The organism is Methylobacterium sp. Leaf108 (assembly GCF_001423265.1).
Taxonomy (GTDB): Bacteria; Pseudomonadota; Alphaproteobacteria; order Rhizobiales; family Beijerinckiaceae; genus Methylobacterium.
Genome location: NZ_LMND01000034.1, coordinates 1 through 111,627, shown reverse-complemented (window position 1 = coordinate 111,627; position 111,627 = coordinate 1). Strand labels below are relative to the sequence as shown.

Here is a 111,627-nt window from a genome sequence, read left to right as displayed (position 1 = left end):
CAGCGCCAGTCCCTGGCCGATCCGGAAGGCGGCCAGCAGCAGGATGGCGGTGACCCCGATCTGGTCGTAGCGCGGCAGGAAGCTGATCGCCGCCGTCGATCCGCCCAAAAGGAACAGGGCCGTCGTCAGCTTGACGCCACGACCGTGCCGGCGGCCGATCTCCATGAACAGGAAGGTGCCGAAGGGCCGCGCGACGAAGGCCAGCGCGAAGATCGCGAAGGCGGCCAGCGTGCCCTGCAGCGGCTCCAGGAACGGAAAGAACACCTTGGGGAACACCAGCACCGAGCCGATGCCGTAGACGAAGAAATCGAAGTACTCCGACATGCGCCCGATCACGACGCCGATGGCGATCTCGCCCGGTGCCACCTTGTGATCGTCGTTGGTAGTCTGCCGCACGTCGCGCTCGAGGGGCGTGGAGGTGGGCAGGGCTCGGTCTGCGCTCATGGGACGCCATCGCTCGCGTGACTGATTCGGCGGCCCGCCGTGGCGGCCCCGTTTCGGAACGCTTATGCGGCAGCCTGATCGTGCGTCAAAGCGCAGCAAGATGCGTCGGGGTGAAGCGGTGTCATGTGCTCGGCCCCGGGTGCTCCGCCGCGAGTCACGTCTCCGCCATGCCGGTCATGCGCCGTCGCGCCGCGGGCTCGGGGCTTGCGCACCAGGACTTGCGGAATGACGTGTTGCAGCGCAGGAAACCCCTCGCCCGGTGCCCTCGGCGCCAAGGTTGCCGTTCACGCTCGATGACCAGAGATCGGATGTTCCCCAGATCCAAGCGCGACCTGTCAAGGCGCGGCCCCGTGCGATGCCTCGCGCTCGCGGCCCTCGCCGTCGTGCTGTCGGGCTGCAACGTCGTGCTGATGCAGCCGTCCGGCGACATCGCCATGCGCCAGCGCGACCTGATCCTCGCCTCCACCGGCCTGATGCTCCTGATCATCGTGCCGGTGATCGCGCTGACCGCGCTCGTTGCCTGGCGCTACCGCGCATCGAACACGGAAGCGACCTACGATCCCGATTGGCACCATTCGACCCAGCTCGAAGTGGTGATCTGGGCGGCGCCTTTGGCCATCGTCATCGCCCTCGGCGCGCTGACCTGGATCAGCACCCACACCCTCGATCCCTACCGGCCCCTGGACAGGCTCGACGCCAAGCGCCCGCTGCCGGCCGATGTTAAGCCGATCACGGTGGAGGTCGTCGCCCTCGATTGGAAATGGCTGTTCTTCTATCCCGATCAGGGAATCGCCACTGTCAACGAGCTGGCCGCTCCCGTCGACGTGCCGATCACCTTTAAGATCACCTCGGCCAGCGTGATGAACTCGTTCTTCATTCCCGCGCTCGCGGGCCAGATCTACGCCATGCCCGGCATGGAGACGAAGCTCCACGCCGTGATCAACAAGGCCGGGATCTTCGACGGCTTCTCCGCCAACTACAGCGGCTCCGGCTTCTCGCGGATGAACTTCAAGTTCCACGGCCTCAAGCGCGAGGCGTTCGACGAATGGGTCGCCAAGGTGAAGGGCGAGGGCAAGCCCTTGAGCCGCGACGCCTACATCGCCCTCGAAAAGCCGACGGAGGCCGAGCCGGTCCGCTATTTCGCGTCCGTCGAGGAGGGGCTCTACAAGGCTGCGCTCAACATGTGCGTGCTGCCCGGCAAGATGTGCATGCACGAGATGATGCACATCGACGCCATGGGCGGCGCCGGCAAGGACAGCCAGGCCAACCGCGACCGCCTGCGCTACGACAACCGCCACGCCGAGCAGGGCGACGAGGCCGTGGGCGCCACCTTCCCCGCCTCCGGGCGCGAATCGCGCGACGGTCACAAGCCCCAGGGCGTGACCTCGGGCGGCTCGCGCGACGGCTCAGGCAAGGACGAGCCCGGCCAGGACAAGTTGGAAAAGACCAATCCGCATCAGGGTCACTCACCTGGCATGAACCATGGCGGCCACAACCACGGCGGCTCCGCCCCCGCCCAGTTGAACAACTGACCACACGTCGCGGACACCAGCGAGCGAGACGATCGCATGTTCTCCAATCCGGACCTTCAGACGCTCGTCTTCGGGCGACTGACCTGGGACGCCATTCCGCTCCACGACCCGATCCTGATCGTGACCTTCGCCATGGTCGCGCTCGGCGGCGCGGCGCTTCTGGGCATCATGACCTACTTCCGCTGGTGGGGGCCGCTGTGGCGCGACTGGCTGACATCCGTCGACCACAAGAAGATCGGCATCATGTACATCGTGATGGCGCTCGTGATGTTGCTGCGCGGATTCTCCGACGCGCTCCTGATGCGCAGCCAGCAGGCGCTGGCCTCCGGTGGCGGCGAGGGCTACCTGCCGCCGCACCACTACGACCAGATCTTCACGGCCCATGGCGTGATCATGATCTTCTTCGTGGCGATGCCGCTGGTCACGGGCCTGATGAATTACGTCATCCCGCTTCAGATCGGCGCGCGCGACGTCGCCTTCCCCTTCCTCAACAACCTCAGCTTCTGGATGACGGCGAGCGGGGCGGCCACCGTGATGGCCTCGCTGTTCGTGGGTGAATTCGCCCGCACCGGCTGGCTCGCCATGCCGCCGCTGTCGGGGGCCGATTCCAGTCCCGGCGTCGGGGTCGACTACTACATCTGGGCGCTGCAGATCGCCGGCGTCGGGACGCTCCTGTCGGGCATCAACCTGATCGCCACCATCGTGAAGATGCGCGCGCCCGGCATGACCATGATGAAGCTGCCGATCTTCGTGTGGTCCTCGCTCTGCACCAACGTGCTGATCGTGGCCGCCTTCCCGATCCTCACCGCCGTCCTGGCGCTGCTCTCCCTCGACCGCTACGTCGGCACGCACTTCTTCACGAACGATCTCGGCGGCAACCCGATGATGTACGTGAACCTGATCTGGATCTGGGGTCACCCGGAAGTCTACATCCTGATCCTGCCGGCCTTCGGCGTGTTCTCCGAGATCGTCTCGACCTATTCGTCCAAGCGCCTGTTCGGCTACGCCTCGATGGTCTACGCGCTGGTGGTCATCACCATCCTCGCCTACCTCGTTTGGTTGCACCACTTCTTCACGATGGGCTCGGGCGCCTCGGTGAATTCGTTCTTCGGCATCACGACGATGATCATCTCGATCCCGACGGGGGCCAAGATCTTCAACTGGCTGTTCACGATGTACCGCGGCCGCATCCGGTTCGAGGTGCCGATGCTGTGGACGCTCGGGTTCATGGTGACCTTCGTCATTGGCGGCATGACCGGCGTGCTGCTGGCGGTGCCCCCGGCCGACTTCGTGCTCCACAACAGCCTGTTCCTGGTGGCGCATTTCCACAACGTCATCATCGGCGGCGTCGTGTTCGGCATGTTCGCCGGCATCACCTACTGGTTCCCCAAGGCGTTCGGGTACAAGCTCGATCCGTTCTGGGGGAAGATGTCGTTCTGGTTCTGGCTGACCGGCTTCTACGTCGCCTTCATGCCACTCTACCTGCTGGGCCTGATGGGCGTCACGCGCCGCCTCAACCGGATCGAGGACCCCTCGCTCCAGATCTGGTTCGTGGTCGCGGCGATCGGCTCGGTGCTGATCCTGCTCGGCATCCTCTCGTTCATCGTCCAGCTCGTCGTCAGCTACCGCCGGCGCGACGAACTGCGCGACCTCACCGGCGATCCGTGGGGCGGCCGCACGCTCGAATGGTCGACGGCCTCGCCGCCGCCGGACTACAACTTCGCCTTCACGCCGGTCATCCACGACCACGATGCGTGGTCGGACATGAAGCGGCGCGGCTACAGCCGTCCGCTCACCGGATTCAAGGCGATCCACATGCCGCGCAACACCGCGACCGGCGTGATCCTCGGCGGCCTCAGCACCGTCTTCTCGTTCGCGATGATCTGGTACATGTGGCCGCTGGCGGCGGTCAGCTTCGTCGCGATCCTCGTGGTCTCCATTGCCCACACCTTCAACTATGACCGCGACTTCGACATCCCCGCCGACGCCGTCGTGCGGGCCGAGGGCGAGCGGACGCGGCTGATGGCAAGACAGGCCTGATCGACATGGCGACCCAGGCCGACACCGCGACCTCCGGCGAGGAGGAAGCCCTCCGGTTCTACGAGACCGAGGACCATCCCCATGCGCCCGCGACCCTGATCGGGTTCTGGCTCTACCTGATGAGCGACTGCCTCATCTTCGCGGTCCTGTTCGCGACGCATGCGGTGGTGGGGCGCAACTACGCCGCCGGCCCGTCGCCAGCGGACCTGTTCGACCTCAAGCTCGTGGCGCTCAACACCGCCATGCTGCTGTTCTCCTCCATCACCTACGGCTTTGCGATGCTGGAGATGCAGAAGGACCGGCGGGCCGCGACGCTCCTGTGGCTCGGCCTCACCGGCCTGTTCGGCATCGTCTTCGTCTGTCTCGAGATCTACGAGTTCGCCCACCTGATCCACGAGGGGGCGACGCCTCAGCGCAGCGCCTTCCTGTCCTCCTTCTTCGTGCTGGTCGGGACGCACGGGCTGCATGTCTCCCTCGGCATCGTCTGGCTCGCCGTCCTCATGATCCAGGTCGGGGTGCGCGGGCTCGAGGTCGACAACAAGCGCCGGCTGATGTGCCTGTCGATGTTCTGGCACTTCCTCGACGTGATCTGGATCGGCGTCTTCACCTTCGTCTACCTGATGGGGACCCTGAAATGAGCTCGGCGACGCGCGCGAATTCGGCGGCGGATGCCGCGCAGACCAAGGACGGCCACGGCCACGACAGCGTCGAGGGCGAACCTCACGGCTCGGTCCGGGGCTACGTCACGGGCTTCGTGCTGTCGGCGATCCTGACGGCGATCCCGTTCTGGCTGGTGATGGGCGACGTCATCGGCAACGCGCGCATCACCGGCTTCGTGGTCATGGCCTTCGCCATGGTCCAGGTCGTGGTCCACATGATCTACTTCCTGCACATGGACACCCGCTCGGAGGGTGGCTGGACGGTGCTGGCGTTGATCTTCACCGCGACCCTCGTGGTGATCACCCTGGTCGGGTCGCTGTGGGTGATGCACCACCTCAACGCCAACATGATGCCGATGTCGGCCGAGGACATGAAGCAGCACATGCCCTGACCGGCCGTGGCGGGCATCCCCCACCGTCGCCGCGGTTCGCTGCGAACCCTGGCGACCCTCGGGCTGCTGGCGGCGACGGTGTGCGGGGTCTGCGTCGCGCTGGGAACCTGGCAACTCCAGCGCCGGGTCTGGAAACTGGACCTGATCGCCCGCGTGGAGGCCCGCATCCGGGCCGAGCCGGCGACGGCGCCCGCTCCCGACGACCTGCCCGCGCCGACTCGGGCGAGCGACGAGTACCGCCGCGTTCGCGCCGAGGGTGTGTTCCTCCACGCTCGCGAGACGCTGGTCCAGGCGGTGACGGACCGCGGCCCCGGCTTCTGGGTTGTGACGCCGCTGCGCCGAGCCGACGGGACGACCATCCTGATCAACCGCGGCTTCGTGCCTCCGGACCGGCGCGCGCCGGCGAGCCGGGAGCCGGGACCGGACGAGGCCCAGGTGACCGGTCTCCTGCGCCTGAGCGAACCGGGCGGTGCCTTCCTGCGGTCGAACGATCCGGCGGGCGAGCGCTGGTATTCCCGCGACGTGGCGGCCATCGCCGCCGCCCGCGGGCTCACACGCGTCGCGCCTTATTTCGTCGATGCCGATGCGACGCCCAATCCCGGCGGACTACCGGTGGGGGGGCTGACGGTGGTCGCCTTCCGCAACGACCACCTCGTCTACGCCGTCACCTGGTATGTGCTGGCGCTGATGGCGGCGGGGGGAGGGTGGATCGTCCTGCGCGAAGTGCTGCGCAGGCACGACCGATCGTAGCCGTCGTCCGACTGAAGGACGTCAGTCGTTCTCGCGCATCAGCGTCTCGGACACGACCCGCACGGGCTTGCGCCGGCCGATCAGGACCGCAGCGCGCGAGGTTTCGGGGTCGTTCTCGAAACGGGTGCGGACCCAGGCCACCAGGAACTTCACGTATTCCGAGGCGAGCAGCCGGGTCGAGGCCGGGCTCTGCCACCAATGCGGGCCGACGCCCTCGGCGACGACGGGATGGGGCACCACCCGGTCGCGGCCTGCCAGGGCGTGGTCGAGTTCGATCAGCGTGCGGGGCATGTGATAGTTCGAGGTCACCACCGCCACGGTGTTGAAGCGGTGCAGCCGCATCCAGCGCCGGGTCTCGATGGCGTTCCCGATGGTGTTGCGGGCCCGGTAGTCGAGGTCGACGCAGCACTCGATCCAGTGGCGCTGGCTCGGGTTCAGGCGGGTGATCTCGTCGCGGCTGGTGCGCTCGTTGACCCCGGTGATGAGCAGGCGCCGGCCATAGCCGCTGGCCAGGAGATCGATGGCGTCGCCGATGCGTTGGGCGCCGCCGGTGAGGGCGACGATGGCGTCGGGCCGCTCGGAGAGCGCGCGCTCGTCGCGGTCGATGCAGGCGACGAAGCTCAGAAAACCACCCAGCAGCGCCGCGACGCCGATGCCGCCCACGACCGCCGCCCCCCTCAGGGCGCGCCCCTGGACCGACGGTGGCCGGCTGCGCACGGGCGGCGCTGACAGGGCCGGGCCGCGCGGAGGCGCCTCGTCCCAGGCCCAACCGAAGGCGCCGCGCGGGCTGATGGTGGTGTCGCCAGACATCCGAGTGGTCATTCTCCCGGAGGATAGCCGCGATTGCGGCGTTGCAGAGGCGCCACTCTCTGCCGCAAAAGCTTCACGCCTCGTTAACGCTCACCCGAAGGAAGGGTGTGGGTCAAGGCGTCGGCGCGAGCGGGCGCTCCTGCACCGGATGGGGGATGAGACCCCGCCGCCGGGCCGACGATCGGCGCCTGGCGAGAACTGGGGCTCGCGGACGGGCGCTTCAAGCCAAAACCCGGCTCATGCCAAAACCCGGCTCATGCCAAAACCCGGCTCATGCCAAAACCGGGCTCAGGCCAGGAAGCGACGCACGGTCAGGCGCGAGACCAGCCCGGTGACCACCGAGGCGATGACGCCGATCAGGAGCACGCTGGCATAGCCGCGCCAGCCGACGTGGAACGCACCGAAGAGGGCGTCGAGTTCCTCGCCCGCCGGTCCGGTGCGCCAGGCGCGGGCGACGACGCCGGCGGCCGCGAAAGCCGCGAGGGCGGCGACCGATCCGACGATGCCGCCGCGCAGGCCCAGCCCGAAGAAGCGGCGCTGGAAGGCGCGGGCGATGAAGTCGTCGTCGGCGCCCACGAAGTGCAGCACCTCCACCACCTCGCGGTTGCCCGCCATGGCGCCCCGGGTCGCGAAGGCCACCGCGAGCCCGGTGGCGATGAGCACCAGGGCGACGATGCCGACCCCGACCCCGACGAAGGTGTTGGCCATGGTCGAGAGCCGGCGCAGCCACAGGGCATGGTCGTCGAGGCTGGCGACACCCGGCAGCGCTTCGGCCAGGGAAGCCCGGAGCGGCTTGAGGTCGGGGCTCGGTCCCGGCGCTAGGGTGAGGGTGACGAGGCGGGGCACCGGCAGGTCCGATAGGTCGAGGCCGCTGCCGAGCCAGGGTTCGAGCAGGCGCTCGGCCTCCGCCTTCGAGAAGACGCGGGTGGTGGCGATCCCCGGCGTCGCCTTGGCCAGGGCCTCGGCCCGGGCGACGTCCGCGTCGATGGCGCGGCCAGGGCTCGGCCTCACCTGGATCGTCACCTCCTGCGCCACCGCGCCCTGCCACTGGTCGGCGCTGGAGGCCACCATCTCGGCGGCCCCCGCGCACAGCGCGGCGAGGAAGGTGAGGATGGCGATCACCGCCGCCAGCGAGCGGCTGGCGGCCGAATCGGTCGGGACCAGGGGCGCGTTGCGCCGCAGGGTCGGCGGCAGCGGCGGCTCTGCCGCGGCGGCGTCGCCCGGACCTGGCCGCGCCCCGGACCGGGTCGCGTCCGTCCTGGCCGTCTTGCGGGAGAGGGGAGCGGTGTCGCCCATCACGGCGTCTCCACGCGCAGCCGGCCCTCGCCCAATACGAGCCGGCGGGCGTCGACGAGGTCCATCAACGCGAAATCGTGGGTGGCGATCAGCACCGAGGTGCCGAGCCGGTTGAGTTCGATGAACAGGCGCAGCAGGCGCCGCCCGAGGCCGGGATCGACGTTGCCGGTGGGTTCGTCGGCCAGGAGCAGTTCGGGCCGCGCGATCAGCGCCCGTGCGATGGCCGCGCGCTGCTTCTCGCCGCCCGACAGCAGGGGAGGGAGCACATGCATGCGCTCGCCGAGGCCGACCCAGCGCAGCAGTTCGACCACCTCGGCCCGGTAGCTCGACTCCGCCCGGCCCTGGACGCGCAGGGGCAGGGCGACGTTCTCGTAGGTGGTGAGGTGGTCGAGCAGCCGGAAATCCTGGAACACGACCCCCATGCGCCGGCGCAGGGAGGTGAGGGTGTCGCTGGCGATGCCGCTGACCTCCTCGCCGAACACCGAGACCAGCCCGCGCGTCGGCCGCACCGACAAGAGGATGAGACGCAGGAGGGTGGTCTTCCCCGCCCCCGAGGGGCCGGTGAGGAACTGGAAGGAATGGGGTGCGATCTCGAAGCTCACGTCGCTCAGGACCTCCGGTCCGAGGCCGTAGCGCATCCCGACGTTCTCGAACTGGACCACGGGTCCCTCGGCCCCCGCGAGCAGGCTCTCCCCCCTCACGCGGTCCGCCACGGTTCACCCGTTCCGTCGGCGCCCATGGGCCGGCCTGGTCTGCGATGCCTCAAGGCGTCCGTTCCTCCCGCCCCACCTTCACACGCGGTTAACCGCGTTCCGCGACAACCATGTCTGTCTTTTTGCACGACGCGGCAACCGCCGACCGACCTGGAAGCGCCGATTCGCCATGCAGATCGTCTGCCCCGCCTGCGCCAGCGAATACGAGATTCCCACCGATCGGGTCGGAGCGGAAGGCCGCTCGGTGCGCTGCGCCGCCTGCCGCGAGACCTGGTTCATCGGGCCCGACGACGTCGCCACCGCGCAGATCGCCGAAGCCATCGCGGCGATGGACGACGGCACCCGCAACCGCTCCGAGGACCAGGCCGCCCTCGACGCCTGGGAAGCGGCCCTGGCGGAGGAGGGCATCGCCCCCGACGCCGCAGCCTCGTCCTCCCCTGCAGAGCCCCCGTCCGTCGACCCCCCGCCGAGGAAGGCGGCCAAACGGCCCTTGCGACCGGTAAAGCCCGGCCGGTCGTGGTCCGCCTTCGCCACCGCGGCGGGCCTGTGGCTGGCGATCGTCGCGGTGGGGGGTGGCGCCCTCGTCGCCCGCACCACGGTCGTACGGGCGATGCCCCAGAGTGCCGGGCTCTATGCCGCCATCGGCCTGCCCGTGAACCTGCGCGGCATCGACCTGCGCGACGTCGCCGCCTACCAGGCCGCTGGCGAGGCGGGTCTGACGCAGCTCGTGGTGGAGGGCGACCTCGTCGGCGTCACGCGGGAGGCCGTCGCCGTGCCGGCCATCGAGATCGAGGTGCGCGACGAGCGGGACCAGCCGCTCTACCGCTGGACCGTTCCCTCCCCGCGCCCGTCCCTGGAGGACCGCGAGACCGCCCGCTTCCGGGCCAGCCTGTCGGCGCCGCCGGCCCAGGGGCGGTCGGTGCAGGTGCGCTTCGCGGGCACCGGGCAGATGCGTGCCGATGCCGCCGCGAGCGAGCCCAAGGCCGATGCCAGCCGGCGGAACCCATGATATGGACTGCGTGATGAACACCACGCCTTCCCGACGCGTCCGCGTCCTGTTCGACGAATCCGCCATCGCCCGGCGCAACGAGGAACTGGCCGGCGAGATCGCGGCGGCCAAGCTCGAAGACCTTCTCGTGGTCGCGGTGCTCAAGGGCAGCTTCATGTTCGCCGCCGACCTGTTGCGCGCGCTGCACCGGTCCGGCCTCGCGCCGCAGGTCGAGTTCGTCCACCTGTCGAGCTACCGCACCGGCACCGTCTCCACCGGTCAGGTCGAGATCCTGCGCGACGTCCAGAGCGAGGTGCGGGGCCGCGACGTGCTCCTCGTCGACGACATCCTCGAATCGGGCCGGACCCTGGTCTTCGCCAAGGATCTGCTGATGGCGCGCGGCGCCAAGCGCGTGATGACGGCGGTGCTGCTCGAGAAGCCCGGCAAGCGCGCCGTGACCATCGACGCGGATTTCGTCGGCTTCCCCTGTCCCGATGCCTTCGTGGTCGGTTACGGCATGGATGCCGCCCACGCCTACCGCCAGTTGCCCTTCGTCGGCCTGGTCGACTTCGAGAGCAGCGAGCCCGACCTCTTCGGCGGCACCTGACCGGCTTCATTCGCTTGGCCACCGGTGGCATTTGCGCGCAGAGATGACAAATTCGTCCGGCCGCTCTGCCATTTTCGCTTGACATGCGATCTTGGCGCTTGCGTCTCTGGCACCGGCGGCGACACGCCCGCGATCACATACGAAACGGTGTTTATGGCTCGCATCCTGCTAGTGGATGACGAAGAGACGATCCGCGGCTTCCTGAAGCGCGGCCTCGAGATCGACGGGCATGCCGTGGTCACCGCCAGCGATGGCAGCGACGGGCTGGACCGGCTGATCGAGGCGGCCGGCGATTTCGACCTGCTGCTCACCGACATCCGCATGCCGTTGATGGACGGCATCGCCCTGGCGCTCGCGGCCAAGCGCGACTTCCCCGACCTGACCATCCTGCTGATGACCGGCTTTGCCGATCAGCGCGAGCGCGCCCGCGGCCTCGACGCCATCGTGACCGACGTCCTGACCAAGCCCTTCTCCCTGGCCGACCTGCGCTCCACCGTGAACCGCGCGCTGGCGGCCTGAGCGGACCGACGCTGGCTCCGGTTCCCGGCGTGCCTTCCATCGCACGCGGGTGACACACTATATCATCGGACGAAGACCAGCGTGGGCCCTCCCGCGCCGCGCGCCCCCATGAGACCGTTCCCATGTCCGACACCTCCGGCAATATCTCCGACTCTGGCAAGATTCCCGTCACCGTGCTCACCGGCTATCTCGGTGCGGGCAAGACGACCCTCCTCAACCGCATCCTCACCGAGAACCACGGCAAGCGCTACGCCGTGATCGTCAACGAGTTCGGCGAGATCGGCATCGACAACGACCTCGTGGTCGGCGCCGACGAGGAGGTGTTCGAGATGAACAACGGTTGCGTCTGCTGCACCGTGCGCGGCGACCTCATCCGCATCATGGACGGGCTCGTGAAACGGCGCGGCAAGTTCGACGCGATCATCGTCGAGACCACCGGGCTGGCCGACCCCGCCCCCGTCGCCCAGACCTTCTTCGTCGACCAGGACGTGGGCGATGCCGCCCGCCTCGACGCCGTGGTCACGGTGGCCGACGCCAAGTGGCTGTCCGACCGCCTGAAGGACGCCCCCGAGGCCAAGAACCAGATCGCCTTCGCCGACGTCATCCTCCTCAACAAGGCCGATCTCGTGGAGCCGGGCGACCTCGACCGGGTCGAGGGCCAGATCCGCGCGATCAATCCCTACGCCACCATCCACCGCACCAGCCGCTGCGACGTGCCCCTCGATGCGGTGCTCGACCGCAACGCCTTCGACCTCGGCCGCATCCTCGACATCGAGCCGGCGTTCCTGGAGGAGGGCCACCACCATCACCACGACGACGAGATGCAGTCGGTCTCGGCCAGGATCGACGGCCCGGTGGACCCGGAGAAATTCATGCCGTGGATCTCGAACCTGACCCAGGTGCAGGGGCCGGACATCCTGCGCTGCAAGGGCATCGTCGCCTTCCCGAACGAGCCGCAGCGCTTCGTCTTCCAGGGCGTCCACATGATCCTCGACGGCGACCTCCAGGGCCCGTGGAAGGACGACGAGGCCCGGGTCTCGCGGGTGGTGTTCATCGGGCGCAACCTCGACCCGGAGACGATCCGGGCCGGCTTCTTCGACTGCAAGGCATAGGCGCAGCGTTCCTTCCCCCCCGCGCGGGGGGAAGGGACTTGGCGAGCCATCGTCTCCGGTGGGACGGGACACGGGTGTCCGCAAGGATTGGTTTACCATTCCGTCCCAGGATCGCGCCGCGCCGCCATCCGCCGGCGCGCGAGAGAGCGCCATCCATGATGTCCCGCGCGGAACGCACGCCCCTCACCGATTGGTGGTGGACGGTCGACAAAGGCCTCCTGGCCGGCCTCGCCGCGCTGATGGTGGCGGGCCTCGTCTTCCTCATGGGCGGCGGGCCGCCGGTGGCCGAAAAGATCGGCCTGCCGACCTTCTACTTCCTCAACCGGCAGGCGCTCTATCTGGCGCCGACGCTGCTGATCATCGTGGCGGTCTCGTTCCTGTCCCTGCGCCACATCCGGCGTGTGGCGCTCGCCACGTGGATCGTCGGCGTGGCCCTGTGCATCCTGGCCGGCAAGTTCGGGCCCGAGATCAAGGGCGCCCACCGCTGGATCCAGTTCGGCGCCTTCGGCCTGCAGCCGTCCGAGTTCGTGAAGCCCGCCTTCGTGGTGGTGGCGGCCTGGGCGTTCTCGGAGGGCGCGCAACGGCGCGACATGCCCGGCGGCCTTCTCGCCATCCTGCTCCTGCCGATCACGATCGTGCCGCTGATCCTGCAGCCGGATTTCGGCCAGACCATGCTGATCACCATCGTCTGGTGCTCGCTGTTCTTCGTGGCGGGCCTGCACTGGTTCTGGGTCGCGGGCCTGGGCGTCGGCGGCCTCCTCGGGGTCGCGGTGGCCTATCGTTTCCTGCATCACGTCCGCGAGCGCATCACCCGCTTCATGGACAAGGATTCCGGCGACAGCTTCCAAGAGTTCTGGGCGCGCGAATCGTTCAACTCCGGCGGCTGGCTCGGCACCGGCCCCGGTGAGGGCGTCGCCAAGCGCCACCTGCCCGACGCGCACACCGACTTCATCTTCTCCGTCACCGGGGAGGAGTTCGGTGCGCTCGTCTGCCTCGGCCTCGTCTGCCTGTTCGCCTATATCGTGATGCGCGGCCTCAAGCTGGCGCGCCGCACCGACGACACCTTTTCGCGCCTGGCCATCACGGGATTGACGACGCTGTTCGGATTGCAGGCCTGCATCAACATGGCGGTGAACGTGCGGCTGATGCCGGCCAAGGGCATGACCCTGCCGTTCGTCTCCTACGGCGGTTCGTCCCTGATCTCGCTGGCGCTCGGCATGGGCTTCCTCGTGGCCCTGACCCGCAAGCGGCCGCGCACGGTGATGCTGAGCCAGAAGCCGCCCGGCACCGCGCCGGCGACGGTGGCCGGGGTGATGCGATGACCGTGGCGCAGGCCACCGTCCTCCTCTGTGCCGGCGGCACCGGCGGGCACCTGTTCCCGGCCGAGAGCCTGGCCATCGCGTTGCGCGCCCGCGGCGTGCGGGTGGTGCTCGCCACCGACGCGCGGGTGGATTCCATCGCCACGGGCTTTCCGGCCTCCGAGATCGTCACCATCGCCTCGGCGACACCTTCGGGCCGCTCGCTCGTCCGGCGGGCGAGCGCGCTCCTGACGCTGGGCCGCGGGTTCGGCGCCGCCGCCCGTGAGATCAAGCGGATCGACCCGGCCGCCATCGTCGGGTTCGGCGGCTATCCGACGGTGCCGCCGATGCTCGCGGGACAGATCCTGCGGCGGCCCACCATCCTGCACGAGCAGAACGCGGTGATGGGCCGGGCCAACGCCTTCCTGGCGCGCGGCGCGCGTGCCATCGCCACGGGCTTCGCCGAGGTTCGCGGCATCCCGGAGAAGGCCACCGCACCGCGCACCCACACCGGCAACCCCCTTCGCCCGGCGGTGCTGGCGGCGGCGGCGACGACCTATCCGCCGCTCGGCGACACCGACGGCCTCCACCTCCTCGTCTTCGGCGGCAGCCAGGGCGCGGCCGTGATGGGCCAAATCGTGCCCGCGGCCATCGCGCAGCTCCCCGCCGACCTGCGCGCCCGCCTCCACCTCGTGCAGCAGGTCCGCGCCGAGGACCTGACGCAGGTCCAGAACCTCTACCTCGGCCTCGGTCTCGCCGGGCTCGAGACGGCGCCGTTCTTCAAGGACCTGCCCACGCGCATGGCCCAGAGCCACCTCGTCATCGGTCGCTCGGGCGCCTCCACGGTCTCGGAACTGGCCGCCATCGGCCGGCCCGCGATCCTGGTGCCGCTGCCGGGCGCCCTCGATCAGGACCAGGCCGCCAATGCCGCGACGCTGAGCGCCATCGGCGCGGCGCTGACGATTCCGCAAGGCAGCTTCACCCCCGACCGCCTCACCGCGGAACTGGTCGATCTGTTCGGAACGCCGGCAAAATTGACCGCGGCGGCGGCAGCGGCCAAAAGTGCCGGCATCCACGACGCCGCCGAACGGCTCGCCGATGTCGTGATCGCGACGGCGGCGCTCACCTGATCGCGGGGTCGGCGCCGCGGCGCTCCCGCTCGAACCGACGAGACTGGCTCACACCATGAAGCTGCCCGACAAGCTCGGCCCCATCCATTTCATCGGCATCGGCGGCATCGGCATGTCCGGCATCGCCGAGGTGATGATGAACCTCGGCTACACGGTGCAGGGGTCGGACGCCAACGACAACGCCAACGTCCGCCGGCTCGCCGAAAAGGGCATCAGGACCTTCGTCGGCCATGCGGCCGGCAACGTCGAGGAGGCGGCCCTCGTGGTGGTCTCCACCGCGATCCGGCGCGACAACCCCGAGCTCGTCGCCGCCCGCGAGCGCCGCCTGCCGGTGGTGCGGCGAGCCGAGATGCTGGCCGAGCTGATGCGCTTCAAGTCCTGCGTCGCCATCGCCGGCACCCACGGCAAGACCACCACCACCTCGCTGGTGGCCGCCCTCCTCGATGCGGGCAACCTCGACCCCACCGTCATCAACGGCGGCATCATCAACGCCTACGGCACCAACGCCCGCATGGGCGAGGGCGAGTGGATGGTGGTGGAGGCCGACGAATCCGACGGCACCTTCCTCAAGCTGCCGGCCGATGTCGCCATCGTCACCAACATCGACCCCGAGCACCTCGACCATTTCGGCTCGTTCGAGGCGGTGAAAGACGCCTTCCGGCGCTTCATCGACAACATCCCCTTCTACGGTTTCGCCGTGATGTGCATCGACCATCCGGTGGTGCAGGACCTCGTCGGCCACATCGAGGACCGCCGCATCATCACCTACGGCGAGAACCCGCAGGCCGACGTGCGCCTGATCGACGTGGACCTGCGTGGCGGCCAGAGCCGGTTCCGCGTGATGATCCGCGACCGTCGTCCCGGCTTTCGCCTCGAGATGGAGAACCTCGTCCTGCCGATGCCGGGCAAGCACAACGCCCTCAACGCCACCGCGGCGCTGGCCGTGGCCCACGAACTCGGCGTCGAGCCGCAGGCGATCCGCAAGGCGCTGGCAGGCTTCGGCGGCGTCAAGCGCCGCTTCACCAAGACCGGCGAATGGAACGGCGCCCTGATCTTCGACGACTACGGGCACCACCCGGTGGAGATCAAAGCGGTGCTCAAGGCCGCCCGCGCCTCGACGGAGGCCAACGTCATCGCCATCGTGCAGCCCCACCGCTACACCCGGCTGGCCTCCCTGTTCGACGATTTCTGCACCTGCTTCAACGACGCCGACACGGTCATCGTCGCCTCGGTCTACGCCGCGGGCGAGGCGCCGATCGAGGGCATGGACCGCGACGGCCTCGTCTCGGGCCTCAAGTCCCGCGGCCACCGCGACGCTCTGGCCCTCGACCGCACCGAGGATCTCGCCGGACTGGTGGCGAGCCGCGCCAAGGCGGGCGACTACGTCGTGTGCCTGGGGGCCGGCAACATCACGCAGTGGGCCTATGCGCTTCCGGCGGAACTGGCGTCGTTGCAGGCCTGAGGCGATGCGCTCGGCGGACGAAGAGCGGACCGAATGTCGGCGCCGGCTTCGCCACGATCACACCGACGTCGAGACGAGATCATGGCGGCGTCTGCGCAATCGCCAGTTCGGTGGGTTCAAGTCCGTCCGTCGGGAAGGGATTGGTCCCTCCGGTGCCGACTTTTGTCGTCGTGAGGTCGAGGTGGTCGTCGAGCTCAACGGAAGTCAGCCTGTCGACAGGTCTCGTGATACGAGCAGGAATGCCTATCCCACCCGGCTCGGCTATCGCGTCCTTCGTTTCCGGAACGCCGGGACCAAGGACGATATCGCTGGTGTTCTCGACACCATCGCGGCGCCGCTTCCCCCCTCTCCCCGCTCGTGGGGAGAGGACGTGGGCCTCCTTATCGGGGCCGGCGTAAGCCCGAAGGGCGAGGCTGAGGGGACGATCCCCGAGAAGCCTCATCCGAAAGCGCCCCCTCACCCTCGGCTGCCGCCTCGCTTGGCCGATGACGAGGTCGGCCAAGCCCTCTCCCCGCGAGCGGGGAGAGGAGGAGAACCCTCATGACCGCCTTCCCCGACATCACCCCCGACATCCGGTCGCGTGCGCCCGCCCTGCGCGGACGCCTCGTCGCGAACCAGTCGCTGGCCGACCTCACCTGGTTTCGGGTCGGCGGACCGGCGCAGGTGCTGTTCAGCCCGGCCGACGAGGAGGATCTGGCGCTGCTGCTGGCCGCCCTCGATCCGGCGATGCCCGTGACGGTGATCGGCCTCGGCTCGAACCTGATCGTGCGGGACGGCGGCATACCGGGGGTGACGGTCCGGCTCGGCGGCAAGGCCTTCGGCTCGGTGGAGATCGACGGCGACACCCTGCGGGCCGGCACCGCCGTCCCCGACATGCGCCTGGCCAAGGCGGCGGCGGAGGCCTCCCTCGACGGGCTCGCCTTCTTCCGCGGCATCCCCGGTTCGATCGGCGGTGCGCTGCGCATGAACGCCGGCGCCCATGGCGGCGAGACCACCGACGTCCTGGTCGAGGCCCGCGGCATCGACAGGCGCGGCGAACGGCGGACGTTCGGCCACGGCGAGATGGGCTTTGCCTACCGCCATTCCTCCGCCCCCGAGGACGTGATCTTCACGAGCGCCCTGTTCCGCGCGCGGCCGGGCGAGCGCGCGGCGATCGAAGCGGAGATGGATCGCGTCACCGCGGCCCGCGAGGCGGCCCAGCCGATCCGCGAGCGCACCGGCGGCTCGACCTTCAAGAACCCCGAGGGCGGCAAGGCCTGGCAACTCGTCGACGCCGCCGGCTGCCGTGGCCTGCGTGTCGGCGGCGCCCAGGTGTCGCCGATGCACTGCAACTTCCTTATCAACACCGACGGCGCCACGGCGGCCGACATCGAGGCCCTCGGCGAAGAGGTGCGCCGGCGCGTGCGCGAGACCTCGGGCGTCGAGCTCCACTGGGAGATCAAGCGCATCGGCGTGTCGACGTCGGGGGCGTAAGCCGGTAAGACGTAAGTCATCCGACGCGAGGGGCCGATGGCGGGACAGGACGTCTTGACGATCTATTCGAAGGTCTCCGTGAAGAGTCAGACCGTGCTGCCGGCCGAAGTGCGCGAACGCCTCGGCATCGGCCCCGGCGACCGCCTCCGTTACGTGATCACGCCGGACGGCATTCGTATCGAAAAGGCCCGGCCCGAGGGTGAAGATCCTTTCGTGACCTTCACGGAATGGGCGGGGGCCGCCGACGAAGACGCCTATGGCAATCTCTGAGGATCCGAGCGAAGTCCCGTTTCCGGCGGGGACCGTGGTGGTCGTGCCGTTTCCCTGCTCCGACCGCCTCGCCGAAAAGCGCCGCCCGGCCGTCGTCGTCTCGGGCCAGGCCGTCGCAGAGGCGGGGTTCGTCTGGATCGCCATGATCACCAGTGCGAACAACCCGGCGATGGGGGGCGATCAGGCGATCGACGATCTCGCCGCCGCCGGTCTCTCGGCCCCTTCGGTCGTGAGGCCCGTCAAGCTGGCCTGCATCGAACCGCTCCGTATCCTCAAACGGATCGGCACCTTGTCCCCGGTGGTGGCCGGAGCGGTGTTCGACGCGATCCGCGACAGGATCGGACCACCAAGGCCCGCGTGACGACGAAACCCATTTCGCGAAAGTTTCAGGAGTCCCCATGTCCAAGCACGTCGCCGTCCTCATGGGCGGGTGGTCCTCCGAGCGCGAGGTCTCGCTCAATTCCGGCACCGCCTGCGCCAGGGCGCTCGAAGGGGAGGGGTTCACCGTGACCCAGGTCGATGTCGGGCCGGACATCGCCACCGTGCTGACCGACTTGAAGCCCGACGTCGCCTTCAATGCCCTGCACGGCCCGGCCGGCGAGGACGGCACGATCCAGGGGCTCCTGGAGATCTTGAAGATTCCCTACACGCACTCGGGCGTCCTCGCCTCGGCGCTCGCCATGCATAAGGAACGTGCCAAAACGATCATGAAGGCGGCCGGGGTCAGCGTGCCGGACGGTTGCGTCGTCGATCGCCATGATGCCGCAAAGTCACACGTGCTGCCGCCGCCCTACGTCCTCAAACCGATCGCCGAAGGCTCCTCGATGGGCGTCATCATCGTGCGCGACGGGCGCTCGCATCCGCCCCAGATCCTGGCGTCGGACGAGTGGGTCTATGGCGACCAAGTCCTTGCAGAGACTTACGTTGCGGGCCGCGAGCTCACCTGTGCCGTGATGGGCGACCGGGCGCTCGGAGTCATCGAGATCAAGCCCGCCTCGGGCGAGTGGTACGACTACGATGCCAAGTACGCCGCGGGGGGGTCGATCCACGTCCTGCCGGCCGAACTTAAACCAAATGTTTACCAGCGTGTCCAAGAGTTGTCGTTAACGGCGCATCAAGCACTGGGCTGTCGGGGCGTCAGCCGTGCCGATCTTCGCTACGACGACACACCGGGTGGAACCGGTGCCCTCGTCGTGCTGGAGGTCAACACGCAACCCGGCATGACCCAGACGAGCCTTGTGCCCGAGATCGCGGCCCATGCGGGCCTAACATTCGGTGAGCTCGTCCGATGGATGGTGGAGGACGCAACCTTGGGCCGCTGAGCGGCGCCGGCCCGGCCGGCGACGGCGGGGTCCTCGCGCGCCTCTGCGGCGTGGGCGGGCGCCTCGCGGCGGCACTGCCGGGCGTGGCCCGGCCGTCGTCGTCCCGGCGCCCGCGGATCGGCGCGCCGATCGGGCGGCGGTTTCCGCGCCTCGTCGGTTCCCTCGCCCTCTCCTGCACCTTCGGAACCCTCGCCGTCGCCGGTTTCATCGCGAGCGGCCGCTACGACACCTTCGTCACCGAGAACGGCCGGCCCCTCGACATCCTGGCCCGCATCGCCGGCTTCGGCGTCGAGCGCGTCACCATTGCGGGCATCTCGCGGCTCTACGAGAGCGAAGTGCTGGAGGCGGCGGGCATCGACGCGCGCTCGTCGGTGGTCTTCCTCGACGTCAGGGAGGCGCGCGAGCGCCTGATGCAGGTGCCGCTCATCGCCAGCGTCTCCGTGCGCAAGATCTATCCCAACGAGATCCTCATCACCCAGGTCGAGCGCGAACCCGCCGCCCTGTGGCAGCGCAACGGCGAGCTCTCGGTCATCGCCGCCGACGGCACCGTCATCGACGAGATGCGGGACGACCGCTACGCGACCCTGCCCCTGGTGGTCGGCGAGGACGCCAACCTGCGCCTCAAGGACTACCTCGACCTGATCGAGGCGGCCGGCCCCCTCGCCGAGCGCGTCAAGGCCGGCACCTACGTCTCGGGCCGGCGCTGGACGCTCAAGCTCGACGGCATCGACATCCGCCTGCCCGAGACCGGCGCCAGGGAGGCGCTGTCCCGCCTGGTCCGCCTCGAACGCACCAACCGCCTGCTGGAGAAGGACATCATCGCCATCGACCTGCGCATGCCCGACCGCGTCGTGGTCCGCCTCACCGAGGAAGCCGCCGCCACCCGCCTCGAATCCCAGAAGAAGAAGCCCAAGGGCAAGGGCACCGACACATGAGCCGCACGATTCGCCCCGCGCGCCTCGCGCCCACCCGCCCCGTCAGTCTGGTCCGGTAAGCCTCATGCACGCGCATCACGGACTCACGCCCCGCCTCAAACCGCTCTCGGCGCGGCGCAGCGCCACCCTGTCGGTCCTCGACATCGGCACGAGCAAGGTCGTGTGCCTCATCGCCGAGCTCCAGCCGGCCGAGGCGCTCTCGACCCTGCGCGGGCGCACCCATCTCGCCCGCATCATCGGCATCGGCCACCAGCGCTCGCACGGCCTCAAGGGCGGCGCGATCGTCGACCTGGAGGCCGCCGAGGGAGCCATCGCCCAAGCGGTCCACGCCGCCGAGCGGATGGCCAAGGTCGAGGTGCAATCGGTCATCGTCAACATCTCGGGCGGTCGCATCGGCTCCCAGCACTTCGATGCGCATGTGCCGGTCCGGACCGGCTCCGTCACCGCGGCGGACGTCGAGCGCGCCCTGGAGACGGCCAGCGCCCACGGCGTCAGCCCCGGCCGGGCCGTGCTCCACGCCCTGCCCACCGGCTATTCCCTCGACGGGCAGGGCGCGGTGATCGACCCCTCGGGCATGATCGGCGACGCGCTCGGGGTCGACCTGCACGTCGTCACCAGCGAGGCCGCCGCGGCCCGCAACCTCATGCTGGCGGTGGAACACTGCCACCTCGGCGTCGAGGCGGTGATCGCGACACCCTACGCCGCCGGCCTCTCGGCGCTCGTCGACGACGAGGCCGAGATGGGGGTCTGCGTCGTCGACATGGGCGGCGGCACCACCACCGTCGGCGTCTTCTCGGGCGGCCACCTCGTCCATGTCGACGCCCTCGCGGTGGGCGGTCACCACGTCACCATGGACATCGCCCGCGGTCTTTCGACCCGGGTGGCGGCGGCCGAGCGCCTCAAGACGCTCTACGGCTCGTGCATCTCCACGGCCTCGGACGACCGCGACATGATCGCGGTCCACGGGGTCGGCGAGGACGAGGGCGACGCCCCCACCCACGTGCCGCGCTCGCAACTCGTGCGGATCATCCGTCCCCGCGTCGAGGAAGTGATCGAACTCGTGCGCGACCGGCTCCGCGCCGCGGGTTTCGCCAGCCAGGCCGGCCGCCGCGTGGTGCTGACGGGCGGCGCCAGCCAGCTCGTCGGCCTCCCCGAGCTGACCCGCCGGATCATGCAGGGACAGGTCCGGATCGGCCGCCCCCTCGGGATCCGCGGCCTGCCGGAAGCGGCCAAGGGACCGGCCTTTTCCGCCGCCGTCGGCCTGCTGGTCTACCCGCAGGTGGCGCATGCGGAGCATTTCGAGCCGCGCGGGCAGGGTGCCTTCGCGGCGACGGGAACGGATGGCTACCTCTCGCGCGTCGGACGCTGGCTCCGCGAGAGCTTCTAGGAACGACGGGCCGGCGGCCGGTGCCCTCCCGCGAGGGGCCGCCGCAAGCCCGGCACAAGCAAATCGGCGCTGGTCTTCGTGGCCGGGCGTCAACCGAAACGTGAAAGGCACGAGAGGCTCATCACCATGGCCATCAGTCTGCAGGCGCCGGACATCCGGGAACTGAAGCCCCGCATCACCGTCTTCGGTGTCGGCGGAGCCGGCGGCAACGCCGTCAACAACATGATCGAATCGGGCCTGCTCGGCTGCGAGTTCGTCGTGGCCAACACCGACGCCCAGGCGTTGACCTCGTCCAAGGCCGAGCGCGTCATCCAGATGGGCCTCAACGTCACGCAGGGCCTCGGTGCCGGCTCGCACCCGGAGGTCGGCTCGGCCGCCGCCGACGAGGTCATCGACGAGATCCGCGACCAGCTCTCGGGCGCCCACATGTGCTTCATCACCGCCGGTATGGGCGGCGGCACAGGCACCGGAGCCGCCCCCGTCATCGCCCGGGCGGCGCGCGACATGGGCATCCTCACCGTCGGCGTCGTCACCAAGCCGTTCCAGTTCGAGGGCGTGCGCCGGATGCGCACGGCCGAGGCCGGAATCCAGGAGCTCCAGGCCGCCGTCGACACCCTGATCGTGATCCCGAACCAGAACCTGTTCCGGGTCGCCAACGAGAAGACCACCTTCGCCGACGCCTTCGCCATGGCCGACCAGGTGCTCTACTCGGGCGTCGCCTGCATCACCGACCTGATGGTCAAGGAAGGCCTGATCAACCTCGACTTCGCCGACGTGCGCGCCATCATGCGCGGCATGGGCAAGGCGATGATGGGCACCGGCGAAGCGTCGGGCGAGAACCGCGCCAACCGCGCGGCCGAAGCGGCCATCGCCAACCCGCTCCTCGACGACGTGTCGATGAAGGGTGCGCGCGGCCTGCTCATCTCCATCACCGGCGGCAACGACCTCACCCTGTACGAGCTCGACGAGGCCGCCACCCGCATCCGCGAAGAGGTGGATTCGGACGCCAACATCATCCTCGGCGCCACCTTCGACGAGAGCCTCGACGGCATCATCCGCGTGTCGGTGGTGGCCACGGGTATCGAGCCGGCCCTGATCACCGCCAACGGCGGCCAGAGCAGCACCGAGATCCTGCAGACCGAGCAGCGCATCGCCGAGGTGGCCGAGCGTCTGCGGGCGGAAGCGAGGGCGCGGGCCAGCCAGCCCGCGCCGACCTTTCGCCCCGCCGGACAAGACCTCCCCGTAGCGCCGGTCGCCGTCGCGCCGGCGCCCGTCGAGCAGCCCGTGGCCCCCAAGCCCGAGCCCATCCGCTTCGAGGCGCCGGCTGCCCTGGCCGTGCGCGACGAGGTGGTGCTGACCCAGACCCAGCCGCGGGCCGCGGTGGCCTACGAGCCGGCCCCGGCCCCGGCCCCCGAGCCGGCTCCGATGCCGGCCGCCGGCCCCTACATGCCGCCGCGCCCGGCGGTGCCGGTCGCCCGCGCCCCGCGCATGCCGCAGATCCAGGACCTGCCGATGCCGGCCCAGGCCCAGATCCGCGCCAAGCAGGGCGAGGACGCTCACGAGCAGCCCGCCGACAACAAGCGCATGACGCTCCTGCGCCGCCTCGCCACCGTCGGCTTCGGCGGTCGCCGCGAGGAGACCGAGGCGGCACCGCCCGCCCCGGTCCGTGCGCCGGCCGCACCCTCGCAGACCGCCGCCCACGTGGCGGCCCAGGCGGAGCACGCCCGGCGTCTGGCCGCCGCCCAGGTGCCTCAGTATCGGGCTCCCCAGGGCCAGCTCGACCCGCAGGGGCGTGCACTGCCGCAAGGCCGGATGATGGACGACGACCAGCTCGAGATCCCCGCCTTCCTCCGGCGCCAGGCCAACTGACGGTCAGACCCGTCTGCCTTGAGACTTTTCTGCAACAGACCCGGGATCTCAGGATCCCGGGTCTGCCCATGTGTTAAGGCGTTGATAAAGAAACAGGATCAGGATCACGTCGCAAAAGCGTGTCTGTAACAGAGCGTAAGAAACCGTGATTTGGACGCCTTCGGTGCCCCGGCTATAGAAAATTTGGAATGACGAGGGCGCGGCGGTTTCGCCGTCAGCGCTCGCAGGGGCTTCAAGCAGCGGACGGATCGAAGGGCTTCGCCGGCGCCATTTATGTGGCGCTGCGGTAGCCGGTCACGGCCGAGGGCTATGGAATGCGATCGAACCAACAGACGACATTGAAGGCACCGGCATCCCTCAGCGGGATCGGCGTCCATTCCGGGAAACCGGTCGAGATCACCCTCAGGCCCGCCCCGGCCAACCACGGGATCGCCTTCCTGCGGACGGGCGTCGAGACCGGTAACGACCGGTTGATCCAGGCGCATCACGCCTGCGTCTCCGCCACCGAACTCTGCACCGTGATCGGCGACGTCGAGAGCGGGGCGGTCGCCACCATCGAGCACCTGATGTCCGCCCTCTACGGTGTGGGCGTCGACAACGCCCTCGTCGAGATCGACGGGCCCGAGATGCCGATCCTCGACGGGAGCGCGGCGCCTTTCGTCAAGGCGATCGACGCCGTCGGCCTCGTCTCCTGCGGCGCCAAGCGGCGCTGGATCAAGGTACTGCGCACCGTCCGCGTCCAGGTCGACCGCGCCTTCGCCGAGCTGCGCCCCATCGACCGGGGCTTCCGCCTCGACGTCGAGATCGATTTCGAGAGCCCGGTGATCGGCCGCAGCCGCAAGGCCATGGACCTGACCCCCGCCTCCTACCGCCGCGAGATCGCGCCGGCCCGCACCTTCGGCATGATGCGCGACGTCGAGCGCTACTGGAAAGCCGGGTTCGCCCTCGGTGCCTCCCTCGAGAACACCGTGGCCGTCGGCGAGACCACGGTCGTCAATCCCGAGGGACTGCGGTTCGCCGACGAGTTCGTCCGCCACAAGTTCCTCGATGCCGTCGGCGACCTCGCCCTGGCCGGGCTGCCCCTCCAGGGCGGATACCGCTCCTATTGCGGCGGGCACCGCATGAACGTCGCCATCCTCGACGCGCTGTTCTCCGACCGCGCCAATTACGCGATCCTCGAAGCGGCCGGCAGCCGCCGTGAAGCCGCCATCGCCGAATTCGGCACCGGCCTCGGCCTCGCCGCCTTCGCCGGCGACCTGTAGCATTCCGGACACGCCGGGCGCTGCGATCGCAGGCGTCGTACCGCTGCCGCTTTCGCGCCCAATTCTGCCGTCAGACGTTCATCGTCTGTGAACGGTTCCGCGATCGCCGGTGACTCGCACCACGATCCGGGCAACATGCCCGCTCCGCTCGAAACGACTCGTGACATGGCTGACGACGCGCGCCGAATACGGCGGGGTCGGTTGGGGGATGACCGGAATGGCCTTGGCTGATCTCAACCGCTCGAAGCTGGCGGCCGTCCTGTTGGCCGTCTGCGGCCTCGGCCTCGGTGGCTGCGACGCCCTCGATTCGATCAATCCCTTCGCCGAGAAGTACAAGCCGGAAGTGATCCCGGATGTTCCCGCCAACACGCTCTACAGCGAAGGCCTGGCGAAGATGGAGGACCGCGACTTCGAGGCGGCCGCCAAGAAGTTCGGCGATCTCGACAAGCAGTATTCGTACTCGGAGTGGTCGCGCAAAGCGCTCCTGATGACGGCCTACGCCAATTACGAGGGCCAGAAGTACGAGGACGCGATCATCGCCTCGCAGCGCTACATCAAGCGTCATCCGGCCAGCAAGGACGCGGCCTACGCCCAGTACCTGATGGCGATGTCGCACTACAAGCAGATCCCCGACGTCTCACGTGACCAGGAGCGCGCCGAGAAAGCGCTCAACGGCCTGCAGGAACTCGTCCAGAAGTATCCGACCTCCGAATACGCGGCCGACGCCAAGGCCAAGATCCAGATCACCCGCGACCAGCTCGCCGGCAAGGAGATGGAAGTCGGTCGCTTCTACCTGGAGCGCCGCAACTTCCCCGCGGCCATCAACCGGTTCCGCGACGTCGTCAGCAAGTACCAGACGACCCGCCACGCGGAAGAGGCCCTCGAGCGTCTCGTGGAGGCCTACATGGCGCTCGGCATCACCGCCGAGGCCCAGACCGCGGCCGCCGTGCTCGGCCACAACTTCCCTGACAGCCCCTGGTACAAGGACGCCTTCGCCCTCCTCCAGAGCGGTGGCCTCGAGCCCCGCGAGGAGAAGTCGTCCTGGCTGAGCAAGGTCTACCGTTCCGTGATCGGCCGGACCGCCGAGGCGCAGTAGCGTCCCGGGAGCGAGGGCGCAGTCCTGCGGGCGGCGTCGCCCGTTCGTCGGCGCCGCGAACCCGTGTGACACGTCGCGGAATGGGGCTTGGAGACCAGGCCGGACGCCCTCAAGCCAAGGCCCGACACGCGGCATGCTGATCCAGCTTGCGATCCGCGACATCGTCCTGATCGACCGGCTCGAGCTGAGCTTTCGCGAGGGCCTGTCGGTCCTGACCGGCGAAACCGGCGCGGGCAAGTCGATCCTGCTCGATGCCTTCGCCCTGGCGCTGGGCGGGCGCGGCGACGGCCGCCTCGTGCGCCACGGCGAGGGCCAAGGCGGCGTCACCGCCGTGTTCGACGTCGGCCTCGACCACCCCGCCCGGCGCATCGCTGCCGAGGCCGACCTCGATACCGAGGGCGATCTCATCCTGCGTCGCGTGCAGATGGCCGACGGCCGGACCCGCGCCTTCGTCAACGACCAGCCCGTCGGCGTCCAGGTGCTGCGGGCGGTGGGGGCGTCCCTCGTGGAGATCCACGGGCAGCACGACGACCGCGCGCTGGCCGACCCATCCACCCACCGCACCATCCTCGATGCCTTCGGCGGCCTCACCCCCCAGGTCGGCCGGGTCGCCGACAGGGCCAAGGCCGTCCGGGTGGCCAGGACCGCCCTCACCGAACACCGCGCCCGGATCGATGCCGCCCGCAAGGAGGCGGATTTCCTTCGCCACGCCGTGGGGGAACTGGCCGAGCTCGATCCGCAAGCAGGCGAGGAGGCGCAGCTCGCCGAGCACCGCACCACGATGCAGCAGAGCGAGAAGGTGGCGCGCGACCTCAACGAGGCCCTGGATGCGGCCGGCGGCCCCCATTCCGGCGTGCCCCACCTGTCCTCGGCCCTGCGCAAGCTCGAACGGCGCGCCTCGCAGCTGCCCGCCCTGGTCGATCCCTGCATCGCCGCCCTCGATGCAGCCCTCGTCGCCCTCGACGAGGCCCGCAACGTCCTCGACGCGGCGGTGCGCGAAGCCGAGTTCGATCCGCGCGAACTCGAACGGGTGGAGGAGCGCCTGTTCGCCCTGCGCGCGGCCTCGCGCAAATACGACGTCCCCGCCGACGACCTCGCCGCCCTGCGCGACCGCTACGAGGCGGACGTGGCCGCCATCGATGCCGGCGAAGAGGCGCTGGGCGGCCTCGAATCGACCCTGGCCAAGGCCGAGGCGGATTACGTGAAGGCGGCCACGGCCTTGAGCGAGGGGCGGCGGCGGGCGGCCAAGCAGCTCGACGCGGCGGTGAAGACCGAACTGCCGCCGCTCAAGCTGGAGCGGGCCCGCTTCATCACCGAGATCGCGACCGATCCCGAATCGCGCGACGCCGGCGGGTTCGACCGGGTCGAGTTCTGGGCCCAGACAAACCCGGGGACGCGGCCCGGGCCGATGATGAAGGTGGCCTCGGGCGGCGAACTTTCGCGCTTCATGCTCGCGCTCAAGGTTGTGCTCGCCGACAAAGGCTCGGCCCCGACCCTGATCTTCGACGAGATCGACACCGGCGTCGGCGGCGCCGTGGCCGATGCCATCGGCGGGCGGCTGTCGCGTCTGGCGGCCCGCGTCCAGGTCGTGGCGGTCACCCATGCGCCGCAGGTGGCGGCGCGGGCGGGCACCCATTTCCTCATCGCCAAGGATGCGGTGAAGGGGAGCGACCGGGTCGCCACCCGCGTCGCCTCCCTGGCCGCACCGGCGCGGCGCGAGGAGATCGCCCGGATGCTGGCGGGCGCCACCGTCACCGACGAGGCCCGCGCCGCCGCCGCCAGCCTGATCGAGGCGGCCGACGCCTGACGCCCGCACCCCTTGAATAGTCCTTCGCCCGCGCGTCGAAAAATTAACGTTTCGTTAACTATGTTCGCGCATAGGCTAGGTCTCCCAGACCGTTCGAGCGATTCGTTCGGAACGGCGGGGTGGATCGAAAGATATGGCCAGCACGACAACCCAGGGACACGACACGAACCAGCCCGAGCTCACGGTGCAGGTCGAATCGCCGCCCACCATGACCGGTCATACCCGCGCCCACCTCGGCGTCGCGCTGCGTACGATCTACGCGGATCTGTGCGAGGCCCAGCCGATCACCGACACGCAGGTCGACCTCCTTCTGCGGCTGCGCCATAAAGAGCGCGACCGCCGCCGCGCGGCCTGATCGTTTTCTTCCCTACCAGCGCCTTGCGCCGGGCTGTCGCCGGTACTCCGCGGCCCGCAGCTGCGTGAGCACCTGGTCGAGCCGCGCCAGGAGGCTCTTCTCGTCGTCTCCGGCCTGCACCACGTCCGCCATGTCACTGCCGTAGCGCTGGCGCTGCTGCGCCAGGACGAGATCGCGTTCGACCCTCTCGCGCTCCGCATGAAGGGCCAGGAACGCCGCGTCCTCCGGTGAGCCGTCCGCGGGTACCCCATTCGATCGGTCCACCACGGCCTTCTCCCTCCCTGTCGGACCGGCACGCCGGTCCGCGGCCGCGCGACGCACCGACCCGACGACCAACGCACGAAGCCCGCCAACCGTGCCATCGCACGCCGCCGTCCACCGATGGCGGCCCTGGTCGGAGCCGATTGCCCACCCTTGTCATCCCACCGTCATGGGAACGTCATAGGGCCGGCATTGTCGAGGCGGTACCGGTCCGCCAGCCGCGATGGAGAGCGGCCTCGGTCCTGGCCCTACGCCGCCGAACCGCGCTGCGCCCCGCTTCGGGCGCCGCCGCACGGTTCGGGGATCGTGCCGCATCCGGCATCGGCCGCCGAACGAAGACGGAGAGATCCATGAAACCCGTTACCTATGCGCTCGCCCTCGGGCTCACCGCCGCGCAGCTCGCGACCCCTGCCCTGGCCGCCGACATCACCGGTGCCGGCGCCACCTTCCCTTTCCCGGTCTATTCCAAGTGGGCGGAAGCCTACCGTAAGGACACCGGCACGGGCCTGAACTACCAGTCGATCGGCTCGGGCGGCGGCATCAAGCAGATCCAGGCCAAGACCGTCGATTTCGGCGCCACCGATGCGCCCTTGAAGGGTGAAGTCCTGGCCAAGGACGGCCTCGTGCAGTTCCCCACCGTGATGGGCGGCGTCGTCACCGTCGTGAACATCGCCGGCGTCGAGCCGGGCAAGCTCAAGCTGACCGGCGAGCTCATCGCCGACATCTACGCCAACAAGATCACCAAGTGGAGCGACGCCAAGATCGCCAAGATCAACGAGGGCCTGAAGCTCCCCGACTCGCCGATCACCCCCGTCTACCGCTCGGACGCCTCGGGCACGACCAACATCTTCACGACCTACCTCTCCTCCGCATCCGAGACCTGGAAGAAGGAGTTCGGTACGGCCACGACCATCTCCTGGCCGGCCGGACAGGGCGGCAAGGGCAACGAAGGCGTCACCGCCACCGTCAAGCAGGTCGCCAACTCGATCGGCTACGTTGAATCGGCCTACGCCAAGCAGAACAAGCTCAGCTACGCGCTGATCCAGAATAAGGCCGGCAAGTTCCCCGTGCCGGACGACAAGTCGTTCCAGGCGGCCGCCGCCAGCGCCGACTGGAAGTCGGCGCCCGGCTTCGGCATCGCGCTGACAAACCAGGGCGGCGACGATTCCTGGCCGATCACCGCGGCGACCTTCGTCCTCGTCTACAAGGACCCGGTCGACCCGGCCAAGACCGCCGAAGTGCTCAAGTTCTTCGACTGGGCCTACAAGAACGGCGACAAGCTCGCCGCCGACCTCGACTACGTCCCGCTGCCCGACAACGTGGTCTCCCTCGTCAAGACCGAGTGGAAGGAGATCAAGGGCAAGGACGGCAAGCCGGTCTTCTAAGGCTGCCGCCGACCCAGGGGCCGCCGCCGCGGCGGCCCCATTCTCATCCGCAAGACGAGCCGCCCCTCGCCTCGCACCCTGCCGCACGGTACGAGACCGCGTTGAAGAGAAGACACTCGGATGGCCGCCTTGACTGAACAGATCGCCATGGCCCGCAGCAGCGGGGATGCCCCGGCCCGTAAGACGCCCGGTGGCCTCGGCGACACGATCTTCCGGGTCGCGTCCTACGCCTCCGCCCTGCTCGTGCTCCTCTTCCTCGCCGGCATCCTGGCCTCGATCGCCTACGGCGGCTGGCCGGCCTTCCGCGAGTTCGGCCCCGGCTTCATCACGTCGAGCGCCTGGAACATCGGCCAGGAGCAGTACGGCGCCTTCGTCGCCATCATCGGCACGGTCGCATCGGCCTTTCTCGCCCTGATCATCGGCGTGCCGCTCTCGCTGGGGATCGCGATCTACCTCACCCAGCTCTGCCCCGGCTGGGCGCGCAAGCCCGTCTCGATGACCATCGAGCTCCTGGCCTCGGTGCCGAGCATCATCTACGGCATGTGGGGGCTCTTCATCTTCGCTCCGCTGTTCGCGCAGTTCGTGCAGATTCCCGTGTCGAACGTGGTCGAGGGCATGCCGATCGTCGGCACCCTGTTCTACGCCCGCGTCCCCTCCGGCGTCGGCATCCTCACCGCGGGCATCATCCTGGCCATCATGATCGTGCCGTTCGTGGCCTCGATCACCCGCGACATGCTCGACCAGATCCCCACGGTCCTGCGCGAGAGCGCCTACGGCATCGGCTGCACCACCTGGGAGGTGGTCCGGCACGTGCTGGTGCCGCAGGCCTCGGTCTCGATCATCGGCGCGATCATGCTCGGCCTCGGCCGCGCGCTCGGCGAGACCATGGCGGTGACCTTCGTCATCGGCAACGCCAACCGGCTGTCGGCCTCGATCTTCGATCCGGGCTCGACCATCGCCTCGCGCATCGCCAACGAGTTCAACGAGGCCGACGGCATGCAGCTGAACGCGCTGATGGCGCTGGGCTGCATCCTCTTCGTCGTCACCTTCATCGTCCTGATCATCGCCCGCCTGCTCGTCAGGCGCGTGAAGGTCGCCTGAGAGCAGGGAAACCGCACCCATGGCCTCTGCCACTCACCCCACCGTGCCCCCGCAACGGGCGGCCGCACCGACCACCGGCAGCCGTGTCCGGTCCGGCCGGCGGATCGCCGACAAGGTCCTCATCGTGGCGAGCACCATCGCCACAGGGATCGGGATCGTCGTGCTCGGCTCGATCCTGCTCATGCTCATCGTCGAGGGGGTGAAGGGCTTCTCCCCGCTGCTGTTCACCGAGCCGACCCCCGGACCGGGCTCCGAGGGCGGCGGCATCGCCAACGCCATCCTCGGCAGCCTCGTGCTGACCCTGATCGGCATCGTCATCGCCACGCCGATTGGCGTGCTCGCGGGAACCTACCTGGCGGAGTACGGCCGCAACTCGAAGCTCGCGGACATCATCCGCTTCCTGAACGACATCCTGCTCTCGGCGCCCTCGATCCTGATCGGCCTCTTCGTCTACACGCTGATGGTCAAGCCGATGGGCAGCTACTCGGGCTGGGCCGGCGGCGTGGCACTCGCCATCATCGCCACCCCGGTCATCGTGCGCACCACCGAGGACATGCTGCGCCTCGTCCCCTCCACCCTGCGCGAGGCGGGCGCGGCGCTGGGCGCTCCGCCCTCCATCGTGATCAAGGCGATCACCTGGCGCGCGGCGAGCGCGGGCATCGTCACCGGCATCATCCTGGCCCTGGCCCGGATCGCGGGCGAGACGGCACCGCTGCTGTTCACGGCGCTGAACAACAACAGCTGGTTTTCGGCCAACCTGATGGGCGGCATCCCCAACCTTCCGGTGATGATCTACCAGTTCGCGCTGTCTCCCTATCCGAACTGGCAGCAGCTGGCCTGGGCCGGGGCGCTCCTCATCACCGTCACGATCCTCGCCCTGTCGATCGTGGCCCGCTTCGTCATCAAGAGCGATCGCGCGCGCTGACAGCGCGCCGATCCGGTCCCTTCCTCTTCCGTCTCGACAAGGACGAACCCACGATGAGCGCCGAGCCCGCGATCCAAGCCGCCCAACTGACCGGGCGCCACAAGGCGGACGAGAACGCCCCGATCCGCATCGCCGTGAAGGATCTCAACTTCTATTACGGCAACTTCCACGGCCTGAAGTCGGTCAACCTCAACTTCCACGACCGGCAGGTGACGGCGCTGATCGGCCCGTCGGGCTGCGGCAAGTCGACGTTGCTGCGCACCTTCAACCGGATCTACAGCCTCTATCCCGAGCAGCGGGCCGAGGGCGAGATCATGCTCGACGGTCGCAACATCCTCGACCCGAAGATCGACCTCAACGAGCTGCGCTCGAAGATCGGCATGGTGTTCCAGAAACCGACGCCGTTCCCGATGTCGATCTACGACAACGTCGCCTTCGGCCTTCGCCTGTACGAGCGCCTGTCCAAGGCCGATCTCGACATCCGCGTCGAGGAATCCCTGCGCAAGGCGGCCCTGTGGGACGAGGCCAAGGACAAGCTCAAGCAGTCCGGCATGGGCCTCTCCGGCGGCCAGCAGCAGCGCCTGTGCATCGCCCGCACCGTCGCCCAGCGCCCGGAGGTGATCCTGTTCGACGAGCCGACCTCGGCGCTGGACCCGATCTCGACGGGACGCATCGAGGAGCTGATCGAGCAGCTGCGCTCCGAGTTCACGATCGTCATCGTGACGCACAACATGCAGCAGGCCGCCCGCATCTCGCAGTTCACGGCGTTCATGTACCTCGGCGAACTCGTGGAATTCGGGCCCACCACCCGGATCTTCATGAACCCCGAGAAACGCCAGACCCAGGACTACATCACCGGCCGCTTCGGCTGAGGCCGTTCGACCGGCGGACGGTCCCCTTCAGACATCGCATCGGGCCCGACCTCGTCCGCTGCGAAATACCCTCCCGACCGATCCCGTTCGCCGTTCCCCGCCGGGGCGCCGACCCGAGGAGTGCGATCATGCCCGACCATATCGTCAGTTCCTACGACACCGACCTCGAGGACCTGCGCCGCGCGATCTCCGAGATGGGCGGCATCGCCGAGAAGATGATGAACGAGGCGGGCCACGCCCTCGTGCGGCGCGACGCCACCCTGGCCCAGACGGTCATCGCGGCAGACCAGCGCCTCGACGTACTGCAGCGCGAGATCGAGGAGCGGGCGATCCTGCTCATTGCGCGGCGCCAGCCGATGGCCATCGACCTGCGCGAAACCATCTCGGCGATCCGCGTGTCGAGCGATCTCGAGCGGATCGGCGATCTGGCCAAGAACGTCGCCAAGCGCGTCATCGCCATCGCCGGCGAGATCCAGTCGCAGAAGGTGGTCGTGGGCATGCAGCACATGGGCGACCTCGTCCAGGAGCAGCTCAAGGACGTGCTGGACGCCTATTCCAGCCGCGACATCAAGGCGGCGCACGACGTCTGGGAGCGGGACGGCGCCATCGACGCCCTCTACAATTCGCTGTTCCGCGAGCTCTTGACCTACATGATGGAAGACCCGCGCAACATCTCGTTCTGCACGCACCTTCTGTTCTGCGCCAAGAACATCGAGCGGATCGGCGACCACACCACCAACATCGCCGAGACGATCCATTACCTCGTCACCGGCGAGAACCTTCCCACCGATCGCCCGAAGAACGACGCGTCGAACTACGCCATGGTGGAGCCGCCGACCGGCGCCTGAAGCCCCCGGCAGGGACATCCCAGACAAAGCCCATGAGTACGCGTATCCTGATCGTCGAGGACGAGGAGGCCCTTACCCTCCTCCTCCGCTACAACCTCGAGGCGGAGGGGTTCACCGTCGACGCGGCCGCCCGCGGCGACGAGGCGGACCTGCGCCTGCAGGAACAGCTTCCCGACCTGGTGCTGCTCGACTGGATGCTGCCCGGCCTGTCGGGGATCGAGCTCTGCCGCCGCATCCGTGCGCGCCGCGAGAGCGAGACCCTGCCCGTCATCATGCTCACGGCCCGCGGCGAGGAGGGCGACCGGATCCGCGGTCTCGGCACGGGGGCGGACGATTATATTGTCAAGCCGTTCTCGGTGCCCGAACTGCTGGCGCGGGTGCGGGCGCTGCTGCGGCGCGCCAAGCCGGCGCATGTGGCGAGCCTGCTCATCGCCGGCGACATCGAGCTCGACCGGGTCAGCCACCGCATCCGCCGTCAGGGCCGCGAGATCCACCTCGGGCCCACCGAGTTCAAGCTGCTCGAATTCCTGATGCAGAGCCCCGGCCGGGTGTTCTCGCGCGAACAGCTCCTGGACGGCGTCTGGGGTCACGACGTCTACATCGACGAGCGCACCGTCGACGTCCACGTCGGCCGCCTGCGCAAGGCCATCAACCGCACGACCCAGTCCGATCCCATCCGCACCGTTCGCGGCTCAGGCTATTCGTTCGACGAGACCTTCGCCGTCGACGCGTGAGGCCGCCACGCGCGGTATCGCCGTCCCGACCGCGACATCCGCCGCCCGGCCGCGAGCCGGCCGTGAGGGATCAGCGGAATCCGCCGGCCCGGCGGTCGCGTTTGCGCTCGGTCGCCGGCTGATAGGCGATCTCGGCGTGATGGGTGCAATAGGGCAGGCCGGTGATCGCCCGGTCGCCGCAATAGTAGAAGTCCGTCGAGGTCGGGTCCCCCATCGGCCAGCGGCACATCGCTTCCCGCAGGTCCATGATCGTCACCCGCCGCGAGACCGCCAGGGTGACGGGATCGGCGGGCAGCGCGACGTCGAGCGTGGCGGCAGCGACGACCGCCTCGACGACGATCGGTTCCACCGGCGGCGGGAGCGTCGCCTCCTCGACGATGATCTCGACCTCCGCCTCGCGGGTCGCCTTCTTGCGCCCCGCGATCGCGGTGTCGGCGCTCTTCACGCGTCCCGAAAGCCCCAGGCGGTGGACCTTCCCGATCACGGCGTTGCGGGTCACGCCGGTCAGTTGCGTCGCGATTTGGCTCGCGCTCAGACCCTCTTCCCAGAGGCGGCGCAACAGCGCGACGCGTTCATCCGTCCAGCCCGGGACTGTGTCCATCATCGCCCCCTCAGACATTCGATCATCGCCCCGTCACGACGCAACACCCGCACCCGCCATCTTCGTAACGACCCAGTCGAAAAGGCCGTTTCACGATGTCGTCATGACACGGTGTATTGAAAAGAACCGCACGCCTTCCACGGGAACGCTGGTTTCGCCGACGGCAAACCCATCACGACGCGCGCTCCGGTCGTCGTCGAACCGTCGTGTATTGACCGTCGCGCCGGATGCATCGTCAATCAGCGCGACCGTACAGGAGGCGTCGAGCCGTATGCAAGGGAGACCATGCACGTCCTGCGGCTTTCCACTGCCAATGGGTTCCCGCCACTGCCGATGGGCCCCTGCCACTGCAATGAGGTTCCTGCCACTGCCGATGGCGCCTCACCATCGCCGAGGGGTTCCCACGGCACGTCGCGGTCCGACCACTCCGAGCCCGCATTGTCGCCTAAGCCGGCGTGACTATGTGTGGGCGGTGCGACCGGACGGGTTTTGGTCGGCTCGCGTTCGAACAGGGAGACACCATGCGGTCGTCACGGCGGTTGGGAGGAATGGCGGCGGGCCTCGTCGTGGCGGCGGGGGCTGCGCAGGCGGCGGAGCCGATCCGCCTCGCCGGGCACCGCGCGGTGTACGAACTGTCCCTGGCCGAGAGCAGCGCCAGCCGTTCGGTGGAGAGTGCGCGCGGTCGCATCGTCCTCGATTTCGGCGGCGACGCCTGCAAGGGCTACACGATGCAGACCCGCCAGGTGACGCAGCTCCAGAGCGGGGAGAGCGGGAGCCGGACGTCCGACCTGCGCAACACGACGTTCGAGAGCGGGGATGGTCGCAACTTCCGCTTCAAGACCGCCACCCTCCTCAACGAGGCGCCGTCCCAGGCGGTGGATGGGACCGCCGAGAGCGGGGCCGAGACCATCAAGGTCAAGCTCAAGGAGCCCAAGCGCGACCAGTTCCAGGCCAGCGGCCCGGTGCTGTTTCCGAGCATCCACATGCGCCGGCTGATCGAGGCCGGGAGGGCGGGGGAGAGCACCCTGTCGGTGAAGGTGTTCGACGGCTCCGACGACGGCCGCAAGGTCTACGACACCCTGGCGGTGATCGGACGCAAGGTCGAGGGTGCGCCCAAGGACGAGCGCGACAAGGGCGAGCGCGACAAGCCCCTGCGCGAGGGCGAGATGACCACGATGCCGCGCTGGCCTGTCACCTTGAGCTACTACACGCAGGGCGACGGCGAACGCACCCCGATCTACGTGCTCACCTTCGACCTCTACGACAACGGCGTCAGCGGCGCCTTGAAGCTCGACTACGGCAGCTTCGCCATCCTCGGCGATCTGACCCGCCTCGACCTCACCCCGCCGACAAAGGCCGGCGCGGCGGAGACGGCGAAGGAGTGCGCGCCCTGATCGACGCTCCCCCGGGCGAGCCCCTCGTCGCTGGTCCTATCGGCCGCCGCGGGGTGCCTTGGGGTCGCGTACCGTCCCGCTGAAACCGAGCCCGCGCTGGATGCTGGCCTCGCCGAACCGCAGCCGCAGGCTGTCGAGGGCGGATTCGCGTTTGGCGATGCGACCGAGGTCGCCGTCGAGGAGATCGGCCCGGTCGGCGGTCGTCCCCTCGGAGAGGTCGCCGGCGCCGATGCCGATCAGCCGGTAGGGCGTGCCGTCGCAGGCCTCGCGCAGGAGGGCTTCCGCCACCGGGTAGAGCCTGGCGGCGAGCTGCGTCGGCGCCAGGCCGCGGGCGCGGGTGCGAAGGCGAAATCCCGAATCCTTGAGCTTCAGGGTGACGGTGGCCGCCGCGAGGTCGGCGCGCTTGAGACGTTCGGACACCTTTTCGCATTGCCGCCACAGGATCGGCCGCAGGGCCTCGAAGGTGCCGAGGTCGTCGGCCAGGGTGGTCTCCGCCGACACGCTCTTGGTCTCGCGCCACGGCCGCACCGGGCGATCGTCCTCGCCCCGCGCCAATGCCCGCAGCCGGCCGGCCTCCCGTCCCAGGGCCGCGTGCAGGCGTTCGGGATCGATGCGGGTCAGGTCGGCGATCTTGCGGATGCCGAGCCCGGAGAGACGGGCCTGCCCGGCCGGGCCGATCCCCGGCAGGATCGAGACGGGGCGCCCGGCCAGGAAAGCCTGTGCTTCGCCCCGGCCGAGGATCGAGAAGCCACGCGGCTTGTCGAGGTCTGAGGCGATCTTGGCCAGGAACTTGGTGTCGGAGAGGCCCACCGAGACGCTGATGCCGATCTCGGTCTCCACGCGCCGTGCGAAGCGGACCAGGGTGAGCGCCGGGCTCGTCCCGTGCAGGCGCTCGGTGCCGGAGAGGTCGAGGAAGGCCTCGTCGATGGAGAGCGGTTCCACCATCGGGGTGAGGTCGCGCATCATCTGGCGGACCTCGCGGCCGACCCGGGCGTATTTGGCCATGTCCGGGCGCAGCACCACCGCATCGGGGCATGCCTTCAGGGCGGCGAACATCGGCATCGCCGAATGGACGCCCGAGACCCTGGCGAGGTAGCAGGCGGTGGCGACCACCCCGCGCCGGCCGCCGCCGATGATCAGCGGGCGGTCGCGCAACGCCGGATCGTCGCGCTTCTCCACCGCCGCGTAGAACGCGTCGCAATCCACATGCGCGATGGCGAGGATGTCGCGTTCGGGGTGCGCGAGCAGGCGCGGCGAACCGCAGGCCCGGCAGCGGACGGACCCTTCGTCCTGGCGAGCGCTGCAATCGCGGCAGACGGCGTCGCGGGCCGTCACCGCGGCGGTCGCCGCGTCCGCCACTGCGCCTCCCCCGTCACGCGAAACCGTCGTCCGGTTCGCTCGGGCCCAACCGCCGCCATGCCGCGGCGATGCGTTCGGGCGGTACCTCGAGGCTGGCGGCGCAGGCCATCAGCACCGCTTCGTCGCCCATGACGAAATCGAGGACGCCGGCCAGAAAGCCCGGCTCTGCCGCACTCGCGCGCAGGGTGTCCGGCGTCATGCCGGTGAGGGCCAGGAAGGGAAAAAGCCGGTCTTCGTCGCCGGCGATCCAGCCGAGGACCGCCAGGGCGAGGCGTTCGGCCGAATCAGGCCCTTGATCGGATTTGCGTTTCATCAACATGTACCGGTTAAGTCTGGTTGAAACGGGGCTGGCGTCTTCAAAATGAGCCGCGGACTAGCCGGGAATGACAGGCCATGAAGAAAACCGTGCTCATCGTCGAAGACAACGAACTGAACATGAAGCTCTTCAACGACCTGTTGGAAGCCCATGGCTACGCGACCCTCAAGACCGCCAACGGCATCGAGGCGATCGACCTCGCCCGCACCCATCGCCCCGACCTGATCCTCATGGACATCCAGCTGCCCGAGGTCTCCGGCCTCGAGGTGACGAAGTGGCTCAAGGAAGACGACGACCTCAAGGGCATCCCCGTCATCGCCATCACCGCCTTCGCCATGAAGGGCGACGAAGAACGCATTCGTGAAGGCGGTTGCGAGGCCTATCTCTCCAAGCCCATCTCGGTCGCAAAGTTTCTTTCAACGGTTCGCCTGTACCTTGGCGACGAGCGACCCGCCTGAACGGGACGAAGGCTGGACGGGCGGCGCCGAGCCCCACCCGTTGAAGACGATCGCGCCGGCGCCGTCGAGGGGTACCCCCACCGGCCGCCGCGTGGTCCACAAGGAGCGATGAGGAACGATGTCCGCACGGGTCCTGATCGTCGACGACCTCTTCCCCAACGTGAAGTTGCTCGAGACCAAGCTGGCGTTGGAGTATTTCGACGTCATCGCGGCCATGAACGGGCCGGATGCCATCGCCATCTGCGAGAAGGGCCTGTGCGACCTCGTCCTGCTCGACGTGATGATGCCGGGCATGGATGGGTTCGAGGTCTGCCGGCACCTCAAGAACAACCCGGTGACGGCACACCTGCCCATCGTGATGGTCACCGCCCTCGACCAGCCCTCTGACCGCCTGCGCGGCCTCGACGCCGGGGCCGACGATTTCCTGACCAAGCCCATCGACGACACCGCGCTGTTCACCCGGGTGCGCAGCCTGGTGCGTCTCAAGGCCGTCACCGACGAATTGCGCAGCCGGGCCCTGGCCTCGCGCGCCATGGGCATGGGCGACGCCATCGCGCTCGCCACCGCCGAGACGGGCCAGGACGCCCAGATCCTCCTCGTGGACGACCGCCCACGCTCGTCCGAGCGACTGGCGGCGGCGCTGGCCCAGCAGCACACGGTCACCGTCGAGCCCGATCCGCACCGGGCCATGGTCCTGGCCGCCGAGGGCGCCTTCGAGGTCGCCCTGGTCAGCCTCGACCTCGCGGGCTTCGACGGCCTGCGCCTGTGCAGCCAATTGCGCTCCCTCGACCGCACCCGCACCATGCCCGTCATCATGATCGCCGAGGAGCACGACCGCGCCAGGGTGGTGCGCGGCCTCGAATTCGGCGTCCACGACTACCTGATGCGCCCCGTCGACCGGAACGAACTCGTGGCGCGGGTGCGCACGCAGGTCCGCCGCCGCCGGTTCTCCGAGGTGCTTCGCGGGGCGGTCAACGCCTCGATGGAGCTCGCCATCACCGACGGCCTCACCGGCCTGCACAACCGGCGCTACCTCGACAGCCACCTCGGCGGCCTGTTCGAGGAGGCGCGGCTGCGACAGCGGCCGGTCTCGGCGCTGCTGCTCGACATCGACCGCTTCAAGACCATCAACGACACCTACGGTCACGATGCCGGCGACGAGGTGCTGCGGGCCTTCGCCGAGCGCGTCCGCACCCATACCCGCGGGATCGACATCGTGGCGCGCTACGGCGGCGAGGAGATCGTGATCATCCTGCCCGACGCCGACGTCGCCGGCGCCCACATCATCGCCGAGCGCATCCGCGAGCGGATCGAGGCCACGCCCTTCCTCGTCCAGAAGGGAACCCGCACGGTGCCCGTCACGGTCTCCATCGGCGTCTCCGCCCGCCGGGGCGAGGACGACACCGCCGCCGCCATGCTCAAGCGGGCCGACCTCGCCCTCTACCGGGCCAAGGACTCCGGCCGCAACCGCGTCGAGGCCGAGGCGGCCTGACCGGTCCCGGTCTCGCGCAGCCATACGACCGCCGCGCCGAGCCCGGCCGTCCACCACGGCTGCCACGCCCCGTGCTCGACGAAGGCGATGGCGCTGGCCGCCGCGACGAGGGTGAGGGCCACCGCCATGTCGGGAGGCGGCAGCCCCGCGATCCCTCGCAGGGTCAGGAGGAGGACGGCGCTCGCCAACGCGGCACCGACGATCCCGAGTTCGGCCCAGACCTGCAGGAAGCTGTTGTGGGGATGGCCCACCGCCAGCATCGCCCGCAGGTCCGGCTCGAGGCCTTGCGCCGCCGGCACGTCGGCAAAGCGCGCGGAGGTGCCGAAGCCCGCCCCCGTCCAGGGGTCGGCGGCCACCGCCGCCCCGAAACTGCGGGCGATGGCGACGCGGGCGCGCGAACTGCTCTGGACGAGCCTGTCGTGGGCCGCCTCGGGCATCAGCCTGTGGAGGATCTCCCCTTCGATCGGTGCGAGCGCCACGGCGAGGCAGAGGCCGGCCCCGGCGAGGCCGAGCGCGACCCGCGCGGGTGCCAGCCGCGTCACCGCCAGCATCGCGAGCCCCGCCAGGAGCCCGAGGCTGGCCGCGCCGCTCACCGAGCGCAGGATGGCCGTAAGCCCCAGCCCGACCACGGCCAGCGCCCACCATCGCCGCCCCTGCGCCAGGAGGAGGCCCGTCAGGGTGATTCCGACGAGCAGGATCGTCATCGCCGGCCGGTTGTGGACGAAATAGGCGATCCGCCCGCCGAGCAGCCTGCGCAGGGCGAGGTCGCTGGCGAGATCGGCCACGACGACGAGGCAGGCGAGGCCGAACATCCCGGCGGCCAGGGTCGCCGTTCCGGCCGGCAGGCGCCCCGGCGCCAGGCGGGCCACGAGGTAGGCGGCCAGCAGCGTCGGCAGGAACTCGCTCGCGCTGCGAAGCGACAGGGCGGGGAGGGGGCTCCAGGCGAACGAAAGGCCGCACCAGGCCAGGAAGGCGAGGGCGCAGAGCCCGGGCGGCGAGCGCAGCGGCGATGCCACCGCGGCGACGACGGCGCGCCGGTCTTCGATCAGCCCGGCGGCGAGGAACAGGAGGGCGGCGAGCCCGACGACGGCAGGGCTCGACCGATTGGCCAGGACCATCGCCAGCGGCACCGCCGCGAGGACGATCGCGCCGAGGCCGTGAAGGGCCCCGACCGCTCCGGTGGTCCGCGCCATGGCGCTACTGGAGCTGGTGGCCGCGCTTGGCCATCTCGGCCCTCACCCGGACCATGACGTATTCCGAAACGTCCTGGGTCCAGGTCTGCATCGCCTGCACCATCTCGTCGAGCACCTGCGGCTGCGTCTCCACGTAGCGCTTGCCGGCGGGCGAGCGGAAGAACGTCGCGATCTCGGTGAGCTCGGCCTCGGTCAGGCGGCGGGCGTAGATGCGCGCGGCCGTGTCGATCATGCTCTGCTTCTGCAGCTCCATCTCGGGGGCGAGGCCGACCAGAACCTCGTCGAGGTCCTTGCCGAGCTCGGGCCGGGTGACGGCTCCCTGGCGAATCTGCTCGCCGAAGGCCGGGATGATCGAATCGAACGAGCGGGCGATGCCGGAGGACAGCATCACCTCCCGTGCCAGGGCGAGGTGGTTCGGGTTGATCGCCGGGGTCTGCGCGGCGGGGGTCGAGGGCGCGGGCGGGGTCGGCGCGGCAGGCTTTCCGGCGGGCTTGGCGGCCGGTTTGGCCGGCGCCGGAGGTTGCTGCGACAGCGCCGGTGCCGAGAGGGCTCCGGCCAGGATCAGGGCCAGCGCCAGCGGAAGGCGGACGGAGATGCGGGAGGACATGGCGGGCGCTCCGGATGGGGCTGCGATGGGGAGAACGACGAACGACATGGCAGCGGACGACGACAGGCGCGTCTCAGACGCGGCCGAGACAGGTGATCTCGGCCCGCCCGTCGCGGGCATGGGCCAGGATCGCGCCGTCGGCGAGCCCGAGGAACAGGCCGTGCTCGACGACGCCGGGCACCGCCCAGAGCGCCGCGCAGAGGGCCTCCGGGTCGGGGATGCGACCGAGGTGCGCATCGAGGATGAGGTGGCCGCCGTCCGTGAGGAGCGCCGCGCCGTCCGGGGTTCGGCGAATCTCGAGCGACCCGGCGCAGCCGCTGCACGCAATGGCCGCCGCGACGGCCACGCGGGTCGCCCCGAGGCCGAAGGAATTGACCTCGATCGGCAGCGGGAACGCCCCCAGCGTCGCCACATGCTTGGCGGCGTCGGCGATGACCACCATGCGCCGGCTGGCGTGCGCGACGATCTTCTCCCGCAGGAGAGCGCCGCCGCCGCCTTTGATCAGGCGCAGGGTGTCGTCGACCTCGTCGGTGCCGTCGATGGTCAGGTCGAGCTCCGGCGTCTCGTCGAGGGTCGTCAGACGGATGCCGGCGGCCTCGCAGGCATGCCGCGTCGCTTCCGAGGTCGGCACCCCGATGACGTCGAGGCCGGCGCGGACGCGCTCGCCCAGCAGGGCCACGAACACGTTGGCGGTGGAGCCGGTGCCGATCCCGAGGCGCATGCCGTCCTCGACGAGGACGAGCGCCCGCTCGGCCGCAGCGCGGCGCAGGTCCGGGCCGCTCACGACACCGACTCGGCGGCAACGGGCAGGGAGGAAGCGTGCATGGCTCGGCTCGGCTCGTCGTGACGGTCGGCTGGCCCTAGCATGGCTGCGGGACCCGGCAAACGCCCAAGCCCGGCCTCGGGCCTGCGCGGCCGGCTTTAGGGACGTCCCTGCGGCGGGGTCACGCTCGGGACGGAGCGTTGGTTCGCGCCGCCCGCGGCGGGTCCCTCGTCGGCCGCCGGCGGATTGGCCTGGGCGGTGCAGACCACCGCGTCCTTCTGCGTCTGGACGTAGCAGATGCTCATCTCGCCGGTGCGGTAGTTGACGCGGAACACGCCCGCCTCGCGGCTGTGGCGGGTGGCGACGAGGCCGTATTCGGAGGCGACCTGCGCGCTCGCGCCCTCGCCCGCGCCGTAGCAGACCGTGACGCCGACGCTGCCGACCGCGCCTTCGCGCAGGCCGTACTGGCAGGAGGTGACCTCGCCGGTCACCCGATCGACCCGGTAGACGCGGTTGAGGTCGATCTGGGGGGCCGGCACGAACTCGTAGGAGCCGGCGAGCGCCGGGCCGGCCGCGAGCACGGCGCAGACCCCCCAGGCGAGGCCGCGACCGCTTCCGCGCCGCGCCGCGCCGCCGTCACCGCGAGGCCGGCCCCGTTCCGTCGCCCTGTCCATCATCGCCTTGCCCCGAGTGACCCTTTGCGCAACGGCAGGAGCGCTAGCGGCCCCTTGCGGCGCAACCGTGACCCTCCGGTGCGAGCCTTGATCGGTGTCGCCCCCCCCGCTAGCCAAGGGCTTCCTCCACAGACAGCGCGAGACCCCATGACGAGCTTGCCGCCCATCGCCGTGTTCGACCTCGACGGCACCCTGGCCGAGACCGCCGGCGACCTCGTGGGCACCCTCAACGCGATCCTCGCCCGCGAGGGCTTGGGCCAGCTTCCCCTCGACGAGGCCCGCGACATGATCGGGGCGGGGGCCAAGGCCTTGATCCAGCGCGGCTTCTCCGCTGCGGGCCGAGACCTGACGCCCGAGCGGCTGGAGACCCTGTTCGCCGATTTCATCGCGCATTACGGCCGGAACCTGTGCGTCGAGTCGCATCTCTACCCGGGCGTGGTGCAAGCGCTCGATGCCCTGGCGGCGCGGGGCTATCGCCTGGCGGTCTGCACCAATAAGTACGAGCGTCATGCGGTCGAACTCTTGACGCTGCTCGGCGTCGCCGATCGCTTCGCCACCATCTGCGGCCGTGAGACCTTCCCGTATTTCAAGCCCGACCCGCGCCACATCACGCTCACGGTCGCCCGGGCCGGAGGCGATCCCGCACGGGCGGTGATGGTGGGCGATTCCCGCGCCGACATCGACGCGGCCAAGGCGGCCGGAATCCCGGTGGTGGGGGTGACCTTCGGCTACACCGATACGCCGGTCGATGCCCTTGGGGCCGACCGGGTGATCTCGCACTTCGACGATCTGGTGGAGGCGGTCACGGCCCTCGTCCCCCTCGACGAGGCGGCGTGAGGGGAAATGGTGGGCGCGACAGGGATCGAACCTGTGACCCTTCGCGTGTGAAGCGAATGCTCTCCCGCTGAGCTACGCACCCGGACCGTGGCGCCTTCTAGGGCGGGCAAACCCGGCCCGTCAAGGGCGGATCGCGCTACGGATCGACCGAAACGCGGCGTCCGCGCCCGTCGAGGCGCAGCAGCACCGCCACCGGCACCAGCCCGACGAGGACGATGAGGAGGGCGGCCACCGTGCCGTCCTCGTAGGTGCCCCGTGCCGCTTCGCCGTAGAGATGCGTCGCCAGCGTCTCGACGTTGAGCGGGCGCAGGAGCAGCGTCGCCGGCAGTTCCTTGACGCAATCGACGAACACGAGGAGCGCGCCGCTCACCAGCGCCGGCCAGGCGAGGGGCAGTTGCACCTGCCGCACCGTCGCGGCCGGGCCACGCCCGAGCATGCGCGCGGCATCGGGCATGCTGGCGGGCACCCGCGCCAGACCGGCCTCGCAGGTGCCGATGCCGACGCCGAGGAAGCGCACCAGGTAGGCGGTGACGAGGGCGCCGCCCGTGCCGAGGCCGATCAGGGCGGGGCTCGCCCCGAACAGCGCCTCGGTGATGCGCGAGAGCCCGGCATCCATCAGCGCCAGGGGAGTGAGCAATCCCACGGCGAGGATCGTGCCCGGCAGGGCGTAACCGAGGCTGGCGATGCGGATGAGGGCGCCGCCGATGCGCGGCGAGGCGAGGCGGGGGGCCGCCGCCACCAGGAATCCGATCACGGTGGCGATCGCCGTGGCGATGGCGGCATAGAGCACGGTGTTGGCCACTTCGGTCGACAGCGTCGGCGGCAGGCCGACCCTGGTGATGCGCGAGACCGCGCCGGCGGCGAGATAGGCCGCCGGGATCAGGAAGCCGATCGCGACCGGCAACAGCCCGAGGCCGAAGGCGAGGGCGGCGCGGGCGCCCGTGAGCTCCTGCCGCACCATGGACCGGGGCGCGCGCGCCGTGGCGGCGTAGCCCCGGCCGCGCCGGGCCCAGCGCTCGGCCGCCACCAGGGCGAGGACGAGGGCGAGCATCACGAGGGCGATCTGGGCCGCACCCGGCAGGTCGGACCGGTTGATCCAGGTGGCGTAGACCTGGACCGTCAGGGTGCGGACGCCGAGGAATTCCGCCGCGCCGACGTCGTTGAGCGCTTCCATCAGCGCGAGGCTCACCCCCACCGCGATGGCGGGCCGCGCCAGCGGCAGCGCCACGGTGAGGAAGACGGCCGACGGCGCCCGCCCGAGGGAGCGGGCCGCTTCCACGAGGCCGCCGGCCTGCATCAGGAACAGCGCCCGGGTCGGCAGGTAGACGTAGGGGTAGAGGACGAAGGCGAGGAGCACGATGCAGCCGGGCATCGAGCGCAGGTCCGGCAGCACGAGGTCGCCGGGCCGCGCGATGCCGAGGGCGGCCCGCAGGGTCGATTGCACCGGTCCGATCGGGTGCATCAGGTCGAGGTAGGCGAAGGCCACGATGTAGGTCGGCACCGCCAGCGGCAGCAGCAATCCGGCTTCCAGCCAGCGGCGGCCGGGAAAGGCGTAGGCCGAGACCAGCCAGGCGCTGCCCGCCCCGATGACGACGACGAGGATGCCGACGCCGGCCAGCAGCAGCCCGGTGTCGCGCAGGGCCTGGGGCAGGACATGCGCGGCCAGATGCGGCCAGAGCTCGCCCGTGCCGGCCAGCGCCGAGACGCCCAGCGAGACGATCGGGCTGAGCACCAGCGCGGCCAGCGCCAGGGCCGCGACGATCCAGCCGATCTGCCCGGCTGGCAGGCTCGGCGACCGACGTGCGAGGTCGGCCACCGGAGGCGGCGTCAACCCGTGCGGTGCCGCCGCGGTGAGCACGGACCCGGTCAGTTGTCGAACCCGATCTTGTCGACCAGCAGGCTCGCCGCCTTGCGGTTGCGGGCGATGTCGGCGATCGACACGCTATCGATCGTCAACGGCCCCAGTGCCGTGAGCAGCGGCTCGATGGGAGCGCCGGCCTTGACCGGATATTCGAAGTTGCCCTTGGCGTAGATCGCCTGGGCCTCGTCCGAGACCAGGAACTCGAGGAGCTTGACCGCCTCGTCGCGGTTGGGCGCGTTCTTGGCCACCACCGCACCCGATACGTTCACGTGGGTGCCGCCGCCGGCGAAGGTCGGCATCACCACCTTGATGGCCGAGCCCCAGGTCTCCTGCTCGGGGCCGCCTTTGCCCGACCGCATCAGGCCGACGTAGTAGGAGTTTCCGAGCCCGATGGAGCAGGTGCCGGCCAGGATGTCGCGGGCGACGTCGCGGTCGCCGCCGGCCGGCTTGCGGGCGAGATTGGCCTTCACGCCCTTCAGCCAGGCTTCCGTCTTCTCGGAGCCGTGCTTGACGAGGTAATGCGCGATCAGGGCGGTGTTGTAGGGGTGCTGCCCGGAGCGCAGGCAGAGCTTGCCCTTCCACTTCGGGTCGGCGAGCTCTTCGTAGGGAACCGCGGTGAGGTCGGTCAGCGCCTTGTCGGCGTAGATGACCCGCGCCCGCATCGAGAGGGCGAACCAGCGCCCGTCGGGGTCGCGCAGGGGCGCCGGGATCGCCGCTTCGAGCACCGGCGAGCGGATGGCCTGGGCGAGGTCGCGGTCCACGAGTTCGATCAGGTTGCCGGCGTCCACGGTCATCAGCACGTCGGCCTTGGCCCGCGCCCCCTCGGCGGCGACACGCTCGGCGAGCCCCTTCTCGACGAAGGAGGTGTTGACGGTGACGCCGCTCTTGGCGGTGTAGGCGTCGATCAAGGGCTTGATGAGGCCCGGCTCGCGGGTGGTGTAGAGGTTGACCTCGGCCGCTTGCGCCGCTGGCGCCGACCACAGGCCGCCGACGACCAGGACACCGACGAGGGGAGAGACGAACCGACCGAGCATCGTGCGAGCCTTCGTAAAAAGACGAGGGCTGCTCACAAGCATCGGGCGCGATGGAGCGCAAGCACGATCTCTTTTACTTAAAACACTTAAAAAGTAGAGTTCGCGACACGACAACGCAGAGATACGGTCTGTGGTGGCGCAAGATTCTATCCCTGCGGGTTTAATCCTCTCCCCGGCGGAATAAAAAGCCGCCGTCGAGGTCCGCCCGAAGGCCGATCGTGTCGCCGGGCACGGTCGCGTCGCCGTGGGGCACCGCGAGGCTGACGGGCACCGGCATGCCCTGCGCCATCGCGACGAGGATGGCCCGGCTGCCCAGGAACCGACGCTCGACGACCGTCGCCCGCAGGCCCCCTCCGTCGTCGGCGAGCCGGATCGCCTCCGGTCTGAGGCACACGAGGACCGCCTCGCCCGCCGCGAACCCAGGTGCCGGCACCGGGCCGAACGGGGTCTCGACGACGCCGTCACGGCAGCGGCCGTCGATCTCGACGAGGTCGGTGAAGAAGCGTGCGGCGAAATGCGTGGCCGGTCGCCGGTAGAGATCCTCGCCGCTCCCGACCTGCACGATCCGCCCGGCCCTCATCAGGGCGATCCGGTCGCACAAGGCCAGGGCCTCGTCCGCATCGTGGGTGACGAGCAGGGTGGTGGTCCCGCTCGCCCGCAGCACCGAGAGGGTGTCGGCCCGGACGTGGTCGCGGGTGCGTCGGTCGAGGTTCGAGAACGGCTCGTCGAGGAGCAGGATGCGCGGGCCCGGTGCCAGCGCGCGGGCGAGCGCCACCCGCTGGCTCTCGCCGCCCGACAGCGTGCCGGGATAGCTCTCGGCCCGGGCGGCGAGGCCGACCTGGTCGAGGCGCGCCTGCGCGATCGCCTGCGCCTGCGCCGCCGGCCGCCGGTGGAGCCCGAAGCGGACGTTCTCGGCCACGGTGAGATGCGGGAACAGGGCGTAGTCCTGGAACATCAGCCCGACGCCGCGCCCCTCGGCGGGCACGCCGCCGCGCCCGTTCACGACCACCCCGTCGAGGCTGACCGTCCCGGAGTCCGGCTGTTCGAGCCCGGCGACGACGCGCAGGAGCGTGCTCTTGCCGCAGCCGGAATCGCCGAGCAGCGCGACGATCTCGCCGGCCTCCACGGTCAGGTCGACGGCGTCGAGGACGCGGGTCCGTCCGAAGCTGAGGCAGACCGCGTCGAGGTGCAGCCGCACCTGCGCCGCCGCCCCGGTCCGCTCCGCGATCATCCCGTCCTCGACCATGTCCGCCGGCCACTCCCCGTCGGCCCATGCGCCGCCCGTGTCGCAAAACGCCCTACCCGGACGAAATGCAAGGCCTGCGCGACCACCGTCGCGTTGTTCATCATCAGGCTATGGGTGGCGTGGAGGGTGACGTGGTCGGTCATTCCGGCGACTTTCGTGCGCGCCACGGTGACCCGCCCGTCGTCGGGTCCGGGCAGCATCAGCCAGGATTCGAGGGGCGACAGGCTCCTGTCCCCGGCGATGATTCCGAGGGGATACTCGACCCGCCCCAGCAATGCGCGCAGGGCCGCATCGGGCGTCGTCGTCAGCTGCGCCCCGGCCGGTCCGAAGAACAGCCGGTAGGGGGCGAGCCGCCAGAGCCGGTCGGCGATCTCGCTGCCGCCGTTGGGCGGACCGAGCATGACGACCCGGCCGAGATTGGCCGGCCGGTGCCGGGTGACGAGCGCGCGCGCGAGCAGGCCGCCCATGGAATGCGTCGCCATGTGCAGGGCGGCGACCGAGCCGGCGAAGGCCGCCACCTCCGGTGCGATCCGCTCGACGAGATCTTCGAGGGACGCCTTGCGCGCCGGGTAGTCGAGGTTGAGCGTCGCGTATCCCGCGGCGCGGAAGGCGCGCTCCAGCCCGGCGAGGGATGCGGCGCGGCGGGCGATGCCGTGAAGGAGGAGCACGCCTTCCCGCGCTGGGTCTGTGGACGTCATCGGGCTCCCGGTCCCGCGAGCCGGACGCTCGCCGTTCGTGACGCCTCGGCACGATGATCGCGCTGGGGTTGGCGGTCGCAGTCAGCCTTCACCACGCCTATATCCCCAGCATGTCACCAGAACCGCCTCCATGCCCAGCGTCGCCGAGATCCTGATCCCGCTGGCGCTGGACACCGCCTACAGCTACGCCGTCCCAGAGGGGCTGGCGCTGGCGCCCGGCGACGTGGTGCAGATTCCGCTGGGGCCGCGCGAGACCGTGGGCGTGGTCTGGGCCGTCGACAAGACCCGCGCCGGCTCGAATCTGCGGCCGGTGACGGGGCGGATCGAGGCGCCCGCACTGTCCGGCCCCTTGCGCGAACTGGTCGACTGGCTCGCCCGCTACACCCTGGCGCCGAAGGGCTCGGCACTGGCCATGGCCCTGCGGCTGCCCGACGAGGCGGCCCGTACCGAGACGGTGCGCGTCGGCGTGCGCACCACCGGTAAGCCGCCGTCCCGGCACACGACCGCGCGCGCCAGGGTTCTCGCGGTCGCCGCCGACGGCGTCATGCGGGGCAAGGGGGCCCTGGCCAAGGAGGCGCAGGTGTCGCTCAGCGTCGTCGACGGCCTCGTTGACGACGGTGTCCTGGAGGCGGTGGCGCTGGCGCCCGAGCCGGTGGCGCTGCCGCCCGATCCCGACCATGCCCGGGTGCCCCTGTCGCAGGCGCAAGGTCAGGCCGCCGAGGATTTGATCGGGCTCCTGAATCCCGCCGACGGGACCCCGCCGACGGTGCTCCTCGAAGGCGTCACCGGCTCGGGTAAGACGGAGGTCTATTTCGAGGCCGTCGCCGATTGCGTGCGGCGCGGGCGCCAGGCCCTGATCCTGATGCCGGAGATCGCGCTGACGGCGCAGTTCCTCGACCGCTTCGCCGAGCGGTTCGGTGTCCGTCCGGCGACGTGGCATTCCGGCATCGGCGGCAAGCGCCGCGAGCGCCTGCGCGCGGGGGTGGCGGCCGGCGAGGTCGCGGTGGTGGTGGGGGCGCGCTCGGCGCTGTTCCTGCCCTTCGCCGAACTCGGCCTCATCGTGGTCGATGAGGAGCACGAGACCGCCTATAAGCAGGAGGACGGCGTCCACTACCACGCCCGCGACATGGCCGTGGTCCGGGGCCGGCTCGAGGATTGCGGCGTGGTCCTCGCCTCGGCCACGCCCTCCATCGAGACGCGGGTCAACGCGATGCGCGGGCGCTACCGCCGCGTCGTGCTGCCGGAGCGCTTCGGCGGACGGCGCCTGCCGCAGATCGCGGCCATCGACATGCGCCTCGACAAGCCCGAGCGCGGCAGCTTCCTGGCGCCGGCCCTGGTGAGCGCGGTGCGCGAGACGGTGACGGCGGGCGAGCAGGCGCTGCTGTTCCTCAACCGCCGGGGCTACGCGCCGCTGACCCTGTGCCGGGCCTGCGGCCACCGCTACCAGTGCCGGCAATGCTCGACCTGGCTGGTGGAGCACCGCTTCCGCCGGGCCCTCGTCTGCCATCAATGCGGCTACACCGAGCGCCGGCCGGACTCGTGCAGCGCCTGCGGCACCTTCGACAACCTCACCCCCTGTGGCCCGGGCGTCGAGCGCATCGCCGAGGAGGTGGCGGCGCTGTTCCCGGAGGCGCGCACCATCGTGCTGTCGAGCGACTTCCCGGGCGGAGCCGAGCGCCTGCGGGCCGAACTCCAGACGGTGGCGGAGGGCGGCTGCGACATCGTCGTGGGCACGCAGCTCGTGGCCAAGGGCCACAACTTCCCGCACCTGACGCTGGTGGGCGTGCTCGACGCCGACATCGGCCTCACCTCCGGCGATCCGCGGGCGGCCGAGCGCACCTTCCAACTCCTGCAGCAGGTGACGGGCCGGGCCGGGCGTGGCGAGCGGCCGGGCCGAGCCCTGGTCCAGACCTTCCAGCCCGAGCACCCCGTGATCGCCGCCCTGCTCTCCGGCGACGGCGAGCGCTTCTACGCCGAGGAGATCGCCGCCCGCGAGGAGGCGGGCCTGCCGCCGTTCGGGCGGCTCGCCGCCCTCGTCGTCTCGGCCAACGAGCGGGAGGCGGCCGAGGCCCACGGCCAGGCGCTCGCCCGTGCCGCCGAGCCGCCCGCCGGCGTGATGGTCCTCGGTCCGGCCGAAGCGCCCCTCGCGCTGATCCGCGGCCGCTACCGGTTCCGCCTGCTCGTGAAGACGGCCCGCGCCATCGACCTGCAGACCTATCTCCGTGACTGGCTCGCTCGTGCGCCCAAGGCCCGTGGCAACGTCCGGGTCACGGTCGACGTCGACCCGCAGAGTTTCCTATAAGGACGCGTCCCCCAGCGCCATCCGGCGCGCGACGGGCGGAACGCAAGGGAGTGCGCCAGCGTGCTGAGCTATCAGAAGAAGCCGGAATCCAACGTCGCCGAGATCATCGTGGACGGCAAGATCACCGACGCCGAGATGGATGCCGTCGTCGCCGCCATGAAGGCCGATTTCGAGTCCGGGACGAAGCTGCGCCTGTTGCAGGACATCCGCGCCTTCGAGGGCATGGAGCCGGCCGCCTTCTTCAAGGACGTCCGCTTCGGCCTCGCCCTCCTGAAGGGGGTCAGCCACGTGGCGGTCGTCTCCGACGCGCAGTGGATGCGCATCATGGCCGAGACCGCCGGACGGCTGTCGCCGGCCCAGATCAAGGTGTTCGAGCGCTCGCAGCTCGAGGACGCCCGCACCTGGCTCTCCACCGCGACCTGATCCCCGAGACCTCGACCCCGGGCCGGATCATTCGGCCTGGGCGGTGCGCGTATCGCTGCGCGTGGCGGTCCAGCGACCCGAGCATAGGGCGGAGACCTTCCAGGTGCCGCCGCCGGAGCGGGCCTGCAGGCGGCCGGTGACGGCACCGCTCGCGGACCCGTTCGAAACGCTGAGCCCGACCGTGCCGTCGGTGTCGACGCGGCCCGACAGGCGCGCCTTGTCGGAGGCGGAGACGAGCCGCACCGATCCCTCGTTCACCGAGACGGCGTAACGGGCGCGGCTGTCGCACAGGCCGCTTTCGGTCACGAGTTCGACGGACCAAGTTCCGTTGAAGTGACTCCCGGTCTTGGTCGGCGCGGCCAGGCTCGGCCCGGCCATGACGGCACCCATCATCACGACGGCACAGAACTTCGACATATCCATCCTTCACAGTTGGCCAATAGATCCCGCGCACGATCTGCCGTGAGGCAGCGTTTCGAGCGATATCTCACGATCGCGCGGTGGGGATTGATCAGATGATCATAGCACAAACGGCAGGATGATGACACCGCCCGATGCGGAGGCTCCATCGGTCAGCCGGATTGGGTCTATCGTGCAGGATTAGCCTATGGCTGAGCTTCGCGGACGGGATGTCACGCCGGAGCTGGTTTTCGACGCACGTTCGTCTACCGGGGGAGCTGCCACCCGCGAATTTCGCGATGACCCATCACCAGACGAAGAAACGGACGATCTCGACCGGGACCGGCCGGATCTTTTCGCCCGGTCGTCCCTCGGTGGCACGGCGTCTTGGACCGTCAGTCGGTGAGCGTCCGCGCTTCCTCGGGCAGCATGATCGGGATGCCGTCGCGGATCGGATAGGCGAGCTTGGCCGAGCGGCTGATCAGTTCCTGGCGATCGGCGTCGTAGTCGAGGGACTGCTTGGTGAGCGGGCAGACCAGGAGTTCGAGCAGCTTGGGGTCGACACGGGTCGCTTCGACCGCGGGAATCGGATCGGTGGCCATCGGCGAAGTCCTTTGAACGCGTGGGATCACTGCAGGGTCGAGTCGGCCCCGGCGCCGCGTACCAACTCCATCTCGGTCACCGCGATCAAGACCTCGGCCCGCGATTTCAGATCGGGGGCTTCGAGCATCGCCTGCTTCTCGCGGGCCCCGAACGGGCTCATCATGCACAGGGCGTTCACCAGCGCCTCGTTCGGCGCCTCGTCGATGCCGGCCCAATCGACCTTGAGGTCGTTGCTTTCGACAAAGTCCTTGAGCGCCTTGAGGACGCCTTCGCGGTCGACCGCGTCTTCTCCGGCCCGCGGCTCGAAGTCGCTCGCGAAATCCGTGTAGGACACCTGGCAGCGCCGGTAGCGCGAGGTGGTGGCCATCTCGCTCTCCACGCGGAACCGGGCGATGCCGGTGAGCGAGATCAGGTAGCGGCCATCGCCGGTCTCGGCGAACTGGGTGATGCGCCCGGCGCAGCCGACCCGGTACAGCCGCGGCGTCATCGGCGAGGCGCCGGCGTCGACGTCGGGCTGGATCATGCCGATGATGCGGTCGCCGCGCAGGGCGTCGTCCACCATGGCCAGGTAGCGCGGCTCGAAGATGTTGAGCGGCACCTGCCCACGCGGCAGCAGGAGCGCGCCGGGAAGCGGAAACACCGGGATGACCCCCGGACAATCGTCCGGCCCCTTATAGACCGAATGCGTGCTCATCGTTTCTCCTCGGGAACCCGTGCCGTCACGGGAACGGCGCCGGCATCAGGTTCGGCCTTCGTCGGCAGACCGTCTCGCCACCCATCAGATGGGCGCGATTACGCAAAGACCAGTGTCGACAATCGCCGCCGCCCGCGGATCGAAGCCTTGTCCATCAGGCCCCAGGCCTCGAAGAACGTGAGGAGCTGCTTGCGCGCCGCACCCTCGTTCCAGGTTCCGTCCCGACGCACGATCTCGATGAGGTGGTCGACCGCCTCGTCTCGCTTGTTGAGGCCGTTGAGCCCCAGCGCGAGGTCGAAGCGCGCCTGGTGGTCGGCCGGATCGGCGTCGATCCGCCGCTGGAAGGCGGACAGATCGCCGAGCGAAGCGGCCTGTTCGGCGAGCGCGATGGCGGCGGTCAGGCTCGCCACCGCCGGATCGGTCGCCTTGGCCTCGGGTACCATCGCCAGGATGCCGCGCGCCTGGTCGAGCTCACCGAGATCGAGCTGGATCTTGGCGAGCCCCGTGAGCGCGACGACGTTCTCGGGCTCCTCGGCCAGGACCGCCGCGTAGAGCTCGGACGCACCGGCGACGTCGCCCTCTTCCAAGGCAAGGGCCGCCTCGCCGAGGACGTCCTCGACCGGGGTCGGCCCGACCGGGCCCACCAGCGTCTCGATGAAGGTCTTGATCTGCGCTTCCGGCACGGCTCCCATGAAGCCGTCCACCGGCTGGCCGCGCTGGAAGGCGATGACGGCCGGGATCGACTGGATCCCGAGCTGTCCGGCCACGGAGGGATGCTCGTCGATGTTCATCTTGACCAGGGCGACCTTGCCGCCGGCGGCCGCCACGGCCTTCTCGAGCACCGGCGCGAGCTGCTTGCAGGGACCGCACCAGGGCGCCCAGAAATCCACCAGCACCGGTCGATTCATCGACTCGGCGATGACATCCTGGCGGAAGCTCGCGGTGGTGACGTCCTTGGTCGGAGCGCCCGTGGCGCCGGCCGGTTGCGCGCCGGGCGCGATAGCGTCGTTAAGCATGGAACCCTCGAAGTCGTCGCGTGTCGACGTCCGAACCGACCGGCGGACACCCGATCAACGGATAGATGGGCCTTGGCGGCTCGGTGACCAGAGCGCGCCCTACAACCATGACGCAGGCCGGTGCAATGGCTGCGGCCCACGGTTTGCTTTCTGCGACTCCTGGCGTTCGGAGACGCAGCGAGTGGTCACCGCCCCTCGGGACGCCTGGAACACCGATGGACCGGCCGGTCCGCGACCCCGGTTCTTTGCCGCTTCTTAGGGCCTTACTTCTTGGCCGGCGCCGCCGCGTCCTTCGACGCGTCCTTGGCGTCGGTCACGAACGTGCCCTCGAACCGTCCGGCCGCGCTCGTGGCCTCGCAGACGATGGCGGTCTTGCCCGCCTCCGGCGTCTTGAAGCTGCAGGCGCCGACCGCCACGGTGGGATTGCGGACGATCCCATCGGTCCCCTTCTCGCCCGGGATGATCATGTTGATCGGCTGCAGGGGATCGGTCTCCTCGGTACGCTCCTGTTGGGCGCCGTTGCCCGAGAAGCTCAGCGAGCGACCGTCCTTGGTGGTGAACTCGAAGCTCGCCCGATTGCGCGCGACCCCGTTCGTCAGCGTGTCCTGGCAGGACTCGCTCAGATCCTTGTCGGCGATGACCAATCTCTCGCAGCGACCGTCGAGCTTGATGGTGGCCTGCGCATGGACGTGGCCGGACATCGCGAGAACGGCGCCGAGGGCGAGGAGAGCTGTGCGTATCGTCATGGGCGTTGAGATATGGCCGAACCACGTTTCGTCGAGGGCGGGAGGGACGGTTGCCCCCGCGTCAAATCGGAAACCGCAATGCCCGGTCGTTGGGCGCATCGAGGCCGAGGTCGGGACCGAGCGGCACGATTCCGGTCGGGTTGATGGTCGGATGGCTCTCGTAATAGTGCCGCTTGATATGGGTCAGGTTCACCGTCTCGGCGACACCCGGCAGGGCGTAGAGATCGCGCAGGTAATTGGAAAGGTTGGGGTAATCGGCGATCCGCCGGCGGTTGCACTTGAAATGCCCGACGTAGACGGCATCGAACCGCACCAGGGTGGTGAACAGCCTGACGTCGGCCTCGGTCAGGGCTGATCCGCACAGGTATCGCCCCCGGTCGAGCCGTGCCTCGAGGGCGTCGAGTTCGGAGAACAGCGCCTCGAAGGCCTCTTCGTAAGCGTCCTGCTTCGTCGCGAAACCGGCCTTGTAGACCCCGTTGTTCACCGCGTCGTAGACGCGGGCGTTGATCGCGTCGATCTCCGGTCGCAGCGCCTCCGGGTACAGCGACGGTCCCTCGGCATCGAATGCGGCATCGAGCATGCGGACGATCTCGGCCGATTCGTTCGAGACGATGGTGGCGCGGGTCCTGTCCCACATTACCGGCACGGTCACCCGCCCGGTGAATGCCGGATCGGCCTTCAGGTAGACCTCGTAGAGCCGGCTCGCACCGTTGACCGTGTCGGGGGTGGCGCCGGGCGAGGTACCGAACACCCAGCCCTCCGAGCCCATGTGCGGATCGACCACCGACACCGAGATCGCCTCGTCCAGGCCTTTCAGCGCCCGCACGATCAGGGTGCGATGCGCCCAGGGGCAAGCCAGGGAAACGTAGAGGTGGTAGCGCCCGTGCTCGCCGGGAAACCCGCCCTCGCCCGAGGGTCCCGGCGAGCCGTCGGCGGTCACCCAGTTGCGGAACTTGGCGTCCGTGCGCTTGAAGCGACCGCCCGTGGAGGCGGTGTCGTACCATGCGTCCCGCCAGACGCCGTCCACGAGAAGTCCCATCGCTCAGTCGACCTCGTTCGCCCGTGCGCGCCGCCGTCGGCGGGCGCCATCGTAGCAGAGCCATGCCGACAGACATGGGCGCCGTGTGCCGAGCGGGAAGGGGGCGCCGGCGCGATGGCGCCGCGCCGGTCACACGATCTCGGAGGCCGGGAAGGGCGGCAGGCTGTCGAGATGGGCCGGATCTTCCGGGCCGCTGCGGTCGAGGAGGTCGTAGGCGTCGTCGGGCAGGCGGACCATGAAGCGTTCCGCCATCTCGGTGACGAGGAGGTCGGGCCGCACCTGCTCGATGTGGCGCCAGTCCAGGCTCGACGACCAGATGAAATGCACTTCGCGAAAGCTCTCCGCGAGCAGCCCGGTGAGCATGATCGGGGCGAAATGCGCATAGGAATCGCCGAACAGCATCAGGGTGCGCGGATCGGCGGCCGGGTTCTCGTTGCGGTACACCACATGGGCGCCACCGTGCAGGTAGGGCGCCCGGTCGGCCGCCTCGTAGGATTCCACCAGCGGGCTGGCGTAGCTGCGCGCCGCATCCCGCGCGATGCAGCACAGGCTGGCCCGTTCCACCGGCCGGTCCGGCAGCTTCTCGCCGAGGTCGCGCACCCGCTCGGTGTCGAAGCGCGGCCGATCGGCGATATCGGGCGGCACCACGGCGCCGCAGGCCCGCATCAGGTGGCGGTAGGCGAGAAGGCAGCCGTCGTGGCTCCAGTGGCTGTCGGTGCGATAGTACAGCGGGACCGGTCCGTCGCGGGCGGCTCGCATCGGCCCGAGCAGGTCGACCAAGGCCGCCTCGCCCGCCAGGCGCCGGGCGAGGCGGCGGGCCGGCGACTTGCCCGGATCGAACACGAGGCCATCCGTGCGGTCGTCGTAGACGGACAGTTTCTCTGGGACGACGATGTGGGCATAACGGATGCCGAGCGACCTGGCCCTGGCCGACCTTTGCCGGATCAGCTTCGCCCAGCCGCGCAGCAACTGCCACCACCGCCACGTCGACCGATACTGGTCGAGGACCCCGTTGGTCCCCCCGATCAGGAAGAGCCACCCCTCCCGGCCGACATGGACGATCTCCCGCTTGTGACGCTGCATGCCGGCTCCTTAACCGGCCGGCGGGCGGCTGAACAGGTCATCCCGTCGACGGGATTCCCTCGGCGATCCCTCTTTGATCCCTTGGCCCGGCACGGTGCGTTCCCCACCTTGGTCCCGGCATGAACGCAATCCCGGCATGAACCCGTCTCCTTCCACCGCGGACCCGCTGATCCTGACGCTGGCGTTCGATCCCGGAACGGGAGAGCGTTTCGACGGGTTGCGCCGTCGTCACTTTCCGGAGGCGCTCAACCGGATTCCGGCGCATGCCACCCTGTTCCATCACCTCGACGGGTTGGAGGAGGCCGAGGTCGCGCAGGCGATCCGCGAGGCGACCCGCGACGAACCGATGCCGGAGGTCGCGGTGACGGGCCTACGCTTCACTGGGCGAGGCGTCGCCTACGTGCTCGAATCCCCGGCTCTCTCGGCCGTCCGCGCAAGGCTGGCGGCGCGGTTCGATGCCATGCTGACCAACCAGGACCGCCAGGGCTGGCGCCCGCACGTCACCGTCCAGAACAAGGTGGCGCCGCAGGTCGCGCGAGCGCTACACGAGCGGTTGAACGGGGACTTCGCGCCGTTACGCTTCATAGCGCCCGGCCTCATCCTCTGGCGCTACCTCGGCGGACCCTGGTCGCACCGTGCCTCGTTTCCGTTCGGACAGCATTCGCCACACAAGACCCGATCCGCACCATGAAGCACGTTCCAAAGTTCCTGGCCGTCGACGGACGCGACACCGTCGTGGTCGGCCGCGCCACCGCCTTGTGGCGCCGGCTGCGCCTCAACGAGATCGGCCCCCTCGTTTCGCTGATGGCGGTGAGCCTGCTCGGCTACGGGTTCTTCTTCCTCGCCGACGAGGTCGGCGAGGGCTCGACCGCCGCCCTCGACCGCAAGGTCCTGCTCGCCCTGCGCAACCCGCTCGATCCGTCCGATCCTCTCGGGCCGCGCTGGCTCGAGGAGACCATGCGCGACATCACGGGGCTCGGCAGCATCTTCACGATCGTCTTCGTGACGGTCTCGATCGTCGTCTATCTCGCGCTGACCGGACGCCGCCGGATCGCGGCCTTCCTGGTGGCGGCGATCGGCGGCGGCGAGATCGCCTCGACGGTCCTCAAGCTGTTCTACCAGCGGCCCCGGCCGGACCTCGTGCCGCATGGGATGGAGGTGTTCACGGCGAGCTTCCCCAGTGGCCACGCGATGATGTCGGCCATCGCCTATCTCACCCTGGCGGGCCTGCTCGCACGGGTCGAGACGCAGCGCTCGATCAAGGTCCTGATCCTGACGCTCGGCGTGACTATGACGCTCCTGGTGGGCTTCAGCCGGGTCTATCTCGGGGTCCACTGGCCGAGCGACGTGGTCGCGGGCTGGTGCATGGGCGCCGCCTGGGCCGCCCTGTGCTGGTTCCTCGCCCTCCTGCTCCAGCGCAAGGGCGAGGTCGAGGCGCCGGACCCGGTGGACCCCCTTCGGTAGGGTGCCCTCTCGGCACCGGTCACGGAAGGGCGGACGCGACACGCGCGCGCCCGACCAGGGCCAACGCGACATCCGCCAGCGCGTCGACGAGCCGGTCGGCGGACCGGTCGCGCCGCTGCGGCGGAACGTGCAGGAACACCACCGGGCACCCCGCGTGCAGCGCGCGAAAGTAGGTGGCGTTGCACAGGTAGCGGCCGGCGTTGCGCGAGGCGATCGCGGCGACGCCCCGCTCCCGCAGGCGGCGCAGGACGAAGGCGGCTACCGGGCTCGTGCGCGCCGCCGGCCCCATGGGCTCGAGGCAGAGCCGCGCCGAGACCCGGCCCGAGGCATCGGGAAACAGCCGGCTCGCCCGGTTGACGGCGCGGCTCTCGACCCTCACCCGGCGTGCGCGGGCGGCGACGCCGATCATCAGGATCGCGCAGGGGCGAGCGGCCAGGGCCGGTTCGAGATGCGTCGCGATCGCCGCGTAGGCGGTGGGCAGGATGAGCACGTAGGGCGAAACAGCGAGCCGGCGCAGGCGCGGATGCGCCGCCAGCCGCCGCGCGAGGATCGCGCTGGGATTGACCGGCATGCCGGGGAACGGCCCGAAGCCCGTCACCAGCAGATGGCCGGTCACAGGCCGATCAGGGTCGCGATCGCCTCCGCTCCGGCAGCCGGGGAGCGCGTTCCCGAGGACACCGACGCCTCGGCCTCGGCGGTCTTCACGCGCACCTCCGCGGAGCCGACCAGACGCTGGTGCAGCCGTTCGTGGACGAGCGCCCACATCCACTTCACGTCCTGGGCCCGGCGCTTCTTCTCGATCTCGCCGGTGGCGGTGAGTTTCGCGCGGTGGTCGACCACCTTCGCCCACATCCCGTCGAGGCCCTTGTTGGTCAGCCCGGAGATCGTCACCACCGGCGGCGACCAGGTCGAACTCGGTGCGCTCAGGATGTGGAGCGCGGCCCGGTACTCGGAGGCCGCGGCGCTCGCCCGGCGCTCGCCCTCGCCGTCGTCGGCCTTGTTGACCGCGATCATGTCGGCGAGCTCGAGGATGCCCTTCTTGATGCCCTGCAGTTCGTCGCCGGCCCCCGGCAGCATCAGCACGAGGAAGAAGTCGGTGAGGTCCGCCACCGCCGTCTCGGACTGGCCGACGCCGACGGTCTCCACCAGGATCACGTCGAAGCCCGCCGCCTCGCACAGGAGCATGGTCTCGCGGGTCTTGGCGGCGACCCCGCCCAGCGTCCCCGAGGACGGCGAGGGCCGGATGAAGGCGTTGGGGTCGAGCGCCAGGCGCGCCATCCGGGTCTTGTCGCCGAGGATCGATCCGCCGGTGCGGCTGGAACTCGGGTCCACCGCCAGCACCGCGACCTTGTGGCCGGCGGCGGTCAGATTGGCGCCCAGCGCATCGATGGTGGTCGACTTGCCGACGCCGGGAACCCCGGTGATGCCGACGCGGATCGCGGACCCGGTCTGGGGCAGGACGGCGTCGATGAGGTTGCGGGCCGTGGCGCGATGGTCCGCCCGACGCGATTCCGCGAGGGTGATCGCCCTGGCCAGGGCCGCGCGGTCACCGGCCAGAAGCCGCTCGCGAAGGGCATCGATGTCGAGGGGAGGAGGCGCCATGGCGTCCTTCATGCCGGGACGACGGGCGTTCGTCGAGGGGGCGGGACCGATCTGTGCCGCATCGGCCACAGCCGAGCGGGCGACCGGTCCGTCACGGCGGTTAAGCGGGGCCGTGCCCTGCCACGGTCACGATCTTGTCCGACACGGCGTGAGCCGACCGAAGCCGTTCCCGGCATGCGATCCCCAGGGCTGACGTCATCCCATGCAACCCGACATGCAGCCTGCCATGCAACCCGACCTCCGGCCGACCCGACGGTCCCTGATCCGGCTGGCCGCGATCGCGACCTTGGCGCCGGGCCTCGCCGCCTGCGTCGCCGATGGGCTCGCCACCGGCACGGCGGGGGGGCCGGAGAAGTCCTCGGCCCTGGACGTGAGCCCCGTGTTGCTGGTGGCGACCACCCGCAAGCCCGTCGGCAATCCGCCCAAGGCGCCGTACTTCAGTTCCGACCGGGGGCGCGGCCTGAGTTTCGCCGAAGTCCGGCTCGCCTCGCCCGACCGCTCGCTGATCGGCAAGGTCTCGGCGGTGGTCACCGGCGACTGGGCCGTCAGCGCCGTGCCGCAGGTCCAGACCGGGCCCGGGGCGGCGGCCGCCTTCGCGGAGGCGGCGTTGGGGCGCGATCTCCTGATCTACGTCCACGGCTATCGCGAGAGCTTCGAATCGGCCGCCGTCAGCGCGGCGCGGCTCTCCGACGGCATCCGGTTCCGCGGCGCCTCGGCCCTGTTCACCTGGCCCTCGGCCGCGGCCACCTTCGACTACGGCTACGACCGCGAGAGCGCCCTGTGGTCGCGCGACGGATTCGGTGACCTTCTCAAGGCGCTGGTCGCCTCGCCCAGCGGCGGGCGCATCAACATCGTCGCCCACTCCATGGGCACTCTCCTGACCCTGGAGACCCTGCGCATGCTGCGCGCCGAGGCCGGCGAGGCGGCGATGGCGCGCATCGGCGCGGTGATCCTCGCGGCGCCCGACATCGACATCGACCTGTTCACTGCCAGCGCCGAGCGCCTCGGCTCGGACGTCAACAAGATCACCGTGATCTCGGCCACCAACGACCGGGCGCTGGAGCTCTCGGGCGCCATCGCCGGCGGCGTCGTCCGGGCCGGTGCCGCCGACCGGGCCCGCCTCGAGGCCCTCGGGGTGCGGGTGGCGGACGCCTCCGACTACGGCGGCGGTCTCATCAACCACGACCTGTTCCTGTCGAACCCGGAGGTCCAGGGGGTCGTGAAGCGCGCCATCGGCCGCGGCGGCGGTGGCGGCGCTTGACGCCGGCGAAATCGTTCGCCCCCGCGGCATGCGTGGCTCGCGGGACACCCGGGCCGATCGCGGGAGTTATTGCGGGAGCGACCCTGATTCCGGTTGGCGCCGGCAGGGTTCGCCCCTAAACGAGCGGCGGCTCATAGCCTCAGATGAAGGAATCGCGATGTTCACACTCGAAATCGACGGCGTCGCCATTGCGGTCATCAACGGCAGCGAGGAGGTCGCCCGCGACCTCTTCACCTGCGACGGCTTCAAGGACGACATCCAGACCATGAAGAGCGACGGCCGCGTGCTCTGGAACGGCAAGTCGGAACTCAAGATCCGCGCCGCCAACGAGGAAGAGATCGAGATCTTCGAGGACGCGCTGGCGGAAGACGACTCCGAGGAGGACGAGCCCTTCGAGCCGGATGCGCGCCACGCCAAGGCGCCCCACCCGGATTCGTCGCACGCCCAGGCCTCGAACGACGACGAGGAAGACGACGAGGACGAGGACGACGCCGACATCGTGTTCCTCGTGGACATCGACGAGGACGAGGGTCTGGATTCCTGAGGCGACACCGACGCGCCCTGCCGGGGCGCGTCGAGCCCATTCGCCCCTCATCCCCTGTGCGCTGCGGGTGTCCGACGCGGTATTGCCTGCGATGGAGGCATTCCGGTCAAAGAAATTCCGGGGGCTGCCCCCCCGGAACCGGTCGTTCAGGTGTGAAGCCCGCCGCAGGTCGAGCGCGGCTTGCCGCTCGTCAGCAGCTCAGGCGGCGGCCTTCCCGGCGACCGAAGGTCCGATAGTGCGTGGCTCCGGATTCCATCTGGCCGCGATTGACCGCGCGACGGACGTCGGGGTTGCAGCGCAGGTACTCGCCCTCGTCGAAGCCGGAGCGGCGGCGGTCGTAGCCGCGGTCACGGTCTCCGTAGCCGCGGTCGCGGTCGCCATACCCACGGTCGCGCTCGCCGTAGCTGCGCTCGCCGTAGTCCCGGCCGCCGTAGGGCTGCGCCGATACGGAAACGGCCGAGCCCATGAGGCTCAGACCGACGATGGTCATGACACAGAACGCCTTCATGTCGTGTATTCTCCCCTTCCAGATTTCTTCGTCGTGCCGCGAAGTGGATCGCGGACCGCTGGGAAAAATCGATACCCCCACCGGGCGTCTCAGCAGTCTTCCGCAGGCTATGCCGCGAGGTCACGCGTAGGAACGCCGGCGGAGGATTTTCGTTCGATCGTCCTCTCGACAGGGATGCACGATCGCCGTGTGCAGAGAAAGCCGCAACACCGCTTTTACTGTTCGCGGCGGCCCACCTCCGCGGGCGGTCGGACTACGCACCGCTCCCTGTTTCCTCCACGATCGCCGCGTGGGCCCCGGCTTCTCCGAGGTCCGCGGGATCGGCCTTCGGCAATGCCCTGGCGGAGGCCTCGAGCGCGTCGAACAGGCGCGCCAGCTCGGGGCCGGCGAGGCAGTGAAATCCCAGCGTCCGGGACAGCATCAGTCCGAGGGCGGCAAAGGTCAGCATCGCCCCGTCGCCCGGACTGGCGGAGGTCGTCTCCATCCGCACCAGCTGCTGCTTCAGGAACGCGTTGAAGCCGGCGAAGGCATCCGGGTCGTCGGCGGAGGCGAGCAGCAGGGCCCGGGGGAACCCGTCCTCCCGGCAATAGACCTGGCGGGCATGGGCGATGAGGCCCAGGGGGATCGCACTCGGCCCCGGCTCCTGCGCCGCCTCGTGGCGGGCGACGTCCTCCTTGATCTCGGCGAGCTTGCGTTCCGCCAGGGCGGTGATGAGGGCGTCCTTCGAGGAGAAGTGGTGCAGGACCCCGCCCTTGCTCAGCTCCGCCTCCAGCGCCACCGCGTCGATGGTGAGGGTGCGCGTGCCGGACCGACGGATCAGCCGCTCGGCGGCGTCGAGGATGATCGCCGGTCGATCCTCCCGACGGGTGCGCGCCTTCGTCATCGTGTTTCCCGCTAAAGACCGTCTGGACGGTTTGTAGCGTAGACGATAGGAATCCCCGGCGATAGACGATGCGACGAGGCGCGAACGCTGTGGCTGGTCCGATCTGGAGCCCGATGCGCAGGCTCATGCCATTTCCGGTTGATCGCTTCGTGATGCGGACATGGGCTTCGCTCAGACGCCGCGCGGGCTCGGTGATACCGTTCCCGCTTGATCCCAGCGGAAACCGTATCAGGCGCCGTTTTCTGATGGCCTTCGCGGCCTGTTGCATCGCCGGCCCGGCGGCGGCCGACGACGGCGGTCGCCGGACGGCTCCCCTGGTCCTCGTGCGCACGGTCAAGGCCGAGCGCACCACCATCTCGGCCGCCCTGATCTTCACGGGCGACATCCAGACCCAGTCCCAGGTCAGCGTCTCCTTCCGGACCAACGGCAAGATCGTCCAGCGCCTCGTCGAGGTGGGAGACCATGTCACGGCGGACCGGGTGCTCGCCCGCCTCGACCCCCAGCAGCTCAAGGCCGACCTCAACAACGCGCAGGCGGCCCTGACCTCCGCCGAGGCGCTGCTCACCCAGGCCAAGGTCAGCTTCAAGCGGCAGGAATCCCTGCTGGCCGGGGGCTTCACGACCCGCCCGAGCTACGACGATGCCGAACAGCAGCTGAGGGTGTCCCAGGCCTCGGTCGATTCGGCGAAGGCGGCCGTCGGGACGGCCCAGGAACAGCTGTCCTACACGGAGTTGCGGGCGGGGGTGGACGGCATCGTCCTCAGCCGCACCTTCGAGGTCGGGCAGGTCGTCCAGACCGGCCAGACGGTGCTCGCCCTCGCCCAGGACGGCCCGCGCGACGCCGTGTTCAACGTGTTCGAGGCGGTGCTCGCCGCCCCGCCCGAGAGCCCGAGGGTCGACGTGGCGCTCCAGGCCGACCCCACCGTCAGGACGGTGGGGACCGTCCGCGAGATCTCCCCCAGCGTCGATACCGCCTCCGGCACCGTCCGCGTCAAGGTCGGCCTGAAGGAGACGCCCCCGGCCATGACGCTTGGCGCCATCGTCGTCGGCACCGGCACCTTCCGCGCCCGCCAGGCTGTGATCCTGCCGTGGTCGGCGCTCTACCGCTGGGAGGGCGGACCTGCCGTCTGGGTGCGCGATCCGGCCACCGGAACGGTGGCGCCCCGCGCGGTCACGATCGATCATTTCGGCACCCAGACCATCGTGCTGTCCGGGGGCGTGGAACCGGGCGAAGAGGTGGTGGTCGCCGGCATCCAGCTCCTGCGGCCCGGCCAGTCCGTGGCCGTCGCCGCGGTGGTGGAGCCGCTCCGGTGAGGCGCCGGTGGATCCGCCCCGCCGGCCTATTCCTGGCCGGCCTCGCCGTGAGCGGCTGCAAGCCGACCGAGGCCGAAAAGCCGCCGGTCCGCCCGGTCCTCTACACCGTCGCCAAGCCGGTGCGGACTGTCGTCTTCGGCCCGTTCGCAGGCTTCGTCGAGCCGCGCTACCAATCCGAGATCGGCTTCCAGATCCCGGGGCGCGTGATCGCCCGCGAGGTCACGGTGGGCGACGTGGTCAAGAAGGGTCAGCTCATCGCCGCCCTCGACCCCGTGGTCACCCGCTTCGCGCTGAGCCGTGCCGAAGCGGAATTGGCCGACGCCAGGGCCCAGGCCGAGAATGCCAGCGCCACCGAGATCAGGCGCCGGCGCCTGCTGTCGGGCGGCAACGTCACCCAGGCCCAGTTCGACAGCGCGGTGGCGGGCCGCGACACCGCCCAGGCCCGCCTGCTCCAGGCCGAGGCGAGCTTGCAGAAGGCGCGCGACCAGATGGGCTACACCGAGCTGCACGCCGATTTCGACGGCGTCGTCACGGTGCGCAGCGCCGAGATCGGCCAGGTCCTCAGCGCCGGCCAGGCCGTCGTGACCCTGGCCCGCCCGGAGGAACGCGAGGCCGTGGTCGACATCCCCGAGGATCTGGTGGGCGCGATGCCGAGGGACGAGCTGTTCAAGGTCGCCCTCCAGAGCGCGCCGGAGATCATGGCCACCGGTAGGATCCGCGAGATCGCCCCCTTCGCGGATCAGGTGACGCGGACGCGGCGCATCCGCATGAGGCTGATCGACCCCTCGGAGGCGTTCCGCCTGGGCACCACCATCACCGTCGCGCTGTCGCGGCCGACCGTGCCCTACGTTCCGCTGCCCGCCACGGCGGTGGTCGAGGCCGATGGGCGCGCCTCCGTCTGGCTGGTTTCGGGCACCGGCGATTCCGTCGCCCGCCGCGCCGTGACGGTCGGCCAGCGCCAGGGCGACCGCGTGACGGTGACGGAGGGGCTCGCGGCCGGCGACCGGGTGGTCGTGGCCGGCGCCGCCAGCCTCGAGGAGGGCCAGGCCGTGCGGATCTCCGATACCCCGCAATAGACCTTGCACCCCGCAGTAGACCTTGCCGACGCGCTGCCCACTCCCCGGATAGGCGAGACCAGAGACCCGTGAAGAACTTCAACCTGTCGGAATGGGCCCTGGAGCACCGCTCCTTCGTCTGGTTCCTGATGCTGGTCTCGGTGGTGGCGGGGTTCCTCGCCTACGAGAAGCTCGGCCGCGAGGAGGATCCGCCCTTCGCGATCAAGACCATGATCGTCCAGGCCCGCTGGCCCGGCGCCACCATCGGCGACACCCTCGACCAGGTCACCGAGCGGATCGAGAAGGAGCTCCAGCAGATCGACGCGGTCGATTTCAGCCGCAGCTACACCACGCCGGGCCAGACCACGGTGTTCGTGCAGTTGCGCGAGACCACGCCGCCCAAGACCATCGCGGCGACCTTCTACCAGGTCCGCAAGCGCATCGGCGACATCCAGAACACGTTTCCGCAGGGGGTTCAGGGACCGTTCTTCAACGACGAGTTCGGCGACGTCTTCGGCAACGTCTACGCCTTCACCGCCGATGGGGTCACCCAACGCCAGCTGCGCGACTACGTCGAGCGGATCCGCGCGGAACTGAAGAAGGTCCCGAACGCCGGCAAGATGCAGCTCCTCGGCGCCCAGGACGAAGTCATCTACCTCGATTTCTCCACCCGCAAGCTCGCCGGCCTCGGCCTGAACGTGAACGCCGTCGTCGGCACCTTGCAGTCCCAGAACGCCATCACGCCCTCGGGCGTGATCCAGGCCGGCCCGGAACGGGTCTCGGTGCGGGTGGGCGGCCAGTTCCTGTCGGAGGAGAGCCTGCGGGCGATCAACCTCAGGGTGAACGACCGCTTCTTCCGCCTGTCGGACGTGGCCGAGATCTCGCGCGGCTTCACCGATCCGCCCACCGCGCTGTTCCGCTACAACGGCCAGCCGGCGATCGGCCTCGCCATCGCCATGCAGGCGAGCGGCAACCTCCTCACCTTCGGCGAGAATCTGAAGGAGCGCATGCGCAAGCTCGAGGGCGAGCTGCCGGTGGGGGTGGGCATCCACCTCGTGTCGGACCAGCCCAAGATCGTCGAGGAGGCGGTCGGCGGCTTCACCAAGGCGCTCATCGAGGCGGTGGTGATCGTGCTCGCCGTCAGCTTCATCAGCCTCGGCTGGCGGGCCGGGCTCGTGGTCTCGCTCTCGATCCCCCTGGTGCTCGCCATCGTCTTCGTGGTGATGCAGGTGATGGGCGTCACGCTCCAGCGCATTTCGCTGGGTGCCCTCATCATCGCGCTCGGCCTCCTCGTCGACGACGCGATGATCACCGTCGAGATGATGGTCGCCCGGCTCGAGGTCGGCGACAGCCTCAAGAAGGCAGCGACCTTCGCCTACACCTCCACCGCCTTCCCGATGCTGACGGGCACCCTGGTGACGGTCGCCGGCTTCCTGCCCATCGGCTTCAACGGCTCCTCGGCGGGCGAATACACCTACTCGCTGTTCGTGGTCATCGCCGCCTCGCTCATCGTCTCCTGGGTGGTGGCGGTGCTGTTTGCGCCCCTCATCGGGGTGAAGCTGCTGCCGGCGGTGATCAAGCACAAGCACCACGACCGCCCGAGCCGGCTCAACCGGGTGTTTCGGGCCATGCTGCTCGGTGCCATGCGCGGGCGCTGGCTCACGGTGATCGTCACGGTGGGCTTGCTCGGGTTCTCGATCTTCTGCATGCAGTTCGTGCAGCAGCAGTTCTTCCCGGCCTCCGACCGTCCCGAGCTCCTGGTCGACATGACCCTGCCCCAGAACGCCAGCATCGGCGAGACCAAGGCGCAGATGGACCGGTTCGAGGCGAAGCTGAAGGGCGATCCCGACATCAAGCTCTGGACTTCCTACGTCGGCCAGGGCGCGGTGCGCTTCTACCTGCCCCTCGACCAGCAGCTCGGCAACGCTTTCTTCGGCCAGATCGTGATCGAGACCGTCTCGCTCGAGGCCCGCGACGCACTGAAGGTGAAGCTCGACGCCTTCGCCCGCGAGCAGTTCGTCGGCACCGACGTCTTCGTCCACACCCTCGACCTCGGCCCGCCGGTGGGGCGGCCGGTGCAATATCGCCTGGGCGGTCCCGACCTCCAGAAGCTGCGCGCGCTCGCCCTCGACCTGAGCAACATCGTCGGGGCCAACCCGCACCTCGACGTGCCCACCCTCGACTGGAACGAGCCCGGCAAGGTGCTCAAGGTCGAGATCATCCAGGACAAGGCGCGCCAGCTCGGCGTGACCTCGGAGGACATCGCGGGCGTCCTCAACGGCGTCGTCGGCGGTCGCACGATCACGCAGGTGCGCGATTCCATCTACCTCGTGGATGTGATCGGGCGCGCCCAGGCCTCCGAGCGCCGGTCCATCGAGACGCTGCAATCGCTCCAGGTCGCCCTCGCCAACGGCAGCGTCGTGCCGATCCTGGCCTTCGCCACCATCTCCTACGAGCTCGAACAGCCCATCGTCTGGCGGCGCGACCGCATCCCGACCATCACCATCCGCGCGGCGATCGGCGACGCCACCCAGCCGCCGACGGTGGTGGCGCAGCTCGAACCGGCGATCGCCGCCTTCAAGGCCAAGCTGCCCGACGGCTACACCCTCGATACCGGCGGTGCGGTCGAGGAAGCCGGCAAGGGCCAGGGCCCCATCGCGGCGGTGGCGCCGGTGATGCTGCTCACCATGGCCTTCCTGCTGATGGTGCAGCTCCAGAGCTTCCAGAAGCTGTTCCTGGTGGCGAGCGTCGCGCCGCTGGGTCTGATCGGCGTGGTGGCGGCGCTGCTTCCCTTCGGCAAGCCGCTCGGCTTCGTCGCCATCCTCGGCGTCCTGGCGCTGATCGGCATCATCATCCGCAACTCGGTGATCCTGGTGACCCAGATCGACGAATACGAGCGCGACGGCATGAAGCCCTGGGACGCCGTGGTGGAGGCGACCTGCCACCGCATGCGCCCGATCCTGCTCACGGCGGCGGCGGCGAGCCTGGGGCTGATCCCGATCGCCCGCGAGGTCTTCTGGGGGCCGATGGCCTACGCGATGATCGGCGGCATCATCGCGGCGACCTTCCTCACCCTGTTCTTCCTGCCGGCGCTCTACGTCGGCTGGTACCGGATCAAGCGACCGCGGCGCTCGGAGGCACAGGCGCCCGCCGCCGCCTGAGGTCGCCGCGAAGCGCGGGCTATCGCCCGGGCGCCGCGACCGAGCCGGTGCGCGTCCCGGCGCGGTCGACCGTCGCCTCGGGCCGGGCATCGGTGGAGGCGAAATACGGCTTGATGTCGATGAGCGGCGTCCCGTCGCGGCAATCGAGGCCGTGGACGACGAGGCGGTCGCCGTCCCGGCGCTTCAGTTCGACCACGGAGAGCGCCACCGGATTGGGGCGGGCCGGCGAGCGCAGGGAGAACGTGCCGCGGCTGCCGTCTGCATGGCGCGGCTGCTGCAGCACCAGATCGCGGGCCGCCGCGTCCATCCAATAGAGGACGATGAGGTGGCTCGCCCCCTCGACGTTCTGGAGGGCGGGGGCGAAGAGCGGATCGACCTCGATGGTGCAAAGCTCCTGCGTCTGCAGGCCGTTGCGCGGGCAGTCCCGCCGGTGCGGCCAGGGCGTGCGGATGCGGCCGATGAAGTGGAGGCCGGCATCGAACCCATCGGGCAGGGTGATCCGGGTCTCGCCCGGCCGGTGATCCGCCCCGTCGTCCATGAACTTCTCCTGCGTGACCGTGCATTCCGACAGCGTCCGCTTTCGGTGACGTGCGACGCGGGCGCAAGCCGCGTCCGGCGGAGCGGCGGTCGCACCCGAGGCCCGCGATGTGTAGGAGAGGGGCGCGTCGGACGAGTGCGAGAGGTTCGGGATGATCGCCAGCGAATTGCGGCCGATGGAATCCGTGACCGACCCGGAGGTGGCGGTCGAGCGCCTCGCCGTTCTGAACGAGGCGGCGATCCACGCCCTCAAGACCGCCCTGGCGCGCTACCTCGACGGCGGGCCGCCCCCCGACGCGACCGAGCGGCTCCAGTTCCGCTACCCCGAACTGCGGGTCACCTACCACCCGACCGGCCCGATCCCGCGCCTCAACCGCGCCACCGCCAAGTTCCAGGCGGCCGGCACCTATTCGACCACCGTGACGCAGGCCCGGCATTTCCGCGCCTACCTGCTCGAACAGCTCAAACCCCTGGTGGCCGATTACGGCGCCACCCTGGAAGTGGGCCTGAGCGCACAGGAGATTCCCTATCCCTATGTGGTCGAGCCGGGGGCGAGCCCGTCGCGCGCCACCGTCTCCTCCCTCGACCTCGCCACCTATTTCCCGGTGCCGCTGCTGTCCGTCGTGGGCGACGAGATCGCCGACGGCCTGTGGCGCGAGATCCCCGGCGAACCGCGCCCGCTCGCCCTGTTCGACGCGGTGCGGGTCGATTATTCCCTGCGCCGCCTCGTCCATTACACCGGCTGCGACTGGCGCGACGTCCAGCCCTGGATCCTCCTGACCAACTACCACCGCTACGTCGACGGCTTCGTCCGCCACGGCCTCGAACGCCTTCAGGCCGAGGGAAGCGGCATCACCCGCATGATCCTGCCCGGCGGCATCGGCGTCGACCGGGCCGAGGCGGCCTCCGTCGATCCCGCCGCCCTGATCGCGGCTTCGCCCTGGCACAAGTTCCAGATGCCGGCCTACCACCTCGTCGGGCACGGGCCGGACGGCAGCCCGCAGGGCACGACGCTGGTGAACATCGGCGTCGGTCCCTCGAACGCCAAGACGATCACCGACCATCTCGCGGTGCTGCGCCCGCACTGCTGGCTGATGGTCGGGCACTGCGGCGGCCTGCGCCAGTCCCAGACCATCGGCGACTACGTGCTCGCGCACGGCTACCTGCGCCGCGACCGCATCCTCGACGAACTGGTGCCGCCGGACGTGCCGGTCCCGGCGCTCGCCGAAGTCCAGCTCGCGCTCCAGGCCGCTGCCGCAGGCGTGACGGGCGAGCACAGCGACGCGCTCAAGCGGCGGCTGCGCACCGGCACCGTGGTGACCTACGACGACCGTAACTGGGAACTGCGCTTCAGCCAGGAGCGCCGGCGCATCAACCTGTCGCGTGCCATCGCGGTGGACATGGAGAGCGGCACCATCGCCGCCCAGGGTTACCGCCTGCGCGTTCCCTACGGCACCCTGCTGTGCGTGTCCGACAAGCCGCTCCACGGCGAGATCAAGCTGCCGGGCGCGGCCAACACCTTCTACGACCGGGCGGTGGCCGAGCATCTCCTGATCGGGCTCGCGGCCCTCGACAACCTGCGCGCCGACCGCCACGGCCTGCATTCGCGCAAGCTGCGCGCCTTCGACGAGCCACCGTTCCGGTGAGGCTCCGGCCGCCGTCGCACGCGGAAGATGGCAACGCGACCACCCCGATCGCGGCGAGAGCGTCGCGAGCGGGTCGAAACCGCAGGTCGGCGGCCGACATGCGGGATAGGCGAGCTTTAATCGAATATTAGTCCCAACCCGCCAGCCTAATTCCGCAGCGCGTTACATGATCCTCGATCCGTAGTCGCGACAAATCGGAATAAAAGGCTTCTCCGTTCCATGGTATCAAAAGTCGTCGACCTCAAGATTGCCGTGAAGATCGGGCTGTCGCTCGCTGTGGTCGCACTCGTCGCCGTCGCGATGTCCGTCATCAACCTTCGGAATGTCGCCACCAGCGAAGACGCCGCCAAGTGGACCGATCATACGCATCAGGTGTTGTCGGCCGTGAATACGGTGACATCGGCGATGGCGGACCAGGAAACCGGCCTGCGTGGCTACCTGATCACTGGCGGGGAACAGTTCCTGGCGCCCACGAAGGCCGGTGAAGCGGCCTACGAGACCGGCCTCTCGTCGGCGCGCCGGCTCACCGCGGACAACCCGGTGCAGCAGGAGCGTCTGACCGCGCTCGACGGCCTCGCCCGTGCATGGCGCACGAACGTCGCGGCACCGCAGTTGGCTCTGATGCGCGATCCGGCGACGCAGGGGGAGGCGCGGAACCTCGTTGCCTCCGGGATCGGCAAGGCCAGGATGGATGCCTTCCGCGCCAAGGCCAAGGAGATCGCCGATGCCGAGCGCGGCCTTCTCGTCGACCGCGAACGGACGGCGAAGGCCGCGGCCGAGACCTCCCGCACGACGGCGATGGTCGGCCTCGCCGTGATGACGTTGGCCGGCGTGCTCAGCCTCCTCGCGCTGCACGTCGGGATCGTCAAGCCGCTTCGGGCGATGACCGCGGCCATGTCGCGCCTGGCCTCGAACGACCTGACGGTGACGGTGCCGGGAATCGGTCGCCGCGACGAGGTCGGCGCCATGGCCGCGTCCGTCGAGGTCTTCAAGCAGGGCATGATCCGCAACCGCGCCCTGGAGCGGGACACGGAACTCGCCCGTGCCGACGCCGAGACGCAGCGCAAGGCGGCGATGCGGGACATGGCCGATTCCTTCGAGGGCGCGGTCGGCGGCATCGTCGCGGCCGTCTCGGCCGCCGCGACGGACCTTCAGTCCACCGCCACCACGATGACCCACACCGCCGCCGAGACCGCCGGCCAGTCGACCGCCGTGGCCGCGGCCGCGGAGGAAGCCGCCACCAACGTCACCATGGTCGCCTCGGCGGCGGAGGAACTGGGCTCGTCGGTGTCGGAGATCGGCCGTCAGGTCGACGGGTCCGCCACCCTCGCCAATGCCGCCGTGACCCAGGCCGCCGACACCGCCGCCCTGGTCCAGGCCCTCAGCCACAGCGCCGCCAGGATCGGCGAGGTCGTCGGCCTCATCTCCAGCATCGCCGGCCAGACCAACCTGCTCGCCCTCAACGCCACCATCGAGGCGGCGCGGGCCGGAGAGGCCGGGCGTGGGTTCGCCGTGGTCGCCGCCGAGGTCAAGGAACTCGCCAACCAGACCGCGCGGGCCACCGACGAGATCGCCCGTCAGATCGGCGACATCCAGGGTGCGACCGGTCAGGCCGTGTCGGCCATCGACGGCATCACGGCGCGGGTTCGGGAGATGAGTCTCGTCGCCACCACCATCGCCGCCGCGGTGGAGCAGCAGGAGGCGGCGACGCAGGAGATCGTACGCAACGTCTCGCAGGCCGCCGCCGGCACCAACGAGGTGACCGTCAACATCAGCGGCGTCGCCGACGCGGCGGCGAGCACGGGTACGGCGGCCGGCAGGGTCCTGACCTCGGCATCCGGCCTGTCGCAGCAGTCCGACCATCTCGGTGACGAGGTGAAGCGGTTCCTCGCCACCGTCCGCGCCGCCTGAGGCGACGGCACCCGAGGCGCTACGGCAGCGCCTCGGAGACCCGGATGACCCCCGGGACGGGGGCCGTACGACCGGCGGTCTCGCGGGGGGCGGCCGCTCCCAGGGCCGCGACGCCTTCGTACTGGTTGAGGCGGCGGTCGATCATGCCGTCGATGCGGTGGCGCAGTTCGGTGACGGTGAGCCCGCGCCGGCCCTTCCCCTCCTTCTGGGTGAACAGGCTGCGGTTGGCCTTCGCCGCCGACTTGAACACCGCCTTGGCGACCTGCGCCGGCTTCTCCTCGGTGAGGGTCAGGAAGCGCCCGGCGCTCGCCGTCCCCAGGAAGTGGGCGAGATACAGCTCCGACGTCTTGAGGTCTCGGCCGATCCGCTGGGCGATCCGGTCGCGGTCGCGCTTGATCAGCTCGCCGGCCATCAGCGCGGCGACGTAGGGGTCCTGGCGCAGGGCGAGGACGCGGGTGCGCATGGCATCGTCCGAGACGGTGATGCCCCGGCCTCGGCCGGTCACGGCAGCGGCCTCGGCGTCGAGCCCGTGGCGCCGCCCGAACTGGCGCACCACTTCGAGCCACGTGCCCGACAGGAATTGGAACAACCCCTCCGCCGATGAGGTCGACGCCTTCACCGTGGTGGAGAAGCTCGACTCCTTGTCGGCCAGCGCCATCATGTAGACGGGATCGACCCCGGTCTCCTCGGAGGCCCGCAGGATCGCTTCGACCAGGGGGCGCGGCACGGTCATGTCGCCGAAACGCAAGCTGTCGCCATCGCCGGGCTCGGCCGGTTGCGGCAGCGAGGCGAGGTCTGTCTCGATCAGTGCCAGGGTAGGCGGTTCCTGTTCGATGACGGGAACTCCGGACCAGGCACCGCGTTCTGTGAACGATTCGGTGTTCACCGCCGCCGTTGCGCGACGGACGTCGAAGTCGATCCGGTCGTGAGCCAGGGCGGCAGGAGCGAGGGCGCTCTGCGGTAGCCCGGTGGCCAGCAGGAAACCGGCGGCGAGGATCTTGGCCGTGCGGTGACGCAGGCCTTTGGTCTTCAGTGTCGGCCTCGGTCCGGGCCGGCGGAAAAGGATGGTCTCGTTGGGCACGAGACGGCTCACGTCGTCGGCGCAGAGCGCCGGCTCCGGGATAACCCCCATTGTCATTCCTTGCTCGTGCCGTGGCGTTCTTGGGCCCGGCTTCGGTCAGTTCAGCGAGCGGACGTCTCGCGGGAGGCTGTGACCAGAATGGGACAGCGACATGATCCAACCGTGGCACGCTTAACGAACGGTTAAGCCTGTTCGCGGACCCGCCCTTAACGATCCGTTCGGTCCGCATTCACCCTGGGCGCGGCAATAAGGCCCCATCGCCGGACTTGGAACGAACGGGGACTGTCCCAGTTTAGCCAGACCGAACGGACGAGCATGCGGCTCCGAGCCGCTGCCTCGTCGATCAGAGTAAGGAAGTCTCTTCCCCATGAGCATGCAGACCGCGCGCCGTGTCGGCGTTGCCTTCGTTGGCATGGGCGGCGCCGTCGCCACCACAGCCATCGCCGGTATCGAAATGATCAAGACCGGCTCGAACCACCTGGACGGGTTGCCTCTTGCGGGGATCTCGGTGGCCGGTCTGGCCGACTACAAGGACCTCGTCTTCGGCGGCTGGGACCTGAACGACGACGACCTCGCCTCCGCGGCCACCGGCCACGGCGTGCTCACCAAGCAGGACATCGAGAACGGTGCCCAGGTGCTCAAGGGCATCAAGCCTTGGCCGGCCGTCGGTAGCGCGAAGTTCTGCAAGAATATCGACGGCGCCAATCGCATCGTCGCCGCCGATCACCGCGAGGCGGTATCGGTGATCGCCAACGACCTCCGTCGGTTTCGGCTCGAGAGCAATCTCGACGAGGTCGTCGTGATCAACTTGGCCTCCACCGAGCGTTGGCCCGACCTCTCCGACCCAGTCCTGAACTCGACCGCCGCCTTCGAGAAGGGGCTCGACGCCAGCGACGAGGCGATCAGCCCGGCGATGCTCTACGCCTACGCGGCCATCAAGAGCGGCGTGCCCTACGCCAACTTCACGCCGAGCGTCGCCGCCGACGTACCCGCTCTTCTCGACCTCGCCCGGGAGATGAACGTCCCGGTCGCCGGCAAGGACGGCAAGACCGGCCAGACCATGATGAAGACCGTGCTCGCCCCCGCGCTGAAGGCGCGTGCGCTGCATGTCGACGGCTGGTTCTCGACCAACATCCTCGGCAACCGCGACGGCCTCGCCCTCAACGATCCGGATTCGCTCCAGTCCAAGCTCAACACCAAGGGCACGGTGCTGGATTCGATCCTCGGCTACCCGGTCGAGGATCACTTGGTCCACATTCACTACTATCGGCCCCGCGGCGACGACAAGGAAGCCTGGGACAATATCGACGTGACCGGGTTCCTCGGTCAGCGCATGCAGATCAAGGTCAACTTCCTCTGCAAGGACTCCATCCTTGCCGCCCCGCTGGTGATCGAGATCGCCCGTGTTCTCGACCTCGCCAAGAAGCGTGGCGACGGCGGCGTGCAGGAGCAGCTGTCGAGCTTCTTCAAGGCGCCGATGGTGAAGAACGGCCACGGTCCGGAGCACGACTTCGGGAAGCAGCAGACGATGCTGCTGAACTGGCTCGGCGCGCATTGATGGCGACATCCGACGTGGGGGGGGCTTTCGCCCCCCTCGCACTGCGCGACCTCCTGGTCGAGCTCAACGACCTCAAGCGCGTCCATTCCAGCGGGCGTCTCGGCTCCATCGCCGAGCGCCTGTTCTTTCAGGGCTGGTCGGCGCTCACGGCCGGGGCCGATGCTGCGACGGTGGCGCTCGACATCACCGCCAAGGCCCTGGCGGCCGCTCGCCTCTGCGATCTCGACGATGCGTTCCTGTCATCCGCGGGTCTCTCCCGCGGCGAAGTGGGGGATGTCCTCGTCGCTGGCCTCGACGCCGTGGCGGCGAATGTCGACCCCGGGCTGTTGGAGGGTTTGCGGCTACGCCTGCGCCGTCGCGAGGCGATGCGGGCAGGTCCGATTCCCGGTTTCGTAGAGGCGCTCGCCGATCAGCCGCGTGCGGGGGTGACCTGTCCCGGCAAGGCGCGGATCCTGCTCGAACCGCCCGAGAACCATGCCGAACATTGCCTCGTCGTCGCTGTCTACGGCGTCGTGCTGAGTCCGTTCTATGGCGCAGACCCCACCACCGTGTTTCTCGCCGGGATGAGCCATCACTTCCATAACGCGATGATGCCTGACGCCGGGTTCACGGGCGAAATGCTGCTCGGGCCGCATCTCGCCACGATCATGGCACGGACGACCGAATTGGCCTTGAAGGAGATCGCGGCTCCGCTGCGCGCGCAGATCGAGGCGGCGAGAACCGTTCTTCCGGACGATTCCACGCCTGAGGGTCGGGCGTTCCATGCCGCCGATGCCATGGACCGGGTTCTCCAGATCGCGCAGCACCTGCGGTCGGCGTCGCTGACCATGGACACCGTGCTCACCGAGATGGAACTCGTGCACGCCGGTCCCGTGAAGGACTTCCACGACCGCGTCCTCAGGGATATGCGCATCCCGTGAGCGTCCCATTCGACGGCGCGGGGCGGTTGCGATGATTCCCTTCGAGCTTCTCTCCCCGGAAACCGGCCATCCCTTGCGGTCCGACACGCCGCATTCCTTGCGCGACGCCGTGACCGGGGACCGGTGGCCCTCGGTCGATGGCATCCCGTACCTGCGCACCGGGCGCGACGATCTCGTCGCACTGACGTTGAAGCTGCTCGATGCCGGCGAGATCGGCCTCGCCCTCGAAGGGTTACTCGCCGATCAGGACGACTGGTGGACCGGACCGGCGGCCGATCCGATCGACCTGCATGCCCTGGTGCGCGACCGCGAGACGATGAGCCTGCGCGATGCGGTCCGGCACCTCGGTTGGGGGCGGGTCGGCGATTACTTCCTGCACCGTTGGACCGATCCGACCTATCTCGCCGGCTTGACGCTCCTCGAAGCGCATTGGAACGACCCCTCCTGCATCTTCGAATTCGCCTGCGGCATCGGCCACTACCTGCGCGAATTCCAGTCCCGCGGCGCCAAGGTCGCCGGCGGCGATGTCGTCTTCGCCAAGCTCTGGGTCGCCCGCCACTGGCTCCTCGACGCCAAGGCGCAGCTTCTCTGTTTCGATGCCGGGTCGCCGCATTGGCCTATCGCCGGCTCTCCGGTCGATCTCGTGGTCTGCAACGATGCGTTCTACTTCCTCGACGACAAGGCGGCTGTCCTCGACAATCTGCGCCGCAACGCCGGCGACGATGGATGGCTCGCCCTGAGCCACATCCACAACGCGGCCCGTCCCGGCTTCTCGGCCGGCAAGGCGGTGTCTGCGGCCGAGATCGACGAGCTGTTCCCCGACGGTCTCGTCTACGACGACGACGAACTCACCCGTGCCCTCCTCGCCGGTCGCGCTCCCGCGCCCAGAGCGCCGTCCGAGATGATGGGCGTGGAGGCCTTCTCGGTGGTGGCCGGGCCGGGGATGCGGCCCGCCCCCCGCACCGTGGTCGACGGCATCACCCTGCCGCGCGAGGGAACGCAGTTGCGCCTCAATCCACTCTATCGGCCGGACGGTTCAGGCCGGTATGGGATCGCCTGGCCCTCCGAACGTTACGAGGCGGAATACGCTGCCCGCGCCACCTACCCGCCGACCTCCGCCGGACCCGAAGTGCTCGACTGGGTCGGCGGAGAGACGACCCCGGCGGCCGAACGGGTGCGGCGGCGCGAGTTCGTCGACCTGCCGGAGCGGTGGTGATGGCGGACGACGTCGGCTGGGGCATCGTCGGCTACGGCTGGGTCGCCCGCGACTACATGGCCCCCGGCATCCACGAAGCCGGGCACCGGCTGGTGGCGGTTTGCGATCCGGGTGAGGCTTCCCGCGCCGCCGCTGAAGCCGATGGCGCGCGCGCCCACGCGACCGTCGACGGCCTCCTGTCCGAGCCGGACGTGGAGGCGGTCTATGTCGCCACGCCCAACCATCTCCATCGCGGCGCCGTCGAGGTCCTGGCGGCGTCGGGCAAGGCAATCCTGTGCGAGAAGCCTATGGCGGCCGGTCTTGCGGACGCCGAGGCCATGGCCGCCGCGATCGCCACGACCGGCGCGTTCTACGGCACCGCCTTCGACCAGCGTCATCACCCCGCCCATCGCACGATGCGCGAGGACATCCGCGCCGGCCGGATCGGTACGGTCACGACCATCCGGATCCTCTACGCCTGCTGGCTCGGCCGGGAGTGGACCTCACGGGCCGACCTCGACAACTGGCGGATCGACCCGGCCAGGGCGGGTGGCGGCGCCCTCATGGATCTCGCGCCCCACGGGCTCGACCTCGTGGATTTCCTCCTCGACGAGCCCATCGTCGACATCGCCGCCCTGACGCAGAGCCGGGCACAGGATTACACCGTCGACGACGGTGCGCTGCTGATCGGGCGAAGCGCGGGCGGCGTCCTCGCCAACCTCCATGTCGCCTACAACTGCCCCGATGCCCTGCCGCGCCGGCGCCTCGAGGTGGTGGGAACACGGGGCCAGTTCACGGCGATCGACACGATGGGCCAGGTCGCCGGTGGGTCGCTGACGTTCACCGACGGTACAAGTGGGCTGGCCGAGGCTGTCCCCTTCGATGCGGCCGCCTCGCCGTTCTTGGAACAGGTCCGCGCCTTCGGCTCCGCCCTGCGGCGCCCCGGGGAACGGACGGCCTATAGCGCCGAACGCGACCTCCACACGATGCGGCTTCTGGCCCGCGCCTACGGCATGCCACCCGCCGCAGGCGCCGCGGCGACGACGTGAGAGACAGGACGGACCCGACGTGAGCGAGAACGACCAGGACGGACGGGCCCGCAACGCCCGCGTGAAGGCTCCGCGCCCCTACCGCTACGGCACCGCCAGACGGATCGAGGGCCTGCCCTCCGCTCTGCCCGAGCCGGTCCGGGCCTATCTCGACATCCTGCCGCCGGGCCGGATCGTCGGCTTCTCCCTCGCGCCCCTCGACCGGACCGGCATTCCGGTGTGGTTCGTCTCGCTCTTCCTCGACGATCCGTTCTTCGTCGGCGCCATGCCGAGCGGGATCGGCTACGGCGCCACCGACGACGAGGCGCTGATCGGCGCGGTGGCCGAGATTGCCGAGAACCTGATGCCGTCGCTGGCGGTGATGCCGCGCAAGAAGGAGCGCGGCTCCTACCACGACCTCGTGCGCGTCTTCGGCGCCGGCGCGGTGGCCGATCCGCTCACCCTTTGCCTTCCCGCCGGCAGCCCCGTCGGGCGCGATACGGTGCTCGAATGGACCCCGGCGGTCCGGGCCCGGACGTCCGAGACCGTCCTGATGCCCCTCGACATCGCGGCCACGGACTACTTCGAACTGTCGGAGGGCTACACGCCCTTCACCAACCTCATCACCAACGGCCTCGGCGCCGGCCCGGACGTGGCGTTCGCCCTCGGCCACGGGCTCCTCGAACTGCTGCAGCGCGACGGCAACGGCCTTCTGTTCCGCGCCCTCGACCAGGGTGTGATGCTCGACGTCTCACAAGGGCTCGGCCCCGAGACGCAGGCGATGCTCGACCGCCTCGATGCCCTCGGCATCCGCGCCTTGCCGAAGTTCGCCACCGACCAGTTCGGGCTCACCAACGTCTACGTGGTCGGCTACGACCGCGATCTCGCCGACACGCCCGTGCCGATCGCGCTCTCGGCCTGCGGCGAGGCCTGCGATCCCGACCGCGAACGGGCCCTGCGCAAGGCCTTGCTCGAATTCCAGGCCGCCCGTGTCCGCAAGGCCTTCGGCCACGGCCCCTTGAGCTTTGCCGAGCGCGTGACCCCGCCGGGCTATGTCGACGCTTTCATCCGCAAGGCTCTGCCGAGCCTCGACCTGGAAGAGGGCAGGGCGCTGCGCGCGATGCTCGACTGGATCGTGTTGCCGCCCGAGGCCCTGCGCGACGTCCTCGCCGACACGGTCTATTCCGAACGTAGCACGAAGCCCTTCACGGAGCTGCCGACGACCCCCGCCCCCGATGGCCATGCCAGGGGCCGCATCGCCCGCGAGCGGCTCGACGAGGCGGGGTTCGACGTCCTCTATGTCGATTGCTCGCCCCCCGGCGCCGGGGTCGGCATCGTCAAGGCGATCGTGCCGGGCCTTGAGGTCGAGACCATGAGCTATCACCGCATCGGCGAGCGCAACACGCGCAAGCTGATCGAGCGCGACCATCCGCTGATCCGCTTCGGAGAGGCGAGCGAGACCCTGCGGCCGGTGCGCCTGACGCCGGAGGCGATCGAGCGGTTCGGCGGCCAGCCGCTGTTCGATACGGCACTGGCCGACACCATCGTCGGACGGCACTACCCGCTCTACCGCGAGCCGGAATCGCACCACGCGCCGTTCCGCCTGCAGCAGCAGGGCCGGGCGGCGTGAAGGGGCTCGGACGGACGGTCTTGCCTCTCTCACAGACAGGAGAAGGCCGGACGTGGCGGTGCCGTGAGAGGATCGTCGCATGACGCTTCGTTTCGCCTACAACACCAACGGCGCGGCCAACCACCGCCTCGACGATGCCATCGACCTGATCGCGGACGCCGGCTACGACGGTGTCGCCATCACCCTGGACATCCATCACCTCGATCCCTTCGCGGAGGGCTGGGTGCAGGAGACCGAGCGGGTCTCGAGCCGGCTCCAGCGGCTCGGGCTCGCATCGGTGATCGAGACCGGCGCGCGCTTCCTCCTCGATCCGAAGGCCAAGCACGAGCCGACCCTGGTGACGGCCGACGCTTCCGCGCGGCTGCGGCGGATCGGGTTTCTCAAGCGGGCGATCGACATCGCCGCCATCCTCCGGTCCGAGGCGGTCTCGTTCTGGGCCGGCGTGCCGAAGGCCGGCGTCGATTCCGCGGACGCGATGGGCTGGCTGCGGGACGGCGTGGCGGATGTCGTCGCCTACGCCGATGCGCAGGGCGTCGTGCCCTGCCTCGAACCGGAACCGGGCATGCTGATCGAGACCCTGGACGATTTCGCGCGGCTCGACATCGAGGGCCTGCGTCTCGCCCTCGATACTGGTCACTGCCTGGTGACGCAGGAGCGCGAGCCGGCTGCGGCGATCGCCGAGTTCGCCGAGCGCATCGGCACGGTGGCGATCGAGGACATGGCGCGGGGCGTCCACGTCCACCTGCCGTTCGGGGAGGGCGATATGGACGTCGGCGGCGTCCTCACCGCCCTGGAATCGATCTCCTTCGGCAAGCTGATCTGCGTCGAACTCTCCCGCGAGAGCCACCGCGCCGACGTGATGATCCCCCAGGCTTTGGCCTATCTGCGCGAAGCCCGGAGGCATGCATGACATCGGCGAATGGCGAATGGCGAATGGCTAGGAAACGGACGAGCAGGTGGGCGATCCATTCGCCATTCGCCATTCGCCATTCGTGCGCATCGCGGAGCGGTCGCGCATGAGGATCTGCTTCGTCAGCCGGCGCTATTTTCCCGCGATCTCGGGCATGAGCGTCTATGCGCAGAACCTGCTGCGCGAACTCGTGGGCGCCGGTCACGACGTGACGATGATCAGCCAGTACCGTGGCGACGCCTTCGGCACCCGCGTCTATGGCGGCGGCCCGCCGCCGGCGGTGCCCGGCGTGCGCGTCATCGGGCTCGAACAGATCGGCGAGCAGACGAACGGCGACTTCGAGCGCGACATCGCGACGATGGTCGAGACCATCGTGGCCGAGCATGCGCGCTCGCCCTTCGACGTCCTGCATGCGCAATACGGCTACCCCACCGGCTGGGCGACCCTGATCGCGGCCAAGACAATCGGCCTCCCCACCGTCGTCTCGATCCAGGGCGGAGACGGCCATTGGGTCGGCTCCTGCTGCGAGACCCATCGGGTCGCGATGTGCGCGGTGCTCGCGCACGCCAACGCCCTGCTCATCGGCGGCGCCTCCTTCGTCGGGGAGGTCTGCGACCGGCTCGGTGCCGATCCGGATCGCTTCACGATCGTGCCCGGCGCGGTCGATACGGCCCGCTTCACCCCCGTCGAGACGCGCGCGCCCGGTCCGATCCGCCTGTTTTACCATGGACGGGTCGACCGTCGGAAAGGTGTGCTCGACTTCATCGAGGCGTTGGCGAGGATGCGCGACGCCGGTACGCCGTTCGAGGCGATCGTCTCGGGCATCGGGCCGGACGTTGAGGCCTCGAAGGACCTGGCCGCCGAGCGCGGCCTGGGAGAGGCCGAGACCCGCTTCACCGGCTACGCGGATTACGACACCGTGCCTGCCCTCTACGCGCAGGCCGATGTCTTCGTGTCGCCGACCTATGCGGAGGGTTTCTCCAACACCATCCTCGAGGCGATGGCAGCCGGGCTCGCCGTGGTCTCGACCCATTCGGTCGGGGTGTCCGACTGCCTGCGGGACGAGGAGAACGGTCTCCTGGTGCAGCCGGGCGACGTACCGGCCCTCGCCGTGGCCCTGACGCGGGTGGTGGTCGACGACGACCTGCGGCGGCGTCTCGCCAGGGACGGCCTCTCCGAATGCCGTCGGGTCTACTCGTGGCACAGCGTCGGCCGCCGGATCATGGCGGTCTACGACGAGATCGCCGGCGAGCTTCCCGATCCTGCCTTCCAGGAGACATTGCCGCACGATCCGTCCTGCCGTTTCCGCGCCGAACCGCACCTGCTGTAGCGATGCCGACCGCGCTCGCCCTGTCCCCGCATCTCGACGATGCCGCCTTCTCCTGCGGCGGCACGCTCGCGACCCTCGCGGCGTCGGGCTGGACGGTCGTGATGGCGACGGTCTTCACCGGCTCGGTGGCCGATCCGAAGGGGTTCGCCCTGGCCTGCCAGACCGACAAGGGCCTCGGACCCGACGTCGACTACATGGCGCTCAGGCGAGCCGAGGACGCAGCGGCAGCCACGGCCCTCGGTGTCGCGCGCCCGCTCCACCTCGGCTTTCGCGAGGCGCCGCACCGCGGTTACGGCAGTGCGCCGCAGCTCTTCGCCGGCCTGCGGGCCGACGATGCCATCGTCGACGACCTGCGCCCGGCCTTGGGGGACCTGATCGCCGAGACGGCTGCCGACCTCATCCTGGCGCCACAGGGCATCGGCGGGCATGTCGACCATCTCCAGGTGATCCTTGCCCTGCAGGCGAACGTCTCGCAGCGCGGAGCCGGCACACCGATCCTGTGGTGGCGCGACTTTCCCTATACCGTGCGTCATGAGACGCCGAAGGAGCCGTTCGCCGAGAGCGTCTCACGGCTGGAATCGGTGACGATCGGCTTTGCGCCCGAGGCCGAGGCGGCCAAGGAGAGCGCCTGTTCCGCCTATGTCAGCCAGCTCGGGTTTCAGTTCGGAGGACGCGCCGGCCTCGTGAAGAGATTGGCCGAGGAAAATGCACGCGAGGCGTTCCGCCTCATGGGCGCCTTGCCTGCCGCACTGGCCGCGCTGGCTACCACCACCTGAAGGATGGCCGCTCAGGCCGGCTCGGGCCACGCCCGCATCGCGGAAGCGGCGATACGCTGGAGCTTGTCGCGCGCCGCGCCGTCGCGCGCGAGGGTCGACAACCCCTGGATGACGGCCATCACATGCCCCGCCAGGGCGTCCGCGTCCGTTTCCGGCGGCATCTCGCCCGCGTCCATCCCGTGCAGGATGCGCTCCCTCAGTTGGGCCTCGATGCGCTGGCGGATCGCCGTGAGCGCTCGCTGAACGTCGGCAGCCTCTGCCGAGCAACTGATCGTGGCGCTGGCGAGCAGGCAGCCGGGCGGCGTCTGCGTTCCCGTGAAGCCGATCACCGAGGCGTCGAGCAAGGCGAGTGCGGCTGCATGCGCGGAGCAAGCGCCTGCGATGATCGTCTCGGGCGTGACGGGGCCCGACAGGTAGCGATCGACCGCGGCGAGGAACAAACCCTTCTTGTCGCCGAAGGCGGCGTAGATGCTGGGTGGCCTCACGCCCATGGCGGCGGTCAGCTCGCTGAGGGACGTCGCCTCGTAGCCATGCCGCCAGAACAGCAGCATCGCCTGGTGCAGGGCCGCATCGCGATTAAACGACAACGGCCGACCGGCCTTCCGACGCGGAGTGTCTTCATCAAATTCCATAGCGTTCAATATGAAACCCTGGACGCGGCGAGGCAAGGAGTGCTAGGGTTTCGTATCGATCGATAGGAAACACCTCAATGCCGTTGGACGATTATCGCACCCTCGGCCGGTCGGGCCTCGTCGTGAGCCCGATGGCCCTCGGGACCATGACGTTCGGAACCGCCCGCTGGGGGTCGGGCGAGATCGAATCGCGAGCGATCTTCGACGCCTACGTCGAGGCGGGCGGCAACGTCGTCGATACGGCGGACGTCTATGCGGACGGTCGCAGCGAGGAGATGATCGGGCGCTTCGTCGCCGAACGGGGATTGCGCGACCGCATCGTCCTGTCGACGAAGGCGGGCTTCGCCACCGGCAAGGGCCGACTCGCGGGCGGCAGCGGCGCCAAGCACCTCCACGCGGCGCTCGACGGGTCCCTATCCCGCCTGAAGACCGACCATATCGATCTGTTCTGGCTGCATGTGTGGGATTCGGTCACGCCGGCCGAAGACGTGCTGGAGACCATGACCGGCTTCGTCCGGTCCGGACGGATCCGCCACTGGGGCCTCTCGAACACCCCGGCGTGGTTCGCGGCCAAACTCGCGACCCTGGCGGCCGTGCGGGGCGTGCCCGGTCCGATCGCGCTGCAGGGTTTCTACGCCCTGGTGAACCGCGATATCGAAGCCGAGCATGTGCCGATGGCCTCGGAGTTCGGAATGGGGATCATGCCCTGGAGCCCGCTCGCCTACGGCCTGCTCGCCGGCAAGTACGACCGCGCCGTCGTCGAGGCATCGCCTCCGAGGGCGGCCGGACTGCCGCGGGACGCGGCGACGTCCGGCCAAGGTCGCGATGACGGCGACAAGCGTCTCGACGGCGCGAACCCGTTCGGCGACAGCCTGTTCACCGATCGCAACTGGGCCATCGTCGAGGTCGTGCGCCGCATCGCCGACGAAATCGGCACGTCGGCCGCCCGTGTCGCCCTCGCCTGGGTGATGGGGCGGCCGGGTGTGACCTCGACCCTCATGGGCATCGGCCGCGTCGAGCAGATGGCCGACAACATCGCCGCCCTGGACCTCGTCCTCGCTCCGGAACACTGCGAGGCGCTGGAATCGGTGAGCGCGGGGCGACCGCGCATGCTCGACACCCTGTTCATGCCGGCCATGCGCCGTCAGGTCGTCTTCGGCGGCGACTCCGTGCGGGCTCGGCCGTCCTGACCGGCTCGACGATCCGCCGTTTTCACCGCCGGCTCGGCCGAGCCGCGAGTGGGCTCCCGACTGCTACAGGAGCCCCTGGCCATCAATCCTTGCGCATGATGATCCACAGGGCGTGGACCATCCCCGGGACGATGCCGAGGATCGTCAGCACGATGTTGAGGAAGAACTGCAGGCCGATGCCGGTGGTGATCAGCACGGCGACGGGCGGCAGGAAAATGGCGAGGAGGATGCGGATGATGGTGGACACGGGAACTCCGGACTTTCGAGCGACCGATCGCTCGGTGGCGCAAGTCGTGCGGGCCGGCTTTGGTTCCCAATACCATGTTGCACTGCCCACGACGGGATTGGCCCGGAGCGAATGGAGAGCCGGCGACAATACGTGCCCTGGCGCATCGATGTGCGTGACGGTCTTTTAAACCTCCTTCCCGCAAGATCGCGGCTGGTCCGATGGTGGGTGCTGAGGGGACATGAATCATCCGCTCCTCGTGGATGTCGAACAGGCCGTCGCCGGCGGTGACGGGGCGGCGCGCCAGAGCATGCTCGATCGCGTGACCGATCTCTTCGTGGGCGTCGCCGACCGCATCGACGACGACCAGGTCGAGGCCTTCGACGTGGTTCTCCACCGCCTGATCGGAACGGTGGGGCCGCAGGCTCGCGCTTCGCTGTCGGATCGGCTGGCCGACATTCCGAACGCGCCGCGGTCCGTGGTACGCGACCTCGCCTACGATGCCGAGGTCAGCGTCGCCGCGCCGATCCTGTCGCGTTCGACCCGACTCGACGAGGACGATCTCGTGATCCTGGCCGCCGAACGCGGCCAGGATCACCTGCATGCCCTGGCCAAGCGCAAGAGCCTGAGCGAACGCGTCAGTGACGTCCTCGTCACCCGCGGCGACCGCTCCGTCGTCCACGCGGTGGCGGCCAACCAGGGGGCCCGCCTATCCGGCAAGGGGTTCGAGACGCTCGTCGCGCGATCGCGGACGGACGACATCCTGCGCGATACGATCGGTCGGCGCAGCGATGTCCCGAAAGCGTGCTGGCCGGCCCTGCGCAAGCCACCCGCTCCCGTTCGATCGAACCCCGCTGCCGTTTGCGACGAAGACGAAAAGCGGATCGCCGCCTGGTTCGCGGAAGACCGCATCACCGAGTGCCTCGACGCCCTGGCCGGATTTTCGGGAACGTCGGTCGATCGGGTGAGGCAAGCCTACGAGGCCACGGCCTACGAGCCGCTGCTCTACCTCGTCCGCTCGGTCGGCTTCGGCTGGGGGATCTTCAAGCTGTTCCTCCTGTCGAAACCCGGGCCGCCTCCGTCGCCGGAGGACCTGCGCGGCGCCTTCGCGGCCTTCCAGGCGATGCCGGTGGCGACCGCCATGCGGGTGGTGACCGTCGGCGCCCACGGCGCGGCCCCCCGAACGCCGCGCTGAGGCGCCGCGGCGCGCCCGACATGCTGCTGGACTGGCTCGGCTCCCTGATCACGCCTGCGGCGAGAGACGTCCGCCGCCTCGGCTACGTGCGCGACAGCATCTGGCTCCTGTCGCGCTCGCGTCGCTGCCGCGCCGCCTGGCGGCCCCACCTCGACCTGTCGCGGGCCTTCGTCGTCGAGAGCATCGGTGGCCTGCCTCGGCGTCACACGGCGGTGGTCCTCGGGTCGGGCCTCCTCGACGACGTTCCCCTCGAGGCCCTGGCCGAGGCCTTCCGGTCCGTCGTTCTGGTCGATCTCGTCCATCCCTGGCCGGCGCGGCGGCGGGCGCGGCGGTATCGGCACGTTCGATTGGTGGACGCCGACCTGAGCGGAAGCATCGACTGGCTGCTCGGACGCCGCAGCGACCTGGCGCCGGCGCTGCCGGATCTCTGTCGCTCCCCCGACGTCGATCTCGTGATCTCGGCCAACGTGCTGTCGCAACTGGCGATCCTGCCCCTCGACACCTTCGAGGCACGGGGCCGGGTTCCACCAGATCTCGGTGCCCGCATCGTCAGGGCCCATCTCGACGGACTCGCAGGCCTTGCCGCGCGGGTATGCCTCCTCACCGACGTCGAGCAGGTCGCGGAGGATCGCGGCGGGCAGGCGGTCGCGTGCGAGGACCTGTTGTTCGGGATCACCATGCCCGAACCGGACCGGCGATGGGACTGGACGCTGGCGCCGTTCGGCGAGGCGTCGCGCAAGACCCGGCTCGTCCACCGCGTCCGCGCCTATCGCGACTGGACGGGATAATGCCTTCGGCCACCGCCAAGATGCGGTGGACAACTGGATCTGCGAGGACGGAGAGACGAAAACGGCCGCCCGATCGGGGCGGCCGTGCGTGATCGGGTAAAGCCCGTTTATTCGGTGTCGCCGCCCTCGGTCGGGCCGGACCCGGCCTCGGCGCCGTCGACGCCCTCGAAGCGGGGGCGACGCCGGCGGCGGGGCTTGGCGGCGGCGCGCGGTGCCTCGTCGTCCCCGTCCGGTCCGGGCACCGGCTGCGGCTCGGGAGCGGCTTCCACCGGTGCCGGCGGACGCGGCGGCGTCATGAGGAAGGCAGGCAGAGCGGCGGCCTGATCCTCCAGAGGAAGCCGGCTGGCAGGCTCCTCCCGGCGGCGGCGGCTCCGTGTCGAGGTCTCCGGACGAACGGCATCGTTCCGAGGCTCGTCGCTGCGCGGAACCTCCTGCCGGACCGGCTCGTGACGGACGGGCTCCTGACGAACCGGTTCCTGGCGAACGGCCTCCTGCCGCGGCTGCTCCTGCTGTGCGGGATCGAAGCGCGGCACGTCCTGCCTCGGAGCATCCTGCCGGGGGCCATCTTGCCGGCCGCCGTCTTGCCGGGCGTAATCCTGGCGGGGCTGATCGTGGCGCGGGCGATCGTTGCGGACGTAGTCCGACCGCTGGTCCTGGCGGGCGCCGTCGCGGGGCTGATCGTTGCGCGGCCGGTCCTGACGGACGTAGTCGGCTCGCGGCTGATCCTGCCGGCCGTAGTCCTGGCGGGGGGCGTCGGTGCGCTGTCCGTCCCGCGGTCCGTTGTCGAAGCGCGGGGTGTCGAAGCGCTGCGGCCGGTCGTTGCGGTTCTGGAAGCGGTCGCGACGCTCGGGCCGGTCGTTGCGGTTCTGCCGATTGTCGGACGGCGCGTCCTGACGGTTCTCAGGACGCGTGTCGGGCCGCGCCTCCTGCCGGTTCTCTTGACGGTTCTCCTGCCGGCCCTCGTAGGGCTGGGGCTGGTCGCCGTAATCGTCGCCATAGCCGTTGGCGGCGTAGCTGGCGGCGGCATAGCCCTGCGGGCTGCCGTTCTGGCCCTCGTCGTCACCGTCGTCGCCGTCGTCGTCGTAGGCGCCACGGGCATAGCCGCCGGCCTGTTGCCGGTTCTGCTCCTGGGCGCCGGAGATGATGCGGAAATAATGCTCGCCGTGCTGGAAATAGTTTTCTGCGGCGACCGGGTCGCCGCTCGCCTGCGCATCGCGCGCGAGCTGGGCGTATTTGTCGGCGATGTGCTGGGCGGTGCCCCGGATTTTGACGTCGGGCCCATTGGATTCATAGGACCGGGTGAGCGGGTTGGGACCCTTCGGGCGGTTGCGGCCGCGCATCCGTCTGTTCTGGTTTGGTCTCATCGGTCTCGATTGACCCTCGCTCATATCGAAGCGTCTGATGATGGGGCGGTTCCGGTCCGCAGCGACATCCCGATCCCAGGCCCGTCGCCGCCGTCGCATGGCCGAGGCCATCCGCGACCGATGTGTCGCCGTGCTTGCGGTCTGTCCGTCAACCGGGGCTTGGCTCGCGTACGGGTTTCCTTCGCAGGATCCCTTCGCGTGTCGGGTTGTAAGGGATCAAGCCCCTGTCGCATCCATGATGCGCGTCTGCCTGATCACGGGGAGATCGCCCAAGGCTGCTACGGACCACACCGCAGAAGTCTCTACATCGTGCCGGCTTAACAGCCCGCCCAACGATCTACCCCGAGACCCTAGCCGTTTGCCGTTCGGGCAACAAGCATTTTTTCCCCGCCGACCGTCCCGTCGTCCAAAACGGCCCGGCGACGGCGATTCCGCCGTGACGGGTGCTCCCTTCGTCCCCTTCACGTCCGCAACCCGGACAGGCTGACGACCCGCTCGTGCCCCGCCAGATCGCGAACGACGTGGACATGTTCGAACCCGGCCCGGCGCCCGAGATCGGCGACGGCCTGGGCCTGGTCGAAACCGATCTCGACATGGAGCGCGCCGTCGCCCGCGAGCAGGGACGCATCGCCCGCCGCGATGCCGTCGAGGATGCTGCGATAGGCGTCCAACCCGTCGACACCGCCGTCGAGAGCGAGCACCGGATCGTGATCCCGGACCGATGCGGACAGGGCCGGAATCACGGCGCTGGCGATATACGGCGGGTTTGACACGATGACGTCGAAGGGGCCGGTCAGCGGATCGGACCAGGAGGCGGCGACGAAGGCGCAGCGGTCGCCGACACCGTTGGCCCGCGCGTTCGCCGAGGCGGTGACGAGGGCGTGCGCGGAGCGGTCGACGCCGATGCCGAAGGCGTGTCGGCACTCGCTCAGCAGCGCGATCAGGACGCAGCCCGAGCCGGTGCCGAGGTCGAGGATGCGTAAGGCGTGCCCGCGATCGGCGAGCCCCCTCAGGGCGGTCTCGACGAGAGTCTCGGTATCGGGCCGCGGCACCAGCGTCTCGGGCGACAGCAGGAACGGCAGTCCCCAGAACTCCCAGGCGCCCAGGATGCGCGCCACCGGCTCGCCGGACAGGCGCCGTTCCATCGCGCGCGCGAGGCGCGCTGCGCCCGCCTCGCCGATGGCGGCGTCCGGTGCGAGGCGAAGCTCGGTCTGCGTCAGCCCGAGGGCGTCGAGCACGAGAAAGCGGGCGTCTTCCGGTCCCGCATCGATCCCGTCCCGGTCGAGCAGGGACCGCGCGACCGACAGGGCGGCCTGGCGCGTGAGATGCGGAGGGATGCCGCTCACGCCATGCCGTCTGCGGCCAGGAGTTCGGCCTGGTGCTCGGTGAGCAGGGCATCGACGAGTTCGTCGAGGGCTTCGCCGGCCAGAACCTCTTCGAGCTTGTAGAGCGTGAGGTTGATCCGGTGGTCGGTCACCCGCGCCTGGGGGAAGTTGTAGGTACGGATGCGCTCGGAGCGGTCGCCCGATCCCACCTGCGACTTGCGGTCGGCGGCGCGCACGGCATCCTTGGCGGTACGCTCGGCGTCGTAGAGCCTGGCCCGCAGCAGCGACATCGCCCGGGCGCGGTTCTTGTGCTGCGAGCGCTCCTCCTGGACGAAGATCACGATCCCGCTCGGCAGGTGGGTGATGCGGATCGCCGATTCGGTCTTGTTCACGTGCTGGCCACCCGCGCCCTGCGACCGCATGGTGTCGATCTTCAGGTCGGCGTCGTTGACGACGATGTCGACCTCCTCCGCCTCCGGCAGCACCGCCACGGTGGCCGCTGAGGTGTGGATGCGCCCCTGGGTCTCGGTGTCGGGCACGCGCTGGACGCGGTGGGCGCCGCTCTCGAACTTGAGCTTGGCGAACACGCCCTTGCCCTTCACCTCGGCGATGACCTCGCGGTAGCCGCCGACGGTGCCCTCGTTCTCGGAGATGACCTCGACCTTCCAGCCCTTGATGTCGGCGTACTTGGCGTACATCCGGAAGAGGTCCCCGGCGAACAGGGCGGCCTCGTCGCCGCCGGTGCCGGCCCTGATCTCGAGGATCGCGCTCTTCTCGTCGGCGGCGTCCTTGGGCAGCAGCATGAGCTGCAGCGCCCGATGGGCCGCCTCCACGGCCTCTTCGGCTTCCGGCTTCTCGGCCGCCGCCAGCGACCGCATCTCGGCATCGCCGCCCGATTCGTCGATCAGCCCCTCGATCCCGGCGAGGTTGTCGGCGGCGGCGCGGTAGGCGCGGATGGCGGCGACCACGCCTTCCAGCTCCGAGAGTTCGCGCGAGAGCTGCACGAAGGTCTCGGAATCGGCCGAGCCCGCGCTCAGCGTCGCGGTGACGATGTCGTACCGCGTCAGGATGGCATCGAGTCGGTCGGGAGGAATCGGCGTCATCGCCCTCTGGTTGCTCTTGATCCGGGGGAAAGGGAACGGGCCCGGCGGACGGTGCCGCAAGGTCCGCGCTGGCGGCCCGTCGACGGTGTCTAGATAGGCACGCCCTGTGCCTTGGCGAAGGCGGCGAGCGCCGGGCGGAGGGTGTGCCCGCCGGGGGCGCGGGTCATCTCCGCTTCGATCAGTGCCGCCACCGCGGCCGCGTCGATGGCCAGAACCATCGCCTTGACCGGCCCGATCGCCGCCGGCGACATCGAGAGGTGCCGGAAGCCGAGGCCGATCAGGGCCATGGCCTCCAGCGGCCGCCCGCCGATCTCCCCGCAGACGGTGGCCGGGCAGCCGGCTGCCGCCGCGCGCTCGGCGATGAGGCGGAAGGCGCGCAGGGCCGGTACGCTCAGGGTGTCGAAGCGATCCGCGACGCGGCGGTTCTCGCGATCCACGGCGAACAGGAACTGCATCAGGTCGTTCGAGCCCACCGACAGGAAGTCGGCGACCTGTGCGATCTCGTCGATCTGGAACAGCAGCGAGGGCACCTCGACCATGACGCCGAGTCGGCACTCGCTCGGCAGGGCGTGGCCGTGCCGGCGCAGGTGCGCCTTCTCGCGGTCGACGATGGCCTTGGCGCGGACGAACTCGTCGACCGTCGCCACCATCGGGAACATGATCTTCAACGGGCGCCCGGCCGCAGCCTTGAGGAGGGCGCGCAGCTGCACCCGCAGCAGGGCCGGCCGATCGAGGCCGATGCGGATGGCGCGCCAGCCCAGCGCCGGGTTCTCCTCCTCGAGGGCGGGCATGTAGGGCAGGATCTTGTCGCCGCCGATGTCGAGGGTCCGCACCGTCACCGGTAGGTCGCCGGTGGCCGCGAAGACCGCCTCGTAGAGGGCCTGCTGCTCGGCCGCCGAGGGCATGCGCTGGGCGACCATGAACTGCAGTTCGGTGCGGAACAGGCCGATGCCGTCGGCCCCCGTCTCCTGCAGGTGCGAGAGGTCGATGAGGAGGCCCGCGTTGAGCTGCAACCCGATGGCGACCCCGTCTCGGGTGACCGCGGGGACGTCGCGCAGCGCCCGGTACTGCTCCTGCCGGCGGGCGCGCAGCCGCACCATCTCGGCATAGGCCGCCTCGATCTCGGGCCCGGGCCGGACCTGGATCTCGCCCAGGACGCCGTCGACGATGATGGCATCGCCCGAGTCGCACAGCGCCGTGGCGTTGGCGATCTCGCCCACCGCCGGGATGCCGAGCGCGCGCGCGACGATGGCGATATGGCTGGTCGGCCCGCCTTCCTCCAGCACCACGCCGCGCAGGGAGGAGCGCGCGTATTCGAGGAGGGCGGCCGGCCCCATCGAGCGCGCCACCAGGATGGCGTTCTCGGGCAGGACCCGCAGGGCGCCCGAGGCGTCGTCGCCGATCAGGGTGCGCAGCAGCCGGTTGGCGAGATCGTCGAGGTCGTGCAGGCGATCCCTCAGGTAGGGGTCGCTCTGGCGCATCATCCGGGCGCGGTTGTCGGATTGGACGCGCTCCACCGCCGCCTCCGCGGTGAGGCCGGAATGCACGGCCTCGCGCATCCGGCGCAGCCAGCCCTTGTCGTGGGCGAACATGCGCACGGTCTCGAGGACCTCGCGCGATTCGGCGGTGCCGATACCGTCGCCGCGCTCCACGAGGTCGTCGATGGCCGAGCGGACCTCGCCGATGGCCTCCTCCAGCCGCTCGACCTCGCGCTCGACGTTCTCGGCGATGAGGGTCTTCACGACGATGCGCGGCTCGTGCAGCACCACGTGGCCGAGGCCGATGCCTTCGGCGAGCGCCACGCCGCGCTGGCTCACGGCGCGCCGGGCCGACGATCCGGCTCCCGGCGCCAGGGATTGCAGCTCGCCCGAGGCGATCATCTCCGAGAGCACCATGGCGGTGGTCTGGAGCGCCTCGATCTCCTCCTCGGAATACACGCGGTAGGTGCGGTTCTGCACCACCAGGACGCCGAGGGTATTGCCCGCGCGCAGCAGCGGGACGCCGAGGAAGGCGTGGTAGGCTTCCTCGCCCGTCTCGGGACGATAGGAGAACGAGGGGTGGGATTGGGCGTCGGAGAGTGACAGCGGTTCGGCGGTCTTGGCGATGAGGCCGACGAGGCCCTCGTCGGACCGCATCCGGGTGAGGTGGACCGCCTCGCGGTTCAGCCCTTCGGTGGCGAAGAGTTCGAGCGTGCTGTCGTCGCTCAGTACGTAGACCGAGCAGACCTCGGCGATGACGTTGGCGGCGATCAGGGTGACGATGCGGTCCAGGCGAGCCTGGGGGCTGACCGGCTCCGCCATCGCTTCGCGGAGGCGGCGCAGCAGCAGGCGCGGGCCTCCGGGCGCAGCGGGCATGGTGTCGTCAATCCAGCTTCGGCGCCTGACGCCATTCCTGCAAAGGCAGCACGCAAGCCCCGCGGGCGAATCCCCGAAGGCAAGTCCTGCGCGACGCGCCTGCGGGGCTCAGGCCTGATCGAGGCCGTATAGCGAGTGGAGCGTGCGAACGGCAAGCTCCGTATAGGCCGCATCGATCAGGACCGAGAACTTGATCTCGGACGTGGTGATCGCGCGGATGTTGATTCCCTTCTCGGCCAGCGCCCGGAACGCCTTGGCGGCCACGCCCGCATGGCTGCGCATGCCGACCCCGATGGCGGAGACCTTCACGACGTCGGTGGCACCCTCGATCTGCCCGAAGGCGATGGTGCCGCTCTGGCCGGCCAGGATGGTGCGGGCGCGGTCGTAGTCGGCGGCCGGCACGGTGAAGGTCATGTCGGTGGTGGCCTGGTCGCCCGACACGGTCTGGATGATCATGTCGACGTTGATGTTGGCGTCCGCCAGCGGCCCGAAGATCGCCGCGGCGATGCCGGGACTGTCCTTGAGGTTGCGCAGGGTGATCTGCGCCTCGTCCTTCGAGAAGGCGATGCCGGTGATGATCTGCTGTTCCACGCTGTCGTCCTCGTCGCAGATGAGGGTGCCGGGGCGGGCGTTGTCGGGCGGGTCGAAGCTGGAGCGGACGGTGGTCGGGACCCGATGCACCATCGCGAGCTCGACGGAGCGGACCTGGAGCACCTTGGCCCCGAGGGAGGCCATCTCCAGCATCTCCTCGAAGGTCACGCGCTCCATGCGCCGGGCCTTGGGGACGACCCGCGGATCGGTCGTGTAGACGCCGTCGACGTCCGTGTAGATGTCGCAGCGCTCCGCCCCGATCGCCGCGGCGATAGCGACCGCGCTGGTGTCCGAGCCGCCCCGGCCGAGGGTGGTGAGCCGGCCGGTGGCCGCATGCATGCCCTGGAAGCCGGCGATCACCGCCACCTCGCCGCGCTTGAAGCCCTCGTCGAGGCGCGCGCCGTCGATGTCCTCGATGCGGGCCGAGCCGTGCGCGTCGGAGGTCAGGATCGGGACCTGCCAGCCCTGCCACGACCGGGCCCTGATCCCGTCCTTGCGCAGGGCGATGGCCAGGAGCCCGGAGGTCACCTGCTCGCCCGAGGCCACGACCGCGTCGTACTCGGCCTCGTCGTAGAGGGGATCGGCGTCCTTGACCCAGCCCACGAGCTCGTTGGTCTTGCCCGACATCGCCGAGACCACGACGGCGACCTCGTAGCCGGCGGCGACCTCGCGGGCGACGTGGCGGGCGACGTTTCGGATCCGGTCGAGGGTCGCGACGGAGGTGCCGCCGAATTTCATCACCAAACGGGGCATGTCGCGTCCGTGTCGTCTTTCTCTGGCAATCCGGCCGGTATCGACGTTTGCCTCGGCCGATCCGAAGCGATCGACGCGCCAGCCTGCCGCGGCCGTCGCGGCCGACATCGCATCAGGCAGGGCTTCACCGGGTGGGCGTCCGGCGGGTACAAGGGCGGCCCGAGCGTGTCAACAATCCGGCACGGTCGGACGAAGTGCCGCCCGGCGGCGGCATCCCGATCCGGCAGGTTTCATGAACGACCGCAGCGCCTCCTCCATCGACCGCGACGAGGTCGCCCGGTTCGAGGCCATCGCCGCGACCTGGTGGGACGAAGCCGGGCCGATGCGGGTGCTCCACCGCTTCAACCCGGTCCGCCTCGCCTACGTCCGCGACGCCGTCTGCCGCCACGCGGGCCGCGATCCGCGCGCGCCGTTTCCGCTCGAAGGCCTGACCCTCGTCGACATCGGCTGCGGCGGCGGCGTGCTGTCGGAGCCGCTGGCGCGGCTCGGAGCCACGGTCACCGGCCTCGACCCGGCCCCCACCAACGTCGCCGTGGCCCGCGCCCATGCGCAGGCGCAGGGCGTGCCGGTCGACTATCGTGAGGAGACCATCGAAGCCGTGGTCGCGGCGGGCGCGCGCTTCGACATCGTGCTGGCGATGGAGGTGGTGGAACACGTGGCCGACCGCAGCGCCTTCGTCGCCACCGCCTGCCGGGCGGTCAAGCCCGGCGGCCTCCTGTTCGCCGCCACCATCAACCGCACCCTGCGCTCCTATGCGCTGGCCATCGTCGGGGCGGAATACGTGCTCGGCTGGCTGCCGAAGGGCACGCACGACTGGGACAAGTTCGTGCGCCCCGACGAGTTGACCGCCGACATCGCCCGCGCCGGCCTGACGGTGACGGACGTCGCCGGCGTGGTCTACAACCCGATCGGCGATCGCTGGTCCCAGGCCCGCGACACGGCCGTCAACTACATGCTCACCGCCACGCGGCCGGCCTGACGGATCCGGCTGATCCGAGGACCGACCCATGAAGGCCCTGCTGTGCTCCCGCCTCGGCGGACCGGACGATCTCGCCATCGCAACGCTGCCGGATCCCGTCCCCGGCCCGGGCGAGGCGGTGGTGCGGGTGAGGCTGGCGGCGCTCAACTTCTTCGACACGCTGATCATCGCCGGGCGCTACCAGGTGAAGCCGGAATTGCCGTTCTCGCCCGGCGGCGAGGCCTGCGGCGTGGTGGAGGCGCTGGGCGAGGGGGCGACGGGCGTGGCGGTGGGCGACCGGGTGATCGTGCACGCCAAGTTCGGCACCTGCGCCGAACGCATCGCGGTGCCGGCGGCCGGCCTCGCCAGGGTGCCGGATACGGTCACCGACGAACAGGCGGCCGGGCTGACGATCACCTACGGCACCACCCTGCACGCCCTGCGGGACCGGGCGAGACTCCGGCCCGGCGAGACCCTGGCGGTGCTCGGCGCCTCGGGCGGCGTCGGCCTTGCCGCGGTGGAACTCGGGGCGCTGATGGGCGCACGGGTGATCGCCTGCGCCTCCTCGGCCGAAAAACTCGCCCTCGCCAAGTCGCACGGCGCCCACGACCTCGTCGATTACGGCCGGGACAACCTGCGCGAAGCCCTGCGCAGGCTGTCCGGCGGACGGGGAATCGATGTCGTCTACGATCCGATCGGCGGCGATTATGCCGAGCCGGCCCTGCGCTCCCTCGCCTGGAAGGGGCGCTACCTCGTGATCGGCTTTGCCGCCGGCGAGATCCCGCGCATCCCCCTCAACCTGGCGCTGATCAAGGGCATCGACATCCAAGGCGTGCATTGGGGCGTGTTCGTGGAGCGCGAGCCGGAGGCGCACCGGGCCAACCAAGTCCAGCTGCTCGACTGGGTGGCCCAAGGCCGCCTGACCGCCAAGGTCGACAGCGTGCATCCGCTGGAGGCCTATGTGGACGCGCTGGGCATCCTCCAGCGCCGCGAGGCGATGGGGAAGGTGCTGCTGAAACTGTAGCGTATCGACCCGAACGCCGCCGCGATGCAGCGAGCATATGCGGCGGGCGATCCGGGATCACCCGCCGCAGTTGCGATCAGAAGATACCCTGGGCCTTGGCCAGGGCGACGAGGTCGCTCTGCGGGCGGGCGCCGATGTGCTGGATCACTTCGGCCGCCGCCAGGGCGCCGAGCTTGGCGCTGGCGACATGGTCGAGACCGCGGGCGTGGCCGGCGAGGAAGCCCGCCGCGAACAGGTCGCCCGCTCCGGTGCTGTCGACGAGTTCGCGGATCGGCGAGGCCGGCACCTGGCGGATCTCGCCGCCCTTGACCACCATCGCGCCCTCGGCCGAGCGCGTGACGACGCCGAGCAGGTGCATCCCGCGGATGTCGCGCTCGTCGCGCAGGGCCTTGAGGGCCACGTCCGGGTCGTCGGTCTGGTAGAGGCTCTGCAGCTCACCGATGTTGGCGAACAGAATGTCGACGCTGCCGTCGCGGAGCAGCCCGAGGAATTCCTCGCGGTAGCGGCCGACGCAGAAGGCGTCCGACAGGGTCAGCGCGACGGCGTTGCCGGCGGTGTGGGCGACCTTGGCCGCCTTGCGGAACGCATCCTTGGCGGCGGGCGGATCCCACAGGTAGCCCTCGAGGTAGACGACGCGGGCACTCGCCACGAGGGCCTCGTCGACGTCGGCCGGGCTCAGGCCCTGGCAGGCACCGAGGTAGGTGTTCATGGTGCGCTCGCCGTCCGGCGTCACGAGGACGAAGCAGCGCGCGGTGGCCGGCCCGTCGCCGGCGGGCGGCACCGCGAACGTGACGCCGGTCGCCTTGAGGTCGTGGGCGAACAGGCCGCCGAGCTCGTCGTTGCGGACCTTGCCGACGAATCCGGTCCTGGTGCCCAGGAGGGCGGCGCCGACGGCGGTGTTGGCGCCCGAGCCGCCGGACACGATCGTGGCCGGTCCCATCGATGCGAACAGGGTTTCGGCCCGCTCCTCGTCGATCAGCTGCATCGCCCCCTTGGTCACCCCCTTTGCGGCGAGGAATGCGTCGTCGGTCCGGGCGATGACGTCGACGATGGCGTTGCCGAGGACGAGGAGATCGAGGGGTGCGGACATGCGGGAGGCCTCGCGAGCGCGATTGATCACTGTGGGCGGCTGTCGCACCACCTCCGGCACGGGTCAAGCCGCGGCACCCGCAGCGGGACGGCCGCGCTCAGCCCGCCTCGAACACCTCGGCGACCGCCAATGCGAGGCCGGGAGGCGTGAGGTCGAGGGTCGTCCCCATGGCGGCGATCCGGGTTTCCATCAGCTCGTCGGTGGCGCGCCGATGGTGGACGATCAGGCGGCGCTTCGGGTCGACGATGAGGGAGTGCATCACGCTCGGCGCGCGGAAGTAGCCGTTGAGCTTATGTCCGGTATCGAGGCCGTGGGTACTGGGCGACAACACCTCGACCACGATGACGGGGGCCGGCACCTCGACAGCGTCAGCGTCCAGGCGATCTCCGCAGTAGACAAGGGCGTCTGGCTCGAAGGCCGTCGCGTCGTCGATCCTTACGGTCAATCCATCCGGCAACATCCGGCAGGGCGAGCCGGCTGCGTGCAAGGCGGCGCGGAGCGCGAGCTGGACGGCCAACGTCACTTCCGCGTGCCGCACCCGCTGGGGCGACATCCCAAAAACCTCGCCGCCCAGGAGTTCGTAACGGCCCGGCCGGTCCTCGGACCAGGCCAGGAACTCGTCCACCGTCAGGCGCGGTTTGGGCGGCTCGCTCACCACATCATGTTACCACCACGACGACGCACGAAGCGGATCGCTGCACTATTGCAGCGCCTTCACCTCGCATTGCGCGTAATCGGCGCTGGCCTTCACATAGCCGTTGAGCGCCTTCACGTAGCCCTCCGCCAGGGGGCGATAGGCTTCGAGCTGGAGGTTGTAGGCCTTCACCGCATCGTTGAAGCTGTAGGCCTCCCAGCCGGGGCAGCCGCCCTTGGCATCGAGGCAGGCGGGCTTTGCCGGTACGGCGGGCTTGGCCGGCCTCTGCTCGACGGGAGGCGGCACCGGTGCCGTACAGGCCGCCGACGCGGCGGTGGCAAGGGTCAGGGCGGAAAGGCAGCCCAGAACAGACCAGCGGACCATGACGTTGCTCCCTACGCGACCCGAATCGTCCGGGCCGGTTGTGGGCGTCCGCTCCGGCGAGGGCAAGGTGGCCGGACTACTCCGCGGCCACCGGCCGTCCGCCGACCGACCGGTCGAGCGTCGTCGGCCTGGGCTTGGCCGTGTCCGTCAGCGTCCGCACGAGGTTCACGAGCGGCAGGAGCAGGCCGTAGCCGAGCACCCACCAGGCCGGCCGGATGCTGTAGGAGAAGTCGAGGTTGGCACCGAGCACCGCGCTCGCCGGAACGCCGCTCTTGAGGCCGTACCAGGCCGCCTCGACCAGCGCGGTGAGCAGCGCCGATGCGACCGCCAGACCGACGAGGGTCGCCGGATTGGACGCGATCCTGAAGCGCTGCATGGCGCGCCAGCCCATCAGCACGATGAACAGGCCTGTCCAGAACACCGGGTTCGAGACGTCGATCTTGGTCTGCAGGAAGTAGTGGAACAGGCCGAGCGCCGCGATCGCGTAGACGACCTTGTGCAGCCGCGGCCACGCTTTCCCCAGGCGCCGGATCATGCCGTCGGTGGAGGTTACGCCGAGCACGGTCAGACCGAGCAGCGCGACGAACCCGATGGTGAGATAGAATCTCTGCACGATCTCGGAGGCGACCTTGGACAGGATGAAGTTCTGGTCGACCACGTAGAGGCCGAGGTGCAGGAGGGCATAGGCGAGGACCGTCAGGCCGAGCATCCGCCGCACCAGGATGAACCTGGGATAGTTCGCGATCCGTCGCAGCGGCGTCACCGCGAGCGAGAGCAGCAGGAAACGCACCGCCCAGTCGCCGGTGCCGTGGATCAGCGCGGTGATCGGTTTCGGCCCGAGGGCGTCGAGGCCGTACGATCCGGCGAGCCAGAGGCCGGGCGCCAGCGCGAACAGGAAGGTCGCGAGCTTCAGGCCGGAGAGGCGGCCGGCGCGATCGCGCCAGGGCGCGGCGAGGGCGGTGGTGGCGGGCATGCGTGTCCTGACATCCTGACGTCGGCGGCGCCTGGCGGTGCGATGGGCACACCGGCGACCCGACGTCGACTTTCGCCGGCGAGGGGCCGCGGTTACGGCGCGCCTGTGCTGCAACGCACCTGCGCGATGTCGGTGCCGAAGACCGATGCGGCAAGCCCGGTGCTCCCTCGGGGATTCGGGGATGCTATGAGGGCGGCCCCGGCCCTCTCGCAGATCATCCCATGACCGCAGACGTAACCGACCCACGAACGCCGGAAACGGCGCGTGCCGAGCATGCCGCCCTCTCGGCCGAGATCGCCGAGGCCGACCGGCTCTATCACGGCGAGGATGCGCCGATCCTGACGGATGCGGAATACGACGCCCTGCGCCGGAGCCTCGAACGGCTCGAGACGGCGTTTCCGGAGCTCGCGGGCACGGGGGCGGCGAGCGCGTCCGTGGGTGCCAAGCCCTCGGAGAAGTTCGCCAAGGTCCGGCATGCGGTGCCGATGCTCTCCCTCGGCAACGCCTTCGCCGACGCGGAGGTGGACGAGTTCGTGGCGCGCGTGCGCCGCTTCCTGGCGCTGCCGGAGACGGCGGCCCTGGCCTTCACCGCCGAGCCGAAGATCGACGGCCTCTCGCTGTCGCTGCGCTACGAGGGCGGACGCCTCGTCACGGCCGCCACCCGCGGCGACGGCGAGGTCGGCGAGGACGTCACCGCCAACGCCCGCACCGTGGCGGGCATCCCGGAGACGCTGGAGGGAGACGGCTGGCCGGAGATCTGCGAGGTGCGCGGCGAGGTCTACCTGTCGCACGCCGATTTCGCCGCCATCAACGCGCGCCAGGACGCCGCCGGCAAGGCTCTCTTCGCCAACCCGCGCAACGCGGCGGCCGGATCGCTGCGCCAGCTCGATCCGACCGTCACGGCATCGCGGCCATTGAAATTCTTCGGCTACGCCTGGGGCGAGATGTCCGCCATGGCCGCCGGGACGCAGCACGGGATGATCGCGGCGTTCCGCCGCTGGGGCATCGCCGTCAACGACCGCACGGCCCTGTGCGGGGACGCCGCCGGCATGGTGGCCCACTACCGCGCCATCGAGGCCGATCGGGCCGATCTCGGCTACGACATCGACGGCGTGGTCTACAAGGTCGACGACCTGTCCCTGCAGCGCCGCCTCGGCTTCGTCTCGCGCAGCCCGCGCTGGGCGCTCGCCCACAAGTTCGCGGCCCAGCAGGCGCTGACGATCGTCGAGGGCATCGAGATCAACGTCGGCCGCACCGGCTCCCTCAACCCGCTGGCCAAGCTCCGGCCGGTGACCGTGGGCGGCGTCGTCGTCTCGAACGCCACCCTCCACAACGAGGGCTACGTCCAGGGCGTCGGCGGCGACGGTGAGCCGATCCGCGAGGGTCGCGACATCCGCGTCGGCGATACCGTCGTGGTGCAGCGGGCCGGCGACGTCATCCCGAAGGTCATGGACGTGGTCCTCGACAAGCGCCCGTCCGAAGCGACGCCCTTCGCCTTCCCGACGACGTGTCCGGCCTGCGGCAGCCGCGCGGTGCGCGCCGTGAACCCGCGCACCGGCCAGACCGACGCGGTGCGCCGCTGCACCGGCGGGTTGATCTGCCCCGCCCAGGGCGTCGAGCGGCTCAAGCACTTCGTCTCGCGCAACGCCTTCGACATCGAGGGCTTCGGCGAGACCTACATCGAGGTCCTGTTCGAGGCCGGCGTGGTCAAGCAGCCCGCCGACCTGTTCCGGTTGCGGTTCGACGACCTCAAGCGGGCGGTGGTGGCCCGACGCGAGGCGCTGTCGGCGGCGCGGCGTGCCGAGGGCGAGCCGGCACCGAAGAAACCCACCAAGAAGAAGGGCGAGGACGAGGACAAGGCGATCAAGAACCTCGTGGCGGCGGTGGAGGAGCGCCGCCGGCTCCCCCTCCACCGCTTCGTCTTCGCGCTGGGTATCCCTCAGATCGGCGAATCCACCGCCAAGGCCCTGGCCAAGCGCTTTGCCGACATGCCCGCTCTCATGGAGGCCGTCGCCCGCGCCGCCGCCGCCCAGGCCGGCCCGGACTGGCTCGCGCTCGCCGCGATCCCGCGGATCGGACCGACGACCCGCGACCGGCTGGTGGAGGCGGGTTTTCCCGACGACCGGCCGCCGGAGGAGGAGGAGCCCGCCACCGTCGAGGCGCCGACGGGCCGGCGCCTGACGGCGGCGCAACGCGAGAACCTGATCGCCCACTACGGCAGCGGGGAGGCCATCCGCGCCGCCTTGTCCCGGGCCGCCGAGCAACGCCCCGGCGACGCCTATCGCCTGTTAGCCGACGACGGCGAGATCGGCCCTGTCGCCACCGATTCGCTGATCCAGTTCTTTTCCGAGCCGCACAACGATTCCGCGGTGCGCGCGCTCCTCGACGAGGTGACGACGGAAGCGCCCGCGGCCGCCACCCGGTCGGCCGCCTTCTCCGGCAAGACCGTGGTCTTCACGGGATCGCTCGAGAAGATGACCCGCAGCGAGGCCAAGGCAACGGCCGAGCGGCTTGGCGCGAAGGTCTCCGGTTCGGTCTCGGCCCGCACCGACCTCGTGGTCGCCGGGCCGGGGGCCGGCTCGAAGCTCAAGGACGCCGAGAAGCACGGCGTGAAGGTCATCAGCGAGGACGATTGGCTCGCCCTGGTGGCGGCCGCGTGAGCCGACCGGTCGTCGCCCTCGATTTCGAGACCGCCAACGAGCGCCGCGACAGTGCCTGCGCGGTCGGCCTCGCCTGGATCGCGGGCGGCGCCGTTGTCCGGCGGGAATCGCGGCTCATCCGCCCGCGCGACCTGCGGTTCTCCCCGGGCAACATCCGGGTCCACGGCATCCTGCCGGCCGACGTCCGCCACGCCCCCGAGTTTCCCGACGCCATGGCGGAGTTCCTGCCGGACCTCGCGTCCGGGCTGATCCTCGCCCACAACGCCCCGTTCGACCTCGGCGTGCTGCGCGCTTCGCTCGCCGCCTACGGGCTATCGGTGCCGCCGTTGGCGTCGCTGTGCACGGTGCAGGTCGCGCGCAGGGTCTTTCCGGACCCGGCCGGCTGCGGCCTCGGCAAGGTCGCGGGTCGCCTCGGCATCCGGTTCGCGCATCACGATGCCGGCGAGGACGCCTATGCTTGTGCCCAAATCGCCCTGGCGGCCGCCCGCGAGCGTGGTGCCGCCGATATCGTCAGCCTCGCGCAGATGCTGGGGCTGTCCATCGCGCCCCGCACCGGCGAACCGGAGGGGACACGCCGTCCGCTGGCGCGCGAGGCCGCCCGGACGGCGCCAGCCCTGCGCTTCGGTGTGCGCGGGCGCACCGGCAAACGCTACGAAGTCACCGCGGAATCGCGCCCCGCGGGCTTGAGCCTGCGCTGCACCTGCGCGGCCGGGCGCTACGCCATACGCTGCCGCCACGTCACCGCCCTGGTGGATGGCGACGTCACCGACCTCCTCACGGAAAACCACGACGACGTCGTGGTCCTCGGCCGCCTCCTGTCCGCGAAAGGCTGAGTGGGCCTTGCCGGATTCAGCCGCGCGAGCGCAGCACGCGCTGGACGGGGACGGCCTGTTCCGGCCAGGTCGGTCGCGGGTCGACCTCGCCCGGAGCGAGGGTGCGCGGCGCGACGCTGTCGCAGACCTCGCGCTGGCGGATGATCACCGGCCGGCCGAACTCGTCGCGGCGCCGGACGTGGCCTCCGTCGCGGCAGAAACCGGCGATCTCGGCCGAACTGCCGGCACGGCGCCCGCCCGGCGTGCGCGCGACCGGACGATGCTCGATGACGAGGGGACCGTCCCGGTTGAGGGAGCGCTCGATGTAGGTGGTCTCTCCCACCGGCAGCGGCTCCGCCCGGGCGGGGGCGGCCGCCGCGAGGATCAGGGGGATGAGGATCGCGCTGTGCCGCATGGAAAAGTCCGCATATCGAGGAAGCCGTCTTGCTCCACGACTAAAGCCTGCGGGCGCGGCGCGATAGTCCGCAGGGCCGTGTACCTCCGCTTCGCTCGACAGGGCATGTTCGCTTGACAGGGCATGTCCCGGCATGGTCGGAACACCTCGCTTTCGACGAGGCCCCGCCGCCGGCGGGGCGAGGATGAGGAACGCCGCGTGGAGTTGCGTGAATTGCGGCATCGCGCATCGGGCGCCTTCCGACGTGCCTTGCGATCGTCGTCGGCCCTTGGCGTGGCCGTGGCGTCCGTGGCTCTCCTGCTGGCGGCGGCGGGTGAGCCGAGGGCGCAGGGCCTCGTGCGCAACACCTACGGCGACTGGCAATTGCGCTGCGAGACGCCGGCCGGCGCCAAGGCCGAGCAATGCGCCCTGGTGCAATATCTCGCTGCCGAGGACCGGCCGAACCTCACGCTCGTGGTGATCGTGCTGAAGACCGCCGACAACCGCGGCTATCTCCTGCGGGTGGTGGCGCCGCTCGGCATCCTGCTGCCGTCGGGCCTGGGCCTCAAGATCGACCAGACCGATGTCGGGCGCGCGGGTTTCGTGCGCTGCCTGACCACGGGATGCGTCGCCGAGGTCGTAATGGACGACGGCCTCGTCAAGCAGTTCAGCAACGGCGCGCAGGCCACTTTCATCGTCTTCCAGACCCCGGAGGAGGGCGTCGGCATCCCGCTCTCGATGAAGGGGTTCGGCCAGGGCTTCCAGAGCCTGAAGTGAACGGGCCCGACAGGGGCACGAGGTGAGATGGACCACAGCAGACGAGTTCGGGCCCGGTGCGTGATGGCGGCCCTCGCCATCGGCCTCACCACCGCCGGCGGGGCGGTGGCGGAGGAAGGCAACTTCCTGACGAACATGTTCAAGTACGGCGGCCCGACGGTGCCGCCGTCCCAGCCCAAGGATCTCGGCGAGCCGTATTGCCCCCAGGTCGACGTGCCCGAGGGAGGTGCCGCGATCCGCAGCTTCGGCGGCAAGGGCGGCGACAATGCCTCCCTGCGCAACCAGGTCACGCTCGGGCGGATCGCCCGCGAATGCAACCGCCTCGCCGAAGGCGGCCTGAGCGTGAAGGTCGGTGTGGCCGGGCAGGTGCTGCTCGGGCCCGCCGGGGCGCCGGGTCGGTTCGAGGCCCCGTTGCAGATCTCGATCAAGTACGGCGACAAGGTGGTGGCCACGCGGGCGCGCCGGGTCGCGGTGTCGGTGGCGCCGGGCGAGGCCCAGGGCCTGTTCACGGTCGTGGAGGATGGCCTGATCGTGCCCCCGGCCATGGCGGAGGATTACGAGATCGTCGTGACCCTGGGTGGATCGCCGGCCAAGCCGGCACCGCGCAAGAGGAAGCCGGCGGCACCGCCCGCCGAGGCAGCGGGCGCCGCCCAGTGAGGACGCGCCAGGATATCGGCGCCGCGGCGACGGGGCACGAAAGATCGATCCCCTGACCGACGCGTCCTGGACAGGTCCGCGCGTGCTACGGCGCGGCCGGCCGGCGGCTTTCGCCCTCGAGCCGGTGGACGATCCCCCGTTCGACCGGCGGCTGGTGGTGACGCCGCGCCCGCGCAACGGCTGGATCGTGCTGCAGTATCGCAGCCGCGCCCGCGTCCGGCCGCTGCGCCCCATGGTGCGGATGCTCCGGACCGGCGGCGTCGTCCAGGATTTCGTCCTGCCGGGCGGGGCCGAGGGCCGTGGCGTCTGGCTCGGCTACGTCGCTCCCGATGTGAGCGAGATCCGGCTGGCGATCGAGCCCGACAGCGGGTTCGTCCTGGAACACGTCGGCTTGCGCACGAACGCCGGACTGTTCGCCGAATGCCTGATCCGGCGCCCCTCGCGCGCCGGGCCGGCCCTCTATCACTATGCCCGGGGCGACGAGCGCCGGTTTCGCGACATCCTGCGCGGCAGCTGCGCGGTGACGCCGCTCGCGGACTTCGCGGGGTGGCAGGCGCTTCGCAGCGTGCCGGAGGCAGCCGCCGGGCCGGGACCGACCGTCGCCCTGGTCCTGCCGGCCGCGGAGGAGGCGCCCGATCGCATCCGCGCGACGGTGGATGCGCTGATCTCCCAGAGCCATTCCGACTGGCGGTTGACGATTCTCTCGGCGCGCGCCATCGCCCTGCCGGCCGACGAACGCATCCGGGTCGTGCCGGGCGCGGCCACGGTGCGCGACCTCGTCGGCGAGGCCGGGATCGCCGGCATCCTGATGCCGGGCGACCGTCTTGGCCCCGACGCCCTGGCGGTCCTCGTCGCGGCGCTTGGTTCGCGCCCTTGCGCCGACATGGTCTACGCCGACGAGATCCGGTCTGGTCCGGGAGCGTCCCACGTCCGGCTGAAGCCGGATTGGAGCCCCGACCTTGCCCTGGTGGCGGATCATCCCGGAGCGCCGGCGCTATACCGGGGCGACCTGCTGGCACGCCTCGCAGGACGGGCGGTGGATGTTTCTTCGGATCTCGCACGCGACCTCGCCTTGGCAGCCGCTCTGAGCGCGCGCGACGTCATCCACGTTCCCCGCGTCCTCTGCCGCAGCGTCGAGCGAAGTACGGTGGGCGAGGCCGCGGCCCTCGAACGCCATCTGCGCGAAACCGGTTCGCGCGCGACGGTGATGCGCCGCGACGGCGTCGTCGATCTGCTGTGGCCGCTGCCGGACCCGCCCCCGCTCGCCACCGTCGTGATCCCGTCCCGCGACCGGCTCGATCTGATCGCGCGGGCGACGCGGGGCGTCCTGCACGAGACCGCCTATCCGGCCATCCGCCTCGTCATCGTCGACAACGGCTCCACCGATCCTGGCGTGCTCGCGCATTACGACACCCTGCGCGACGACCCGCGGGTACGGATCGTCTCCTTCCCGCAGGCCTTCAACTTCTCCGCCATGGTCAATGCCGGGGTGGCGGCGGCCGAGGACGGGATCGTGGTCCTGTTCAACAACGATGTGGCGGTGCTGGAGCCCGGTTGGCTCGACGCCATGGTCCGCCAGGCCTGTCGGCCGGGGGTCGGCGCCGTGGGCGCCAAGCTCCTCTATGGCGACGGGCGGCTACAGCATGCCGGCGTCGTGGTTGGCCTCGGCGGCCGGGCCGGGCACATCCTGCGTTGCAGGGCGGGCGACACGCCCGGACATCTCGGCCGGCTCCGGGTGGCGCACGAGGTCTCGGCGGTGACCGCAGCCTGTCTGGCCGTCCGCAAGGAGCTTTACGATGCCGTCGACGGCTTCGACGCGCTGGCGTTCCCCATCGACTTCAACGACGTCGATTTCTGCCTGCGGGTGGCGGCGACCGGCCACGCCTGCATCTGGACCCCGCACGCGACGCTGTCGCATCTCGAATCGGTGAGCCGCGGTCCGCCGGTGGGCGAGGAGCGCCGCCGCTTCGAAGCGGAGGGAGACCGTTTCGCCGCGCGCTGGCGCGACCGGGTCCGGCACGACCCGTTCTACCATCCGTCGCTGAGCCTCACGACCTTCGGCGAGGAGCTCGAGTAGGGTGGTGCGCAGGCCGAGGCTCCCGCCCCGCATCGACCTCTCCGACGAGAGCCTCGACCCGCTGCGCTTCGCGCTGCTGCCGGCACCGAGCGCCTGGGCGCGATGGATGACGGCCCTTGCCATCCTGGCTCGACACCCGAACCGGCTCGGCGCGATCCTGTGGGCGCGGCTGCGCGGGAAACGGTTGCGGGCTCGCCAGGCCCTCGCTTCCCTGATCGGCCTCGATCATCGCCGTCTCTGGCTTGCGAACGCCACGTCCGAGGACGAGACGCCCGCCCCTTCTTTTTGGGGGGAGAGAACGCAGGGAGGAACGGCCGTCCCGGTCGTGATGGCGGGCGGGCCTGCCGGCCCCATTACCGGCATCCTTCCTCACCGGGACGGAGAGTCGCGGGATCTCGATCGACCCGCGTTTCGTCTTCATCTCGCCCCGGGTCATACCCCGGCGGCGGGTGCCGAGGCTCGCATCGAAGCCGCTTTCGCTGCCGAGCCAGGAATCCAGGCGGTGTATGGCGATGCCTTGGCCGAGATCGGCGGGTCGCCCCTGCCGGTGCTGAGGCCGGCCTTCGATCCCGACTACCTTCTGGCGGTGGACTACATCGGCCCGGTCGTCGCCTTGCGGTCGAGCGCCCTGGCCGCCATCGAGCGGCCCGACGCGTCATCCCCCACCTACGCCGCCGCGTGCCTTCTCATGATCGCCGACCGCTTCGGCACGGGCGCGATCCGCCACCTGCCGCAGGTTCTTTCGCATTGGCGGCCGGACCCGAGAGGGGAGGGGGGGGCGGGCCACCGCAGCGCCCGCCTCGATCTCCTGCGCCGCCGCGGCCTCACCGGCCGCATCGACGAGCACGGGGTCGTCACCGTGTCGAGGCCGCTGCCCGAGGACCGCCCCCTGGTGAGCCTCATCGTGCCGACCCGCGACCGCCTCGACCTGCTGCGGCCCTGTCTCGACAGCCTGCGCCACCAGACCGACTGGCCGGCCTGCGAGATCCTGATCTGCGACAACGACAGTCGCGAGCCGCAGACGCATGCCTACTTCCGCGATCTGACGGAAAGCGGCCAGGCCCGGGTCATCGCCTGTCCCGGCCCCTTCAACTTCGCGGCCATGAACAACGCCGCGGCGCGGGCCGCAGGGGGGCGGCTCCTGGCCTTCGTCAACAACGACGTCGAGGCGTTCTCTCCCGACTGGCTGGAACGGATGTGCCGCGAGGCCCTGCGCCTCGAGGTCGGAGCGGTCGGCGCCCGGCTCCTCGACGGGGAGGGCCGTATCCAGCACGGCGGTATCGTGCTCGGCACCGGCGGTCTCGTCACGCACGGACACCGTCACTGTCCGGGCGACGCCCTGGGCTATCTTTCCGCCCTGCGGGTGACGCGCAGCGTCAGCGCGGTGACGGCGGCCTGCCTCGTCGTCGAAGCGGACAAGTTCCGGCGGGTCGGGGGGTTCGACGCCGAGACCTTCGCGGTGGACTTCAACGACGTCGACCTGTGCCTGCGCCTCGCCCGGACGGGCTGGCGCACGCTCTACGTCGGCGGCGCCGTCCTCCACCACCGCGAGGCGGCGAGCCGGCGCCGGACACCGGAGTCGCAAGACCGCCACCGGCGCGAGGTCGAGGCCTTCAAAAAGCGATGGGGGCCGCTGCTGGCGCAGGACCCCCATTATCACCCGGGGTTCGATCCGAACCTCGGCACCCATGTGCGGCTGGCCCGGACCTGGTCGGGCGGGCCGCCGCGTTAGGTCGGGCTTATTGCACCAGCCGGGGGCCGCCGGTCTGCACCTTCTCGTTCTCGGACATGATGCCGAGCCGCTTGGCGACTTCGGTGTAGGCTTCGATGAGGCCGCCGAGATCCTTGCGGAAGCGGTCCTTGTCGAGCTTGTCCGAGGACTTGATGTCCCACAGCCGGCAGGAGTCCGGCGAGATCTCGTCGGCCACGACGATGCGCATCATGTCGCCTTCCCACAGGCGGCCGGTCTCGATCTTGAAGTCGACGAGGCGGATGCCGACTCCGAGGAAGAGGCCCGACAGGAAATCGTTGACCCGGATGGCCAGCGCCATGATGTCGTCGATCTCCTGGGGCGTCGCCCAGCCGAAGGCCGTGATGTGCTCTTCCGACACCATCGGATCGTTGAGCGCGTCGTTCTTGTAGTAGAACTCGATGATCGAGCGCGGCAGCTGCGTGCCTTCCTCGAGGCCGAGGCGAGTCGCGAGCGAGCCGGCGGCGACGTTGCGGACCACCACCTCGAGCGGGATGATCTCGACTTCGCGGATCAGCTGTTCGCGCATGTTGAGGCGACGGATGAAATGGGTCGGCACGCCGATGTCGTTGAGGTGCTGGAACACGAACTCGGAGATCCGGTTGTTCAGCACGCCCTTGCCGTCGATGACCTCGTGCTTCTGCGCGTTGAAGGCAGTGGCATCATCCTTGAAGTGCTGGATGAGCGTTCCGGGCTCGGGCCCCTCGTAGAGGACCTTCGCCTTGCCCTCGTAGATGCGACGGCGGCGGTTCATAGGCGTATACCGTGGTTTGAGGAAATCCATGGCCGTGGCTCCTTCGGACGCAAACGATGGTGTGGGATCCGCGGCGGCAACCGCTGTGCGGTCGGGCCGTGAAGACACGTCGCTTGTCGAAAGCCCCGACGACCGCGTCGCAAACTACCCGAAGCGGGTTGGCAGCACAACGCGTTAGCCGGACGGCGGGGCCACGCCCTGGGGACCGCACGGCCGCACGGCCGACGATCCCCCGCTAGATCGCGGCGGCAGGGGAGGGGGGCAGGGCCACGGTCTTGGCCGGATAGCGGCAGAGATCCGCGAGCGGGCAGGTCGGGCACTCCGGCCGGCGTGCCTTGCAGACGTAGCGTCCGAACAGGATCAGCCAGTGGTGGGCGTCGTGCAGGTAGGCTTGGGGCACGGTCGCCTCCAGTCCGGCCTGGACCTTGTCGGGCGTGGTGGCGACCACGAGGGGCAGCCGGTTGGCGACGCGGAAGATATGCGTGTCGACGGCGATGGTGGGTACGCCGAAGGCGACGTTGAGGACGACGCTCGCGGTCTTGCGTCCGACCCCGGGCAGCACTTCGAGGGCCTCCCGCTCCCGCGGGACCTCGCCGCCGTGGCGTTCGACCAGGATGCGCGACAGGGCGACGACGTTCCTGGCCTTGGTGTTGAACAGACCGATGGTGCGGATGAAACCGCGCACCCGCTCCTCGCCGAGACGCAGCATCGCCTCGGGCGAATCCGCTGCGGCGAACAATGGCGCCGTGGCGATGTTGACGCTGCGATCGGTGGCCTGGGCGGAAAGGACCACGGCCACGAGCAGCGTGAACGGGTTGTGGTAATCGAGCTCCGGCCGCGGTTCAGGGTTGGCGGCGGCCAGCCTCGCGAACACTTCCGCGACCAGTTTGCGTGGCAGCGGAGCGGGGCCGCTCTTCCCGCCTGCGACGATCGGTTCGGCCGAAGCGGCGGAGATCGACGGCTTCTTGAGCGCGCGCGGCTGTCGGGTTTTCATGGTCGCGTTATATTGCGCGCATGACGATGCGCAGCAACCACGCCCACCCCGATGGCCTCGACCCGGAGGCGATGGATCATCCGCTGTTCCAGGCGACGATCCGACCGCATCAATCCTTGAGCCGCGAAGGCTTTCGCGTGGTGATGTTGGCGTGCTGCCTCGTCTCCGCGGTCGTCTCCGTCAAGATGATGCAGGCCGGTTTCTGGCCGGTGGCGGGGTTCTTCGGTCTCGACATGCTGGCGCTCTTCATCGCGCTCAAGGTGAGCTTCCGGCGCGGCCGATCCTTCGAAGAGGTGATGATCTCGCCTATCGCGGTGCTTCTCACCCGGGTCACGCATCGCGGCGAGCGCCACGAATGGCGGTCCAACCCGATCTGGACCAAGCTCACCCGGGTCGAGGACGAGGAATACGGCCTTCAGACGCTCACCCTGGTGTCGCGGCGTGAGCAGGTGGTGGTGGCCCGCGATGCCTCGCCGCCCGAGCGCGCGGTCATCGCGGACGGGCTCACCCGTGCGTTGGAACGCGCCAAGAAGGGCTACTGAGGCGTGGCCCGGATGGCTCACGTCGCCGCGCGGATCGTCCTCGCTATGGGCGCAGTGGCAGCCGTCACGCTGCCGACCGCCGCGACGGCAGAGGTCGTGGTTCGGTTCATCGCGCCGGACCGATTCACGGATGCGCAGAACCGGTTCGGGTCAGGCCTGTCGCTGCGCGTGACGCTGGCCGAGGTCGGCCGGATCATGGAGCGATACGGACGAGAGGCCCTGCGCCCCGGCGAGACACTGACGGTCGACGTGCTCGACATCGATCTGGCCGGGTTCGAACAGCCGGGGGCGAATATCCCCTACGGGCTGAGGGTCGTCCGGGACATCACCCCGCCACGGTTCGGCCTGCGATACGTCCTGTCCCATGGAAAACGACGCATCCTGTCGGGCGAGGAGGTCGTGACGGACCAGTCTTTCCTGATGCGTTCGTCCCGACTGTCGCAGGGGAGCTTTTCCCATGAACGCGAGCTTCTGCGCGATTGGTTCAGGATCCGTATCGCCGAGCGCCGTCCGCAACGGAACTGAGTGCCCCGGCAGCGGGTGTCGCAGCCGATCCGCCCTCTGTGCGCCGGCTTCGTGATTTTTCCTTCATCGTCGGTGTTGACGGTTTGGTCTTGTTGGCTCATAAGGCTGTCCATCGGCGGCGGCGCCGGGGTGCGGTTTCGCTTCCTGGCGGTGTTGTTGTTTTCACCTTTTGGATTGGCTGGCTGGTGCTGAGCTGTAATGGCTTGGCGGTGGCTGTGTTTTTGTCTTTTGGGTGGGTGTGTTGGTTTTGGCGATCTGGTTTGGTCTGGATTTGCTCCTCGCCAACATGAGCCACG

The 111,627-nt window shown here is 69.8% G+C and carries 110 protein-coding genes and 1 tRNA gene (1 of these 111 only partly in view); 66 read left to right on the top strand and 45 right to left on the bottom strand.

Translation table 11 applies throughout. The features are described from left to right. Positions 1-444, bottom strand: partial view of an MFS transporter gene (locus tag ASF39_RS18555; protein ID WP_056286674.1) — the beginning only. The gene continues 894 nt to the left of window position 1, outside the view; 444 of the gene's 1,338 nt are visible here — the first part of the coding sequence; the start codon lies at positions 442-444; the stop codon falls past the left edge of the window. Between the two features lie 308 nt (positions 445-752). Here ASF39_RS18555 and cyoA point away from each other — a divergent pair, with 308 nt between their 5' ends. Genes cyoA through ASF39_RS18530 form a run of 5 tightly spaced genes read left to right on the top strand, consistent with a single transcriptional unit; the run spans position 753 to position 5,817 of the window. Then, a complete protein-coding gene (cyoA, locus tag ASF39_RS18550; protein WP_056286671.1) occupies positions 753-1,976 on the top strand; it encodes a ubiquinol oxidase subunit II in 1,224 nt (407 codons plus the stop codon). Positions 1,977-2,012: 36 nt separating this feature from the next. Then, positions 2,013-4,016: a cytochrome o ubiquinol oxidase subunit I gene (gene cyoB / locus ASF39_RS18545; protein ID WP_055889759.1), complete on the top strand. Its 2,004-nt coding sequence runs from the start codon at positions 2,013-2,015 to the stop codon at positions 4,014-4,016. A 5-nt stretch (positions 4,017-4,021) separates the two neighbouring features. Then, positions 4,022-4,654: a cytochrome o ubiquinol oxidase subunit III gene (gene cyoC, locus ASF39_RS18540; RefSeq protein WP_055889936.1), complete on the top strand. Its 633-nt coding sequence runs from the start codon at positions 4,022-4,024 to the stop codon at positions 4,652-4,654. Continuing rightward, positions 4,651-5,067: a cytochrome o ubiquinol oxidase subunit IV gene (cyoD, locus tag ASF39_RS18535; protein WP_055889755.1), complete on the top strand. Its 417-nt coding sequence runs from the start codon at positions 4,651-4,653 to the stop codon at positions 5,065-5,067. The genes cyoC and cyoD overlap by 4 nt, the downstream gene beginning before the upstream one ends. Positions 5,068-5,106: 39 nt before the next feature. Beyond that, positions 5,107-5,817 carry an SURF1 family protein gene (locus ASF39_RS18530; RefSeq protein ID WP_056286764.1) on the top strand — a complete coding sequence of 237 codons (711 nt, stop codon included), beginning with the start codon at positions 5,107-5,109 and terminating at the stop codon, positions 5,815-5,817. 21 nt (positions 5,818-5,838) lie between these two features. Here ASF39_RS18530 and ASF39_RS18525 read toward each other — a convergent pair whose 3' ends face one another. From ASF39_RS18525 to ftsE, 3 genes are all read right to left on the bottom strand, one after another. Continuing rightward, positions 5,839-6,627: a YdcF family protein gene (locus tag ASF39_RS18525; RefSeq protein WP_082494670.1), complete on the bottom strand. Its 789-nt coding sequence runs from the start codon at positions 6,625-6,627 to the stop codon at positions 5,839-5,841. A gap of 288 nt (positions 6,628-6,915) precedes the next feature. Next, positions 6,916-7,923, bottom strand: coding sequence for an ABC transporter permease (locus ASF39_RS18520; protein ID WP_056286668.1), 1,008 nt, complete (start codon positions 7,921-7,923; stop codon positions 6,916-6,918). Further along, on the bottom strand, positions 7,923-8,624 hold the full coding sequence (gene ftsE, locus ASF39_RS18515) for a cell division ATP-binding protein FtsE (RefSeq protein ID WP_082494679.1): 702 nt from the start codon (positions 8,622-8,624) through the stop codon (positions 7,923-7,925). Before ftsE ends, ASF39_RS18520 begins: the two co-directional genes overlap by 1 nt. 181 nt (positions 8,625-8,805) lie before the next feature. On the opposite strand from ftsE, the gene ASF39_RS18510 reads away from it, so the two are divergent. From ASF39_RS18510 to ASF39_RS18425, 19 genes are all read left to right on the top strand, one after another. Then, positions 8,806-9,645: a zinc-ribbon domain-containing protein gene (locus ASF39_RS18510; protein ID WP_056286666.1), complete on the top strand. Its 840-nt coding sequence runs from the start codon at positions 8,806-8,808 to the stop codon at positions 9,643-9,645. A 13-nt stretch (positions 9,646-9,658) separates the two neighbouring features. Then, positions 9,659-10,231, top strand: a complete 573-nt coding sequence (gene hpt, locus ASF39_RS18505) for a hypoxanthine phosphoribosyltransferase (protein ID WP_055889928.1) — start codon at positions 9,659-9,661, stop codon at positions 10,229-10,231. A 153-nt stretch (positions 10,232-10,384) separates the two neighbouring features. Beyond that, entirely contained in the window at positions 10,385-10,750 is a 366-nt protein-coding gene (locus tag ASF39_RS18500) for a response regulator (protein WP_055889744.1), read from the top strand. Positions 10,751-10,872: 122 nt separating this feature from the next. Then, the gene (locus tag ASF39_RS18495) at positions 10,873-11,862 is read left to right on the top strand and encodes a GTP-binding protein (RefSeq protein ID WP_056286663.1); all 990 of its coding nucleotides are present in this window, start codon (positions 10,873-10,875) and stop codon (positions 11,860-11,862) included. Between the two features lie 155 nt (positions 11,863-12,017). Next, positions 12,018-13,184 (top strand): putative peptidoglycan glycosyltransferase FtsW, encoded by a 1,167-nt coding sequence (locus ASF39_RS18490; RefSeq protein ID WP_056286659.1) that lies wholly within the window; start codon positions 12,018-12,020, stop codon positions 13,182-13,184. Continuing rightward, positions 13,181-14,290, top strand: coding sequence for an undecaprenyldiphospho-muramoylpentapeptide beta-N-acetylglucosaminyltransferase (murG, locus tag ASF39_RS18485; RefSeq protein ID WP_056286656.1), 1,110 nt, complete (start codon positions 13,181-13,183; stop codon positions 14,288-14,290). The genes ASF39_RS18490 and murG overlap by 4 nt, the downstream gene beginning before the upstream one ends. A 55-nt stretch (positions 14,291-14,345) precedes the next feature. Further along, positions 14,346-15,752, top strand: a complete 1,407-nt coding sequence (gene murC / locus ASF39_RS18480) for a UDP-N-acetylmuramate--L-alanine ligase (protein WP_056286653.1) — start codon at positions 14,346-14,348, stop codon at positions 15,750-15,752. Next, positions 15,715-16,296: a DUF559 domain-containing protein gene (locus tag ASF39_RS20835; RefSeq protein ID WP_348271528.1), complete on the top strand. Its 582-nt coding sequence runs from the start codon at positions 15,715-15,717 to the stop codon at positions 16,294-16,296. The genes murC and ASF39_RS20835 overlap by 38 nt, the downstream gene beginning before the upstream one ends. Continuing rightward, on the top strand, positions 16,293-17,225 hold the full coding sequence (murB, locus tag ASF39_RS18475; protein ID WP_056286649.1) for a UDP-N-acetylmuramate dehydrogenase: 933 nt from the start codon (positions 16,293-16,295) through the stop codon (positions 17,223-17,225). Before ASF39_RS20835 ends, murB begins: the two co-directional genes overlap by 4 nt. 54 nt (positions 17,226-17,279) lie before the next feature. Then, the gene (locus tag ASF39_RS18470; protein WP_244472465.1) at positions 17,280-17,495 is read left to right on the top strand and encodes an AbrB/MazE/SpoVT family DNA-binding domain-containing protein; all 216 of its coding nucleotides are present in this window, start codon (positions 17,280-17,282) and stop codon (positions 17,493-17,495) included. After that, on the top strand, positions 17,482-17,856 hold the full coding sequence (locus tag ASF39_RS18465) for a type II toxin-antitoxin system PemK/MazF family toxin (RefSeq protein WP_056286646.1): 375 nt from the start codon (positions 17,482-17,484) through the stop codon (positions 17,854-17,856). The genes ASF39_RS18470 and ASF39_RS18465 overlap by 14 nt, the downstream gene beginning before the upstream one ends. 37 nt (positions 17,857-17,893) lie before the next feature. After that, positions 17,894-18,817 (top strand): D-alanine--D-alanine ligase, encoded by a 924-nt coding sequence (locus ASF39_RS18460; RefSeq protein WP_055889717.1) that lies wholly within the window; start codon positions 17,894-17,896, stop codon positions 18,815-18,817. Then, positions 18,784-19,752, top strand: coding sequence for a cell division protein FtsQ/DivIB (locus tag ASF39_RS18455; RefSeq protein ID WP_056286643.1), 969 nt, complete (start codon positions 18,784-18,786; stop codon positions 19,750-19,752). Before ASF39_RS18460 ends, ASF39_RS18455 begins: the two co-directional genes overlap by 34 nt. A 64-nt stretch (positions 19,753-19,816) precedes the next feature. Further along, a complete protein-coding gene (ftsA, locus tag ASF39_RS18450; protein ID WP_055889707.1) occupies positions 19,817-21,139 on the top strand; it encodes a cell division protein FtsA in 1,323 nt (440 codons plus the stop codon). A 126-nt stretch (positions 21,140-21,265) separates the two neighbouring features. Further along, on the top strand, positions 21,266-23,008 hold the full coding sequence (ftsZ, locus tag ASF39_RS18445) for a cell division protein FtsZ (RefSeq protein ID WP_055889705.1): 1,743 nt from the start codon (positions 21,266-21,268) through the stop codon (positions 23,006-23,008). 314 nt (positions 23,009-23,322) lie between these two features. Continuing rightward, a complete protein-coding gene (lpxC, locus tag ASF39_RS18440) occupies positions 23,323-24,270 on the top strand; it encodes a UDP-3-O-acyl-N-acetylglucosamine deacetylase (RefSeq protein WP_055889702.1) in 948 nt (315 codons plus the stop codon). 217 nt (positions 24,271-24,487) lie between these two features. Further along, positions 24,488-25,366 carry an outer membrane protein assembly factor BamD gene (locus ASF39_RS18435; protein ID WP_055889925.1) on the top strand — a complete coding sequence of 293 codons (879 nt, stop codon included), beginning with the start codon at positions 24,488-24,490 and terminating at the stop codon, positions 25,364-25,366. Positions 25,367-25,499: 133 nt separating this feature from the next. Continuing rightward, positions 25,500-27,173 carry a DNA repair protein RecN gene (gene recN, locus ASF39_RS18430; RefSeq protein WP_056286640.1) on the top strand — a complete coding sequence of 558 codons (1,674 nt, stop codon included), beginning with the start codon at positions 25,500-25,502 and terminating at the stop codon, positions 27,171-27,173. 133 nt (positions 27,174-27,306) lie between these two features. Then, the gene (locus ASF39_RS18425) at positions 27,307-27,528 is read left to right on the top strand and encodes a hypothetical protein (protein WP_055889698.1); all 222 of its coding nucleotides are present in this window, start codon (positions 27,307-27,309) and stop codon (positions 27,526-27,528) included. A 12-nt stretch (positions 27,529-27,540) separates the two neighbouring features. Here ASF39_RS18425 and ASF39_RS18420 read toward each other — a convergent pair whose 3' ends face one another. Then, on the bottom strand, positions 27,541-27,795 hold the full coding sequence (locus ASF39_RS18420; protein ID WP_056286757.1) for a hypothetical protein: 255 nt from the start codon (positions 27,793-27,795) through the stop codon (positions 27,541-27,543). 344 nt (positions 27,796-28,139) lie between these two features. Here ASF39_RS18420 and pstS point away from each other — a divergent pair, with 344 nt between their 5' ends. The 6 genes from pstS to phoB all read left to right on the top strand — a co-directional run bounded on the left by pstS (position 28,140) and on the right by phoB (position 33,654). Next, positions 28,140-29,174: a phosphate ABC transporter substrate-binding protein PstS gene (gene pstS / locus ASF39_RS18415; RefSeq protein ID WP_055889695.1), complete on the top strand. Its 1,035-nt coding sequence runs from the start codon at positions 28,140-28,142 to the stop codon at positions 29,172-29,174. Between the two features lie 120 nt (positions 29,175-29,294). Then, positions 29,295-30,275, top strand: a complete 981-nt coding sequence (pstC, locus tag ASF39_RS18410) for a phosphate ABC transporter permease subunit PstC (protein ID WP_055889693.1) — start codon at positions 29,295-29,297, stop codon at positions 30,273-30,275. Between the two features lie 19 nt (positions 30,276-30,294). Then, positions 30,295-31,200, top strand: coding sequence for a phosphate ABC transporter permease PstA (pstA, locus tag ASF39_RS18405; protein ID WP_055889690.1), 906 nt, complete (start codon positions 30,295-30,297; stop codon positions 31,198-31,200). 53 nt (positions 31,201-31,253) lie between these two features. Next, positions 31,254-32,072 carry a phosphate ABC transporter ATP-binding protein PstB gene (gene pstB / locus ASF39_RS18400; protein WP_055889688.1) on the top strand — a complete coding sequence of 273 codons (819 nt, stop codon included), beginning with the start codon at positions 31,254-31,256 and terminating at the stop codon, positions 32,070-32,072. Between the two features lie 128 nt (positions 32,073-32,200). After that, entirely contained in the window at positions 32,201-32,920 is a 720-nt protein-coding gene (phoU, locus tag ASF39_RS18395) for a phosphate signaling complex protein PhoU (protein WP_055889685.1), read from the top strand. A 32-nt stretch (positions 32,921-32,952) separates the two neighbouring features. After that, positions 32,953-33,654 carry a phosphate regulon transcriptional regulator PhoB gene (phoB, locus tag ASF39_RS18390; protein ID WP_055889682.1) on the top strand — a complete coding sequence of 234 codons (702 nt, stop codon included), beginning with the start codon at positions 32,953-32,955 and terminating at the stop codon, positions 33,652-33,654. Between the two features lie 70 nt (positions 33,655-33,724). Here phoB and ASF39_RS18385 read toward each other — a convergent pair whose 3' ends face one another. Next, on the bottom strand, positions 33,725-34,258 hold the full coding sequence (locus ASF39_RS18385) for a GcrA family cell cycle regulator (protein ID WP_055889680.1): 534 nt from the start codon (positions 34,256-34,258) through the stop codon (positions 33,725-33,727). 545 nt (positions 34,259-34,803) lie between these two features. Between ASF39_RS18385 and ASF39_RS18380 the strand changes: the two genes are divergently transcribed. Further along, a complete protein-coding gene (locus ASF39_RS18380) occupies positions 34,804-35,649 on the top strand; it encodes a cell envelope integrity EipB family protein (protein WP_056286637.1) in 846 nt (281 codons plus the stop codon). 36 nt (positions 35,650-35,685) lie between these two features. Here ASF39_RS18380 and ASF39_RS18375 read toward each other — a convergent pair whose 3' ends face one another. Together ASF39_RS18375 and ASF39_RS18370 are read right to left on the bottom strand one after the other, a co-directional pair. Beyond that, complete coding sequence (locus tag ASF39_RS18375) at positions 35,686-36,984, bottom strand: DNA polymerase IV (RefSeq protein WP_056286755.1); 1,299 nt, start codon at positions 36,982-36,984, stop codon at positions 35,686-35,688. Positions 36,985-37,021: 37 nt separating this feature from the next. Then, positions 37,022-37,321 carry a DUF3572 domain-containing protein gene (locus ASF39_RS18370; RefSeq protein WP_055889917.1) on the bottom strand — a complete coding sequence of 100 codons (300 nt, stop codon included), beginning with the start codon at positions 37,319-37,321 and terminating at the stop codon, positions 37,022-37,024. An 80-nt stretch (positions 37,322-37,401) separates the two neighbouring features. Between ASF39_RS18370 and ASF39_RS18365 the strand changes: the two genes are divergently transcribed. Further along, positions 37,402-37,782, top strand: a complete 381-nt coding sequence (locus ASF39_RS18365) for a response regulator (RefSeq protein WP_055889675.1) — start codon at positions 37,402-37,404, stop codon at positions 37,780-37,782. Between the two features lie 118 nt (positions 37,783-37,900). Continuing rightward, positions 37,901-39,274 carry a PleD family two-component system response regulator gene (locus ASF39_RS18360; protein ID WP_055889672.1) on the top strand — a complete coding sequence of 458 codons (1,374 nt, stop codon included), beginning with the start codon at positions 37,901-37,903 and terminating at the stop codon, positions 39,272-39,274. On the opposite strand, the gene ASF39_RS18355 is transcribed toward ASF39_RS18360, so the two are convergent. From ASF39_RS18355 to ASF39_RS18340, 4 genes are all read right to left on the bottom strand, one after another. Beyond that, the gene (locus tag ASF39_RS18355) at positions 39,223-40,467 is read right to left on the bottom strand and encodes an O-antigen ligase family protein (RefSeq protein WP_056286634.1); all 1,245 of its coding nucleotides are present in this window, start codon (positions 40,465-40,467) and stop codon (positions 39,223-39,225) included. The genes ASF39_RS18360 and ASF39_RS18355 overlap by 52 nt on opposite strands. A gap of 4 nt (positions 40,468-40,471) precedes the next feature. Continuing rightward, on the bottom strand, positions 40,472-41,074 hold the full coding sequence (locus ASF39_RS18350) for a DUF2059 domain-containing protein (RefSeq protein ID WP_082494667.1): 603 nt from the start codon (positions 41,072-41,074) through the stop codon (positions 40,472-40,474). A gap of 73 nt (positions 41,075-41,147) precedes the next feature. Further along, positions 41,148-41,858, bottom strand: a complete 711-nt coding sequence (gene rpiA / locus ASF39_RS18345) for a ribose-5-phosphate isomerase RpiA (protein ID WP_056286632.1) — start codon at positions 41,856-41,858, stop codon at positions 41,148-41,150. Positions 41,859-41,995: 137 nt separating this feature from the next. Continuing rightward, positions 41,996-42,511: a hypothetical protein gene (locus ASF39_RS18340; RefSeq protein ID WP_244472464.1), complete on the bottom strand. Its 516-nt coding sequence runs from the start codon at positions 42,509-42,511 to the stop codon at positions 41,996-41,998. Positions 42,512-42,658: 147 nt separating this feature from the next. Between ASF39_RS18340 and gph the strand changes: the two genes are divergently transcribed. After that, a complete protein-coding gene (gene gph / locus ASF39_RS18335) occupies positions 42,659-43,348 on the top strand; it encodes a phosphoglycolate phosphatase (RefSeq protein WP_056286629.1) in 690 nt (229 codons plus the stop codon). A gap of 7 nt (positions 43,349-43,355) precedes the next feature. On the opposite strand, the gene ASF39_RS18330 is transcribed toward gph, so the two are convergent. The 5 genes from ASF39_RS18330 to ASF39_RS18310 form a co-directional block, all read right to left on the bottom strand. Further along, positions 43,356-43,430: transfer RNA gene (locus tag ASF39_RS18330), tRNA-Val, on the bottom strand. A 54-nt stretch (positions 43,431-43,484) separates the two neighbouring features. Beyond that, entirely contained in the window at positions 43,485-45,134 is a 1,650-nt protein-coding gene (locus ASF39_RS18325; protein ID WP_056286749.1) for an iron ABC transporter permease, read from the bottom strand. 80 nt (positions 45,135-45,214) lie between these two features. Next, positions 45,215-46,243 (bottom strand): extracellular solute-binding protein, encoded by a 1,029-nt coding sequence (locus ASF39_RS18320; RefSeq protein WP_056286624.1) that lies wholly within the window; start codon positions 46,241-46,243, stop codon positions 45,215-45,217. Positions 46,244-46,403: 160 nt separating this feature from the next. Beyond that, the gene (locus ASF39_RS18315; RefSeq protein ID WP_244472463.1) at positions 46,404-47,489 is read right to left on the bottom strand and encodes an ABC transporter ATP-binding protein; all 1,086 of its coding nucleotides are present in this window, start codon (positions 47,487-47,489) and stop codon (positions 46,404-46,406) included. After that, positions 47,471-48,187, bottom strand: a complete 717-nt coding sequence (locus tag ASF39_RS18310; protein ID WP_056286621.1) for an alpha/beta hydrolase — start codon at positions 48,185-48,187, stop codon at positions 47,471-47,473. The genes ASF39_RS18315 and ASF39_RS18310 overlap by 19 nt, the downstream gene beginning before the upstream one ends. On the opposite strand from ASF39_RS18310, the gene ASF39_RS18305 reads away from it, so the two are divergent. Together ASF39_RS18305 and ASF39_RS18300 are read left to right on the top strand one after the other, a co-directional pair. Beyond that, positions 48,177-50,489 (top strand): primosomal protein N', encoded by a 2,313-nt coding sequence (locus ASF39_RS18305; protein WP_348271527.1) that lies wholly within the window; start codon positions 48,177-48,179, stop codon positions 50,487-50,489. The two genes, ASF39_RS18310 and ASF39_RS18305, sit on opposite strands and share 11 nt — an antisense overlap. A gap of 60 nt (positions 50,490-50,549) precedes the next feature. After that, positions 50,550-50,912, top strand: coding sequence for an STAS/SEC14 domain-containing protein (locus ASF39_RS18300; RefSeq protein WP_055889651.1), 363 nt, complete (start codon positions 50,550-50,552; stop codon positions 50,910-50,912). A gap of 27 nt (positions 50,913-50,939) precedes the next feature. Here the strand turns inward: ASF39_RS18300 and ASF39_RS18295 are convergent, their stop codons facing one another. From ASF39_RS18295 to ASF39_RS18265, 7 genes are all read right to left on the bottom strand, one after another. Beyond that, a complete protein-coding gene (locus ASF39_RS18295) occupies positions 50,940-51,329 on the bottom strand; it encodes a hypothetical protein (protein ID WP_056286616.1) in 390 nt (129 codons plus the stop codon). Between the two features lie 377 nt (positions 51,330-51,706). Next, positions 51,707-51,913 (bottom strand): Trm112 family protein, encoded by a 207-nt coding sequence (locus ASF39_RS18290; RefSeq protein ID WP_056286613.1) that lies wholly within the window; start codon positions 51,911-51,913, stop codon positions 51,707-51,709. Between the two features lie 26 nt (positions 51,914-51,939). Continuing rightward, positions 51,940-52,608, bottom strand: coding sequence for an LON peptidase substrate-binding domain-containing protein (locus ASF39_RS18285; protein WP_055889641.1), 669 nt, complete (start codon positions 52,606-52,608; stop codon positions 51,940-51,942). A gap of 98 nt (positions 52,609-52,706) precedes the next feature. Continuing rightward, complete coding sequence (gene trxA, locus ASF39_RS18280) at positions 52,707-53,624, bottom strand: thioredoxin (protein ID WP_056286610.1); 918 nt, start codon at positions 53,622-53,624, stop codon at positions 52,707-52,709. A gap of 263 nt (positions 53,625-53,887) precedes the next feature. Next, positions 53,888-54,370, bottom strand: coding sequence for a hypothetical protein (locus ASF39_RS18275; RefSeq protein WP_056286608.1), 483 nt, complete (start codon positions 54,368-54,370; stop codon positions 53,888-53,890). Between the two features lie 61 nt (positions 54,371-54,431). After that, complete coding sequence (locus ASF39_RS18270; protein WP_056286604.1) at positions 54,432-55,409, bottom strand: glutathione S-transferase family protein; 978 nt, start codon at positions 55,407-55,409, stop codon at positions 54,432-54,434. Between the two features lie 129 nt (positions 55,410-55,538). Continuing rightward, positions 55,539-56,492 carry a hypothetical protein gene (locus ASF39_RS18265; protein ID WP_055889633.1) on the bottom strand — a complete coding sequence of 318 codons (954 nt, stop codon included), beginning with the start codon at positions 56,490-56,492 and terminating at the stop codon, positions 55,539-55,541. 136 nt (positions 56,493-56,628) lie between these two features. Between ASF39_RS18265 and ASF39_RS18260 the strand changes: the two genes are divergently transcribed. After that, positions 56,629-57,183 (top strand): 2'-5' RNA ligase family protein, encoded by a 555-nt coding sequence (locus tag ASF39_RS18260; RefSeq protein ID WP_056286601.1) that lies wholly within the window; start codon positions 56,629-56,631, stop codon positions 57,181-57,183. Then, entirely contained in the window at positions 57,180-57,956 is a 777-nt protein-coding gene (locus tag ASF39_RS18255) for a phosphatase PAP2 family protein (protein WP_055889629.1), read from the top strand. Before ASF39_RS18260 ends, ASF39_RS18255 begins: the two co-directional genes overlap by 4 nt. A gap of 19 nt (positions 57,957-57,975) precedes the next feature. Here ASF39_RS18255 and ASF39_RS18250 read toward each other — a convergent pair whose 3' ends face one another. Further along, a complete protein-coding gene (locus tag ASF39_RS18250; RefSeq protein WP_280137226.1) occupies positions 57,976-58,572 on the bottom strand; it encodes a peptidase C15 in 597 nt (198 codons plus the stop codon). Then, positions 58,569-59,570: a methylmalonyl Co-A mutase-associated GTPase MeaB gene (gene meaB, locus ASF39_RS18245; RefSeq protein WP_156648546.1), complete on the bottom strand. Its 1,002-nt coding sequence runs from the start codon at positions 59,568-59,570 to the stop codon at positions 58,569-58,571. The genes ASF39_RS18250 and meaB overlap by 4 nt, the downstream gene beginning before the upstream one ends. Before the next feature lie 214 nt (positions 59,571-59,784). Between meaB and ASF39_RS18240 the strand changes: the two genes are divergently transcribed. Continuing rightward, positions 59,785-60,819: an alpha/beta hydrolase gene (locus ASF39_RS18240; RefSeq protein WP_056286736.1), complete on the top strand. Its 1,035-nt coding sequence runs from the start codon at positions 59,785-59,787 to the stop codon at positions 60,817-60,819. Between the two features lie 157 nt (positions 60,820-60,976). Next, the gene (locus ASF39_RS18235) at positions 60,977-61,363 is read left to right on the top strand and encodes a hypothetical protein (protein WP_055889627.1); all 387 of its coding nucleotides are present in this window, start codon (positions 60,977-60,979) and stop codon (positions 61,361-61,363) included. A 190-nt stretch (positions 61,364-61,553) separates the two neighbouring features. On the opposite strand, the gene ASF39_RS18230 is transcribed toward ASF39_RS18235, so the two are convergent. Continuing rightward, positions 61,554-61,871 carry a hypothetical protein gene (locus tag ASF39_RS18230; RefSeq protein WP_056286599.1) on the bottom strand — a complete coding sequence of 106 codons (318 nt, stop codon included), beginning with the start codon at positions 61,869-61,871 and terminating at the stop codon, positions 61,554-61,556. 253 nt (positions 61,872-62,124) lie between these two features. Further along, on the bottom strand, positions 62,125-62,754 hold the full coding sequence (locus ASF39_RS18225) for a TetR/AcrR family transcriptional regulator (RefSeq protein WP_082494666.1): 630 nt from the start codon (positions 62,752-62,754) through the stop codon (positions 62,125-62,127). Between the two features lie 245 nt (positions 62,755-62,999). Between ASF39_RS18225 and ASF39_RS18220 the strand changes: the two genes are divergently transcribed. The 3 genes from ASF39_RS18220 to ASF39_RS18210 all read left to right on the top strand — a co-directional run bounded on the left by ASF39_RS18220 (position 63,000) and on the right by ASF39_RS18210 (position 68,283). Continuing rightward, positions 63,000-64,067: an efflux RND transporter periplasmic adaptor subunit gene (locus ASF39_RS18220; protein WP_082494665.1), complete on the top strand. Its 1,068-nt coding sequence runs from the start codon at positions 63,000-63,002 to the stop codon at positions 64,065-64,067. 32 nt (positions 64,068-64,099) lie between these two features. After that, entirely contained in the window at positions 64,100-65,143 is a 1,044-nt protein-coding gene (locus ASF39_RS18215) for an efflux RND transporter periplasmic adaptor subunit (RefSeq protein ID WP_244472471.1), read from the top strand. A 68-nt stretch (positions 65,144-65,211) separates the two neighbouring features. Further along, positions 65,212-68,283, top strand: a complete 3,072-nt coding sequence (locus tag ASF39_RS18210) for an efflux RND transporter permease subunit (RefSeq protein ID WP_056286591.1) — start codon at positions 65,212-65,214, stop codon at positions 68,281-68,283. A 19-nt stretch (positions 68,284-68,302) separates the two neighbouring features. Here the strand turns inward: ASF39_RS18210 and tsaA are convergent, their stop codons facing one another. Continuing rightward, a complete protein-coding gene (tsaA, locus tag ASF39_RS18205; RefSeq protein WP_056286587.1) occupies positions 68,303-68,821 on the bottom strand; it encodes a tRNA (N6-threonylcarbamoyladenosine(37)-N6)-methyltransferase TrmO in 519 nt (172 codons plus the stop codon). 151 nt (positions 68,822-68,972) lie between these two features. Between tsaA and ASF39_RS18200 the strand changes: the two genes are divergently transcribed. After that, on the top strand, positions 68,973-70,466 hold the full coding sequence (locus tag ASF39_RS18200) for an AMP nucleosidase (RefSeq protein WP_056286585.1): 1,494 nt from the start codon (positions 68,973-68,975) through the stop codon (positions 70,464-70,466). A gap of 219 nt (positions 70,467-70,685) precedes the next feature. Then, positions 70,686-72,377: a CHASE3 domain-containing protein gene (locus tag ASF39_RS18195; RefSeq protein WP_056286582.1), complete on the top strand. Its 1,692-nt coding sequence runs from the start codon at positions 70,686-70,688 to the stop codon at positions 72,375-72,377. Positions 72,378-72,396: 19 nt separating this feature from the next. On the opposite strand, the gene ASF39_RS18190 is transcribed toward ASF39_RS18195, so the two are convergent. Then, the gene (locus ASF39_RS18190; protein ID WP_056286578.1) at positions 72,397-73,509 is read right to left on the bottom strand and encodes a transglycosylase SLT domain-containing protein; all 1,113 of its coding nucleotides are present in this window, start codon (positions 73,507-73,509) and stop codon (positions 72,397-72,399) included. Between the two features lie 316 nt (positions 73,510-73,825). Here ASF39_RS18190 and ASF39_RS18185 point away from each other — a divergent pair, with 316 nt between their 5' ends. The 8 genes from ASF39_RS18185 (at position 73,826) to ASF39_RS18150 (ending at position 82,805) form a co-directional block, all read left to right on the top strand. Next, positions 73,826-75,016: an inositol-3-phosphate synthase gene (locus ASF39_RS18185; RefSeq protein ID WP_056286573.1), complete on the top strand. Its 1,191-nt coding sequence runs from the start codon at positions 73,826-73,828 to the stop codon at positions 75,014-75,016. Next, positions 75,016-75,936, top strand: a complete 921-nt coding sequence (locus ASF39_RS18180) for a hypothetical protein (protein WP_056286570.1) — start codon at positions 75,016-75,018, stop codon at positions 75,934-75,936. The genes ASF39_RS18185 and ASF39_RS18180 overlap by 1 nt, the downstream gene beginning before the upstream one ends. Before the next feature lie 31 nt (positions 75,937-75,967). Beyond that, positions 75,968-77,152, top strand: a complete 1,185-nt coding sequence (locus ASF39_RS18175) for a methyltransferase domain-containing protein (RefSeq protein ID WP_056286567.1) — start codon at positions 75,968-75,970, stop codon at positions 77,150-77,152. Next, positions 77,152-78,180 (top strand): Gfo/Idh/MocA family oxidoreductase, encoded by a 1,029-nt coding sequence (locus tag ASF39_RS18170; protein ID WP_056286563.1) that lies wholly within the window; start codon positions 77,152-77,154, stop codon positions 78,178-78,180. Before ASF39_RS18175 ends, ASF39_RS18170 begins: the two co-directional genes overlap by 1 nt. A 19-nt stretch (positions 78,181-78,199) precedes the next feature. Continuing rightward, positions 78,200-79,789 (top strand): YcaO-like family protein, encoded by a 1,590-nt coding sequence (locus tag ASF39_RS18165; RefSeq protein WP_056286560.1) that lies wholly within the window; start codon positions 78,200-78,202, stop codon positions 79,787-79,789. A gap of 79 nt (positions 79,790-79,868) precedes the next feature. Further along, positions 79,869-80,699 (top strand): sugar phosphate isomerase/epimerase family protein, encoded by an 831-nt coding sequence (locus ASF39_RS18160; protein ID WP_056286556.1) that lies wholly within the window; start codon positions 79,869-79,871, stop codon positions 80,697-80,699. 106 nt (positions 80,700-80,805) lie between these two features. Beyond that, complete coding sequence (locus ASF39_RS18155; RefSeq protein WP_056286732.1) at positions 80,806-82,029, top strand: glycosyltransferase family 4 protein; 1,224 nt, start codon at positions 80,806-80,808, stop codon at positions 82,027-82,029. A 2-nt stretch (positions 82,030-82,031) separates the two neighbouring features. Next, complete coding sequence (locus ASF39_RS18150; protein ID WP_056286552.1) at positions 82,032-82,805, top strand: PIG-L family deacetylase; 774 nt, start codon at positions 82,032-82,034, stop codon at positions 82,803-82,805. 11 nt (positions 82,806-82,816) lie between these two features. On the opposite strand, the gene ASF39_RS18145 is transcribed toward ASF39_RS18150, so the two are convergent. Then, the gene (locus tag ASF39_RS18145) at positions 82,817-83,437 is read right to left on the bottom strand and encodes a TetR/AcrR family transcriptional regulator (RefSeq protein ID WP_056286549.1); all 621 of its coding nucleotides are present in this window, start codon (positions 83,435-83,437) and stop codon (positions 82,817-82,819) included. Positions 83,438-83,514: 77 nt separating this feature from the next. Between ASF39_RS18145 and ASF39_RS18140 the strand changes: the two genes are divergently transcribed. After that, a complete protein-coding gene (locus ASF39_RS18140) occupies positions 83,515-84,627 on the top strand; it encodes an aldo/keto reductase (protein WP_056286546.1) in 1,113 nt (370 codons plus the stop codon). Between the two features lie 82 nt (positions 84,628-84,709). Here ASF39_RS18140 and ASF39_RS20830 read toward each other — a convergent pair whose 3' ends face one another. Continuing rightward, entirely contained in the window at positions 84,710-84,874 is a 165-nt protein-coding gene (locus ASF39_RS20830) for a YqaE/Pmp3 family membrane protein (RefSeq protein WP_082494664.1), read from the bottom strand. A 220-nt stretch (positions 84,875-85,094) separates the two neighbouring features. On the opposite strand from ASF39_RS20830, the gene ASF39_RS18135 reads away from it, so the two are divergent. Beyond that, positions 85,095-86,048, top strand: a complete 954-nt coding sequence (locus tag ASF39_RS18135) for a DUF2336 domain-containing protein (RefSeq protein WP_056286543.1) — start codon at positions 85,095-85,097, stop codon at positions 86,046-86,048. A 20-nt stretch (positions 86,049-86,068) separates the two neighbouring features. After that, entirely contained in the window at positions 86,069-86,836 is a 768-nt protein-coding gene (locus tag ASF39_RS18130; protein ID WP_056286540.1) for a hypothetical protein, read from the top strand. A 107-nt stretch (positions 86,837-86,943) separates the two neighbouring features. On the opposite strand, the gene ASF39_RS18125 is transcribed toward ASF39_RS18130, so the two are convergent. The 5 genes from ASF39_RS18125 to ASF39_RS18105 all read right to left on the bottom strand — a co-directional run bounded on the left by ASF39_RS18125 (position 86,944) and on the right by ASF39_RS18105 (position 94,326). Further along, complete coding sequence (locus tag ASF39_RS18125) at positions 86,944-88,176, bottom strand: DUF4167 domain-containing protein (protein ID WP_056286535.1); 1,233 nt, start codon at positions 88,174-88,176, stop codon at positions 86,944-86,946. A 485-nt stretch (positions 88,177-88,661) separates the two neighbouring features. Beyond that, positions 88,662-89,507 carry a peptide chain release factor N(5)-glutamine methyltransferase gene (gene prmC, locus ASF39_RS18120; protein WP_244472470.1) on the bottom strand — a complete coding sequence of 282 codons (846 nt, stop codon included), beginning with the start codon at positions 89,505-89,507 and terminating at the stop codon, positions 88,662-88,664. Positions 89,508-89,542: 35 nt separating this feature from the next. Continuing rightward, positions 89,543-90,628, bottom strand: a complete 1,086-nt coding sequence (gene prfA, locus ASF39_RS18115) for a peptide chain release factor 1 (protein WP_056286532.1) — start codon at positions 90,626-90,628, stop codon at positions 89,543-89,545. 89 nt (positions 90,629-90,717) lie between these two features. Then, the gene (gene ptsP / locus ASF39_RS18110) at positions 90,718-92,982 is read right to left on the bottom strand and encodes a phosphoenolpyruvate--protein phosphotransferase (RefSeq protein ID WP_055889563.1); all 2,265 of its coding nucleotides are present in this window, start codon (positions 92,980-92,982) and stop codon (positions 90,718-90,720) included. Positions 92,983-93,090: 108 nt separating this feature from the next. Beyond that, a complete protein-coding gene (locus ASF39_RS18105; RefSeq protein ID WP_056286529.1) occupies positions 93,091-94,326 on the bottom strand; it encodes an aspartate kinase in 1,236 nt (411 codons plus the stop codon). Positions 94,327-94,558: 232 nt separating this feature from the next. Here ASF39_RS18105 and ubiG point away from each other — a divergent pair, with 232 nt between their 5' ends. Together ubiG and ASF39_RS18095 are read left to right on the top strand one after the other, a co-directional pair. Then, entirely contained in the window at positions 94,559-95,305 is a 747-nt protein-coding gene (gene ubiG, locus ASF39_RS18100) for a bifunctional 2-polyprenyl-6-hydroxyphenol methylase/3-demethylubiquinol 3-O-methyltransferase UbiG (RefSeq protein ID WP_055889557.1), read from the top strand. 28 nt (positions 95,306-95,333) lie between these two features. Next, the gene (locus ASF39_RS18095) at positions 95,334-96,308 is read left to right on the top strand and encodes an NADPH:quinone oxidoreductase family protein (RefSeq protein WP_056286525.1); all 975 of its coding nucleotides are present in this window, start codon (positions 95,334-95,336) and stop codon (positions 96,306-96,308) included. Positions 96,309-96,384: 76 nt separating this feature from the next. Here the strand turns inward: ASF39_RS18095 and ASF39_RS18090 are convergent, their stop codons facing one another. The 4 genes from ASF39_RS18090 to ASF39_RS18075 form a co-directional block, all read right to left on the bottom strand. After that, positions 96,385-97,398 (bottom strand): adenosine kinase, encoded by a 1,014-nt coding sequence (locus ASF39_RS18090; protein ID WP_056286522.1) that lies wholly within the window; start codon positions 97,396-97,398, stop codon positions 96,385-96,387. A gap of 97 nt (positions 97,399-97,495) precedes the next feature. Further along, on the bottom strand, positions 97,496-98,053 hold the full coding sequence (locus ASF39_RS18085) for a Uma2 family endonuclease (protein ID WP_056286728.1): 558 nt from the start codon (positions 98,051-98,053) through the stop codon (positions 97,496-97,498). A 45-nt stretch (positions 98,054-98,098) separates the two neighbouring features. After that, complete coding sequence (locus ASF39_RS18080) at positions 98,099-98,416, bottom strand: hypothetical protein (protein ID WP_056286519.1); 318 nt, start codon at positions 98,414-98,416, stop codon at positions 98,099-98,101. A 76-nt stretch (positions 98,417-98,492) separates the two neighbouring features. Beyond that, entirely contained in the window at positions 98,493-99,389 is an 897-nt protein-coding gene (locus tag ASF39_RS18075) for a protein-methionine-sulfoxide reductase heme-binding subunit MsrQ (protein ID WP_056286516.1), read from the bottom strand. 221 nt (positions 99,390-99,610) lie between these two features. On the opposite strand from ASF39_RS18075, the gene ligA reads away from it, so the two are divergent. Then, positions 99,611-102,049: an NAD-dependent DNA ligase LigA gene (gene ligA, locus ASF39_RS18070; protein ID WP_056286514.1), complete on the top strand. Its 2,439-nt coding sequence runs from the start codon at positions 99,611-99,613 to the stop codon at positions 102,047-102,049. Then, positions 102,046-102,882: a 3'-5' exonuclease gene (locus ASF39_RS18065; protein ID WP_056286511.1), complete on the top strand. Its 837-nt coding sequence runs from the start codon at positions 102,046-102,048 to the stop codon at positions 102,880-102,882. Before ligA ends, ASF39_RS18065 begins: the two co-directional genes overlap by 4 nt. A gap of 16 nt (positions 102,883-102,898) precedes the next feature. Here ASF39_RS18065 and ASF39_RS18060 read toward each other — a convergent pair whose 3' ends face one another. Next, entirely contained in the window at positions 102,899-103,276 is a 378-nt protein-coding gene (locus ASF39_RS18060; protein WP_055889534.1) for a hypothetical protein, read from the bottom strand. Between the two features lie 279 nt (positions 103,277-103,555). Between ASF39_RS18060 and ASF39_RS18055 the strand changes: the two genes are divergently transcribed. From ASF39_RS18055 to ASF39_RS18040, 4 genes are all read left to right on the top strand, one after another. Continuing rightward, complete coding sequence (locus ASF39_RS18055; RefSeq protein ID WP_338011794.1) at positions 103,556-104,032, top strand: invasion associated locus B family protein; 477 nt, start codon at positions 103,556-103,558, stop codon at positions 104,030-104,032. Between the two features lie 63 nt (positions 104,033-104,095). Next, entirely contained in the window at positions 104,096-104,689 is a 594-nt protein-coding gene (locus ASF39_RS18050; protein WP_055889528.1) for a hypothetical protein, read from the top strand. A gap of 124 nt (positions 104,690-104,813) precedes the next feature. Further along, positions 104,814-106,766: a glycosyltransferase gene (locus ASF39_RS18045; protein WP_348271526.1), complete on the top strand. Its 1,953-nt coding sequence runs from the start codon at positions 104,814-104,816 to the stop codon at positions 106,764-106,766. 106 nt (positions 106,767-106,872) lie between these two features. Continuing rightward, entirely contained in the window at positions 106,873-108,498 is a 1,626-nt protein-coding gene (locus ASF39_RS18040; RefSeq protein ID WP_082494674.1) for a glycosyltransferase, read from the top strand. Positions 108,499-108,505: 7 nt separating this feature from the next. Here the strand turns inward: ASF39_RS18040 and purC are convergent, their stop codons facing one another. Further along, positions 108,506-109,300: a phosphoribosylaminoimidazolesuccinocarboxamide synthase gene (gene purC, locus ASF39_RS18035; protein WP_082494662.1), complete on the bottom strand. Its 795-nt coding sequence runs from the start codon at positions 109,298-109,300 to the stop codon at positions 108,506-108,508. 205 nt (positions 109,301-109,505) lie between these two features. Continuing rightward, complete coding sequence (gene nth / locus ASF39_RS18030) at positions 109,506-110,264, bottom strand: endonuclease III (protein WP_082494661.1); 759 nt, start codon at positions 110,262-110,264, stop codon at positions 109,506-109,508. 20 nt (positions 110,265-110,284) lie between these two features. Here nth and ASF39_RS18025 point away from each other — a divergent pair, with 20 nt between their 5' ends. Both ASF39_RS18025 and ASF39_RS18020 read left to right on the top strand, forming a co-directional pair. Further along, the gene (locus ASF39_RS18025; protein ID WP_056286505.1) at positions 110,285-110,806 is read left to right on the top strand and encodes a DUF2244 domain-containing protein; all 522 of its coding nucleotides are present in this window, start codon (positions 110,285-110,287) and stop codon (positions 110,804-110,806) included. Positions 110,807-110,818: 12 nt separating this feature from the next. Then, positions 110,819-111,331 carry a DUF3016 domain-containing protein gene (locus ASF39_RS18020; protein WP_056286502.1) on the top strand — a complete coding sequence of 171 codons (513 nt, stop codon included), beginning with the start codon at positions 110,819-110,821 and terminating at the stop codon, positions 111,329-111,331. 97 nt (positions 111,332-111,428) lie between these two features. Here the strand turns inward: ASF39_RS18020 and ASF39_RS22150 are convergent. Then, a partial coding sequence (locus ASF39_RS22150) for a hypothetical protein (RefSeq protein ID WP_210168682.1) occupies positions 111,429-111,627 on the bottom strand: 199 nt, incomplete at its 5' end.

Coding starts and splice junctions, on each gene's coding strand:
- trxA (WP_056286610.1), bottom strand. CDS start 53,624: ATGCTTAACGACGCTATCGCGCCCGGCGCGCAACCGGCCGGCGCCACG.
- ASF39_RS18235 (WP_055889627.1), top strand. CDS start 60,977: ATGTTCACACTCGAAATCGACGGCGTCGCCATTGCGGTCATCAACGGC.
- murC (WP_056286653.1), top strand. CDS start 14,346: ATGAAGCTGCCCGACAAGCTCGGCCCCATCCATTTCATCGGCATCGGC.
- ASF39_RS20835 (WP_348271528.1), top strand. CDS start 15,715: ATGCGCTTCCGGCGGAACTGGCGTCGTTGCAGGCCTGAGGCGATGCGC.
- ASF39_RS18455 (WP_056286643.1), top strand. CDS start 18,784: ATGGATGGTGGAGGACGCAACCTTGGGCCGCTGAGCGGCGCCGGCCCG.
- ASF39_RS18155 (WP_056286732.1), top strand. CDS start 80,806: ATGAGGATCTGCTTCGTCAGCCGGCGCTATTTTCCCGCGATCTCGGGC.
- ASF39_RS18370 (WP_055889917.1), bottom strand. CDS start 37,321: ATGAAACGCAAATCCGATCAAGGGCCTGATTCGGCCGAACGCCTCGCC.
- ASF39_RS18060 (WP_055889534.1), bottom strand. CDS start 103,276: ATGCGGCACAGCGCGATCCTCATCCCCCTGATCCTCGCGGCGGCCGCC.
- ASF39_RS18495 (WP_056286663.1), top strand. CDS start 10,873: ATGTCCGACACCTCCGGCAATATCTCCGACTCTGGCAAGATTCCCGTC.
- ASF39_RS18160 (WP_056286556.1), top strand. CDS start 79,869: ATGACGCTTCGTTTCGCCTACAACACCAACGGCGCGGCCAACCACCGC.
- cyoC (WP_055889936.1), top strand. CDS start 4,022: ATGGCGACCCAGGCCGACACCGCGACCTCCGGCGAGGAGGAAGCCCTC.
- ASF39_RS18135 (WP_056286543.1), top strand. CDS start 85,095: ATGAATCATCCGCTCCTCGTGGATGTCGAACAGGCCGTCGCCGGCGGT.
- purC (WP_082494662.1), bottom strand. CDS start 109,300: ATGGATTTCCTCAAACCACGGTATACGCCTATGAACCGCCGCCGTCGC.
- ASF39_RS18270 (WP_056286604.1), bottom strand. CDS start 55,409: ATGGGACTTCTCGTGGACGGCGTCTGGCGGGACGCATGGTACGACACC.
- ASF39_RS18175 (WP_056286567.1), top strand. CDS start 75,968: ATGATTCCCTTCGAGCTTCTCTCCCCGGAAACCGGCCATCCCTTGCGG.
- ASF39_RS18225 (WP_082494666.1), bottom strand. CDS start 62,754: ATGACGAAGGCGCGCACCCGTCGGGAGGATCGACCGGCGATCATCCTC.
- hpt (WP_055889928.1), top strand. CDS start 9,659: ATGAACACCACGCCTTCCCGACGCGTCCGCGTCCTGTTCGACGAATCC.
- ASF39_RS18075 (WP_056286516.1), bottom strand. CDS start 99,389: ATGCCCGCCACCACCGCCCTCGCCGCGCCCTGGCGCGATCGCGCCGGC.
- ASF39_RS18240 (WP_056286736.1), top strand. CDS start 59,785: ATGCAACCCGACCTCCGGCCGACCCGACGGTCCCTGATCCGGCTGGCC.
- ASF39_RS18425 (WP_055889698.1), top strand. CDS start 27,307: ATGGCCAGCACGACAACCCAGGGACACGACACGAACCAGCCCGAGCTC.
- ASF39_RS18105 (WP_056286529.1), bottom strand. CDS start 94,326: ATGCCCCGTTTGGTGATGAAATTCGGCGGCACCTCCGTCGCGACCCTC.
- ftsA (WP_055889707.1), top strand. CDS start 19,817: ATGCACGCGCATCACGGACTCACGCCCCGCCTCAAACCGCTCTCGGCG.
- ASF39_RS18320 (WP_056286624.1), bottom strand. CDS start 46,243: ATGCTCGGTCGGTTCGTCTCTCCCCTCGTCGGTGTCCTGGTCGTCGGC.
- ASF39_RS18380 (WP_056286637.1), top strand. CDS start 34,804: ATGGCGGCGGGCCTCGTCGTGGCGGCGGGGGCTGCGCAGGCGGCGGAG.
- ASF39_RS18295 (WP_056286616.1), bottom strand. CDS start 51,329: ATGTCGAAGTTCTGTGCCGTCGTGATGATGGGTGCCGTCATGGCCGGG.
- ASF39_RS18080 (WP_056286519.1), bottom strand. CDS start 98,416: ATGGTCCGCTGGTCTGTTCTGGGCTGCCTTTCCGCCCTGACCCTTGCC.
- ASF39_RS18520 (WP_056286668.1), bottom strand. CDS start 7,923: ATGGGCGACACCGCTCCCCTCTCCCGCAAGACGGCCAGGACGGACGCG.
- ptsP (WP_055889563.1), bottom strand. CDS start 92,982: ATGCCCGCTGCGCCCGGAGGCCCGCGCCTGCTGCTGCGCCGCCTCCGC.
- ASF39_RS18095 (WP_056286525.1), top strand. CDS start 95,334: ATGAAGGCCCTGCTGTGCTCCCGCCTCGGCGGACCGGACGATCTCGCC.
- ubiG (WP_055889557.1), top strand. CDS start 94,559: ATGAACGACCGCAGCGCCTCCTCCATCGACCGCGACGAGGTCGCCCGG.
- gph (WP_056286629.1), top strand. CDS start 42,659: ATGACGAGCTTGCCGCCCATCGCCGTGTTCGACCTCGACGGCACCCTG.
- ASF39_RS18050 (WP_055889528.1), top strand. CDS start 104,096: ATGGCGGCCCTCGCCATCGGCCTCACCACCGCCGGCGGGGCGGTGGCG.
- ftsZ (WP_055889705.1), top strand. CDS start 21,266: ATGGCCATCAGTCTGCAGGCGCCGGACATCCGGGAACTGAAGCCCCGC.
- ASF39_RS18365 (WP_055889675.1), top strand. CDS start 37,402: ATGAAGAAAACCGTGCTCATCGTCGAAGACAACGAACTGAACATGAAG.
- ASF39_RS18435 (WP_055889925.1), top strand. CDS start 24,488: ATGGCCTTGGCTGATCTCAACCGCTCGAAGCTGGCGGCCGTCCTGTTG.
- ASF39_RS18230 (WP_056286599.1), bottom strand. CDS start 61,871: ATGAAGGCGTTCTGTGTCATGACCATCGTCGGTCTGAGCCTCATGGGC.
- ASF39_RS18500 (WP_055889744.1), top strand. CDS start 10,385: ATGGCTCGCATCCTGCTAGTGGATGACGAAGAGACGATCCGCGGCTTC.
- ASF39_RS18220 (WP_082494665.1), top strand. CDS start 63,000: ATGGCCTTCGCGGCCTGTTGCATCGCCGGCCCGGCGGCGGCCGACGAC.
- ASF39_RS18285 (WP_055889641.1), bottom strand. CDS start 52,608: ATGAGCACGCATTCGGTCTATAAGGGGCCGGACGATTGTCCGGGGGTC.
- ASF39_RS18350 (WP_082494667.1), bottom strand. CDS start 41,074: ATGTCCTCCCGCATCTCCGTCCGCCTTCCGCTGGCGCTGGCCCTGATC.
- tsaA (WP_056286587.1), bottom strand. CDS start 68,821: ATGGACGACGGGGCGGATCACCGGCCGGGCGAGACCCGGATCACCCTG.
- murG (WP_056286656.1), top strand. CDS start 13,181: ATGACCGTGGCGCAGGCCACCGTCCTCCTCTGTGCCGGCGGCACCGGC.
- recN (WP_056286640.1), top strand. CDS start 25,500: ATGCTGATCCAGCTTGCGATCCGCGACATCGTCCTGATCGACCGGCTC.
- ASF39_RS18315 (WP_244472463.1), bottom strand. CDS start 47,489: ATGGTCGAGGACGGGATGATCGCGGAGCGGACCGGGGCGGCGGCGCAG.
- ASF39_RS18190 (WP_056286578.1), bottom strand. CDS start 73,509: ATGGGGGTTATCCCGGAGCCGGCGCTCTGCGCCGACGACGTGAGCCGT.
- ASF39_RS18290 (WP_056286613.1), bottom strand. CDS start 51,913: ATGGCCACCGATCCGATTCCCGCGGTCGAAGCGACCCGTGTCGACCCC.
- ASF39_RS18360 (WP_055889672.1), top strand. CDS start 37,901: ATGTCCGCACGGGTCCTGATCGTCGACGACCTCTTCCCCAACGTGAAG.
- ASF39_RS18460 (WP_055889717.1), top strand. CDS start 17,894: ATGTCCAAGCACGTCGCCGTCCTCATGGGCGGGTGGTCCTCCGAGCGC.
- ASF39_RS18255 (WP_055889629.1), top strand. CDS start 57,180: ATGAAGCACGTTCCAAAGTTCCTGGCCGTCGACGGACGCGACACCGTC.
- ASF39_RS18140 (WP_056286546.1), top strand. CDS start 83,515: ATGCCGTTGGACGATTATCGCACCCTCGGCCGGTCGGGCCTCGTCGTG.
- ASF39_RS18260 (WP_056286601.1), top strand. CDS start 56,629: ATGAACCCGTCTCCTTCCACCGCGGACCCGCTGATCCTGACGCTGGCG.
- nth (WP_082494661.1), bottom strand. CDS start 110,264: ATGAAAACCCGACAGCCGCGCGCGCTCAAGAAGCCGTCGATCTCCGCC.
- pstC (WP_055889693.1), top strand. CDS start 29,295: ATGGCCGCCTTGACTGAACAGATCGCCATGGCCCGCAGCAGCGGGGAT.
- meaB (WP_156648546.1), bottom strand. CDS start 59,570: ATGAAGGACGCCATGGCGCCTCCTCCCCTCGACATCGATGCCCTTCGC.
- phoU (WP_055889685.1), top strand. CDS start 32,201: ATGCCCGACCATATCGTCAGTTCCTACGACACCGACCTCGAGGACCTG.
- ASF39_RS18265 (WP_055889633.1), bottom strand. CDS start 56,492: ATGCAGCGTCACAAGCGGGAGATCGTCCATGTCGGCCGGGAGGGGTGG.
- ASF39_RS18150 (WP_056286552.1), top strand. CDS start 82,032: ATGCCGACCGCGCTCGCCCTGTCCCCGCATCTCGACGATGCCGCCTTC.
- pstS (WP_055889695.1), top strand. CDS start 28,140: ATGAAACCCGTTACCTATGCGCTCGCCCTCGGGCTCACCGCCGCGCAG.
- ASF39_RS18385 (WP_055889680.1), bottom strand. CDS start 34,258: ATGATGGACACAGTCCCGGGCTGGACGGATGAACGCGTCGCGCTGTTG.
- cyoD (WP_055889755.1), top strand. CDS start 4,651: ATGAGCTCGGCGACGCGCGCGAATTCGGCGGCGGATGCCGCGCAGACC.
- ASF39_RS18310 (WP_056286621.1), bottom strand. CDS start 48,187: ATGACGTCCACAGACCCAGCGCGGGAAGGCGTGCTCCTCCTTCACGGC.
- ASF39_RS18020 (WP_056286502.1), top strand. CDS start 110,819: ATGGCTCACGTCGCCGCGCGGATCGTCCTCGCTATGGGCGCAGTGGCA.
- ASF39_RS18525 (WP_082494670.1), bottom strand. CDS start 6,627: ATGTCTGGCGACACCACCATCAGCCCGCGCGGCGCCTTCGGTTGGGCC.
- ASF39_RS18170 (WP_056286563.1), top strand. CDS start 77,152: ATGGCGGACGACGTCGGCTGGGGCATCGTCGGCTACGGCTGGGTCGCC.
- ASF39_RS18510 (WP_056286666.1), top strand. CDS start 8,806: ATGCAGATCGTCTGCCCCGCCTGCGCCAGCGAATACGAGATTCCCACC.
- ASF39_RS18180 (WP_056286570.1), top strand. CDS start 75,016: ATGGCGACATCCGACGTGGGGGGGGCTTTCGCCCCCCTCGCACTGCGC.
- cyoA (WP_056286671.1), top strand. CDS start 753: ATGTTCCCCAGATCCAAGCGCGACCTGTCAAGGCGCGGCCCCGTGCGA.
- cyoB (WP_055889759.1), top strand. CDS start 2,013: ATGTTCTCCAATCCGGACCTTCAGACGCTCGTCTTCGGGCGACTGACC.
- lpxC (WP_055889702.1), top strand. CDS start 23,323: ATGCGATCGAACCAACAGACGACATTGAAGGCACCGGCATCCCTCAGC.
- phoB (WP_055889682.1), top strand. CDS start 32,953: ATGAGTACGCGTATCCTGATCGTCGAGGACGAGGAGGCCCTTACCCTC.
- ASF39_RS18465 (WP_056286646.1), top strand. CDS start 17,482: ATGGCAATCTCTGAGGATCCGAGCGAAGTCCCGTTTCCGGCGGGGACC.
- pstB (WP_055889688.1), top strand. CDS start 31,254: ATGAGCGCCGAGCCCGCGATCCAAGCCGCCCAACTGACCGGGCGCCAC.
- ASF39_RS18130 (WP_056286540.1), top strand. CDS start 86,069: ATGCTGCTGGACTGGCTCGGCTCCCTGATCACGCCTGCGGCGAGAGAC.
- pstA (WP_055889690.1), top strand. CDS start 30,295: ATGGCCTCTGCCACTCACCCCACCGTGCCCCCGCAACGGGCGGCCGCA.
- ligA (WP_056286514.1), top strand. CDS start 99,611: ATGACCGCAGACGTAACCGACCCACGAACGCCGGAAACGGCGCGTGCC.
- ASF39_RS18355 (WP_056286634.1), bottom strand. CDS start 40,467: ATGGCGCGGACCACCGGAGCGGTCGGGGCCCTTCACGGCCTCGGCGCG.
- ASF39_RS18195 (WP_056286582.1), top strand. CDS start 70,686: ATGGTATCAAAAGTCGTCGACCTCAAGATTGCCGTGAAGATCGGGCTG.
- ASF39_RS18490 (WP_056286659.1), top strand. CDS start 12,018: ATGATGTCCCGCGCGGAACGCACGCCCCTCACCGATTGGTGGTGGACG.
- ASF39_RS18090 (WP_056286522.1), bottom strand. CDS start 97,398: ATGTCCGCACCCCTCGATCTCCTCGTCCTCGGCAACGCCATCGTCGAC.
- ASF39_RS18145 (WP_056286549.1), bottom strand. CDS start 83,437: ATGGAATTTGATGAAGACACTCCGCGTCGGAAGGCCGGTCGGCCGTTG.
- ASF39_RS18275 (WP_056286608.1), bottom strand. CDS start 54,370: ATGACGATACGCACAGCTCTCCTCGCCCTCGGCGCCGTTCTCGCGATG.
- ASF39_RS18185 (WP_056286573.1), top strand. CDS start 73,826: ATGAGCATGCAGACCGCGCGCCGTGTCGGCGTTGCCTTCGTTGGCATG.
- prfA (WP_056286532.1), bottom strand. CDS start 90,628: ATGACGCCGATTCCTCCCGACCGACTCGATGCCATCCTGACGCGGTAC.
- ASF39_RS18200 (WP_056286585.1), top strand. CDS start 68,973: ATGATCGCCAGCGAATTGCGGCCGATGGAATCCGTGACCGACCCGGAG.
- murB (WP_056286649.1), top strand. CDS start 16,293: ATGACCGCCTTCCCCGACATCACCCCCGACATCCGGTCGCGTGCGCCC.
- ASF39_RS18125 (WP_056286535.1), bottom strand. CDS start 88,176: ATGCGCGGCCGCAACCGCCCGAAGGGTCCCAACCCGCTCACCCGGTCC.
- ASF39_RS18340 (WP_244472464.1), bottom strand. CDS start 42,511: ATGGACAGGGCGACGGAACGGGGCCGGCCTCGCGGTGACGGCGGCGCG.
- ASF39_RS18040 (WP_082494674.1), top strand. CDS start 106,873: ATGACGGCCCTTGCCATCCTGGCTCGACACCCGAACCGGCTCGGCGCG.
- ASF39_RS18025 (WP_056286505.1), top strand. CDS start 110,285: ATGACGATGCGCAGCAACCACGCCCACCCCGATGGCCTCGACCCGGAG.